The 115343-nt window shown below is 70.9% G+C and carries 84 protein-coding genes and 7 pseudogenes (1 of these 91 cut by a window edge); 28 read left to right on the top strand and 63 right to left on the bottom strand.

All coding sequences use genetic code 11. From position 1 onward, the window contains the following. Window positions 1-901 carry the 3' end of a lantibiotic dehydratase gene (locus tag MET2598_RS0127065; protein ID WP_018263002.1) on the top strand. It extends 1682 nt beyond the left edge of the window, so only the last 901 of its 2583 coding nucleotides appear in the window; the start codon falls outside the window, past its left edge; its stop codon occupies window positions 899-901. Between the two features lie 66 nt (window positions 902-967). On the opposite strand, the gene bcsN is transcribed toward MET2598_RS0127065, so the two are convergent. From bcsN to MET2598_RS0127030, 7 genes are all read right to left on the bottom strand, one after another. Continuing rightward, entirely contained in the window at window positions 968-2011 is a 1044-nt protein-coding gene (bcsN, locus tag MET2598_RS0127060; RefSeq protein ID WP_026190964.1) for a cellulose biosynthesis protein BcsN, read from the bottom strand. Window positions 2012-2031: 20 nt separating this feature from the next. Next, window positions 2032-3915, bottom strand: coding sequence for a hypothetical protein (locus MET2598_RS37460; RefSeq protein WP_051086534.1), 1884 nt, complete (start codon window positions 3913-3915; stop codon window positions 2032-2034). Between the two features lie 29 nt (window positions 3916-3944). Next, window positions 3945-5126, bottom strand: a complete 1182-nt coding sequence (locus tag MET2598_RS0127050; protein WP_012330108.1) for a glycosyl hydrolase family 8 — start codon at window positions 5124-5126, stop codon at window positions 3945-3947. Next, window positions 5123-7699, bottom strand: coding sequence for a cellulose biosynthesis cyclic di-GMP-binding regulatory protein BcsB (locus MET2598_RS0127045; protein WP_018263001.1), 2577 nt, complete (start codon window positions 7697-7699; stop codon window positions 5123-5125). Before MET2598_RS0127045 ends, MET2598_RS0127050 begins: the two co-directional genes overlap by 4 nt. 7 nt (window positions 7700-7706) lie before the next feature. Then, on the bottom strand, window positions 7707-10151 hold the full coding sequence (gene bcsA / locus MET2598_RS0127040; protein WP_236728821.1) for a UDP-forming cellulose synthase catalytic subunit: 2445 nt from the start codon (window positions 10149-10151) through the stop codon (window positions 7707-7709). A 132-nt stretch (window positions 10152-10283) separates the two neighbouring features. After that, window positions 10284-10985 carry a cellulose biosynthesis protein BcsS gene (gene bcsS / locus MET2598_RS0127035; RefSeq protein ID WP_018262999.1) on the bottom strand — a complete coding sequence of 234 codons (702 nt, stop codon included), beginning with the start codon at window positions 10983-10985 and terminating at the stop codon, window positions 10284-10286. 476 nt (window positions 10986-11461) lie between these two features. Beyond that, window positions 11462-13927 (bottom strand): response regulator, encoded by a 2466-nt coding sequence (locus tag MET2598_RS0127030; protein ID WP_018262998.1) that lies wholly within the window; start codon window positions 13925-13927, stop codon window positions 11462-11464. A 645-nt stretch (window positions 13928-14572) separates the two neighbouring features. On the opposite strand from MET2598_RS0127030, the gene MET2598_RS0127025 reads away from it, so the two are divergent. The 3 genes from MET2598_RS0127025 to MET2598_RS0127020 all read left to right on the top strand — a co-directional run bounded on the left by MET2598_RS0127025 (window position 14573) and on the right by MET2598_RS0127020 (window position 17544). After that, a complete protein-coding gene (locus MET2598_RS0127025; RefSeq protein WP_012330113.1) occupies window positions 14573-15745 on the top strand; it encodes a zinc-dependent alcohol dehydrogenase in 1173 nt (390 codons plus the stop codon). Between the two features lie 83 nt (window positions 15746-15828). Then, complete coding sequence (locus MET2598_RS39920; protein WP_084673939.1) at window positions 15829-16434, top strand: cyclase dehydrase; 606 nt, start codon at window positions 15829-15831, stop codon at window positions 16432-16434. A gap of 21 nt (window positions 16435-16455) precedes the next feature. After that, the gene (locus MET2598_RS0127020; RefSeq protein ID WP_018262997.1) at window positions 16456-17544 is read left to right on the top strand and encodes a hypothetical protein; all 1089 of its coding nucleotides are present in this window, start codon (window positions 16456-16458) and stop codon (window positions 17542-17544) included. A gap of 376 nt (window positions 17545-17920) precedes the next feature. Here the strand turns inward: MET2598_RS0127020 and MET2598_RS0127015 are convergent, their stop codons facing one another. The 6 genes from MET2598_RS0127015 to solA form a co-directional block, all read right to left on the bottom strand. Continuing rightward, window positions 17921-19318, bottom strand: a complete 1398-nt coding sequence (locus MET2598_RS0127015) for an MmgE/PrpD family protein (RefSeq protein ID WP_018262996.1) — start codon at window positions 19316-19318, stop codon at window positions 17921-17923. Window positions 19319-19333: 15 nt separating this feature from the next. Continuing rightward, window positions 19334-20086, bottom strand: coding sequence for an amino acid ABC transporter ATP-binding protein (locus tag MET2598_RS0127010; RefSeq protein ID WP_018262995.1), 753 nt, complete (start codon window positions 20084-20086; stop codon window positions 19334-19336). 8 nt (window positions 20087-20094) lie between these two features. Further along, window positions 20095-20952 (bottom strand): amino acid ABC transporter permease, encoded by an 858-nt coding sequence (locus MET2598_RS0127005; RefSeq protein ID WP_018262994.1) that lies wholly within the window; start codon window positions 20950-20952, stop codon window positions 20095-20097. Further along, window positions 20949-21695 (bottom strand): amino acid ABC transporter permease, encoded by a 747-nt coding sequence (locus MET2598_RS0127000; RefSeq protein WP_018262993.1) that lies wholly within the window; start codon window positions 21693-21695, stop codon window positions 20949-20951. The genes MET2598_RS0127005 and MET2598_RS0127000 overlap by 4 nt, the downstream gene beginning before the upstream one ends. Before the next feature lie 47 nt (window positions 21696-21742). Next, window positions 21743-22561 (bottom strand): transporter substrate-binding domain-containing protein, encoded by an 819-nt coding sequence (locus MET2598_RS0126995; protein WP_012330120.1) that lies wholly within the window; start codon window positions 22559-22561, stop codon window positions 21743-21745. Between the two features lie 177 nt (window positions 22562-22738). Then, window positions 22739-23908 carry an N-methyl-L-tryptophan oxidase gene (solA, locus tag MET2598_RS0126990; protein ID WP_012330121.1) on the bottom strand — a complete coding sequence of 390 codons (1170 nt, stop codon included), beginning with the start codon at window positions 23906-23908 and terminating at the stop codon, window positions 22739-22741. Between the two features lie 132 nt (window positions 23909-24040). On the opposite strand from solA, the gene MET2598_RS0126985 reads away from it, so the two are divergent. After that, a complete protein-coding gene (locus tag MET2598_RS0126985) occupies window positions 24041-25045 on the top strand; it encodes a LysR family transcriptional regulator (RefSeq protein ID WP_018262992.1) in 1005 nt (334 codons plus the stop codon). Window positions 25046-25107: 62 nt separating this feature from the next. On the opposite strand, the gene MET2598_RS0126980 is transcribed toward MET2598_RS0126985, so the two are convergent. Further along, on the bottom strand, window positions 25108-25521 hold the full coding sequence (locus MET2598_RS0126980; protein WP_012330123.1) for a hypothetical protein: 414 nt from the start codon (window positions 25519-25521) through the stop codon (window positions 25108-25110). Between the two features lie 387 nt (window positions 25522-25908). Here MET2598_RS0126980 and MET2598_RS0126970 point away from each other — a divergent pair, with 387 nt between their 5' ends. From MET2598_RS0126970 to MET2598_RS41615, 6 genes are all read left to right on the top strand, one after another. Beyond that, window positions 25909-26514 carry a hypothetical protein gene (locus MET2598_RS0126970; RefSeq protein ID WP_018262989.1) on the top strand — a complete coding sequence of 202 codons (606 nt, stop codon included), beginning with the start codon at window positions 25909-25911 and terminating at the stop codon, window positions 26512-26514. Window positions 26515-26672: 158 nt separating this feature from the next. Next, a complete protein-coding gene (locus MET2598_RS0126965) occupies window positions 26673-28277 on the top strand; it encodes a calcium-binding protein (protein ID WP_018262988.1) in 1605 nt (534 codons plus the stop codon). 268 nt (window positions 28278-28545) lie between these two features. Continuing rightward, window positions 28546-28923, top strand: a complete 378-nt coding sequence (locus MET2598_RS0126960) for a hypothetical protein (RefSeq protein WP_236728820.1) — start codon at window positions 28546-28548, stop codon at window positions 28921-28923. A 778-nt stretch (window positions 28924-29701) separates the two neighbouring features. Next, complete coding sequence (locus MET2598_RS0126955) at window positions 29702-30727, top strand: phosphotransferase family protein (RefSeq protein WP_236728819.1); 1026 nt, start codon at window positions 29702-29704, stop codon at window positions 30725-30727. 5 nt (window positions 30728-30732) lie between these two features. After that, complete coding sequence (eno, locus tag MET2598_RS0126950) at window positions 30733-32025, top strand: phosphopyruvate hydratase (protein ID WP_415926926.1); 1293 nt, start codon at window positions 30733-30735, stop codon at window positions 32023-32025. A gap of 345 nt (window positions 32026-32370) precedes the next feature. Further along, on the top strand, window positions 32371-33063 hold the full coding sequence (locus MET2598_RS41615; RefSeq protein WP_210163411.1) for an acetoacetate decarboxylase family protein: 693 nt from the start codon (window positions 32371-32373) through the stop codon (window positions 33061-33063). Window positions 33064-33204: 141 nt separating this feature from the next. On the opposite strand, the gene MET2598_RS0126945 is transcribed toward MET2598_RS41615, so the two are convergent. The 5 genes from MET2598_RS0126945 to MET2598_RS0126925 are packed head-to-tail and all read right to left on the bottom strand — an operon-like array spanning window position 33205 to window position 36217. Beyond that, a complete protein-coding gene (locus MET2598_RS0126945; protein ID WP_012330130.1) occupies window positions 33205-33591 on the bottom strand; it encodes a rhodanese-like domain-containing protein in 387 nt (128 codons plus the stop codon). 11 nt (window positions 33592-33602) lie between these two features. After that, on the bottom strand, window positions 33603-34514 hold the full coding sequence (locus tag MET2598_RS0126940) for an MBL fold metallo-hydrolase (RefSeq protein ID WP_018262984.1): 912 nt from the start codon (window positions 34512-34514) through the stop codon (window positions 33603-33605). Between the two features lie 19 nt (window positions 34515-34533). Continuing rightward, window positions 34534-35340, bottom strand: coding sequence for a sulfite exporter TauE/SafE family protein (locus MET2598_RS0126935; RefSeq protein ID WP_018262983.1), 807 nt, complete (start codon window positions 35338-35340; stop codon window positions 34534-34536). Continuing rightward, window positions 35340-35789, bottom strand: coding sequence for a DUF6691 family protein (locus MET2598_RS0126930; RefSeq protein WP_018262982.1), 450 nt, complete (start codon window positions 35787-35789; stop codon window positions 35340-35342). The genes MET2598_RS0126935 and MET2598_RS0126930 overlap by 1 nt, the downstream gene beginning before the upstream one ends. Before the next feature lie 2 nt (window positions 35790-35791). After that, window positions 35792-36217, bottom strand: coding sequence for a YeeE/YedE family protein (locus MET2598_RS0126925; protein WP_018262981.1), 426 nt, complete (start codon window positions 36215-36217; stop codon window positions 35792-35794). A 163-nt stretch (window positions 36218-36380) separates the two neighbouring features. On the opposite strand from MET2598_RS0126925, the gene MET2598_RS0126920 reads away from it, so the two are divergent. Then, window positions 36381-36839 carry a DUF2892 domain-containing protein gene (locus MET2598_RS0126920; protein ID WP_018262980.1) on the top strand — a complete coding sequence of 153 codons (459 nt, stop codon included), beginning with the start codon at window positions 36381-36383 and terminating at the stop codon, window positions 36837-36839. 37 nt (window positions 36840-36876) lie between these two features. On the opposite strand, the gene MET2598_RS0126915 is transcribed toward MET2598_RS0126920, so the two are convergent. Genes MET2598_RS0126915 through dsbD form a run of 3 tightly spaced genes read right to left on the bottom strand, consistent with a single transcriptional unit; the run spans window position 36877 to window position 40216 of the window. Then, a complete protein-coding gene (locus tag MET2598_RS0126915) occupies window positions 36877-37761 on the bottom strand; it encodes a L,D-transpeptidase family protein (RefSeq protein ID WP_442919015.1) in 885 nt (294 codons plus the stop codon). After that, the gene (locus MET2598_RS0126910; protein ID WP_018262978.1) at window positions 37761-38393 is read right to left on the bottom strand and encodes a DsbA family protein; all 633 of its coding nucleotides are present in this window, start codon (window positions 38391-38393) and stop codon (window positions 37761-37763) included. The genes MET2598_RS0126915 and MET2598_RS0126910 overlap by 1 nt, the downstream gene beginning before the upstream one ends. Window positions 38394-38425: 32 nt before the next feature. Further along, window positions 38426-40216, bottom strand: a complete 1791-nt coding sequence (dsbD, locus tag MET2598_RS0126905; RefSeq protein ID WP_018262977.1) for a protein-disulfide reductase DsbD — start codon at window positions 40214-40216, stop codon at window positions 38426-38428. 106 nt (window positions 40217-40322) lie between these two features. On the opposite strand from dsbD, the gene MET2598_RS0126900 reads away from it, so the two are divergent. Further along, complete coding sequence (locus MET2598_RS0126900) at window positions 40323-40985, top strand: response regulator (protein ID WP_012330139.1); 663 nt, start codon at window positions 40323-40325, stop codon at window positions 40983-40985. After that, complete coding sequence (locus MET2598_RS0126895; RefSeq protein ID WP_018262976.1) at window positions 40982-42298, top strand: ATP-binding protein; 1317 nt, start codon at window positions 40982-40984, stop codon at window positions 42296-42298. The genes MET2598_RS0126900 and MET2598_RS0126895 overlap by 4 nt, the downstream gene beginning before the upstream one ends. Window positions 42299-42438: 140 nt before the next feature. Here the strand turns inward: MET2598_RS0126895 and MET2598_RS0126890 are convergent, their stop codons facing one another. From MET2598_RS0126890 to soxC, 11 genes are read right to left on the bottom strand one after another with little or no spacing between them, the layout of a single operon-like run. Then, window positions 42439-42954, bottom strand: coding sequence for a GlcG/HbpS family heme-binding protein (locus MET2598_RS0126890; RefSeq protein ID WP_012330141.1), 516 nt, complete (start codon window positions 42952-42954; stop codon window positions 42439-42441). Beyond that, window positions 42941-43396, bottom strand: a complete 456-nt coding sequence (locus tag MET2598_RS0126885; protein WP_018262975.1) for a DsrE family protein — start codon at window positions 43394-43396, stop codon at window positions 42941-42943. The genes MET2598_RS0126890 and MET2598_RS0126885 overlap by 14 nt, the downstream gene beginning before the upstream one ends. Before the next feature lie 13 nt (window positions 43397-43409). Continuing rightward, the gene (locus MET2598_RS0126880; protein WP_018262974.1) at window positions 43410-43877 is read right to left on the bottom strand and encodes a DsrE family protein; all 468 of its coding nucleotides are present in this window, start codon (window positions 43875-43877) and stop codon (window positions 43410-43412) included. Beyond that, a complete protein-coding gene (gene soxB, locus MET2598_RS0126875) occupies window positions 43874-45652 on the bottom strand; it encodes a thiosulfohydrolase SoxB (protein ID WP_018262973.1) in 1779 nt (592 codons plus the stop codon). Before soxB ends, MET2598_RS0126880 begins: the two co-directional genes overlap by 4 nt. Next, complete coding sequence (locus MET2598_RS0126870; RefSeq protein ID WP_012330145.1) at window positions 45649-45957, bottom strand: hypothetical protein; 309 nt, start codon at window positions 45955-45957, stop codon at window positions 45649-45651. The genes soxB and MET2598_RS0126870 overlap by 4 nt, the downstream gene beginning before the upstream one ends. An 8-nt stretch (window positions 45958-45965) precedes the next feature. Continuing rightward, window positions 45966-46790, bottom strand: a complete 825-nt coding sequence (soxA, locus tag MET2598_RS0126865; protein WP_018262972.1) for a sulfur oxidation c-type cytochrome SoxA — start codon at window positions 46788-46790, stop codon at window positions 45966-45968. Between the two features lie 32 nt (window positions 46791-46822). Continuing rightward, a complete protein-coding gene (gene soxZ, locus MET2598_RS0126860) occupies window positions 46823-47134 on the bottom strand; it encodes a thiosulfate oxidation carrier complex protein SoxZ (protein WP_012330147.1) in 312 nt (103 codons plus the stop codon). Between the two features lie 28 nt (window positions 47135-47162). Beyond that, window positions 47163-47651 (bottom strand): thiosulfate oxidation carrier protein SoxY, encoded by a 489-nt coding sequence (gene soxY, locus MET2598_RS0126855; protein WP_012330148.1) that lies wholly within the window; start codon window positions 47649-47651, stop codon window positions 47163-47165. Window positions 47652-47664: 13 nt separating this feature from the next. Further along, the gene (gene soxX / locus MET2598_RS0126850) at window positions 47665-48012 is read right to left on the bottom strand and encodes a sulfur oxidation c-type cytochrome SoxX (RefSeq protein WP_018262971.1); all 348 of its coding nucleotides are present in this window, start codon (window positions 48010-48012) and stop codon (window positions 47665-47667) included. A gap of 20 nt (window positions 48013-48032) precedes the next feature. Further along, complete coding sequence (locus MET2598_RS0126845) at window positions 48033-48701, bottom strand: c-type cytochrome (RefSeq protein ID WP_018262970.1); 669 nt, start codon at window positions 48699-48701, stop codon at window positions 48033-48035. Continuing rightward, on the bottom strand, window positions 48685-49902 hold the full coding sequence (soxC, locus tag MET2598_RS0126840) for a sulfite dehydrogenase (RefSeq protein ID WP_036271031.1): 1218 nt from the start codon (window positions 49900-49902) through the stop codon (window positions 48685-48687). Before soxC ends, MET2598_RS0126845 begins: the two co-directional genes overlap by 17 nt. Before the next feature lie 306 nt (window positions 49903-50208). On the opposite strand from soxC, the gene MET2598_RS0126835 reads away from it, so the two are divergent. Then, window positions 50209-50535 (top strand): ArsR/SmtB family transcription factor, encoded by a 327-nt coding sequence (locus MET2598_RS0126835; protein ID WP_018262968.1) that lies wholly within the window; start codon window positions 50209-50211, stop codon window positions 50533-50535. A gap of 2 nt (window positions 50536-50537) precedes the next feature. Then, window positions 50538-51536: an MBL fold metallo-hydrolase gene (locus tag MET2598_RS0126830; RefSeq protein ID WP_018262967.1), complete on the top strand. Its 999-nt coding sequence runs from the start codon at window positions 50538-50540 to the stop codon at window positions 51534-51536. 4 nt (window positions 51537-51540) lie between these two features. On the opposite strand, the gene MET2598_RS0126825 is transcribed toward MET2598_RS0126830, so the two are convergent. The 3 genes from MET2598_RS0126825 to MET2598_RS0126815 all read right to left on the bottom strand — a co-directional run bounded on the left by MET2598_RS0126825 (window position 51541) and on the right by MET2598_RS0126815 (window position 54228). Further along, on the bottom strand, window positions 51541-52578 hold the full coding sequence (locus tag MET2598_RS0126825) for a YeeE/YedE family protein (RefSeq protein WP_018262966.1): 1038 nt from the start codon (window positions 52576-52578) through the stop codon (window positions 51541-51543). A 363-nt stretch (window positions 52579-52941) separates the two neighbouring features. After that, a complete protein-coding gene (locus MET2598_RS0126820; RefSeq protein WP_018262965.1) occupies window positions 52942-53355 on the bottom strand; it encodes an EF-hand domain-containing protein in 414 nt (137 codons plus the stop codon). Window positions 53356-53463: 108 nt separating this feature from the next. After that, window positions 53464-54228: a hypothetical protein gene (locus tag MET2598_RS0126815; RefSeq protein ID WP_018262964.1), complete on the bottom strand. Its 765-nt coding sequence runs from the start codon at window positions 54226-54228 to the stop codon at window positions 53464-53466. Window positions 54229-54317: 89 nt separating this feature from the next. Here MET2598_RS0126815 and MET2598_RS43110 point away from each other — a divergent pair, with 89 nt between their 5' ends. From MET2598_RS43110 to MET2598_RS38270, 6 genes are read left to right on the top strand one after another with little or no spacing between them, the layout of a single operon-like run. Next, window positions 54318-55358, top strand: a complete 1041-nt coding sequence (locus MET2598_RS43110; RefSeq protein WP_084673938.1) for a TonB-dependent receptor plug domain-containing protein — start codon at window positions 54318-54320, stop codon at window positions 55356-55358. Next, the gene (locus MET2598_RS37450) at window positions 55258-56361 is read left to right on the top strand and encodes a TonB-dependent receptor (protein WP_236728928.1); all 1104 of its coding nucleotides are present in this window, start codon (window positions 55258-55260) and stop codon (window positions 56359-56361) included. Before MET2598_RS43110 ends, MET2598_RS37450 begins: the two co-directional genes overlap by 101 nt. Next, complete coding sequence (locus MET2598_RS37445) at window positions 56343-57104, top strand: hypothetical protein (protein WP_051086532.1); 762 nt, start codon at window positions 56343-56345, stop codon at window positions 57102-57104. Before MET2598_RS37450 ends, MET2598_RS37445 begins: the two co-directional genes overlap by 19 nt. Then, window positions 57089-57517, top strand: coding sequence for a hypothetical protein (locus tag MET2598_RS0126800; RefSeq protein WP_018262961.1), 429 nt, complete (start codon window positions 57089-57091; stop codon window positions 57515-57517). Before MET2598_RS37445 ends, MET2598_RS0126800 begins: the two co-directional genes overlap by 16 nt. After that, window positions 57502-59334 carry an ABC transporter ATP-binding protein gene (locus MET2598_RS37440; protein WP_018262960.1) on the top strand — a complete coding sequence of 611 codons (1833 nt, stop codon included), beginning with the start codon at window positions 57502-57504 and terminating at the stop codon, window positions 59332-59334. The genes MET2598_RS0126800 and MET2598_RS37440 overlap by 16 nt, the downstream gene beginning before the upstream one ends. Next, entirely contained in the window at window positions 59318-61075 is a 1758-nt protein-coding gene (locus tag MET2598_RS38270) for an ABC transporter ATP-binding protein (protein ID WP_018262959.1), read from the top strand. The genes MET2598_RS37440 and MET2598_RS38270 overlap by 17 nt, the downstream gene beginning before the upstream one ends. Before the next feature lie 146 nt (window positions 61076-61221). Here MET2598_RS38270 and MET2598_RS0126785 read toward each other — a convergent pair whose 3' ends face one another. Together MET2598_RS0126785 and MET2598_RS43910 are read right to left on the bottom strand one after the other, a co-directional pair. Continuing rightward, window positions 61222-61707, bottom strand: a complete 486-nt coding sequence (locus tag MET2598_RS0126785) for a hypothetical protein (protein WP_018262958.1) — start codon at window positions 61705-61707, stop codon at window positions 61222-61224. A 36-nt stretch (window positions 61708-61743) separates the two neighbouring features. Beyond that, window positions 61744-62256, bottom strand: coding sequence for a thioesterase domain-containing protein (locus MET2598_RS43910; protein WP_442919014.1), 513 nt, complete (start codon window positions 62254-62256; stop codon window positions 61744-61746). Between the two features lie 21 nt (window positions 62257-62277). Here MET2598_RS43910 and MET2598_RS43905 point away from each other — a divergent pair. The 3 genes and pseudogenes from MET2598_RS43905 to MET2598_RS39900 form a co-directional block, all read left to right on the top strand. After that, window positions 62278-62958, top strand: a pseudogene (locus MET2598_RS43905) (thioesterase II family protein); the annotation flags it as partial. Window positions 62959-63145: 187 nt separating this feature from the next. Next, window positions 63146-63817 carry a thioesterase II family protein gene (locus MET2598_RS37430; RefSeq protein ID WP_084673936.1) on the top strand — a complete coding sequence of 224 codons (672 nt, stop codon included), beginning with the start codon at window positions 63146-63148 and terminating at the stop codon, window positions 63815-63817. Window positions 63818-63937: 120 nt separating this feature from the next. Next, window positions 63938-64485, top strand: a pseudogene (locus MET2598_RS39900) (IS701 family transposase); the annotation flags it as partial. A 194-nt stretch (window positions 64486-64679) separates the two neighbouring features. On the opposite strand, the gene MET2598_RS0126765 reads toward MET2598_RS39900, so the two are convergent. Then, a complete protein-coding gene (locus MET2598_RS0126765; RefSeq protein WP_018262955.1) occupies window positions 64680-64886 on the bottom strand; it encodes a DUF3606 domain-containing protein in 207 nt (68 codons plus the stop codon). Window positions 64887-65304: 418 nt separating this feature from the next. Between MET2598_RS0126765 and MET2598_RS43105 the strand changes: the two genes are divergently transcribed. After that, window positions 65305-65502, top strand: a complete 198-nt coding sequence (locus MET2598_RS43105; RefSeq protein ID WP_236728818.1) for a hypothetical protein — start codon at window positions 65305-65307, stop codon at window positions 65500-65502. A gap of 526 nt (window positions 65503-66028) precedes the next feature. On the opposite strand, the gene MET2598_RS0126760 is transcribed toward MET2598_RS43105, so the two are convergent. From MET2598_RS0126760 to MET2598_RS37415, 13 genes and pseudogenes are all read right to left on the bottom strand, one after another. Further along, complete coding sequence (locus MET2598_RS0126760) at window positions 66029-67147, bottom strand: HlyD family secretion protein (protein ID WP_236728817.1); 1119 nt, start codon at window positions 67145-67147, stop codon at window positions 66029-66031. 118 nt (window positions 67148-67265) lie between these two features. Further along, window positions 67266-67988 carry an ABC transporter ATP-binding protein gene (locus MET2598_RS0126755; protein WP_018262953.1) on the bottom strand — a complete coding sequence of 241 codons (723 nt, stop codon included), beginning with the start codon at window positions 67986-67988 and terminating at the stop codon, window positions 67266-67268. A gap of 4 nt (window positions 67989-67992) precedes the next feature. Continuing rightward, on the bottom strand, window positions 67993-69135 hold the full coding sequence (locus MET2598_RS0126750; protein ID WP_012330164.1) for an ABC transporter permease: 1143 nt from the start codon (window positions 69133-69135) through the stop codon (window positions 67993-67995). 512 nt (window positions 69136-69647) lie between these two features. Beyond that, on the bottom strand, window positions 69648-70367 hold the full coding sequence (locus tag MET2598_RS0126745) for a 4'-phosphopantetheinyl transferase family protein (protein WP_012330165.1): 720 nt from the start codon (window positions 70365-70367) through the stop codon (window positions 69648-69650). A 163-nt stretch (window positions 70368-70530) separates the two neighbouring features. Beyond that, window positions 70531-71298: a thioesterase II family protein gene (locus MET2598_RS0126740; protein ID WP_012330166.1), complete on the bottom strand. Its 768-nt coding sequence runs from the start codon at window positions 71296-71298 to the stop codon at window positions 70531-70533. Then, window positions 71295-82235, bottom strand: a complete 10941-nt coding sequence (locus MET2598_RS0126735) for a type I polyketide synthase (protein ID WP_018262951.1) — start codon at window positions 82233-82235, stop codon at window positions 71295-71297. The genes MET2598_RS0126740 and MET2598_RS0126735 overlap by 4 nt, the downstream gene beginning before the upstream one ends. A 41-nt stretch (window positions 82236-82276) precedes the next feature. After that, entirely contained in the window at window positions 82277-84169 is a 1893-nt protein-coding gene (locus MET2598_RS0126730; RefSeq protein ID WP_018262950.1) for a long-chain-fatty-acid--CoA ligase, read from the bottom strand. 511 nt (window positions 84170-84680) lie between these two features. Continuing rightward, window positions 84681-94220 (bottom strand): type I polyketide synthase, encoded by a 9540-nt coding sequence (locus MET2598_RS0126725; protein WP_018262949.1) that lies wholly within the window; start codon window positions 94218-94220, stop codon window positions 84681-84683. Beyond that, complete coding sequence (locus tag MET2598_RS0126720; protein ID WP_012330170.1) at window positions 94217-95146, bottom strand: flavodoxin family protein; 930 nt, start codon at window positions 95144-95146, stop codon at window positions 94217-94219. The genes MET2598_RS0126725 and MET2598_RS0126720 overlap by 4 nt, the downstream gene beginning before the upstream one ends. Before the next feature lie 10 nt (window positions 95147-95156). Continuing rightward, on the bottom strand, window positions 95157-96302 hold the full coding sequence (locus MET2598_RS0126715) for a beta-ketoacyl-ACP synthase III (protein WP_012330171.1): 1146 nt from the start codon (window positions 96300-96302) through the stop codon (window positions 95157-95159). Between the two features lie 89 nt (window positions 96303-96391). Further along, a complete protein-coding gene (locus tag MET2598_RS0126710; RefSeq protein WP_012330172.1) occupies window positions 96392-98095 on the bottom strand; it encodes an HAL/PAL/TAL family ammonia-lyase in 1704 nt (567 codons plus the stop codon). Between the two features lie 629 nt (window positions 98096-98724). Continuing rightward, window positions 98725-99147 carry a transposase gene (locus MET2598_RS41605; protein ID WP_157182270.1) on the bottom strand — a complete coding sequence of 141 codons (423 nt, stop codon included), beginning with the start codon at window positions 99145-99147 and terminating at the stop codon, window positions 98725-98727. Between the two features lie 226 nt (window positions 99148-99373). Further along, window positions 99374-101341: pseudogene (locus tag MET2598_RS37415) on the bottom strand (copper-translocating P-type ATPase); the annotation flags it as partial. A 53-nt stretch (window positions 101342-101394) separates the two neighbouring features. On the opposite strand from MET2598_RS37415, the gene MET2598_RS0126690 reads away from it, so the two are divergent. Continuing rightward, a protein-coding gene (locus MET2598_RS0126690; RefSeq protein ID WP_085984595.1) for an IS3 family transposase occupies window positions 101395-102563 on the top strand; the annotation gives its coding sequence in 2 pieces (ribosomal slippage) (window positions 101395-101662 and window positions 101662-102563; 1170 coding nt in all). Here MET2598_RS0126690 and MET2598_RS43900 read toward each other — a convergent pair. Then, window positions 102558-103163 (bottom strand): annotated as a pseudogene (locus tag MET2598_RS43900) (YHS domain-containing protein); the annotation flags it as partial. The gene MET2598_RS0126690 and the pseudogene MET2598_RS43900 sit on opposite strands and share 6 nt — an antisense overlap. A gap of 52 nt (window positions 103164-103215) precedes the next feature. On the opposite strand from MET2598_RS43900, the gene cueR reads away from it, so the two are divergent. After that, window positions 103216-103644 (top strand): Cu(I)-responsive transcriptional regulator, encoded by a 429-nt coding sequence (gene cueR, locus MET2598_RS0126675; RefSeq protein ID WP_018262946.1) that lies wholly within the window; start codon window positions 103216-103218, stop codon window positions 103642-103644. Window positions 103645-103678: 34 nt separating this feature from the next. On the opposite strand, the gene copM is transcribed toward cueR, so the two are convergent. The 10 genes and pseudogenes from copM to MET2598_RS41600 form a co-directional block, all read right to left on the bottom strand. Beyond that, complete coding sequence (copM, locus tag MET2598_RS0126670) at window positions 103679-104107, bottom strand: CopM family metallochaperone (protein ID WP_018262945.1); 429 nt, start codon at window positions 104105-104107, stop codon at window positions 103679-103681. 24 nt (window positions 104108-104131) lie between these two features. Next, window positions 104132-104512: a hypothetical protein gene (locus MET2598_RS0126665; protein WP_018262944.1), complete on the bottom strand. Its 381-nt coding sequence runs from the start codon at window positions 104510-104512 to the stop codon at window positions 104132-104134. A 34-nt stretch (window positions 104513-104546) separates the two neighbouring features. Further along, window positions 104547-107690: an efflux RND transporter permease subunit gene (locus MET2598_RS0126660; RefSeq protein WP_018262943.1), complete on the bottom strand. Its 3144-nt coding sequence runs from the start codon at window positions 107688-107690 to the stop codon at window positions 104547-104549. Between the two features lie 14 nt (window positions 107691-107704). Further along, entirely contained in the window at window positions 107705-109456 is a 1752-nt protein-coding gene (locus MET2598_RS0126655; protein ID WP_018262942.1) for an efflux RND transporter periplasmic adaptor subunit, read from the bottom strand. Between the two features lie 89 nt (window positions 109457-109545). Continuing rightward, window positions 109546-110004, bottom strand: a complete 459-nt coding sequence (locus MET2598_RS0126650) for a hypothetical protein (RefSeq protein ID WP_018262941.1) — start codon at window positions 110002-110004, stop codon at window positions 109546-109548. A 219-nt stretch (window positions 110005-110223) separates the two neighbouring features. Then, a pseudogene (locus MET2598_RS43100) lies at window positions 110224-110352 on the bottom strand (IS256 family transposase); the annotation flags it as partial. A gap of 166 nt (window positions 110353-110518) precedes the next feature. Beyond that, window positions 110519-111652: pseudogene (locus tag MET2598_RS0126645) on the bottom strand (adenylate/guanylate cyclase domain-containing protein); the annotation flags it as partial. Then, window positions 111649-112047, bottom strand: a complete 399-nt coding sequence (locus tag MET2598_RS0126640) for a response regulator (RefSeq protein WP_018262939.1) — start codon at window positions 112045-112047, stop codon at window positions 111649-111651. The pseudogene MET2598_RS0126645 and the gene MET2598_RS0126640, both read right to left, overlap by 4 nt. An 11-nt stretch (window positions 112048-112058) precedes the next feature. Then, window positions 112059-114633, bottom strand: a pseudogene (locus MET2598_RS43595) (GAF domain-containing protein). A 550-nt stretch (window positions 114634-115183) separates the two neighbouring features. Further along, the coding region (locus tag MET2598_RS41600; RefSeq protein WP_036270548.1) for an IS3 family transposase at window positions 115184-115343 on the bottom strand (160 nt) is incomplete at its 5' end.

The following is a 115343-nucleotide window of genomic DNA, read 5'->3' as shown; positions in this document are numbered from 1 at the left end:
CTCGGCCCTCCTCCTCGTCGATGCGGACGGGCGCCTGCGGCTCGGCGGCATCACGCCGGAGCCCGCCTTCTTTCACGGGCGCTTCGCCGCCCTCCTGGGCGCGGCGTCGGACGGGTCGGACGCCTTCCTCGACTGGCTGCGGGGCGCCCTGCGCGGAATCGAGGCGCGCCACCCCGTGCGCTTCTGCGACATCGCCATCCGCAACCACCGGGCGCCGAACGTCACGGCCCGGCCCGCCAGCGCGCGGCGGGCGCTCGACCCGCTCGCGGGCGGCGGCGAGGCCCTGCGCGGGCTCGGGATCGGCCGCGACGCGCGCGGCCGGCCGGCCCTGCGCGCCGCCGGCCTGCCCGAGCGGCTCGTCCCGGCCGCCCGCACCGCCGCCTCCCTCGCCGGGCTCGACCGCGTCGCCTGGCTCCTGTCCTCGGTGTCCCTCTGCCTCGGCCGCCCATCCCTGATGGCGCCGATCCCGCCGCTCGCCCGCGAGGTGGCGGAGTGGCGCCACCTGCCGCGGCTCCTCCTCGGCGAGACCGTCCTCGGCCCGGAGCGCTGGACGCCGCGGGAGGCCGTGGGCGCCGGCCTCGCGGCCGCCCGGGGGGCCGAGCGCTTCGTGATCTGGCGCCGCTTCGCGCGCGAGGCCGGGCTCCCCGCCCTCCTCTACGCCTTCGCGGGACGCGGCGAGACCGAAGTGCTGCTGGCGGCTGACAGCCCGCTCGCGATCGACCTCCTCGGCCAGGACCTCGCGGCCCACGGCCCGGCGCTTCGCCTCCAGGAACTGCTCCCGGATCCGAGCGGCTTCGTGGTCCGGGACGAGTCCGGGCGCCGCTACCTCGCGGAACTCGCCGTGGCCTGGGCGGGGGACGACGCCTTCTGGGCCGGGCTCGCCCCCGCGGCGGAGGCGTGAGACGAGATCCGTATCATGCGCGTTCCGGACGTGATCGCCCGGACAGCGGATGACGGCTGGTCCCTCTTACCAGCCGAAGGGCGGCGGTGCCGGGCCGCGATAGGCCTGGGCCGGCAATTCGCCCGAGATCGGCTCGGCGCGGGCGGGCGGGCGCGGCGCGGGGGCCGCCTCGGGCATGCGGCCGATCCCGGGGGTCGGGAGGGTATCCGTGATGAAGCGGGGCTGGGCGAGCGTGGCGCCGGCCGGCCCCGGGCGGGGTACCGCGGGCGGCGCCAGGGAGGCGGCCGCCGGCGGGCCGGCGGGCGGCGCGAGGTAGGTCGGGGTCGCGGCCCGGTCCGGGGCGGCGGGCCGCGGGGCGACCGGCGCGGCCGCCATCGCCGGCGGGACGGCCGCCGCGGGCGGGACCGCGGCCGGCGCGGCCGCCAGGACGCGACGGGATGCCGGCCGGCGGCGCGGGGGGGCGTCCGCCGGCACGGGACCGTCGGACCCGAGCCGCAGGCGCGCGAGATTCTCGATCAGCGCCTCGGACGGCGTGCCCGCGCGGCGGCACTGGTGGATGCGCAGCGAGGCGGTGACGGGCGAGGCGGCGGGCGGGAAGGCCGCGCCGAGGCTCGGCACCGCCTCGATCCACTGCCACGCGTAGACGCAGCGCTCGTTCTGGGCGAAGCCCATCGGCCCGTAGGCGTTCCGGGCCGGGCGCGACGAGATCCGGTAGCCCGATCCTCCGGCCAGCGCCGCCAGTTCCGCCGCGATGCCCGAGCGCGTCGGCCTGGCCATGGCGGGCCCGTCCACGGCCCCGCGGCGGCGCAGCGCGAGGTCGATCCAGCCCTCGCCACCCCCGCCCCGCGGGCCGAAGCTGATCCGCTGGCGCAGGCCCTGCGAGTAGCCGTCGACCTGGATGGACTGCCCGGCCTCGGCGCCCGGCAGGTGCACGAGGGCCTGCGACCGGGCCGAGCCGTTGAGCGAGCTGAAGGACGTGGCGCTCTCCGCGCCGCGCAGGACGCGCCGGCCGCTGCCCGACGCGGTGCAGGCGGCGAGCGACGCCGCCGCGGCGGCGAGTGCGACCATCCGGAGGGACGCCGCGGCGAGGGAGGGACGGGGCGAGGTCATGGGCGATCCGGAAGCTGCGCTCACCGCATCGCGGCGGGCGGCGCGTCGAAGAGGCCGAAGCGATCTCCGTCGCGGGTCTGGGTGGGGCGGGCGGGGCCGGCCGGGGCGGCGGCTCCCTCGGCCTGCGCGATGGTTCCGACCGCGGGGGGCGGCAGGCCGTCCTGCGGGCTCGCCCGGTCCGAGCCGTTCCAGCTCGGCAGCAGGGCGTAGCCGTAGCGCTCGTAGGGCATCGGCCCGACCCCGGGGACCCGGCGGGCCACCAGCGGCGGCGGCCCCGCGCGGAGGTCGCGCAGGGCGTCCCGCTCGCCGCCCTTCTCGCCCGCGGGCTGGGCGGTGAAGCGCAACGGGTTCTCCGGCGCGACCGCCTGGGGGAACTCGCCGCGGCGGACGGGCAGGACCGTCTCGGGGGCGGCCGCGGTCGGCTTCGGCACGCGGGGCGCGGCCGGCCGGGTCAGGGCCGCGCGCTGGGGCGCGGGGCCCGAGCGGGGGGGCGCGCAGGGGCCCGGATCGGCGCCCTCGTCCTGCGCCGTGAACAGGAGCCCGACCACCTTCGGGAACAGCCCGTCGTAGCGGTTCACGATTTCCAGGAACTCGCGGTGGCGCTTCTGCCGGGCCAGCGAGAGGGCGTAGCCGAGGATCGCGGCCTCGCGGGGCTTCCAGGCGCTCGCCCGCTCGAACCACTCCGCGGCGGCGTCGAACTGGCAGGCATTGTAGGCGTACCAGCCGAGCGCCTGGGCGCCCTCGCCCGAGCCGGTCGCGAGGACGAGCTTGGCGAAGCGGTCCAGGCGCGGCGCCTCCAGGGGTGCCACCGGGGACTGGGTGAGACGGCGCTCCAGCAGGTCCATGTAGAGGGCCGTGTTGGTGACCGATCCCTCGCGCCACGCGAAGGCGACCTCCTCGGCGTCGCGCTCCTGCCCGACCTCGCGCAGCGAGAGGGCGAGCCCGGTCGCGACGGTGGCCCTGCCCCCGCGGGCGATCGCGCCCTTGAACCAGTCCAGCGCCTCGCGGAATTGCCGCCGCTTGTAGGCGTACCAGCCGAGCAGGCTGAACTGGTCCGGCTCGCCGAGCTTGCGCACGTGGTCGCTCAGGGCGGCGAGGTCGGCCGGATCGATCCGGCCCACCGGCTCGTCGTGCAGGATGGCGGCGATGCGGGCGCGGGTCACGTCGAGGCGCAGCGCCGCGAACTCGTTGCTCCCGTCCGCGGCCGGCTGACCGAGGGCGAGGAGCGGCTCGACCTGGCCGATCGGCAGGGTCGCCATCGCCTTCTGGATCGTCGCGAGGCGCAGGGCGGATTCCTTCTGCCCCGCCAGGATGCCCCGGTAGAGGCTCGCGGCCTGGCCGGGATCGCCGCCGCGGGCGTAGGCTTCCGCGACGAACCAGGCGATGTCGATGTCGAGGTCGCGCATCGCCTCCGGCACCGCCCGGACCCGGGCGATCACCTCCGGCCAGGCGCCCTCGCGGGCCGCGGCCTTGACCTCGCTGCGCAGCGTGCCGCGGTTGAGCTTGCGGGCGAGGTCGTCCGAGGGCTGCCAGCCGGGATCGCTCGCCTGGCGGGCCGCGATCGCGGCGCGCAGGTCGTTGAACCGGCCGGCCGTGAACAGGTCCCACATCGGGGCCTCCTCGGGCGGGCTCGGGCGGATGGAATCGAGGTCCGCCGGAACCTTCCAGTTCGGGTAGCGGCGGCGCAGGCGGGCGATCTCGGCCTGGACCCGGTCGGATTGGCGCTGGGCGGCGTAGAAGCGCAGCGCGCTCTCGTCGACGATCTCGGCATCCTCGGCCGGCGCGCCGTCCCTGCCGAGGATCACGGGCGCGCGCCGCTCGTCGAGCTGGATCACCCCGACCGGGGCAGTCGGAGCCTCCGCCCGCGCGGCGCCCCCGCCCGCGGCGAGGAGCGCCGCGAGCATCGCGGCCCGTCGCGACGGCGCTCCGGAACTCAGCGCCCAAGGCATGACGCGTACCTCATGTTGACGGCGGCGAGGGCCAGGAGCTGGAGCGTCGCCGGGTAGTAGTTCTGCGGCGAGGTCGGGTCGGGAAGGGCGGGCGGCAGCGAGGCCGTGCCGGCCGCGCAGGCGGTGAGGGCCGCGACCGCGAGGTAGCCGGGCTCCTGCATCCGCCCGACGACGTCGTTGCTCGCGGTGTCGACCACCGGCAGGCCCGAGGCGCCGACCTCGGCCCAGGCCTTCACGAAGGGGGCGTAGTAGCGGCGCTCCGCGATGCCCGCCATGGCGAGGTAGAGCGGCACCCGGACCGCGTTGTAGGAGAAGACCGGGGGGAAGCCGGCCGCCGCTTTCGGCTCGCCCCCGCGCAGCGAGGTCCACTCGACCGGCAGCGCCGCCTCCCCGAACCGCGCCCGCAGCGCGAGGTCGAGGCCGGCCGCGCTGAGCCGGGCCCAGTCGAATTCGGGCGCCACCGCGGGCAGGCGCGCCAGGGCGGGGAAGATCCAGTAGGACAGGTTGATCACCGGCCCGTCCGCCCGGTCCTCGGCCGAGAACCCGGCCATGCCCGGCAGGAGCAGGGCCGCGCCCTCGGAGCGGAACAGCACCGTGCGGCGGCCGATATCGACGGCGATGCGCCGTGCCGCGAGGCGGTAGCCCTCGTCCTGCCAGGCGTCCGCGGCCTCGATGAGGGCCCAGGCCACCAGGAGGTCGCCGTCGGTGGCGTTGTTCATGTCGGCGACGCCCGGGCGCTTGTCCGGCTCCCAGCGCCAAGCCAGCAGGGAATCGTCCCGGACCATGAGGTTGGCGCGGGTCCAGTCCCAGATCCGCTGGAAGGCGTCGCGGTCCCCGGCCGCGACGGCGAGCAGCATGCCGTAGCCCTGCCCCTCGCTGTGGCTGATGCGGCCGTTGGCCGTGTCGACGACGCGGCCCTGGTCGGTGACGAAGCGCGCCTTGTAGGCGCGCCACGCCGCCCCGTTGCCGAGGGCGTTGTGGAGCGACGCCGGCTCGCCAGTCCGGTTCTCGCCAGTCCGGCTCTCGCCATCACGGTTCTTGGCGTCGCGCGCGCGGGGCGGCGGCTCGGCGGCGCCCGGCTGCTGGGCGAGGCCGGGCCGGGCACCGCCCAGCGCGGCGCTGCCCAGGATCAGGATCGTCGCCGCGAGGCGCAGGAAGGATCTCATCGGGGGGCTCCGGTGCCGCGGTCGGGGTCGCCGCGCCGCCCCGTGCCGGTGCGCCCGACGCCGCGCAGCATGGCCGAGGTGGACAGGCCGAGGGCGGCCGCCGAGGCCAGGATGATCAGCGCGAAGGCGTTCGGATTGGACGAGAACCAGCCCGCCACGATCAGCCGGAGATTCTCGAAGCTGCGGGGCGCCGTCTCGGCGAGGATCGCGTGCCGCGCCGCGTAGGTGCGGACCGCGCCGTCATTGCCGTCGAGCACGGCCACCCGCCCTTCGAGCCGGTCCCACACCGTCGGCGCGGTCAGGCAGGTCACCGAGGCCTGCAGCGCCGCCGGGGTCGGCGCCGTGAAGACCGTGAGCGTCGCGTCGGGGTCGCGCCCCATCAGGCCCTGCCCGGCGATCAGGGAGGTGCGGGCATCCACCTCGATCTCCGCCTCGCGGACCTGCGCGTCGAGCCAGCGCGAGGCCGCCGCGACCGCCTCCTGGAGGACGGCGCCGAGCCGCGCGCCGATCCCCGCCAGGCCGTCCTCGCCCGCGCCCGCCCCGCGCAGGGAGGCGCCCCAGGAGGTGGCGAGGTCGGCGGCCTGCGCGCGCGCCGAGGAGCGCCCGCGCTGGGCCACCGCGATGCTGCGCGACGGGGCGGCCGGGAGCGCGCAGGCGGGAGGGATGTCGGAGCGCAGGCGGTCGAGGCTCAGGCCCCCGCCCTGGCCGGCCGGCTGCGGGATCTCGGCGCCGGCCTGCGCGGCCCGCCCCTGCCAGATCTGCTGCACCTGCTGCGGGTCGAGCCCGACGGTGCGCAGCAGGTCGGGATCGAGCGTGCGGACCGGCCCGACCACCACGGTCGGGCCCCGCCTCTCCGCCGCGCGCTCGGTGGCGAGGTCGAAGTCGATCGGGCGGCCCGCCGCCAGGGCGAGGCGCACCGCGATCGTGGCGGCGGCCGACATCGAGGCCCGGTCGGGTGCCGGCACGACGAGGCGCGGCCGCCGCGGCGCATCGCGATAGGGCGCGCCGCCGCCCGCCGTCGCGGCGAGGTCCGGCAGCCGCAGCGCCCGCGCCAGCCGCGGGAAGGCCACCTTGGTCTCGCCGAGGAACAGGAAGCGCTTGCGGTCCGCCTCCGCGTCGCTGCAGGCGCGGTCCGAGGCGGCGGGCAGCAGCGCCGTGACGTCGACGCGGTTGCGGCCGGGCCGCCAGCGCCCGAGCGGCAGGCCGATCTGCGCGTCGCGGAACACCTCGCCCTCGGCGCGCGGCAGCGGCGCGCTCGCCGCGTTGCGCCGGTTGACGTCGACGATCACCTGCGCCTCCGGGTCGAGGCCGGCGGCGTAGCCGCCCTCCAGCGTCAGGACGACCTTGCCGTAATCCGCCGCGATCACGTCGCTCGGCAGGACCACGTCGAAGCCGGCCCGGAACAGCCGTCCGCTGAATTCGCGGTTCTGCAGGCCGAGATCGGCGAGGCGCAGCGTCTCGCCGCCCCGGATCTCGGCGCCGCGCGCGAGGGCGAGCGCCCGCAACCCCTGCGGGCTCCCGACCGGCTCATGGGCCGCCGAGGCGGTGACCGCCTCGGCGGCGGCGTCGAGATCCGCCGGGGCGGTGCCCGGGACGATCAGGGTCGTGGCCCGGGTCGGCTGGGCCGGCAGGACGGTCAGCGGCTGGCCGCTCGCCACCTCGCCGGCCTCGACATTGGCGACCTCGCGCAGCTCGTCGGGACTCGCGACCACGAGGTTCAGGCCCGAGGGTCCCTGCTGCGCCGATCCGAACTCGACCGCCACGTGGCTGTAGCCGCCGGCCAGCGCGACGCGCTGCACGAGGCCGATGATGCGCTCGAAGGTCTCGAAGGTCGGCCGGCTGCGGAGCATCACCCGGATCGGGACGACGCCGCGCGGATCGGGCGGGACCGCGGCGAGGTCGCGCAGGCTCTGGGCGGTCCCGGTGCCCGGCGGCAGCACGAAGCCGGTCCAGGACGGGTCGACCTGGGTCCAGAGCTCGTAGGTCGCCGGCAGGCTGCAATCGACCCGGTGGCGCTGGACGGCCGCGACCGCGACGGCGTTGTAGCCGGGCCTGAGCAGGCCGGGCGGCACGTCGAACTCGACGACCCGCACGGCGCTCGGGGCGCGGATCGCCGTGCGGCCGACCACCGCGTCGTTGATGGACAGGGTGAGGGAGGAGGTCTCCGGGACCACGGAGATCGCCGCCAGGTAGCCGATGCGGAAGCGCAGGTGCTCGCGCGCCTCGGCCTCCGTCAGGTAGACGCTCCATTGCAGGCCGCTCTCCTCGCCGCTCAGGCGCAGCCCGCTCCGGCCGGCCGGGAGCGGCCGCTGCGGCAGGAGCGCGGGCGCCGGCACCGCGGCGCCCTCGGGGGCGGGCGCGGCCTCGGCCGGGCGGCCGGGCGCCGCGCCGGCCGCGTCCGGGACGGCCAGCACCTGGGGGGCGCCGCGTCCGAGGAAGCTCTGGGCGCCGGCGCCCTGGGGCAGGAGCAGGGCGAGGCCGATGAGCGAGGTGCCGGCGATCCGGCGCAGGGCGGCGCCGACCGGGGCGGCGGGGATCGGCAGGAGGTCGGGAAGGCGGGGTTGGGCGGTCATGGCGGCCTCAGCCGAGGCTCGGCTGCGAGGAGGGGTCGAGGTCGGAGCGGCGCCGGCCGCGGTTCTGGGCGAGCGTCGCGTTCTCCGCCTCCAGCATCATGCGCAGCCAGGCCGGCGTGGCGTCGACCGGGTTGGCGGGCACCGGCGGCTGCGCCTCGGGCGCGGCCGGGCGCGGCCTCGCGGGTTCCACGAAGCTGCGCCGCGGCGTCTCGGCCAGGCGCCGATGCATGCGGACCGTCTGCGGGACCGGCACCTCGGCCGGGTCCTTGCGCGCGTCCCGCGCCGCGAGGTCCGACAGGAAGTAGGACAGGGCCCGGCACGGGCCGGCGATCCCCCAGGCGACGAATTGCAGGCTGCCGGCGAGCAGGTTCTTGTGCCCGCGCCGGCGCTGCTGGAAGCGCCGCATCGCCTCCGCGTCGCCGTACATCAGGTCCGCGAGGACGAGGTAGGCGCAGGGCGTCATGTCCTCGAAGACGAGGTCGCAGACCGATTCCTCGCCCGCGAGCGCGACCCCGACCACCCGGGCCGTGATGGCGGCCCGGGCCGTGGCCTCGGGCAGGTCGGCCCGGGGCGCGACCCCGAGCGTCCCCACGCTCGCGTCGCCGTCGCGCCGCATCGGCACGATCGCGTCCATGCGGACCCGCGCGCGCTCGCGGGAGATCCGCTCGACCGCGACGTCGATGGCGAGGCCGTTCAGCGTCAGCACCGCCGGGCGCTCGACCGCGAGGGAGGGCGTCGTCTCGGTCTGCCGGCGCTCCGCCGCCGCCCCGAGCGCCGCCCCCGCGGTGATCAGGTTGAACAGGTTCCACAGGCCGACGACGAGCATCAGGTTCGTGATGCCGGGCTCGTACAGGTAGCGGTAGGTGGCCACGCCCGCCCCGAGCAGCAGGACCAGGAACACCGCCAGGAAGGGCATCGCCAGCGGCGAGAGCTGGTCGCGGTCGAGCGTCACGTTCTTGGCCGTGACGTTGAAGTGCGGCTTGCGCGGCGACAGGATGACGGACGCGGTCGCCTTGATCAGGAACAATCCCTGGACGTACTCGTAGAGCTCCGAGACGAAAGGCCAGCGCAGGCGCCCGTAGAGGTAATTCTGCATCATCAGGTTCACGGCAATGTAGGTCGCGGTGTAGGCGATCGCTTCATCGACGTTGGCCACCACGATCTTCAGGTCCAGGAAGATGTAAAGCAGGGGCGCGACCATGAAGATCAATCGCGGCACCGGAAAGAACCAGAAAGTCATGCTCGACAGGTAGCAGAGCCGCTGGATCGGCGTCGGGCCGCGCTTGAGCAGCGGGTTCTTCAGCAGCAGGATCTGCAGCATGCCCTGGCACCAGCGCGACCTCTGACCGATGAAGGAGGTCAGCGTGTCGGGCTGCAGGCCGGCGATCAGGGTCTTGTCGACGTAGACGCTGGTCCAGCCGCGGGAATGCAGCTCGAATGCGGTCTCGCAATCCTCCGTGATGGTGATGCCGGAGAAGCCGCCCGCCTCCTCGAGCGCCCGGCGGCGCAGCAGCGCGGCCGAGCCGCAGAAGAAGGAGCCGTTCCACTTGTCGAGGCCGCGCTGGGTCTCGGCGTAGAACATCTCGTTCTCCGAGGGCATGCGGTCGAAGGTGCCGAGGTTGCGCTCGATCGGGTCCGGGTTGAGGAAGGCGTGCGGCGTCTGCACGAGGAACAGCTTCGGGTCCTGCGCGAAATGCCCGATCGTGTCGCGCAGGAAGGAGCGGAACGGGACGTGGTCCGCGTCGAGCACGACGACGATCTCGCCCTGCGAGTGCTGGAACCCGTTGTTGAGGTTGCCGGCCTTGGCGTGGAGGTTGCGGCGCCGGGTCAGGTAGTTGACGCCGAGTTCCGCGCACAGCTTCTGGAGCACCGAGCGGCGGGTGCGGGCCTCGACGGCCTTGGCGCGGTTCGGATCGGAGCATTTCTGCTCCGTCCCGCCGTCGTCGAGGAGCCACACGGTGAGCTTGTGGGCGGGGTAGTCCAGGGACTTGGCGGCCGCGAGCGTGGTCGCCAGGACGTCGCTGTCCTCGTTGTAGCTCGGCACGAACACGTCGACGGTCGGCAGGGCGTCGTCGTCCGCGGCGTCGGGCGTCGCGCGCGCGATCGGGTCGGCGTTCACGACGAGGCTGATCATCAGGATGTAGAAGCAGTAGAGTTCCGCCACGAGCAGGATCATGCCGCAGACGAAGCCGGGCACGTCGCTCACGGGCGGCAGCGTGCTGGAGACGCGCCAGTAGAGGTAGCGCAGCACCACCAAACTGCCGATCGCCAGGAAGACCGACCGGGCCACGCGCCCGCGCAGGAACAGCCAGATCAGGCCCATCAGGCCCATCGCGCCGAGGCTCATCTCGAGCTGGACCTGCGTCCCGACGGGCTGAACCAGGAGCGCGAGGACGGCCATCGCGCTGGTCAGCCAGAGCGCTCGCGCGAGAATGACAGGCACGACTCTCATCTCCTGTGTGAAAACAAGACACCGACTCGGTGCTGCATTTCACAGCAATATACGAGCCAAAGTCTGACCAATTTCAGTCCACTCTCGATCGGCATCGCGGCTGTTGATAAACGTCTCCAATGAACGGTTAAATCAGAACGCCGCACGCGCTTCGACGCTGGTGTAGTAACCGCTCTTCTGAATGCGATCGAAGACGTAGCCGGCACCGAGCGAGAATTTCATCGGCCCGACGAAGAATCCGGTGAGGTGCGCGCCGACGCGCCACTGGTTGAAGAACTGGTCGCCGAGGAACGTGCCCTCGGGGCCGAGGAAGACGCCGTCCGCGACGGCGAATCCGGCGCGCAGGCGGGCGTAGTAGGCGCGGAACAGCGTGGAATAGGAGGCGTTCGCCGCGAACAGCGTGTCGACCGTCGGGTTGAGGTAGATGTCGGCGGCGACCTTCGCGCCGACGCCGGTTCCGACCACCGGGTTGCGCGGATCCGGGATCGAGAGCTCGTTGTGGCGGACATTGAAGCCGATGTAGCCGGCGACGGCGGCCTGCTGCCAGATCCACTCGTAGCCCAAGAGCGCCGACCCCTCCGCCTGGACCCCGTGGACCGTCCGGCCGGCGCCCGCGCCAGGGTAGGAATAGACGCCGTCGACGCTCTGGAGTCGGACCCGCGGGCCGCTCTCGACCAGGGTGTAGGCCGTCGCGATCGTCGCCGTGACCGCGCCGAAAGCGGAGCTGTTCGAGGTCACGGTGGCCGCGGCATCGACCGCAACGATCCAGTCATCCTGCGGGACGACCTGCTCGGCCCCCGTGTACCAATCGGCCGCGAACCCGATCTCCGGCACGGCAATCGACCCAACCAGGGCAACAATGCAGCATTTGATCAAATGATGGGCAGACACGTCGCACCTTCTGGGGCCTTGCTGCGGGTGAACCCGGCTTCGAGCGCCACAAATATTCGTTTTAATGGTTAACGAGGCGTTAAATCCTGCGGCTCTGCGCCGTTGCTCAGGCAATGTGCTGTGAACGACACAGGTCGCGGCGGCCGTCAATCGAGCGATAAGAGTCGTGCTACATGGTTCAATTCTGAGTCTTCACTCCGTATTGGCTGACTCGATCGGGCACCGCGACGGCGTGCCGGATGAGAGAGGCCGCGATCGTGGCGCCCTCCATTGCGGCGCGCGAGCCGGAAGACTGAAACAAATCCCAGAGCACGGCGGCGGGACCGCGCGGCCCGGCGAGGACGCCGCCCGGTCCGGGCGCTTTCTCAGCGGCACGCCCCTGCCCTGCCGGGCGGCTCCCCCCGGGGGCGCCGGAACCCTCAGGCGGCCCGCACGGAAGCGGCCGGAGCCTCGTCCAGCGCGCGGACGAGTTCGGTCAGGCCGAAGGGCTTGTGGAGGCTGCCGAAGACCTGCGCGTTCGCGGGCAGCTGGCCCCGTGCGCCCATGATCACGATCTCCATCGCCGGATGGGTGCGCGAGACGACGGCCGCGAGGTGGAGGCCCTTGGCGCCGGGCAGGAGGTGGTCGCAGAGCAGCAGGTCGAAGTCCCGCCGCTCCGCCAGGGCCTGGAAGGCCTGGTCGGCGGTCGCCGCGAGGGTGACCGCGTGGCCGAGCCCCGCGAGGGCGTCGGCCGTGACCGAGCGCACCAGCGGGTCGGCCTCCGCGAGGAGGACGCGCCGCGCCCGCGCGCGGGCCCCCGGGCGCGCCTGGGCGGGGGCGAGGTCGGAGCCCGGGATCCAGAGCGTGACCTCGGACGGGCCGACGCTGATCGCGCCGCCGATCTCCTCCATGAGCTGGCGCACGGCCGCGATCCCGCTTCCCTCCGCCAAGCGTCCGCCGATCGAGACGCCGATCTGCACGCCCGCCTGCTGGCGGATCGGCGCCCCGGCCGCGTCCCGCGAGGCCCCGACCACGATCGCGACCGCGTCCCCCTCCGCGAGGCAGGCGCGGATGTCGACGGCGAGGTTGAGCAGGGCGATCTCGACGTCGCGCTCGGCGCAGTGCAGCCGCGGCAGGTCGGCGGCCCTCGAGACCGCGACCGGGGTGCCGGCCAGGACCGTGCCGCGCAGGAAGGCCAGGACGTCGTCGAGGATCGGCGCGAGATCGATCTCGCCGGCCGGGGGAGCCTCCCGCCGGCTCAGCGCGAGCACCCGGCGCGTCGTCGAGGCGCCCCGCGCGGCGCCGCGAAACGCCGCCTCGAGCCAGCGCCGGACCGATTCGTCGGGGATGTGGCCCGCCCGCGCGGCCCCCACCGAGGTCAGCACGACGGTCAGGACGTTGTTGATGTCGTGCACGATGCTGTCGACGATCTCGCGGGTGAGCGGGTCCCGGCGGCGCTCCGGCGCCGGCAGCGCGCCCGCATTCTCCGCGGCGAGGCCCGGGCCCGGCGCCGGCAGCGCGGCCGCCACCTCCCGGCTGAGCACGTGCAGCCGCGTGCAGGAGACCTCGTCCCGCGCCGCCTTCGCGACGCGCAGGATCAGGCGCCGCTCGCGGGCATCGCCGTCGCCCGGGAGGATCCGGACGGCCACGTCGCGGGTGACGCCCTCGGCGGCGAGCGCGCCGCGCATGGCGCCCTCGACCAGCGCGCGGTCGTCGCCGGCCACGCGGGAGAGGATCTCGTCCAGGGCGCAGACCCGCTCGGAGGCGCCCGCGTCGCGGTCGGCGGCGGCATCCGTCCAGGCGACCTGCCCGCTCGCGAAATCCACCTCCCAGCAGGTCGCGCCGGTGACGGCGTGGATGAAGCGGAGCCGGTTGCGCGCCCGCGCCAGCGCCGCGCGGGTCTCGTGGAGCAGCCGGTCGCGGCTCTGGGCGCGCGCGGTGACCTCCGCGAGGGTCCCGGCGAGGTCGCCCAGGTCCCGCATCCAGAACCGCTCGGCGCCGAGGCCGGGCCGCTCGTCCCGGGCGGCGCCGCGCAGGCGCGCGAGGCCCCGGGTGGCGTGCCCCCCGACCATCCAGCCCAGGAGGGCGGCCAGGGCCACCACGTCCGCCAGGAGCAGCGAGCCGGCTTGCGACTGCCAGGTCGGCCCGGCCTCGCCCGGCGCCCGCGCGGCGACGAGCCAGCCGAGCCCCGCCCCCTCGGCGTCGGGGAGCGAGGCCACCGCCTCGGGGCCGCCGGCCGGGGCGCCCGCGGCGCCCTCGGATTGCAGGAGGGGCCGCCCGGTGCCGTTGAGGATGCTGAGCTGCAGCGCGCGGCCGGCCTCCCCGAGATCGGCGCGCGCCGCGTCGACGACGCTGCCGATCCATTCCGGCGTGAGCTGCACCGCCAGGATCCCGATCGCGGTCCGGTCCGGTCCCGGCACGGGCGCGCCCAGGATGGTGTTGCGGGGCGCCTCGATGCCGGCCCGGCTGCGCTCGCTGGCATCCGCGATGACGGTCCCGGCGAGGCCCCGCGCGAACCACGTCGCGCCCGACACGTGAGCGCCGGCGAATCTCCCGCTCGCCGTCGCGCGGATCAGGCCGGTCCGGTCGGCCAGGAGGATGTCCGCGTATTCGGGGTGGAGGGCGCGCCAGCGGGCGAAGTAGGCGCGGATCGCGGCGGGATCGGCCTGGGGCTGCAGCAGCGCGTTCTCGGCCGCCAGCGCGACGTCCCGGGAGACCGCGAGCACGGCCGAGGCGAGGCGGTCGGCGACGAGGCGCGCGCCGTCCCGGGCGATCTGCCCCTGCCGCGGCGCCGGCGCGTGCTCGGGCGTCGCGACGCGCAGCGCGGTGAGCCCGGCCGCGACGGCCGAGAGCGCGCAGAGCGCCGCCATCGTGGCGCGCAGGGACAGCATGCCGGACTTGTGCATCGGCGAGGGATCCGTGGGCTCGTGCTCCGCTTTGTCCGCGGCCGCTCACGCTTCGTTCAGAATGGTTAACAGCTGCTTAACTCGGGGGATTCTCTCCCTTAAGCCGTGCAAGATCCCGCTATAGCGCCGCACAGGCAACCGGATCCGCGTGGTCGTGACTGGTACGAGCAGGTCGTGCGGCGGCAGTTCGGGATCCTGGAGGTGCGGGCGATCTTGCCGCAAGGGTCGATCCCGCGATCGCCGGGCGTGCTAGGTTCAAAACCCAATCAGCTTGACCATGTGAATGGCCGCTGAGGGTGGGAGCCGGCATTCAGCCGCACGGCCGCAACGTACTGCATCGCCATCGAAAGCGGACATTCGCTGACTGGGTGTTGTGGAGCGTTCGCTATACCGCAGACATGGCATCCGAAGTGTACAGCCATAATTCATGCGATATTATCCGATAATGAATGCCTCTGAAATTTCTGAGAAGATCACCGCAAAACGTTCTCTTTCTGTTTCTGACTTGATTGCTGCCAAGGTGACACGTAGGGCAAAATGTAATTACTGCTCAATCACACGTTATAGAGGCGGGCAAATTTTTCGATTAGGAGCATCATTACCAAAATGTCCGCTGAAATTACCATTTTATTGCGGAGAAATGCTATGAGAGCACTGGTCTGGCACGGCACTGAAGACATCCGATGCGATACAGTCCCGGACCCTAAGATTGAGGATGAGCGCGACGCAATCATCAAGGTGACCACCTGTGCGATCTGCGGCTCGGACCTGCACCTCTACGACCACGTCATGCCCGGCATGGAAAAGGGCGACGTGATGGGCCACGAGTTCATGGGCGAAGTCGTTGAGATGGGCAGAGGCGTCAACGGCGCTCTCAGGAAAGGTGAGCGCATCGTCGTGCCTTTCACAATCATCTGTGGCGAATGCGATCAGTGCAAGCGCGGCTACTTCTCCGTCTGCGAACGCTCGAACCGCAACAAGTCGATCGCCGAGAAAGCCTTCGGGCACACCACCGCGGGCCTGTTCGGCTACACCCACCTCACCGGCGGCTACCAGGGCGGACAAGCCGAGTACGTCCGTGTGCCGTTTGCCGATAAGACCCACATCAAGGTGCCGGATAACCTGAGCGACGAGCAGGTGCTGTTCCTCGGTGATATCTTCCCGACCGGCTGGCAGGCCGCGGTGCAAGCCGACATCCAGCCGACCGATACGGTCGCGATCTGGGGCGCCGGTCCGGTCGGCCAGATGACACTGCGCTCCGCGGTCCTCCTCGGTGCGAAGCAGGTGGTCTGCATCGATAGCGTGCCCGAGCGCCTGGAGATGGCACGCGCGGGAGGGGCTGTAACCATCGACAACGCGCAGGAGAGCGTGATCGAGCGCCTCAATGAGTTGACCAACGGCAAGGGTCCGGAGAAGTGCATCGATGCCGTCGGCATGGAGGCGCATTCGCCGCGCGCTCTGGAACAGGTTTACGACCGACTGAAACAGGCCGTAATGCTGGAGAGCGACCGCGCCTCGGTGCTGCGCGAGATGATATATGTCTGCCGCCCCGCTGGCATCCTCTCGATCCCGGGTGTCTACGGCGGGCTCGTCGACAAATTGCCGGTGGGAGCCCTGATGAACAAGGGGCTGACCATCCGCACCGGGCAGACCCACGTGAACCGGTGGACGGATGACCTCGTCAAGCGTGTCGCCGACGGGCAGATCGATCCCTCCTTCGTCATCACTCATCGGGTTGGGCTCGAACAAGGGCCCGAGATGTACAAGACCTTCCGCGACAAGAAAGACAACTGCATCAAGGTTGTGCTCCGGCCCTGATTGGCTTTGCAGCCCGTCGCGCTGCGGCGGGTCTGCCATTCCTCTCACATTACGGCACCCATTGCGGCACCGAGGAAGTCAGCATGTCCGATGCCATGTCTCAACGGGACCGGGGTCGCGCTCCTGTGCCCTATTCTCTGCCGAGTTATCTCACCTCAGACCCGCGCCGTAGGCCAGATCCCGCAACCAGGGAACTCGCCCACGGCCTAGGCTGGTTCTCCATCGGCCTCGGCCTGACTGAACTGGCGTGTGGCGGTGCCATTGCCCGCTGGCTCGGAATGCCGCGCGCAGCCCCGGTCATCCAAGCCTACGGCGTGCGCGAACTCCTACAGGGTGCCGGGATCTTGGGCTCGCGTGATCCGACGCCCTGGATCTCGGCACGCGTCGCGGGAGACGCGCTCGACATCGCCACGGTCCTTCCTGGGCTAGAGGGCCATAATCCGCGCAAGGACAACGTGCTCATCGCCCTTGTGGCCTTGGCTGGCGTTACAGCCATCGACGTGATCTGCGCACAGAACCTCTCGGGGGCACCCCTCGCCCCGTCCCGAAAGGTCCGACAGGATTACCGCAGCCGCAGCGGCTTTCGCCGTCCCGCGCAGGCGATGCGGGGTGCGGCACGCGACTTCAAGCCGCCACCCGACATGATCCGCCCGGAGGCGATGCGTCCCTGGACGTTGACCAACGCGTGAGGCTGGAAGGATGCAAGGCTGATGCTGCCTGCTTTCGAACGGGCGTCGGGTGCGCTCGTCATGGGTCTTGTCCTCGCCGACATCTTCCTGACGGTCCTTTACGCGCGCATCGGGACAGGACTGATCGCGGACCGGGTCGCCCATCTCACCTGGGCAATCTTCCGTGCCGTCGATGAAGTCGGGCAGAAGCGGGGCGCTGTGCTCTCCTTCTGCGGCCCGGTCATCCTCATCGTCTACGTCCTGCTCTGGGCACTGGGACTGACCCTCGGAGCCGGCCTGATCATCCACCCCGCGCTCGGGACGGCCGTTCGGGCAAGCAGCGGCGAGACCCCGGCCGACTTCATGACTGCCCTCTATGCAGGCGGCAGCAGCATGGCGATCGTGGGAGCCAGCGACTTCAAGCCGGTCACAGATGCCTACCGCGTCCTCTATCTCGTGAACTCGCTCGTCGGCATGTCGGTGACGTCATTGGTCCTGACCTACGTCATGCAGGTCTACAGCGCGCTTCGGCAGCGCAACGCGCTCGGACTAAAGCTGCATCTGTTAGCGGGCGAAACCGCGGATGCGGCCGAACTCCTCGCGCGGCTCGGGTCACAGGGGCAGCTCGATTCAGGTTACAGCCACTTGGCCGACACCGCGGCGGCCATGGCCGAGATGAAGGAGACCCACCACTTCTATCCTGTGCTGTTCTACTTCCGCTTCCGGCAGCCCTTCTACTCGGTCTCGGCACAGGCATTCATCGTCCTCGACACGGTGTCACTGATCCGCAGCGGGATTGCAGACCGTCAGGCGGCATGGCTGAAGGAGGCCGCCGCCGTCGATGCAATCTGGCGCGTTGCCATGCTGCTCGTCGTCACGCTCGAAACGACGTTTTTACCCGGAGACCTGCCCGCCCCAGCCGACGTGACCAGCGCCGAGAGCGAGGCATGGCGCACCCGCTTCGCAGCGGCTCTCAGACGGCTCTCGGCAGCCGGTGTGGAGACGATGCGCAATGAGGCGGGGGCAGAGACATATCTTGCGCTGAGGGCGCAATGGCAGCCGCATATCGCACGGCTGGCACCCGCGATGGCCTACCGCATAGACGAATTTGAACCGGGTGGGGAGCAGTAGGATTTGCCTTTGCGGAATTCGCTGGACGGCCGCCGAGCCCGTTTTGCACTCCTGGCTCAGCACTCTGTAACGCTACCTGCTTGAAGCCCCAGAACTCATTACAACAGGCAACCCCGTCTGCCGTCGCTGGGAAAGACCCTCAGAGGTTCGCTGTGCCTCCACCAGCAGCCTTTCGTTGATGCCGCATCGAATAGCTTCTTGGGGTCGGAAGCAGCCCCTCGCATGGTCAAGCTGATTGAGTTTTGACCCTAAGAAAACTCTTCCTCGAAAGGTCGTGGCGTTCGACCGGGGATGGGCGCCGCGCGGCCGGGCCCGCTCTCCCGGACCGGACGCCGCGGCCGGCAGGGCCGCGAAGGCTCCCGAGGCCCGCGCGGCCTCACGTCACGGGCGCGGGCGGCGACGGGGAGCCGGCCAGCGTGTCGAAGAGCGGCTCCAGGCTCGGCAGGTCGGCCAAGTCGCGAAGGGCCAGGTAGGCGCTCTCGGCCGCCGACGGCGCGAGCGCGCGGCCCGCGCAGGCGAGGAACTTCGCCCGCCGGTCGGCCTCGCTCAGGGGCCGCTCGGGGTTGCCGACCGCGAGGTCGCGGCTGCCCGAGATCACCCGGCCGCCCTCCACCTCGATCTCCATCTCCACGGGCGCGGTGCCGATGAAGCCGAGCCGCGCGAGGCTCGGGCTCACGGTCATGCGCACCCGTTCCATCACGCGGCGGAGCGCCGGGTCGGCGAGCGTCGCGTCGTCGAACGTGTCGAGCGCGACCCGCCCGCGGACCAGGGCGGCCGCGAGGGCGAATTCCAGCGAGAACCGGGCCTCCGCCGGCGTCCGCGGCGCGTGGCAGACGAGTTCGCGCTCGGCGAGCAGGCTCGTGCCGACCCGGATCTCCCGGACATGCTCCGCCGCGATCCCGTGCGCGCGGCGCAGGTCGAGGATCAGGTCGAGGGCCGGGTGGGCGCCGCTGCAGCAGGGATAGCGCTTGTAGGCGAGCCCGCGGGCGACGAGGTCGAAGGGCTCGCCGAAGCGCACCGCGCCGGGATCGATCCGCGCCCGCGCCGCCGGCCCGGCGAAGCACGCGGCGAACCCGTCCGCGCCCTCGAAGGCCTCGGCCGAGGCGGTCACGCCGGCCATCGCGAGGGACACCGCCTCCAGGCCGCTCCGGGCGGCGAGCCCGGCGTGCAGGGGCTTGGCCTGCGTTCCGAAATTCGCCCGCAGGCCGCCGGACCGGGTCAGCGCGATGGCGAGCGCGTGGATCGTCGCGGCCTCGCCCGGCCGGCGCAGCGCGCAGGCCGCGGCCGCGGCGCCGACGGCGTAGAGCGCGGCCGTGGTGTGCCAGCCGTTGCGCGAGACCTCGGGCATGACGGTCTCGGCGAGGCGGTGGGCGACCTCGACCCCCGCCAGGTAGGCCCCGACCGCCGCGAGACCGGACGCGCCGATCTCCTCCCCGACCGCGAGGGCGACCGGCGCCACGACCACGCTCGGATGGCCGATCGTCGTCCAACTCGTGTCGTCGAAGTCGAGGGCGTGGCCCGCGACGGCGTTGCACAGGGCCGCGTTCTCCGGATCCAGCCGCAGGCGCGTGCCCAGCACCGTGGCGGACCGGCCGGCGGCGCGGGCCCGCGCCCAGGACCGCAGGTTGCGCGCGACCGGCTCCTGGGAGCCGGCGAGGGCGACGCCGACGCAGTCGGTCAGCGCCTCGCACGCCGCCGCGCGGGCGGCGCCATCGAGCGAGGCGGGATCGAGGGAGGCGAGGAAGGATGCGGCCCGTTCGAGGAGCGTCGGCACGGCGCGCCTTCCCGCTCAGAGGATCTGCGACAGGAAGCTGCGGGTGCGCGGGTCGCGCGGCGCGGCGAAGAACTGCGCGGGCGGCCCGTTCTCGACGATCACGCCCCGGTCCGTGAAGTAGATGTGGTCGGCGACCTCGCGGGCGAAGGCCATCTCGTGGGTCACGAGCAGGCAGGTCATGCCCTCCTCGGCGAGTTCCCGGATGGTGACCAGCACCTCCTTCACGGTCTCGGGATCGAGGGCCGCCGTGACCTCGTCGAACAGCATCACGTCGGGGCGCATGGCCAGCGAGCGGGCGATCGCGACGCGCTGCTGCTGTCCGCCCGAGAGCTCGCCCGGGTAGGTGTCCTCCTTGCCCGAGAGGCGGACCTTGGCGAGGAGGGCGCGGGCGCGCGCCTCCACCTCGCGCCGGTCCTGGCCCAGCACGTGGATCGGCGCCATCATGACGTTCTGCAGCGCGGTCTTGTGCGGGAACAGGTTGTACTGCTGGAACACCATGCCGACCTTGCGGCGCAGGGCGAGCTTGTCGAGCTTCGGGTCGGCGACCTCGATCCCCTCGACCCGGATCGTGCCGGAGGTGATCGGCACCAGGGCGTTGATGCAGCGGATCAGTGTCGACTTGCCCGAGCCCGAGGGGCCGATGATGCAGATCACCTCGCCCTTGCGCACCTCCAGGCTGATGCCCTTGAGCACCTCCAGCGCGCCGAAGGACTTGTGCACGTCGATGAGTTGCACGATCGGCTGGTCGGGAGTCCAGGCAGGGGGCATGCGGGGTCTCAGGCGACGTGGAAGCGCCGCTCCAGGCGGGCCGTCCAGCGGTCGATCGGGTAGCAGTAGAGGAAGAAGCAGATGAGGGCGAAGCCGTAGAGCGGCGCGAAGAGCTCGGGCCGCCCGCCCTCGGCGGCGTGGACCTGCGCGGTGAGCGTCAGCATCTCGGAGACGCCCACGATCGAGGCCTGGACGGTCGCCATGGCGACGAGGGCGTAGAGGTTCATCCAGGGCGGCAGCATGCGCTTGAGGCATTGCGGCAGGATGATGCGCCACATCGTCTGGCGCCGGGTGAAGGCCAGGGCCTCCGCCGCCTCCCACTGCGTGGTCGGGATCGAGCGCACGGCCCCGCGCACGATCTCGGCGACGTTGGCCATGACCGGCAGGGCGAAGCCGCCGGTCGCCTTGACCCAGTCGGGCAGCGGGATGCGCAGGCCGAACACCGTGACCTGGAACGGCACCAGGAACATCACGAAGAACAGGAGCACGAGCCAGGGCGCGTTGCGGAAGACCTGCGTGGCGAGCCACGCGACCCCGCGCAGGGCCCGGGTCTCCGCCAGGAGCGCGAGGCCGAGCCAGAGCCCGGCGGCGGTGCCGAGCAGCATCGCGAGCAGCGAGATCGCGATGTTGAAGGCGAAGCCCGTGAGGAGGAGCGGCGCCCACTTGATCAGGACGTCGAGGGCCGGCAGGGGAGCCGCCCCGCTCGGGGCCTGGGCGGGCGCGGCCTGCGCCGCGAGGAGCATCGCCAGCCCGAGCGCGACACCGTGGTGCGGGCGCAGGCGCAGCCGCGGCGGCGCGGGCGGCCGAGGGGGCAGCAGGACGGGCAGCAGGATGGGCAGCGCGCGGGGCCGGGGCTCGCCGCTCATCGGCCGTATCCCGGGATGCGCAGCGCCCGCTCCCAGCGGTGCATGAGCCACACCAGGATGCCGACCAGGATCCCGTAGGTCGCCAGCAGGACGAGCATCATCTCCAGCACGTTCTGCGACTCGGACCAGATCTGCTTGACCGCGTAGAGGGTTTCCGGGACCGCGATCGCGTAGGCGAGGGTCGTCGTCTTGAGCAGGTTGATCAGGTTGTTGTTGAGGGCAGGCAGGCAGATGCGCAGGGCGAGCGGCAGCACGACGTGGAGGTAGGCCTTGGCGCGGGTGTAGCCGAGCGCCTCGGCCGCCTCGACCGTGGTGCGCGGCACCGCCTCGATCCCGGAGCGGAAGATCTCGACGTTGAAGGCCGCGGCGAACAGGGACAGCGACACGATCGCCCACTGGAGGTTGCTGAGCAGCGGCTCGCGCAGGCCCGACGCCGTCTGCGTCGCCGGCAGCAGCGTGCCCAGGCCGAAGTAGAAGAAGAAGATCTGCACCAGCGGGGGCGTGTTGCGGAACACGACCACGAAGCCGTGGACGAGACCGCGCAGCAGGCGGGACGGCCCGCCCTGCAGCAGGGCGCCGAGCGCGCCCAGCACGAGGCTGATCAGGATGGTGGAGACGCTGAGGAGAAGCGTCATCCGCAGGCCGGCGACGTAGCGCCCCCAATCGTAGGGATCGTAGAAGACCGTGAGATTGAAGCCGGTCGTGTCGTAGAGGCGCTGGAACCAGTCCGGAATGCCGCTCATCCCTTCACACCCTGGGGCCCGCCCGGCCGCGGCCGGGCGGGCCGGACTCAGTTGGTGGCGTTCTTGTACTTGTCGTGCATGGCCCGCGCGTAGTCGGTCGGCGCGATGCCCCACTTCTTCTCCTCGTCGACGATGAAGCCGGTCCGCATCCAGTCCTTGGTCGCGGTCTCCATCACGGCCTGGAGGCTGGCATTGCCGGACGCGACCGCCATGATCCAGGGCGCTTCGAGGATGCCCTTGAGCGGCATGGCGTAATCGGCCTTCCACTCGTCCTCGCCGAGCCGGCCCTGGATGAAGGTCTGGTCGTACAGGTAGCCGACGCAATTGCCCTGCTTGAGCGCGAAGAGCGGCTTCTCGGACCCGTCGAAGGCGACGATCTCGGCCCCGTAGGTGCGGGCCACGTCCTTGTTGTACCACGCGCCCGACGTGGCGCAGACCGGCTTGCCCTTGAGCTGACCCCACTCGGTGATGCCGCCCTTCTTCGGCAGCAGGATATTGACGTAGTCCGAGTAGTATTGCGGGTCGATGGCCTGGACCACGCGGCGGCGCTCCGGCTTGTCGGAGATCGTCGCGATCAGGAGATCGACCTTGCCCTGCTGCAGGAACTCGATGCGGTTGGAGGAGACGACCGGCACGAGTTCGAGCTCGACGCCGAGGCGCTTGGCGATGTCGGCCGCGAGGTCCGGCTCCAGGCCGATGATGTTGCCGCTCGGGTCGCGGAAGCCGAAGGGCCGGTAATCGGCCTTAACGCCGACGATCAGCTTGCCGCGCTGCTTGATGGCGTCGACGCCCTCCGCCGCCCTCGCCCCGGACAGCGTCGCGAGGGCGACCCCCGCGAGGGCCAGAGCACGAACCTTCTGTCGCATGGGATCGAACCTCCGTCGGGGGTGAGGAGAAGGGGCGACGCGCGGGCGGTCAACCTGAGGCGCCCCGCACTCGGCCGTTGTCGACCGGATTATCGCCGCGGCGGTGCCGCCGCGTCGATCGGAACACCAAATCAAGCAGCATGATTCGATGCAAGCGGCGCGCCACGGCCGGCGCGATCACTGGAATCGACCGAGGCGGAACGGCGCGAGATCGATCGCGCTGCGTCCCTCGGTGAGGGATTCGGCCACTGTCGCGCCGATGCCCGCGGAATGCTTGAAGCCGTGGCCGGAACAGGCCGAGACGACCGTGACCCGGTCGTGATCGGGGTGGCGGTCGATGATGAAGCCGCGGTCGGGCGTGATCGTGTAGAGGCAGGCGGCGGCCTCGGCCACGCGCGGGGTCGCGCCCGCCAAGCGCCCGGCGACGTGCAGGCGGTACATCTCGGCGGATTCCTCCGGGGAGACGGCGCGGTCGATGGAATCGGCGGTGGTGCGCGTCGCGTACTGCTCGGTGGCGACCTTGAGGCGATGGTCGCCCGGCCCCGGCGGGAAGCCGTAGAGGTAGTCGACGTCGCTCGCGCCGTGCATCCAGACGAAGACCGGCGCGCCGGGGCCGTAGGCGCCGACGTCGTCGAGGGCGAACCAGTGCAGGACCTGCCGCCGCACCGTGAGGAGGCGCGCGAAGGCGGATCCGAGGAGCGGCGCCGTCCAGGCGCCGGCCGACACGACGGCGCGCGCGGCCCTGATCGCGCCGTCGCGGGTGCGCAGGGTCACCCCGGACGCGTCCTGCTCCAGGCCGAGCACCTCGGTGCCGGTGCGGATTTCGGCGCCGAGCGCCTCCGCCCGCCGCAGCTGGGCGGCGATGCAGCGCTCGGGCAGGACGTAGCCGCCGCCCGGCTCGTAATAGGCCTTCTCGTCGCCCGCGAGGTTCAGGAATTGCGGGAAGCGGCGGGCGACCTCGGCGCCCGTCAGCATCTCGTGCGGGATCCCGAAGGCGAGCGCCGCGTCGCGCGAGCGGCCGACGAAGTCCGGCTTGCCGTGGTGCGAGGTCGGGCCCCGCCCCGGCCCCATGACCAGCACCCCGCAGGCGTTCAGCAGCGTCTCCCCGGTCTCGGCCTCGAGCTGGCGCCAGATCCGGTGCGATTCCAGCACGAAGGGCACGTAGTCCCGGCCCTCGCCGACGGCCTGCCGGGTGATGCGGGTCTCGCCGTGGCTCGACCCCATCGCGTGCGGCGGCGCGAAGCGGTCGAGGCCGATCACCGCCGCGCCGCGCCGGGCGAGCTGGAAGAGCGTCGCGCTGCCCATGGCGCCGAGGCCGATCACGGCGACGTCGTAGGTCCTGCTCATCCGGTCCGGTCCCTGCTCATCCCGTGCGCAGGCCCCTTGGTGCCCAATGCCTGGGCGAGCCGGCAATGGCCGCGCCTCCGATGAAGCAGGATTGATGATCGGCATGACAGGGGCTTATGAAGCCGGGCCAGGATGGACACGCTTCCCGATCTCGGCGCGCTCCGGGTGATCCGCGCCGTCGCGGAGACCGGGAGCATCACGGCGGCGGCCCGGCGCCACGGCCTGACCCAATCCGCCGTCTCGCAGGTGGTCCGGCGCGTCGAGGCGGCGATCGGCGCGCCCCTGTTCGACCGCGCCCGCCGGCCGCTCGTCCCGACCGCCGCCGGCCGCATCCTCGCGGCCCGGGTTCAGGACCTGAGCCGCGACCTGGAGGACCTCCTGGCCGTCCTGCGCTCCGCCGCGGCGCAGCCGGAGCGGATCGACCTGCGGCTCGGTCTCGTCGATTCCTTCGCCGGGACGGTGGGGGCGCACCTCGTCCGCGACCTGCTCGACGGGACGGCGGCGCTCACCCTGACCGCGTGGTCGGGCCTCGCCTTCTCGCACGCCGAGGCGCTCCTGCGCCGGGCGATCGACGCGGCGATCACCTGCGACCCGATGGACGGCCTGTCCGGCATCGAGCGCTATCCCGTGTTCCGCGAACCCTACCTGCTGGCGGTGCCGCGCGGGCTCGCCGGGGAGCTCGCGCCCCTGGGCCTGCGCGAGGTCCTTGCCCGCCACCGGCTGGTCCGCCACAGCGAGCGCTCCTTCGTCGGCCAGCAGGTCGAGCGCCACCTGAGCCGCCTCGGGCTGCGGCCCCCGCGCGCCTTCGAGTTCGACACCTCGGACGCGCTCGTCGCCATGGTGGCGATGGGGATGGGCGTGGCGGTCACGACGCCGCTCTGCCTGCTCCAGGGCATCGCCCACGCGCCGGGGATCGAGGTGCTGCCCCTGCCCAAGCCGGGCTTCTCGCGCGACCTGCTCCTCGTCACGCTGCGCGGCGAGATCCCGCGCCTCGCGCCCCGGATCGCCGCCCGCGCGCAGGCCGTCCTGCGCGAGCAGGCCATGCCGCGCCTCGACGCGCTGGTGCCCTGGCTCGGCGCGGGCGCGCCCGCGCTGTTCCCGCCGACGGACGTCGCCGGCGCGCCCTCCCCCGCCTGAGGGCAGCCGCCGGCCGGTCCGACCGGACGCGCCGCGCGATTCCGGCCGCCGACGGGCCCCGATCAGCGCGCCTTCGTGTAGGTGCCGGACACGTCCGAGCCCATCCCGCAGGGTCCCTCGACTTGGCCGAAGGTGATGACGGCGCGTCCGGGCGAGAGGCGCATCTCGATCAGCCGTTCCACGGCGGGATCATCGTCGCGAATGCGCGCGGTCAGCCGCGTGCCCTTCAGGTCGCCATCCGCGACGATGGAGCAGTCGGCGGCCGTGGCCGGTCCTCGCGGCAGCCCTCCCGCCACGATGGAGATCGTCCAGCGCGGTCCTGCCCGCTCGATCCGCATCTCCCCGCGCGACGGCGCGCGGCGGATGTAGAGACCCGCGATCGTGGGCGGTCCGGCGGATGCCTGCTCGCAGGCCGCGATCATCGCCAAGGCCGCGATCATCGCCAGGGCCGCGAGCGGCGGCAGCCGAGACCTCATCGGGCGCTCCATCCGGGCCGCGTGCCGCCGCCTCGACGGGCCGTTCCGCGCTCGCCGGGACCGACCATGGCTCGCGGAGACCTCCGGGATCGCGTCGGCTTCACCGCGCGCCCGGAGGAGGACACGCGCCGCCGCCGCCCGTCAAGTCGCCGCGCCGACGTGGCGACCCGCGGGGGCCTTCCCGCTCACCCGTGCTCCGCGCCGCGGACGTCCCGCCGGCGGCCGCGGGATCCCTCCCCCGCGCCCGATGTCGATCGCCCGGGCTCTGCTCGGGAACCTCGACCTTTATCAGGTGTTGACGGTCCGCCTGTTGGGACTCGACCCGCGGCTTGCCTGAACGCGCGGCCCTTCCGCTCGGGCGGCACGCGGATGCACTTGGGGGCGAAGATGCGCGCCGTCCTGTTTGCGCTTGCCGTCATCTTTCTCGTGCAGGATCGCGGCGCCGCAGCTGAGATCAGTCAGGATGGGATCTTCAGCAAGGAATTCATCGCATTCTTCTTCGAGATCCGACGCTACAACAATTTTACTTCGGAACCGTCCGCCGAGACCGCGAACCAGCCCGACGGCGCGCGCCCGCCGTCCGGCGCGGAGGCCCGGTCGGTCTTCGACGTCTGCGACGACTACGACCTCGACAAGCTCCGGTACTACATCCTCAACCGGGACCGGAAGTACATAGACCGCTTCAATCTCGCCAGCGATCCTGACGACCTGACCTACCGGGACTATTCCATCTCGTACGTGAAGAGGATTATCAGCAGAATCAACAAGCTGACCCACCAGAAGGTGCGCAAGGGGGGTGCGGCGATCGCCTACATCCGGCTCGACACGGAGGGCGTGATCGTCGAGGCGCGCGTCACGGATTTTCTGGGTGACCCGGCGGCCGTCAAGGAGGCTTACGCCGTCGTGACTCCCGGCAGGAAGCTGGGGGAGCCGCCGTCCTTCGTGGACCGGGACAGCCTGCGCTTCACCGTGCCGATCGTGTTCGTGCAGTAGGTCCCTCGCGGGATTCCCCGCTGACCGCGGACGCCGCGCCGATCGCGCTGGTCATCCGAGGCGCCCCTCCCCGCCCGACTGTGATCCGGCTCACAGTGCGGCGGCGGCCGGGCGCCGATAACGGATCTCGACCGCATCGGTCGTCACGGAGATCCGAGATGACTCCCTCGAAGGCAGCAAATCTCAAGAACATCGTGTCACGTCCGACGCCGGTGGGGACGGAGGACGACGACCAGGACGCCGTGTTGCTGGCGGATGACGCGGGCCGCGGGCCGGCCGGCCTCGGCACCTCGCCGACCACGCTGGCCCTGGTCGCGACGTTCGGCAACGGGACGGCGACGGTCTTCGGGGACAGTCTCGACAACACCGTCACGCTGAGCCGGAACGCGGCCGGCCAGATCCTCGTCAACGGCGGAGCCGTGCCGATCACCGGCGGCACCGCGACGGTCGCCAATACCGGCCTGATCCAGGTCTTCGGTCAGGGCGGGAACGACGTCCTGACCCTGAACGAGGCCAACGGCGCGCTCCCGCGGGCGAACCTGTTCGGCGGGGCCGGCAACGACGTGATGACCGGCGGCTCGGGCAACGACATGCTCTTCGGTCAGGCGGGCAACGACACGCTGCTCGGCAAGGGCGGGGCGGACTTGCTGTTCGGCGGGGCCGGCAACGACGTGCTGACCGGCGGCGACGGCGACGACCAGGTCTTCGGCGAGGCCGGCGACGACCGCATGATCTGGAATCCCGGCGACGACACCGACCTGTTCGAGGGCGGCGACGGCACCGACACCGCGGAGGTCAACGGCGGCAACGGCGCCGAGACCTTCGCGCTGACGGCGAACGGCACGCGGGTGCGCTTCGACCGGCTGGATCCGGCGCCCTTCTCCCTCGATATCGGGACGACCGAGCGGATCGTCGTCAACATGAACGGGGGGGACGACCGCTTCAGCGCGACCGGGAACCTCGCCGCGCTGATCGGCGTGACGGTCGACGGGGGCTCCGGGAACGACACCATCCTCGGCAGCAACGGCGGCGACCTGTTGCTCGGCGGCGACGGCAACGACGTCGTCGACGGTCAGCAGGGCAGCGACGTCGCCATGCTGGGCGCGGGCGACGACACCTTCCAGTGGGACCCGGGCGACGGCAGCGACGTGGTCGAGGGGCAGGCCGGCAGCGACACCCTGCTCTTCAACGGCGCGAACATCGCCGAGACCATCGACCTATCGGCCAATGGCGGGCGGGCAGTGCTGCGGCGCGACATCGCCAGCGTGACGATGGACCTCAACGACGTCGAGACGGTCGACGTGAGGGCGCTGGGAGGGGCGGACCGGATCACCGTCGACGACCTGTCGGGCACCGACGTGACGCGGGTCGTCCTGAACCTCGCGGGCGCCGGGGGCGGCGGCGACGGGCAGGCGGACACGGTCGTGATCAACGGCACCGCCGGCGACGACGTGATTCAGCTGATCGCCGGCAGCGACGGGATCCGGGTGCTCGGCCTCGCGGCGGAGATCGACATCGTCGGCTTCGACCCGAGCGACCGCCTCCTGATCAACGGGCTGGGCGGGGACGACGTGATCGAGGCGTCGGGCCTGACGGCCACCGGCATGCTGCTGACCGCGGATGGCGGCGCGGGCAACGACGTCCTGATCGGCGGCCCCGGCCCCGACACGCTCCTCGGGGGCGAGGGCGACGACGTGCTGATCGGGGGACCGGGCCTCGACGTCCTCGACGGCGGGCTCGGCAGCAACGTCGTGATCTCCTGAGCGTCACCCGACGCGGCGGGCGCCGGCCGGCGCATCATGCCGCGACGCGAGCCGGCGAGGAATCGCCCCTGCCTCGAATTGACAGGATCGGATCAGATCGATGCGACACTTCCCTTCGACACCTCCCCGTCATCGGTGCGACCGGCGGCCTGTGGCGGGGCGAGGTCGCCGTCGGCGACGGGAGCCGGAGCTTAGGGCCCCGTGGTTCAAGACGGACCCGGACCCGCGGGGCCACGGCCTCGACGGGATCGCCGCCGACCAGCGGGAGGTGCGCATCACGATCGTCATCCCGTCGGGCGACCGCGCGCTCCGTCAGTGGCTCACGTTCATTCGGACACCGCGCGGCAGCCGGGCCGCCGCGTGCATTGAGCAACTCTTCCGACCGGGCGGCCAGCGCGAGGGGGAAACGTGGAGCGTCTCCCCGCACCAGATCCCGCCGACCGAGTTCCGCGCCATCGAGGTCCGTCGGCCCGACGGGAGCGACACGCGGATCGAGCCTGGCGACCTCGCGGCCATGGTGCCGCACGAGGGACTGGAAGAGGAGGTCCGCGCGGAGTTCCGCGACATGCGCACCCGCACGCGCTTCCGGGCCGCCTCACCGGCCTTGGCCTTCCCGGCCCGCCGCTCGATATCCCGGCGGCGGTAGCGGGGCCCGAGTTCCGCGGCGTCGCGGGGCGGCTCCTTGAGACAGGGGGCCGCCCCGCGCGGCATTTGGGCGAATCGCGGCGCCGGGACGGGGATCGGCCGGGGCGACGGCTTCACGATTCTCCCCGTTGCCCGGCGGGCGAATTGCCGGACGTGCGCGCCGCACTGGGTGGTCATGACCGTCGATGCCCGCGCCCCAGAGGCCGCGAACCAGCGGGTTGACTGCCCTCGTGGAGCGACTCGACCTTGGCCTGGAGCAGCAGCTTGCGACCCGACTCGGACCTTCGATTCGTCCTCGCTCGACCCGAGCTTCGGACGCCACTCGGACCTTCCAGCGGTGCTCGCGCAACCCAGGCTATTGACCCCTTCCGGACATTCGTAGCGCGTGTCGGGAATGTCCGGTTGCGGGTGCTTTCCGGAATGGCGGTCTCCCGATCCACTTGTCTCACATGCCCACGTCCCGGGCGCTCCCGCGTCGGGCGCACCAGCGGGACCGTGCCCCCGCGAAGCTCGGCCGTGCGCAGACGGGCGGGATCCCGGTCTCTATCAGGGCATGACCCTGCAGCCGTTGTCGTCGGCCCTCCTCGGCGCCGCGGCGGGAGGTTTCGCCTTGATCGATGCAGTCAGCAACCTTGTTTCCCGACCTCGCTCCGGGAGGTGGATCGAGGATGCGACGGCGAGCACCGATCTGGCGCTGTCCGTTATCCCGATGAGCGTTGTGCTCGGTGCGAATTTGGTGCTCACCATGCCTTCCCGTCTGTGGATCGTTGGGGTTCGACATGACTGCCATGGCGGCATCGCCGGCCGAAGCCGAGACGGTGATCAGCGAGTTCCTCAACCGGTGCGGGCTGGTGACGCTCGGCGAGCCGATGCGGCTGGTGCCGCTCACCGGTGGGGTCGCGTCGGACATCTTTCGGGTGGAGGTCGGCGAGCGCACCTTCGTCGTCAAAAAGGCGCTGGCGCGCCTGCGCGTCGCGCAGGAATGGAATGCCCCCGTCTCGCGCAATAAGAGCGAGGTGGGCTGGTTCATCGAGGCACGGCGCGCCGTCCCGCACGCCGTGCCGGACATCATCGCGCACGACCCTGACTTGGGCGTGTTCGCGATGACCTACCTGGATCCCGCTCGCCATCCGATCTGGAAGGACGAGCTCCGCGATGGCCGGGCGAGGCCCGCCTTCGCGTCGGCGGTTGGCCAAACCATCGCCACCATCCACAACGCGACGGCTCATTCGGCCGAAGTGGCGCGGCGCTTTGCCAATGACGAGACGTTCCACGCCATCCGCCTCGAACCCTACCTCGAGGCAACAGCGAGGCGCCACGGCGACCTCGCGGAGGAGCTCTTCGCCCTCTCTCGGGCGACGATCCAGAGCAAGGTCGTCATGGTGCATGGCGACGTCAGCCCGAAGAACATCCTTGCCGGTCCGGCCGGACCCGTGCTGCTCGATGCCGAATGTGCGTGGTACGGCGAGCCGGCCTTCGACCTGGCATTCTGCCTCAACCATCTCCTCCTCAAGTGCGTCTGGAGGAGGCCGCACGCGACGGACTACCTGGCCTGCTTCGATGCGCTCGCGTCGTCCTATCTCTCCCGCGTGTGCTGGGAGGCGCCCGAGAGCGTGGAGGTGCGGGCAGCCCGCCTTCTGCCGGCGCTGTTCCTGGGCCGCATCGATGGAAAGTCGCCCGCGGAGTACATCACGGCGGAGGCTGACCGCGAGCTCGTCAGGCGCGTGGCCCGTCATCTGATCGTGAGCCGCCCGCGGCAGCTCTCACAGATCCGGCAAGACTGGGCGAGGGAGGTCCTGAATTGACCAGCATGACCATCACGTCCGTGCACGGACGCCGCCTGTGGGACTCCCGCGGTCGCCCTACTGTCGAGGTGGAGGTCACGGTGGGCGGCCACGCGGTCGGCCGCGCCATCGCACCGGCGGGAGCGTCCACCGGCTCGGGCGAAGCGATCGACCTGCGTGACGGGGGCGAGGCATTCGGTGGCCTCGACGTGCGCCGGGCGATCGGCAACGTGAACGGGCCGATCGCCCGGGCGCTCGTGGGAATGGACGCGAGCGATCCTCCGGCGATCGATGCGGCGATGATCGCGCTCGACGGCACGCCCGACAAGTCCCGGCTGGGCGGCAACGCCACCGTGGCGACATCCATGGCCGTGCTGCACGCGCGGGCCCGTGCCGTCGGGCTTCCGGTCTGGAAGCTGCTGGCCGGGTCTCGGCAGGTGCGCATCCCCCTTCCGGAGATCCAGATCTTCGGCGGCGGGGCGCACGCCGAGAGGCGCGTCGACATCCAGGACTTCATGGTGATGTGCCCCGGTGCCGGGTCCTTCGCCGAGGCGCTGGACTGGACTGCGGAGATCTATCGCGCAGCCGGTGCGTTGATGCGGAGGGCCGGCAAGCTTCAGGGCGTCGCCGACGAGGGCGGGTACTGGCCCGTTTTCGCGTCCAACGAGGAGGCCCTGGATACCCTCATGCTCGCGCTCGAGGCTGCGGGCTTCAGGCCGGGCGCCGACGTGGCGATCTCGCTGGATGTCGCGGCCTCGGAGTTCGGTCGGGCCGGAGCCTATGTCCTGGCTCTCGACGGCCGGACGCTGGATACGGCCGGGATGATCGACATGCTCGGGAGCTGGCTCGATGCCTACCCGATCGTGTCCATTGAGGATCCGGTGGCCGAGGACGACGTCGACGGGTTCAAGGCGTTCACGGCGAGCTATGGCCGGCACTGTCAGATCATCGGCGATGACTTCTTCGTCACCGATGCGAAGCGCGTGACACGCGCAGCTGGCGATCGTTCGGCCAATGCGGTGCTGATCAAGCCGAACCAAGCGGGCACCCTCGCCGAGACCCACGCGGCCCTCCTCGCTGCGAAGGAGGCGGGTTTCGGCACCATCGTGTCGGCCCGCTCGGGCGAGACGGAAGATACGACCATCGCCCATCTGGCTGTCGGCTGGGATGCCGGCCAGCTCAAGGTCGGTTCGTTCTCCCGGTCGGAGCGAATGGCCAAGTGGAACGAGGTGCTTCGCATCGAGGAGTGCTTGGGGGACGATGCGGTCTTCGCGGGCTGGTCGGCACTGCCGTTCAAGGAGGCTGCGCCATCGTCCTGAGCGCGGCCGGCGGTTGCCGGATGATTTTCCCGATGCTGACGACGACCGATAGAAGAGATCGAAAGACAAGAAGGGCCTGACCAGCGCGGCGACCGCCGGGAGCATGCGATCGGCACGCTAGAGCATTTTCCGACGAAGTGGATGCCGGTTCGTCGCGGAAAATGCGGCAAGATCAAAGATCGAGAGCGGCACCCGGTTGCAACGTGATCGGGTGCCGCTCTAGACGGCGCCGCCGCATACCGAGCGGCGTCTTGTCTGCCGATCGCGAGTTCATCGCGTTGATAGGCCGCCCTGGCGGACTGACCGCGGAGAGGTGATCGATATTGTCGGCAAAGCGTGACCGAAATGACTGCAGGACCGTCGACCTGGCCGATCGATCCGAACGGGGTGAGCTATCCGCCGCCGCCCTGGCGCCTTCAGGGGACAGCTTTCGTCTCGCTGTGGCGGGTCGAAGCGTCCCGCCTGCCGGCAGGTTGGTTGGCACGGGACGTGCGGCCGGTGATCATGATGGGCCGCGCGCTCCTTGGAACGGCCTTCGCCGTGTACGAACCGACCGGTGTTCTGGCCTACAACGAGGCAATGGCCGCGATTCAGGTCGGGTACGGTTGGCAACTCGCGCTGAGCGTGCCCGAGATCTGGGTCGATCACCCAGCCTCGATCGCGGGAGCGCGCGCGATGTGGAGCATCCCCAAGCAGGAAGCCGTGTTCCGGGTTCGGAGGAGTGTCAGTCCTGGAGCCGTAAGTTTTGAGGCAAGGGCAACGGCGGGTGCAGAGCGGGAACTCGCGAAGCTCGTGTTTAGGAACCGAATCGCGATACCGGGCCGTTGGCCGCTGCGGATGACAATCGTGCAGCGGTCATTACGTCACGAAGATCACGAGGATATTCGCGTGACCGAAGCTTTGATACGGGCGAGCGTGTCGTTTGGAGCCGCAACGTGGAGCTTTGCTCGCGGCGGCCCGCTCGATTTCCTGAGCGGATCCATCCCTCTCGTGAACTTTCGGCTATCCCGGATGGCACTCCGAATTGGACGATCTTGACGCGCAGCGGACCCAAAGAAGCGGCCCATCTGAGGTCTGCTTCACGGTTCGAAGCAGACGCAGACCGTCCCCGAATGACATCGCGTCGCCAGGGACGATCCGTGTGGGGAGGTTAGGCGCCGAACAGCGGCCGCTTTCCGTTCACCCCCGTTCGACCGGCGCACCCGCCTTCTCCAGCGCAGAGAAGCCGCCAGCGACGTGAGCCACCCGACCCAGCCCCATGGTCTTGAGCGTCTGGGCGGCCAGGGCCGAGCGGCTCCCTGATCCACAGTAGAGGACCAGCCGCCTGCCACCCCCGAGTTCGGCCTTATGGGTCGGGCTTGCCGGATCGGCCTGGAATTCCAGAAAGCCGCGCGGCACGTGAACCGCGCCTGCGATCTTGCCGCTCTTGGCCACCTCCTCGCCCTCGCGCACGTCGACGAACACCGTGTCCGGCTGCCCGAGGCGCGCCAGCGCCTCCTCGGCCGACAGAGTCTCCACCTCGCGGTTGGCCTCAGCCACCAAGTCCTTCGCGCTCTTCGTGGTCATGGTCACCTCCGTCACTCGCCCCAAGCCGCGCCGTCGAGCGCATTCAGCGGGATCTTCAGGTAGCGCCTCCCGTTCGCCTCGGGTTCCGGCAGCCGGCCGCCCCGGATATTCACCTGCAGCGAATGCAGGATGAGCTTGGGCATCGGCAGCTCGCGATCGCGCGCCTCGCGCATCCGCACGAACGCCTCCTCGGTCCCGGTCTCCGTCAGATGCGTGTTCTCGGCCCGCTGCCGGGCGACCGTGCTCTCCCAGGCGGCCTGGCGCCCACCCGGGCGGTAATCGTGCCCGGTGAACAGCCGCGTCTCGTCCGGAAGCGCCATGATGCGCTGGATGCTGCGCCAGAGCGCGTGCGCGTTGCCGCCCGGGAAGTCGGCCCGCGCCGAGCCGCTGTCCGGCATGAACAAGGTGTCGTGGATGAAGGCGGCATCCCCGACCCGGTAGGCGATGGAGGCCAGGGTGTGGCCCGGCGTGAACATCACCTCGACGTCCAGGGTGCCGATCCGGAAGTGCTCGCCGTCGGCGAACAGGCGCGACCACTGCGAGCCGTCCGTCCGAAACCCGTCGGGCAGGTTGTAGAGTCCCTTCCAGAGCCGCTGCACCTCGACGACCTTCTCGCCGATGGCGGTCGGGACCCCCGTCCTGTCGTGCAGGTAGCCCGCCGCCGAGAAGTGGTCGGCGTGCGGGTGCGTGTCGAGGATCCACTCCAGCGCGTAGCCTTCGCGCTCGATATGGGCGAGCAGGGTGTCGGCGGAACGGGTGGCGGTCGCGCCGGACTTCGGGTCGAAGTCGAGCACCGGGTCGATGATGGCGCAGCGCTTCGTCTCGGGGTCCGCGACGACGTACTGGATGCTGCCGGTCGGCGCGTCGTGGAAGCCCGTCACGATGGGACGCCCGCGCAAGGGCGCGGTGGTCTGGTCCGACATGGATCTCCTCCTTCCGGGTTCAGGTCGCCGCGCCGAGGAGCGGCAGGCCCCCGCGGGCGACGATGGAGAGGCCGACCAGGATGACGAGGCCGGCGAAGGTGAGGGTCAGGGCGCGCTTGTGCCCGGCGAGGCGCTTGCCGAGGCGGGCGCCGACGAGGCCGCCGAGCACGCCGCCCAGGATGAACAGGCCGGCCAGCGGCCAGTCGATCAGGCCGGAGGCGGCGTAACTCGCCGCGGTGGCGGCCCCGAAGGCGCTGACCGCCACCAGCGAGGTGCCGATGGCCATCGGCAGCGGCATGGACGTCGCCAGCATCAGCCCCGGCACGATCAGGAAACCCCCGCCGATGCCGAAGAAGCCGGAGAACAGGCCCACCGAGAACCCGATCCCGAGCAGCCAGGGCAGGAGCACCGGGGCGCTCCGCCTGGTCAGGCGCACGTCCGGATCGCCCTCGCTGCGCCGCTTGCGCAGCATCAGGCCCCCGACGACGAGCATCACCACCCCGAACAGCGCCAGCAGACTCTGTCCGTCGACCGCCTTGGCCGAGGCCGAGCCGGCGAGCGCACCGAGAATGCCGGCGAGCGAGAACGCCGCCGCGCACCGCCACTTCACGTTCCCGGCCCGCCATTGCGGGACGAGGTTGCCGGCCGCGCTGACCGAGACCGCCAGGGCGCTGGTGCCGATGGCCACGTGGGGCGAGCTCACCCCGACCACGTCGGTCAGGAGCGGGACCGCGAGGATCGAGCCACCCCCGCCGACGAGGCCGAGGATCACGCCGACGACCCCGCCCGAGCCGGTCGCGAGGCCGGATGTCAGCAAGCCGGGCATCACGCGTCAGCTCCCTGCACCGCCGCCGGCTTCGAGCCCGCCGAGGGAACGAGGCGGACCAGCAGCATGCCGATGACCATGGCGGCGACGAAAGTCGCGGCGGGGCCCGGCACGACCGTCAGGATGGTCAGAGCGGGCCCGGGGCACAGGCCGGCCAAGCCCCAGCCGAGGCCGAAGACCGCGGCGCCGGCGATCAGGCGCGGGTCGAGATCGCGCCGGGTCGGGATCGCCAGCTGCGATGCCAGCACCGGCCGGCCGCGGCGCCTCGCGACCCAGTCGCCGGCGGCAGAGACCGCGACGGCGCCCGCCATGACGAGGGCGAGGCTCGGGTCCCAGCGTCCGGTCACGTCGAGGAAGGCGAGGACCTTGGCCGGGTTGGCCATGCCGGAGACGAGCAGGCCGAGCCCGAACAGCAGGCCGGCGGCGCATGCGGAAGCGATCTTGGCCATGCTCAGCCTCCGAGCAGGTGGCGAGTGACGAGGACGGTCAGGATGGCGACGGCCATGAAGGTGCCGGTCGCGACGAGGGAGCGGGGCGAGCCGCGACCGATGCCGCAGACGCCGTGGCCGCTCGTGCAGCCCGCCCCGAGGCGCGCGCCGAACCCGACGAGCAGGCCCGCGAGCACGAGGAGCGGGAACGAGGCGTCGACCGTCACCGGCGGCAGGCCTCCTCCCAGACAGGCGTAGACCAGCGGTGCGAGGACGAGGCCGGCCAGGAAGGCGACCCGCCACCCGGTCTCGCGCGAGGGTGGGGCGAGCAGCCCGCCGAGGATGCCGCTGATGCCGGCGATGCGTCCGTTGAGGAGCAGGAACAGGGCCGCGGAAGCCCCGATCATGACGCCGCCGAAGGAGGCGCCGAGTGGCGTGAAGCCGTTCATGGTAATCACTCCAGGGCCGCGGCAGGGGCAAACCGGCGGGCGGCGCCCGATCCTTGCGCTGCCTCCGGGGTTGTCATGGACCGGGTGCCCCGCACCCCGTTGCATCACATTAGATGATGCTTAATTAGTGAAATCTAATTTAACGTCAAGAGGGAGACGGCCGATGATCCCCGGCACCGCGGAGCGGGTCCCGCTTCACACAGGCGCGCGCGACAACCGGCGCATCGCTGCCGACCTCGAAGCGAGCGTCCGCTGGCATGCCGAGCACCCGCAGGCGATCGGTCACCGATTGCGTGAGCTCGACGCGGAGTGGGACATCGAGCGGACGCTGGAGGCCAATGCCGCGACGCTGGCGCTCACCGGAACCGTCCTCGGCATGACCGCCGACCGGCGCTGGCTCGCCCTGCCGCTGGCGGTGACGGCGTTCCTGCTCCAGCACGCCGTCCAGGGCTGGTGCCCGCCCTTGCCGGTGCTACGGCGGCTCGGCTTCCGCACGGCCCGCGAGATCGAGGTCGAGCGCAACGCCCTGAAGGCCCTCCGGGGCGATTTCGGCCCCATCGGACCGGGCCCGGGCGACCACGACACCCGGGCGAGTCACGCGCTCATGGCGGCCAGGCTCTGATGGTCGGACGCCGGAACGGCTTCGCCTTCCGCCCGCGCTAAGGGTGGACGTACGCGAACCCGATGCCCTGCAGGCGCGCCAACTCGGCGACGCCGCTCGGCACAACGACGTCCTCTCTCACGCCGTCGCGCGCGCCACGGTCGAGGCGGTCGAGCCGTGGATGATCGAGGCCGTCGTCCAAGGTGGGACCGGCGGATGCGCTGCTTCCGAGGCTGCCTGTCGCCTCCGGCGTGGCTTGGCGCGCGGCGTGAGCGGTGCCTCTCGAGCCGAGCACCACGACCTTCGTGCCCGTGGGCACGCGCCGGTGCAGGTCGATCACGTCCTGGTTCAGCATGCGGATGCACCCTGAGGAGACCGCCTCGCCGATGCTCCACGGCTCCGTCGTGCCGTGGATGCGGTAGAGCGTGTCCTTGCCGTCCTTGAACAGGTAGAGCGCCCGGGCCCCGAGCGGGTTCCTCTCCCCGCCCGGCATGCCGCCAGCCCAGCGCCCGTTGCGTGTCGGGTCCCGCCGGATCATGTCGGGCGTCGGCGTCCATCGCGGCCACGATGCCTTGCGGGCCACCGTCGCCTCGCCGGTGAACTCGAAGCCGGCCTTGCCGACGCCCACCCCGTAGCGCATCGCCTTGCCGCCCTCCATGACGAGGTAGAGGAAGCACCCGTAGGGGTCGACCACGAGTGTGCCGGGCCGCTCCTTCGTCGGGTCGTCGACCACCTGGCGAACGTCGCGGGCCTTGAGATCGCGCGGGTCGACCGCCTCGACCGGGAACGGCTCGTCCGTGATGGCCGCGTACCGGCGTAGAGCATCCGGCGCGATCTGCGGCCGGGCCTGCGCGACCGGGGCCGGCGCGCCCATCGAGGCCGTGCAGGCGCCGAGCGCCGAGGCGAGCGCGATCAGCGCCGGGAGACGCGGAACCCGCCGCATCATGGGCGGCCCTTGGCGCGCGCCTGGGTCGCCGCCTCTTTGAAGCCGTCGTAGTCGAGCGCCGCGGCGACCTTCAGCGGGCCGATCAGGAAGACGGGCGTGCCCTGCAGGCCGAGGGCGTCGGCCTGGTCGAGGTTGCGCTGGAGCAGAGCCGCGATCTCACCCTGGCGGGCCTTCCGGTCCTCCTCCAGGCGGGCCATGTCGACACCTGAGGCGGACACGACCTCCAGCATCCGCTCCTTCGGGATCTTGCGGCCCGGAATGGCCATGAGCGCGCGGTGCACCGCGTCGTAGCGACCCTGGTACTTCGCCGCGAGCGCGAGCTGAGCGCCGTAGACGGAGGCGTCGCCGAGGATCGGCCAATCCTTGTGGACGAGACGGATCCGGCCGTCCGATTTCACCAGCCGGATGAGGTCGGGCTCGGACTTCTTGCAGAAGGGACAATTGTAATCGAGGAAGGCGACGATGGTCAGGTCGCCCTTCGGGTTGCCCGAGACCGGCGCCTCGGGGTCGTTGAGGATGGCGTTCGCGTCGATGCCTTCGGCGACGGCTTGGGCGGCTCCTCGCGGTGACGACAGGACCGGCGCGAGCGCGACGGCGGGCAGAAGGGCGAGCAGGGTCCTGCGGTCCATGACGGTCTCCGTGGGTGTGTCGAGGGGGTGGCTCAGGCGCCGACGAGGGCGAGACGGCGGGTCAGGTCCTCGACCGTGAGCTCGCCCTCGGTGCGGGCCTCCCGGACCTCGGCGCCGTCGGGGCGCATCAGGATGAGCGTCGGCGGTCCGACGACCTGGAAGCGTTGCATCAGGGCGCGGGTGTCGGCGTCGTCGCGGGTGACGTCGGCCCGGATGACCCAGACGGCCTTGAGCCTCTCCCGGATGGCGGCATCGGCCAGGACCGTTCGCTCGTTCGTCCTGCAGACGGTGCACCAGTCGGCGGCGAACTCGACGAGCACCGGCTTACCCTCGCCGCGTGCGGCCCGCAGGGCGGTCTCGAATGCAGCGACGGAGGAAACCGTCCGGGCCTCGGCGGCGCGGCCCGCCCGCGCAGTGCCGAACCCGGCGAGCGGTCGCAGGGGGTCGGTCCCGCCCGCCGCGGCGCCGATGACGAGGGCGCAGCCGTAAGCGACGGCCACGATCCCCGCCGTCCTGCCCACGCGCGCCGGGATGCCGCTCGTGGCAATCGCCGCGACCGACAGCCCGAAGCCGATGGCGAGCGCGCCCCAGAGCAGGAGCGACAGCCCGTCCGGCAGCAGACGGGTGACCAGCGAGACCGCGAGCGCCAGGAAGACGAATCCGAAGGCGTGCTTGGCCCGCACCAGCCATGGGCCGGAGCGCGGCAGGATGCCGGCGCCGAAGGTGCCGACCAGCACCAGCGGTGCGCCCATCCCGAGGCCGAGGGCGAAGAGGGCCAGCGCGCCACGAAGGACGGAGCCGGTCTGGGCAACGGACAGGAGCGCGGCCGCAAGCGGCGGCGTCACGCAAGGCCCGACGACCAGGGCCGCGCTGAAGCCGAGCAGCGCGGCGCCGAGGACCGATCCTCCCTTCGCCGGCGACGCGGCGCCGGCACGGTCTCGCCACCAGCGCGGCGCCTGGATGTCGAACAGGCCGAACATCGACAGGGCGAGCGCGGCGAGGGCGGTGGCCATCAGCCCGAGGGCGACCGGCGTCTGAAGCGCAACCTGCAGGTTGCGCCCGAGCCAAGCTGCAGCGAGGCCGAGGCTGGCATAGGCCGCGGCCATCGCGAGGACGTAGCTGCCGGAGAGGACGAGGCCGCGCTCCGGCGTGAGCGCCTGGCCCGAGCGGACCAGCATCCCCGACAGGATGGGCACCATCGGCAGGACGCAGGGGGTGAACGCCAAGAGGATGCCGAGCCCGAACATGCCTGACAGGACGCCGATCAGGTTGCCGGTGAGGAGCGAGGCGGGGCCGCCGGGAGGGACGCCCGAGCGCGAGGCATTCGATGCGTGGATGGCAGGCATCGCAGCGCGCCCGGGCGCGGCACCCCCTCCACGCGGCGGCGCATCGGCGGCGCCCAGGGCAGCCAAGTCCACCCGCCGCGTGACCGGCGGGTAGCAGATGCCCTTGTCGGCGCAGCCCTGATAGGTGATCCGCACTTCGCGCGCGCCTGCGAGAGCCGCGCCCGGCACGATGGCCCCGGCCGAGCCATGATAAACCTCGGTGGGCCCGAAGTTCGGGTCGTCCTTGATCTCGCCCGGTTCCGTTGTGACCGGTAGCCACTGACCGCTCGGTGCGGCGGCGGCGATCCTGTCGCGATAGAGGTAGGTGCCGGGAGCGATGGTCCAACGCAGGTGGAGCGAGAGGTCCGCGTCGCGGGTCACCGCGAGGGAGAACGGCCCTTGCCGCGTGGCGGCGTCCTGGCACTGCCCCGGTGACCACAGCGACGAGCCCGCCCAGACCACGAGAGCGAGGACAAGGTGCGCGAGAACGTTCGGCATGAGCGGCGGGGTCCGGGTTCGGATCGGTCCGTCGCGGGTCGGACACGCAGCTTAAGCCAGCCTTAAGCCAGGCCTGGAGGATGCCGGGCCGGCAAGGGAGACACGCATGCGAATCCTCGTCGTCGAGGACGATCCCATCCTCTCGGACGGCTTGCGGGCCGGGCTCGCCCTGAGCGGGGCGGCCGTCGACTGCGTCGCGACCTGCGCGGACGCCGATGCCGCACTCACGGCAAGTCAGTTCGGGGCTGTCATTCTCGACCTGATGCTGCCGGACGGCTCGGGCCTCGACGTCTTGCGCGGCCTGCGCGGCCGGGGCGACCGGACGCCCGTCGTCCTGCTGACGGCCCGCGACGCCGTGGCCGACCGGATCGCCGGGCTCGACGGGGGCGCCGACGACTATCTCGGCAAGCCCTTCGACCTCGACGAGCTCTCGGCCCGCATCCGTGCGGTCGTCCGGCGCGCCTCAGGGCGGGCCGCCGCCGGCTTGGAGCACGGCGGCATCCGGCTCGACCCCGGCAGCCTGACCGTCACGGTCGACGGGGCGCCGGTCACCGTGTCCCGGCGCGAGTTCATGGTGCTCGCCGCGCTGATGGAACGCCCGAGCGTGCTGCGCTCGAAGGCCGAGCTGGAGGAGCGCCTCTACGGCTGGCAGGAAGAGGTTGAGAGCAACGCGGTCGAGGTGCACGTCCACAACCTGCGCACCAAGATCGGCAAGCACGCCATCGAGACGGTGCGCGGCCTCGGCTACCGCATGAGGGCGCCCGCATGAGGTCGCTGCGCGTCAGGCTCTTCGCCATCCTCCTCCTCGCCACCGGCCTGATCTGGCTCAGCGCGGTTGCCTGGATCTACCTGGGCTCGAAGCGCGAGGTGGAGCAGGTCCTCGACAATCGCCTCCAGGAAGCCGCGCGCATGGTCAGCTCCCTGGTCGGCGCGGTCGGCGGCACGGGCGCGGACGGGACGCCGCGCACCTTCCCGGCGCCGACGGCCTACGAGCGGCAGCTCTCCTGCCAGATCTGGTCCCTCGACGGGCGCATGGTCGCGCGGTCGAGCGGAGCCCCGGAGCGGCGCCTGACCGATGCGCCGGCCGGCTTCTCGGAGCGCGAGGTCGACGGCGAAACCTGGCGGGTGTTCACGGTGGAGGATGGCGAGAAGGGCGTGCGCGTCATGGTCGGCGACCGCCTCGGCCTGCGCGAACGCCTCGTCACCGACCTCATCATGGGTCTGATCACCCCCGCGCTCCTCGTCGTGCCTCTGCTCGGCATGTTGATCTGGGCGAGCCTCGGACGGGGCCTGCGCCCCTTGCGGCTGATGGCCCGGAACCTCGCGGCTCGCGACGCCGACGACATGAGCGCCATCGACGCGGGCCAGGCCCCGACGGAGGTCCGCCCTCTGGCCGACGCCCTCAACGGGCTGTTCCTCAAGGTCGAGGCGGCGCGCCGGCACGAACGGGAGGTGACGGCGTTCGCCGCGCACGAGCTGCGCACCCCGCTCGCCGGCCTGAAGACTCAGGCCCAGGTCGCCATGGCCGCAACGGACCCGGAGGTCGCGAAAGCCGCGCTGCGCCAGATTCTCGCGGCCGTGGACCGCACGACGCGCCTCGTCCGCCAGCTCCTCGACACCGCCCGGCTCGACGCCTCGGGGGAAACCCGGCCTCTGACGGAGGTCGATGTGGGTGCGCTGGTGGCCGAGACCGTGGAAGGTCTGCGAGCACCTCCCGGCATCCGGACCGTGGTTGACCCCGGGCTGCGTGGCTACACGATGTGGGCCGACCCGGAGAGCCTGCGTCTCGCCGTCCGAAACCTGCACGAGAACGCCGTGCAGCACATGCAGGCCGGGCTGGTGGAATGGGCCGCGCGGCCGGGCGGCGGGGGCGTCGTCGTGCGCGACGAGGGACCCGGCATCCCCGAGGAGGAGTTGCCGCACGCCATGAAACGCTTCTTTCGCGGCCGCCACAAGAGCGCGACGGGAAGCGGGCTCGGCCTGGCCATCGCAGAGATGGCATCCCGCCGGAGCGGGTTGAGCCTGCGCCTCCGCAATCGACCGGACCGGCAGGGGCTGGAGGCGGAGATCGTCCGGGGCTGATCACGCCCCGGGCACTCGCTCGGCAACGCGCTCTTGCAGGTTCGGGCGGACCACCTCAAACGACATCCGGTTGATTGCTTCGCCATCCCGAAGGGATCAAGCGGATGTGGTATGACACGCCCGATCCGGTCTCGGCGGCTTCAGAAATCCAGCTTGTCCCGCACCGCCTCGATGCCGGCGGCGGCGCAGGCATCGTCCTTGTCGCCCCCCGGCGCGCCGGAGACCCCGACCGCGCCGACGATGCCCCCGCCCGCCTCGATGGGCAGGCCGCCGGCCATGGCGACCACGTTCGGCAATCGTCCGAGCCCGGCATCGAGGCGCTTCGTCTCGATGCCCTTGGCGAACTCCGCCGTGGAGCTGCGAAAACTCAACGCGGTATAGGCCTTGGACGAGGCCGTGGTCGCCGCGGGCAGGCCGGCGAAGCGGTCGCGCAGCAGCACGAGGGGTGCGCCGAACCGGTCCATCACCACGATCGCGACCTGAAGCCCGTCCTCCCGGCACCTCCTCAAGGCCGCCTGGGCGATCTCGAAGGCGATGTCGGGCGAGACCGACTTGTAGGTGACGAGGGCCTCCTCGGCGGCGGCCGGGCGGGCGAGGAACACGCTCGCGAAGGCGACGAAGACCGCACGCCGGATGATCGCCTTACGGCCGCACATAGCTCCACCCCTGCTCCTGCCGCTCCATGATCTGCACCACTCCGGAGGGCACGATTGTCGCCTGCGGCAGCAGCGTGATCGGGTGCCCCTCGGCTCTCTCCATGGCGGTCTTCGTGTTGTTGCAGGCCGAGAACTGGACCTTCGCCGGGAAGCCGTAATCGGCGAAATGCGCGATTCGGTCGGCCACCGTCGATTTGTCGGCCCGGTACATGGCGAGGCCCGGTCCGAAGGCGACGATGTCGATCTCCACCTGTTCGTTCTTGGCGCGGTAGTAGTCGACGACGTTGGTGGCGTTGTTGAGCGTGAGGTTCATCGTGGCCGGATCGGCCGTGTCCACCTGGAACACGACGCGATGCCCCCCGCGTCCCTCGGCGGCCGAGACCGGGGCGGCGGCGAGCCCGGCCAGCAGGAACAGGATCAGGCGTCGAGCGGGCTGTCGCATGGCGGATCCCCGATCAGGGCCGGACCAGGATGTACCCGGCCTCGGCGAGCGTCATGAGTTGCACCACCCCGGCCTCGACCGGGATGGCGTGCGGATTGAGCGCCGGCCGCTGCCCGGTCGCACGGGCGACAGTCTCCACGGTGTTCATGCAGATGTCGAAGCGCACGTCCTGCGAGACGAGGCTGTCGACGCCGGCCCGGTGCGGGCTCTCCGCCCGCAGGATGTCGATGCCGGGTCCGAAGGCGACGACCTCGATGGCGACCTTGTCCGGTCCGTAGGCCTTGAGCACGTTGTTGGCGACGCTGAGCACGAGATCCTGCCGATGCGGCTCGCGCTCGGAGAGCTGGAGGGCGAGGCGATGCTCGGCGAAGGCCGATACCTCCGGCGCCGGGCCGCCGCCGACGGTCCCGGCCGCCTGCGCGGCGGCCGGGGCCAGGGCTGCGCCGAGCAGCAGCCTGCGCGGGAGGCCGAACCGGCTCACGCCGCCTTGCCGTAGCCGGGATTGTCCGCCACGCCTCCGACCTCGACCGGCTTGTCGGCGGACAGGGTGGCCTTGCCCGAGCGACCGAGATGAGCCTCCAGCACCTCCCAGACCGGCTTGCCCTCCTGCGGGTTCACCGAGGCCCAGCCCGCCACCTTGTAGGTCTTGGCCGGATCGAGGGGGCCGCCCCCGGTGAGGGTGAGGTTCGAGAGGCGCTTGCCGCTCTCGGCCCCAGGCTCGCAGCGGTAGCTCAGGCCGCCGACGCGGACCATGTCGCCGCCCTGCTGGTAGTACGGGTCCGGGTTGAAGAGGTTGTCGCAGACGTCCTCCATGATCGAATGGATCTGCGCGCCGGTCATCGGCTGGACGTAGACCTCCGAATAGGTCGTCGCGGTCTGCGCCAGCAGGTCGGCCGCCGTGATGTCGCCGCCGGCGAGCGTCGTCGTGCCCCAGCGAAAGCCCGGCGACAGGGAGATCTGCGCGTCGAGCTGCGCGCGCAGGGCATCGCAGAGCAGGTGGTCCATCGTGCCGGTGAAATTGCCCCGGCGGTAGAGCATGTCCCCGGCGGTGGCGAGGCGCCGCCCGAACGCGGCCGCGTTCGGGGCTTCGAGGGAGGTGATCAACGCCTCCATCTCGGCATCGGGCTTCAGGAGGTCGGCGAAGACCGGGAGCAGGCGGTAGCGGATGCCCCGCAGGGAGCCCGGGGCGAGGTCGAGATCGACCACCGCCAGGAACTTGCCGTTGGAGCCGGCATTCGAGACCAGCGTCTTGCCCCGGGAATTCGTCACCGCGACGGGCTCGGGCACCGCGTCGTGGGTGTGGCCGCCGAGGATCAGGTCGATCCCGGAGACCCGGCTCGCCAGCTTCAGGTCGACATCCATGCCGTTGTGAGAGAGCAGCACCACGGCATCGACCTTCTCCTTCGTCCGCAGGTCGTCCACCAGGGTCTGGAGTTCGGCGTCGCGGATGCCGAAGGTCCAGTCCGGCGTGAAGCGCTTCGGGTGGGCGATCGGCACGTAGGGGAATGCTTGACCGATGATCGCCACACGGCGGTCGCCGAACGCCTTCACGGTCGCCGGCTTGAATACCCGGCCGGAGGCGGAATCGAAGGCCGGCGCCTCGTTGAAGGCCGCTTCCTCCGTGAGGAACACGTTCTGCGCCAGGAACTCGCCCTTGAAGCGGTCGAGGTTGGCCCGCACCCCGTCCTGCCCGTAGGTGAACTCCCAGTGGCCGGTCATCGCCTCGATGCCCAGCAGGTTGGCCGCCTCGACCATGTCGGCGCCCTTGCGGGCGTTCGAGAGGCCGCTGCCCTGCCAGAGGTCGCCGCCGTCGACGAGCATGGCTCGGCCTCCCGGCGCCTCGGCGCGCAGGCGGGCGACGAGGCTCTTCAGGTGCGCGAAGCCGCCGAGCCGGCCGTAGCGTCTCGCGCCCTCCTCGAAGTCGAGATAGGTGAAGGCGTAGGCCTCCCGGCTGCCGGGGGCGATGCCGAACCGCTTCAGGAACGCCTCGCCGACGAGGTGCGGCGGGCGGCCCCGCATCGCGCCGATCCCGATGTTGACGCTCGGCTCCCGGAACAGGACCGGCCGCAGCTGCGCATGGGTGTCGGTCATGTGCAGGAGGCGCCCATTGCCGAACGGTTCAAGGTCGTAGAGCCCGGCACCGGCGTCCTGCGCCAGGGCGCGGCGCCACAGGAACGGCAGCGCCAGGGCCGCCCCCGCCTGGAGGAGCCGCCGCCGGGGCAGGCCGGCATTCGATCCGTCGAAGTCGCGCGTCATCGGATCACCGCATTCTTCCAGGCGGTCTTCTCCCGCTCGGTCTGGTCGATGGAGGCGCGGGCAAGGGCTTCGGCCTCCCGGGCCCGGGCGAGAGCCTCGTCGTAGCGGCCCGCCTCGGCCGCGGCCTTGGCGGCGGCGAGCGCCGTCGCCGTGGCGGGCCACTGGTTCTTGTTGGCGGCGGCCTTGTCGGAGAGCGCCTTGGCCGCCGCATAGGCATCGTTCGCCTCCTGCGCGCCTGCCGCCAGGACGGCCGGGGCCGGGAGCAGGAGGGCGACGAGGGCGGCGCGGGCGAATGCCGAAACCATGCCGGACCTCACGGACGCGCGCCGGGGCCGGAGATCGGCAGCCCGTTGCTCATGAAGGACAGGAAGTAATCGACGTCGCGATAGAGGACGTCGTCGGGGGCGAGCGGCGTGCCGCGCACCTGGCTGTTGCAGGACATGTAGCGGCGGGTCGCCGTGCCCATGCCGCCCCATTCCGAGCGGTAGATCGGCAGGGCCGCGGTGATGCCGAGCGCCGGCGCCAGCACCTCGGCGCGGATGCGGTTGCCGGGGTTCTGCACGTGGCAGCTCGCGCAGGAGAAGTTGAGCTGCCCCCGGCGGGTGTAGAAGTACTGCTTGCCGGCCTCGTAGGCCGCGAGCGCCCGCGGGTCGTTCGGCACCTCGATGGCGAAGGGCTTGCCGCGCGAGGTGAACGCCATGTAGGCCGTCACGGCGGCCATCTCGTCCTTCACGTAGGAATAAGGCTTCTCGCCGTTCTCGGTGAGGCAGAGGTTGACCGCGTATTCGAGCGTCACGACCTCGCCGAGCTTGGCGTCGAAGCGGGGATAGGTCTGACGAATGCCGATGCCGCCGTTCTCGAAGCAGTCCGCGAACGTCTTGCCGTTCTTGAACGGCGTCTCGAACAGCTCCTTGCCCTTGTCGACGGCGAAGTCGTAGGGAGGAAACTCTTCCTTCTCCTCCCATTGCTTGCGCATGCCCGCGTCCATCGCGTACGGCCCGTTCACGAAGTCCTCGTGCTTCACGTCCGGGAACTTCTCGTAGAAATAGGCCTGGAAGGCCTTCAAGTCGGCCTTGGGATCGGCCATCTCGGCGGCCGGCGCGCCGGCGATGCCGCTGGCGGCGAGGCCGAGGGCCATGGCGAACCCGGCCGCCCGAGCGAGGGCGGCACTCACCCGATCTTGGCGACGGAGGAATCCGTCTTGCCCAGGTTGTCGGTCCAGGTGACCTTGAGATCGTCGCCCTTCTTGGCGCCCGAGAACTTGAATTTGAGGTACGGATCCTTGGAGACCGCGGGTCCCCAGAAGGCGGTGAACACCACCTTGCCGCCGTGCTCGAAGGTGACGGTCTCGATGTAGTGCGGGGGGATCAACTCTCCCTTGGCATCCTTCACGTAGCCGGAATCCATGGGATGCTGGATGAGCGACTGGACATCGGTCTGGTCGCCGCTGGCGGTTGCGCGCACGCGGATGGTGGATGGCATCTGTGTTCCTCCCCTGGTGTGATCGTCGTCAGCCGCCGCAGCCGCCGACCGTGACCTTCACTTCCCTGGTGGCGCTGTAGAGCTTGCCTCCGGCCTCCACGACGGCGATGACCGGCGTGGTCTTGGCCATCTTCAGGCGGCTCGCCACGGTGGGGAGCGTGCCGGGCGCGAACTTGTACACGGCCGCGAGCGCGCTCGGGTTCTCGGCGACGAGGATCGCGATGGAGGTGACGTCCGGCAGGTCGGTGCTGACCGAGACGGGCACGACGGCGCCGTTCTCGGCGATCTCGGGGGCGTCGAGCTTGACCTTGTCGGAGGCGGTGGCGGCCTGCCCGAACAGCTTCTTCACGGCATCCGCCTCGCCCTTCTGCTTGAAGGCGTCGGCCGGGTAGGCGGCGTCGGGATTGGCGGAGGCGCGGAGCGGGAGACAGAAGGAGGCCGCCGCGATGACACTCCCGAGACCCGCCGCCCGGAGGACGAAGCGGCGGTCGAACATGTTGCTGTCGTAGGCAGCCATGACGGCCTCCCTTTCAGTACGAATACAGGTACTCGACGATGGACCGGATTTCCCGGTCGGAGAGGAGCAGGTTCCGGCCGAACGGCGGCATGACCGTCTCCGGATTGCGAAGGGTCTCGTCCCGGATGATCGCGACGACGTCTTCGCGGTTCGGATAGCGCTGCTTCAGGCCTGCCAGCGACGGGCCGATATTGCCCGGCAAGTCGCCGCCGGGGATCGCGTGGCAGGAGAGGCAGTTGCCCCGGCCCCGGTCGAACGCGATGGCCTTGCCCTCGGCCGCGTCGCCCTGCGCCAGGGCAGCGCCGGCCCGGGCAAGGACCAGGGTGGCGACCAGGAGTGCCGTAAAGGGATGCCGGCGCATGGGGGCCTCCTCCGGGGGCGTCATTTCGGCTGCATGTCGTCGAGGGGCCCCGTGGTGCGCGGGGTCAGGGTCTTGCCCTCGGCGGTCGAGGTGATGGTGATCGCCTTCGGATCGCGGCACTTCGCCATGCAAGGCTCGGCGCGGGTGTCGGGCCGCGGATCCTCCCAGGTGAAGTTGTCGCGGTTGGGCATCCTGACCTTGGGCAGGCTGTCCTTGTCGGCCACGAAGTCGCCGGGCACCAGGTTGTTGAGGTTCAGGATATAGGCGGTGAGCGCGTAGACCTCGTCAGGCGTCAGGCTGCGCGGGTTCGGAAACGGCATCGCCCGGTCGATGTAGTCGTAGAGAGTCGCCGCGAACGGCCAGTAGCTGCCCACCGTCGGCTCCGGTCGATCCGCCGTCAGGGTGCCTTCGCCGCCCGCGAGCTTGGGCCAGCGGTCGACGCCCTCGCCGAAGGTGCCGTGGCAGGCGGCGCATTTCTCGGCAAAGACCTCGCTGCCCTGATCGACGCTGCCTTTGCCTGCCGGAAGCCCGAGGCCGTCATGCCCGCGCACGTCGATGTTCCAGGCGTCGATCTGCGCCTGAGTCGGGCGCGTGCCGTAGCCGTAGAGGGGCTTGCCCCCGGCCGCGGCGGGGCCGGCGAGCGCGAGGAGCGCGCCGAGGGCGAGAAGGGCGTCAAGCGGTCTGGACATCGAACACGCTGCCATCCGGCTTCACCTGCCAGGTCTGGATCGAGTTGTTGTGGTAGACGGAATTCACGCCGCGGATCCTGCGCAGTTCCGCGATGGTCGGCTGCACGTAGCCGGTCTCGTCGATGACCCGGGATTCGAGCAGGGCCGGTGTGCCGTCCCACTGCCAGGGCAGGGAGAACCGGGTCAGGGCCTTCGACAGCACCGGCTCGTGCAGGGCGGCGGCCCGCCAGTTGGCGCCGCCGTCGACGGACACGTCGACCCGCTTGACCTTGCCGTTGCCGGTCCAGGCGAGGCCGCGCACCTCGTAGAGGCCCGGCTTGGTGAGCGGCTTCTCGGGGCACGGAAAGGTGATGACCGACTTGGCGTCGATGGCCCAGGTGAATCCCCTGGATTTCCCATCGGGCATCAGGTCGGTGTATTTGGACGTCTCCTCGCGGGAGTACCACGGCTGGTCGCCGATCTTGATGCGCCGCAGCCACTTGACGCTGACGTTGCCCTCCCAGCCCGGCACCACGAGCCGCAGCGGGTAGCCCTGCTCGGGCCGCAGCGCCTCGCCGTTCTGACCGTAGGCGATCAGGCAATCGTCCAGGCACTTGGACAGGGGCAGGGAGCGGTTCATGTGGGCGCCGTCCGCGCCCTCGAACATGACCCACTTGCCCTCGGGCTTCACGCCGACCTCGTCGAGGAGGGTCGAGAGCGTCACGCCGGTCCACTCGGCGCAGGAGATCATGCCGTGGGTGAACTGCAGGGAGTTGAGCTGCGCCGCGCGCCATTCCATGCCGCCATTGGCCGGGCACTCGATGAAGTGGATGCGCGAGACGGAAGGGTAGCGGACGATGTCGCCCATCGAGAGCAGCAGCGGGCGCTCCACGAGGCCGTGGATCATCAGGCGGTGCTGCTCCGGGTCCACGTCGGCCCGGCCGGCATGGTAGCGCTCGAAGAACAGGCCGTTGGGCGTGAGGATGCCCTGGAGATCCTGGATCGGGGAGAAGCTGATCGAGGATTGAGTGCCCGCCGTCAGCCAGGGCACGTTGCGACGGATGACGCCGGCTTCCTGCGCGGCGGGCTGGCCGTAGGGCCTGTCCACGACGCCGGCCCCGAGGCTCTGCGACCAGGGATACTCGGGCGGCGGCCCCGCCTCCCCGGCCCGGGCCGGGACCGGCAGCGCGGCGCCTCCGGCCCCCGCCGCGGCAAGGCGCAGGAAGGTCCGCCGGCCAAGGGAACGGCCAAGGGAACGGGCAAGGGGTAGCGTCGGCGCTCCGCCCCTCGGCGTGCGCCCGTCGGCCCGGTTCGTCACCGGCTTCCTCCCGAATGGACCGGCTTCTGCCGCTTCACTAGGGCTAGCCACCCGCCTTCAATCAGTCAATGCTAAAGTTAGAAAAGTCTGATATACGGGTCCCCGCCCTCTTGCGGCGGCTGGCTGACTGGCCAGGGCGGCGCGTTCGGGCGACCATGGTGACACCTTCCTCCCGCCCAACCCGATTGGGCCAGCCGGTTTTGCGAGACCATGCAGGCGACGACGATCGACGAGACGACTCTGGATGCCTTCGCGGCTCAGGCCGCCGAGGCGGTGCGCTTGTTGCGCCTGCTCGGAAATGAGCACCGGCTGATGATCGCCTGCTTGCTGATCGTGCATGGGGAACTGTCCGTCGGCCATTTGGTCGAGGAACTTCGGCTCAGCCAGTCGGCTCTGTCGCAGCATCTCGCGCGGATGCGAGAGGACGGAGTGCTGACATTCCGGCGGGAGGCCCAGACGCTCTACTACAGCATCAAGGACCCGAACGCCGTCGCGGTGATCGGACTTCTGAAGCAGCTTTACTGCAAGGACCTGTGAGGATGATCCGGCGGGCCGCGTTGATCCTGGCTGTCCTGCTCGCTGGGTCGGCGTCGGCGTCCGATTACGCGCCGATCGGCAAGCCGCTCGCCATCGCGCAGGTGCCTGGCAAACCGATCTATTACAGTCTCGGGAATACCGGTGTGCCGAGCCAAGCCAACGAGGGCAACACCTCGAATGGCGGCTTCGTGGTCACGGATGACGGGGTGGTGGTGTACGACGCCCTCGGCACGCCGAGCCTCGGCTGGGCGCTGCTGGAGCAGATCCGGACCATCACGGACAAGCCCGTGCGCTACGTCGTGGTGAGCCATTACCACGCCGATCACATCTACGGGCTGCAGGCGTTCAAGGATCATACCGGCGCCGTCGTGATCGCCCAGGAGCGGGCGGCGCAATACCGCGACAACGACGAGACCGCCGACGAACGGGCGGATGCCCGCCTGCGCCAGCGCCAGGGAGCGCTCGCCCCTTGGGTGGACGAGCACACGCGGATCGTCCCGCCCGACCTCACCTTCGCCGAGCGGGCGACCCTCACGCTCGGCGGCAAGCGCTTCGTGCTGCTCTATGCCGGGCCCGCCCATTCGGCGAGCGACATGATGATGATGGTCGAGCCCGACGGGGTGCTGTTCGCGGGCGACATCGTCCAGAACGGCCGCATCCCGCACATGAACAGCGACGACGTCGATACCGGCCGATGGCTGACGGCCCTGAAGCAGGTCGAGGGATTGAAGCCGCGCTTCATCATCCCCGGCCACGGCGAGCCTTCCACCGAGGCGGCCAAGGCCATCGCCTTCACGGCGGGGTACATCACCGACGTGCGACGGGTGATGAAGAACGCGGTCGACAGCTGGACCGATTTCGATGCCGCCTACAAGGCGGCCGACTGGTCCGCCTACGACAAGCTCCCCGCCTTCGCCGCCAACAACCGCGGCAACGCCTACCGCATCTTCCTGGAACTCGAGGGCGCGAATTTCACGGACGGGAAGAAGTCCGAGCCGTAGGCGGTCAGCCTCGCCGCTCCACGAGGTAATAGAGGCCGGCGCGTCCTCCCAGCGCGATCGACGCCAGGGCGATGGCCGACCCGACGGACAGCGTCGCGATCCCGGTCACGCCCTGGCCGATGGTGCAGCCCAGCGCGGTGATGCCGCCGGTGCCCATCAGGAACGCGCCGACGATGTGCCGCCGCAACTCGCCCGGGTCGTCCGGGGCCTCCCAGCGGAAGCGCCGCGCCTGCCGCGCCTCGACGAACGCCCCCACCAGCACGCCAAGGACCGAGGCGATCCCGAAATCGACCTGCATCCCGGATGCCACCATCGCGAAGAGCAGGGCGTCGCCGATGGGCCGGGCGAAGCTCAGCGACGTCGGCCGGCCGGTCCCGAAGGCATCGAACCCGGCGAATCCCGTCGCCCACCATCCCGCGGTCACGCACGATCCGATCACGACCGCCGCCGCGGCGAGCGTCCGGTCATTCCGGAAAGCTCCATCCGCGAAGGCATAAACGGTGAGGAGGGCGGCGCAGGCGGCCGCGAGGGCCATCGATGCGGGGCTCCCGACGCCGAGCAGGTCCGGAAGGAGCTGCAAGCGCCCGCCGGGGATCGACACGACGAGAGGATCAACCGCCATCACCCGCACGACGGCGGTGAGCCCCCGCATCGCCATGACCGCAGAGACGGCCGCGACGAGGAGAGCGATCAGGGCCTTCAGGTCCCCGCCGCCGAGTCGCAATAGATTCCCGAAGGCGCAATTGCCGACGAGGGCCATGCCGAACCCGAATGTCAGGCCGCCGAGAATCAAGGGTCCAATCGCGAGCTGTGGCGAGGCGTACAGCGTCCGGTGGAGTTCGAGCCCGTACAAGCGCAGGCCATGGACGCCGACCATCGCCACCGCGATGGCGAGCGCCCAGGCGCGCAGCCGCCGCGTGTCCTGGCCATAAACGGCATCTTCCAATGCGCCGAGCGTGCAGAAGCGGCCGCGCCGCGCCGCATAGCCGAGCACGCATCCGATCACGAGTCCAAGGACCGCGCGAATGACATGCGGCTCCATCACTCCCCCCATCAGCCCGCCGAACGAGATCGGCCCAGGCCCATCGACTTCAGAGAGACTTGGAGGCTCGCCTTAAGAGAAGCTTAGCGAAGGTCGAACGTGCGGGGATTGCGGAAGCAGCCTCCTCCGGGAACGCCCCACCGTTGCTCCGGCTTCGCTTCCTTGTTGCCGCGACGACGAGGTCCATGCGGGCCACTCCCGGGAGGCGGAAAGAGGGAAGCCCGACCTTCCCCATCCTCTCGTCCGTGCCGCCCGCGGATTCCTCGAGCCGGCCCCTCTGACCGAGGCGCCAGGATGAGGGGGCGGCGGCACAAGCGTGAAGATGATCGACGCCTCCGCCGCCGTCGCTGACTCGGGCCGCAGCTACTGTCCCCGAAGGAACTTCTGCAGCTCCTCAAGGGTCACCTTGCCGTCCTTGTTGGTATCGGCGGCATTGAAGATGCGCCTATGGATAGCTGTCACCTCGTCGAACGAGAGGGACCCGTCTCCATCCGTATCGGCAATAGCGAACATCATTCTCATCCTGAGGCCGTCATCCATCATGCCCCTGTTCATCCCGCCCATCATGTGGCCCATCATCCCCATTCCACACATGCCGCCTTGGCCCATGCCTCCCATGCCTCCCATCATGCCCGGCATCCCAGGCTGAGGAGGCTGGGCGCTTTGGCCGGGCGTGCTCATCGGAGCCGTTGGTGTCTGGGCGGTCGCGCTGGAGCTTGCGCCAGCAGCGAGAATGGCGGTGAGAGCGGTCACGCGCACCAGTGTGGCGAGGGTCATGGACCCCTCCTTCGGCTGCTACCGGGAACGGGCCGAGCCTGACCGTGCAATGCGAGACCCGGCCCGCTGCCCGCCGCGCGAGCTTTAGGTGCGGCGAGCACGGGAAATCTAGCACAGACGGGGGACACACCCGAGAGGCTCCCCCCGGATGCCATTCAACTCGGCCGCGACTAGCGCCTGTCGCCCGGCGCCTGAAAGTCCCTGCGGACACTGTCCGGGGAGGCCGAATCCGATTTCAAGCTTGCGCTTACCCGAACGGGGAAGGCCGGAGTCGCGACGCACGGGACTTCCGAGAGGCCGGTTTCGCGTGATCATCGGCCATTTCGGCAGCCCAAATCGAAATTCCGGAAATCGCGCACAGCCGAACAAGCCGTATGCGAGCGAGGCCGGCGCAGGGAAGCCGACCAGGAACGGGGCGGCGGCCACACCGTCCGTCGCCTCGTCGCGGCGCTCCGCGAGATCCGTCAGGCGCGCGTCGCCGGTCCGCAACAGGAAGCTCTCCTCAAAGCGCAGATCGACGATTCGGAAGCGCCGGCCGCCGCGGAACAGGTCTTCCCCGGAGGCCGGACCGTTGCAGGCGAACAGCACGGCGGTGCCGGCCTCCGCCTCAACCGGCGACACGCCGCGCGCCGAGAGGCGTCCGCTGCCCTCCAGCACGATGCTCAGGGAGAAGGTCGATGCCCCCGCGAGATCGACCGTGAGGTCCCGCTCCAGGAACGCGTCGACCACCACGATGGCGATGTCGGACGCGATCGGATCGATCCGCGCGCTCTGCGACCAGCCGAGGCGGGCCAGTCCCTCCGCCACAGCCTCCTGCCAGGAGGCGACCGGTGCGGCCTCCGCCGGCCCGTCGCGATGTGGATCCGACGACACGCCCCGTTCTCCCATGTGCGAAGACTCGACTTAGTACCGATGCCGTTAATGCCGGCCCCGAAAGCGTTTGACAATATCCATCGAAAAAGATGATGACACCACTGGCAATTTCGACGGCACTGCGGCAGTTTAGAAATGCTCTCAACAGGCAGGATATCATCAGTTTTTTTACGACTATAGCAACGTTTGTCGGTTTTCCGGCCCTGTCGCAGCCGGCAGGGGGCGAGATCAAGCTCGACGAAGTGATCATTACTTCAAACAAGCGCGCGCAGCGTCTGGACAGGGTCGACGCCTCGGTCACGGCGGTGACGGCGGCGCGGCTCGCCGACAACGACGTGCGCGATGTGAGCGATCTGCAGAAGGTCCTGCCCGGGATCGTGATCGAGAGCCGCGGCAACCGCGCCTACGCCAACTTCACGGTCCGCGGCATTTCCTCGCCGGACTTCTACAACCCGGTCATGCAGGTTTACGTCGACGGCGTGCCTCAGGCTTCGGCGAACCTGGCGCAGGACCTCTTCGACGTCGGCCGGATCGAACTCCTGCGCGGGCCGCAGGGCACGCTCTACGGGATGAACGCCTTCGCGGGCGTGCTCAACATCGCGACCGAGAAGCCGCGCTTCGCCCGCGCCGACGTGTTCGGCACCGCCTCCGAGCGCCTGTTCGAGATCGGCACCTCGACGACGAGCGTGCTCATCCCCGACGCGATGTTCCTCGATCTCGGCTTCAAGGAGCGCTCCTTCACCGGCCAGATCCGGGACATCGACCGCCATCGCGACGACGTCGACTGGTGGAACGGCCTCGGTGGTCGCGCTGCTTTGCGCTACGCGCCGCTCGGGAGTGCCTTCGACGCCAGCCTGATCGTCTCGCACGCTGCGCTCGCGCGAGGAGACCTACATCCTCGACTCCGACGTGAAGCGGCGCGCCTTCCGCTCCTCCGTCATCCCGTTCCCCTACAGCGTCCTGGGGCGCGAGACGACGACGGCCGGCCTGACCATGAACTACCGGTTGAACGACGTCACCTTCACCAGCGTGACGTCGTTCCAGGCCGTCGACCTCAACCGTCGCATCTTCGGGCAGTCCTTCCCCGAGACCTACCGGACCGTCTATCAGGAGTTCCGCGCGGCCTATGATGGGGCTGGTCCGTTCAAGGGCGTCGCGGGCGTCGTGTTCCTCGACAACCAGTTCACGCGCCGCGCCTCGGGCACGCGCAACGACGTGGATGCGCGCAGCGTCGCGGTGTTCGGCGAGGGCACCTACGCGCTCACCGACCGGCTCGACCTCACCGTCGGCACCCGTGTTGCGGTCGACTGGTCGTCGATCGGCTTCAACGGCGGCAGCTTCGGCTTCAACTTCGACAACGACGCGAGCTTCACGAATTTCCAGCCGAAGGTCTCCCTCGGCTACCAGGTCGACCCGACGACGCGGGTCTACGCCCTCGTCTCCGAGGGCTACAAGCCGGGCGGCTTCAACCGCGCGGTCTCCAACCCCCTCGACGCCGTCGCCTACAAGCCGGAGCGGGCCTGGAACTACGAGGTCGGCGCGCGCACCGAGATGCTGAACGGCCTCGCGACGGTGTCGGGTGCCTTCTACCGCATCGAAACCTCCCACCAGCAGATCAACGCCGGCCCGGTCGGCTTCCAGGTGCTGCGCAATGCCGCCGAGGGCACCAGCACCGGCGTCGAGGTCGAGCTGGCTCTGCGGCCCACCGACCGTCTGACGCTGACCGCGCAGGGCGCGTTCGGCCGCTCCGAGTTCTCCGGCTACGCCGATCCGATCACGGGCCAGCGCATCGCCGGGGGCCGCACGCCTCAGGCGCCGGACCTGGTGACCAATGTCGGGTTCCGCTACCTCATCGACCAGACCTGGCTGCCGGCCCAAATGGCCCTCACCGGCGCCGCCCGGACGGTGAGCCGCACCTACTTCGACCCGGCCAATACCTTCTCGCAGGGCTCCTTCACGACCTTCGATGCCGGGCTCGACGTCGTCTTCGATCCCGCCTCGACCCTGCGCCTGTTCGTCACCAATCTCACCGACCGCACCTACCGAACCTACAGCTTCGCCTACGGCCCGGCCACGCTCAGCACCATCGGCCAGCCGCGGATCGTGGGCCTGTCATGGCGGACGAGGTTCTGATGCGGCTGGGCGCCGGGACCGCCGTCGGGCTGGAGGCCCCGCTCGTCCCCGTCCCGGCCGCGATCGGCGGGATGTCCGTCGCCCGGAGCGTCGTGATGGGGATCGCGCGGGTGGGCCTGCCTGCCGTCATGCGCGAGGCCGGCCAGCCCCTCGACCGGATCGGGCTCGTCTCCCTCACCCTGCTGCCCCGGGTGCTCGAGGGCCTGTGGTCGGGAGCGGTGGAGCGCGACCGCCTGCCGCCGGCCGGACGGCGACGCATGTCGGCGAGCGTGGCCTGCGGGGCCGTACTCTCCGCCCTCGCGCTCGCCGCCGGGGCCGGGATCGGCCCCGCGGCCTTCGCGCCGCTCCTCGTCTGCCTCATCGCCGCCGCCCTGGCCAACGCCGCCATCGGCAGCGCCTGCGACGGCTTCGCCGTCGAGACCCTCCCGGCGAGCCACCGCGGCCGGGGCAACGCCGCGCAGGCCGGGGTCTCCTTCCTCGGCCCCCCAGTCGGCGGCGCCCTGCTCCTGGACCTGATCGCGGCGGCGGGCCGGACGGCCGCGAGTCTGGTTAGGGCGACGCCGGTCCTCGGCCTCAGCCAGCCTTTCCTCGTGCGCGCCTCGGCGCCTCGGCGCTCCGCGAGCACCGGCCCGGCCTCGCGGCGGCGCGCCTCGTGCCGCGCGCGGCGCGGCAGGCCGGCCCGGGCTGCGGCGCGACCGGCGCCGCCCTGCCCTCAACCGGAGAGACCATGGAGACCGGCATGACGGATTTCGGCACCCCTCCCGCCTCAGGCGACTTCGACCTCTCGCGCTGGCCCGTGGCCCGCTACCGGATGCCCGATCGCGTGCCCGATGCCGAGGCCGAGGCCCGCGTCGCCGAGTTCGACGCCCTGCTCGCCAGGGACGAGCGCTTCGTGCTGGACTTCCACGGCCCGGAGATGCCGAAGGATTCCTCGCGCTTCATGAAGGCGTACCGGGCCTGGTTCAAGGCGCGCAAGGACGCCCAGAAGCGCCTCTGCGCCGGCGCCGTCCGGGTCGAGCCCGACGCGGCGCGGCGCGGGTCCTTCGCCGTGAAGGCGATGTCCCTGATGAACAAGGCTTTCCTGCCCTACCCGTACAGGGTGGTCGCGAGCGACGCGGAAGCCGACGCCCAGGCGCGAGCATGGCTCGCCGCGTGAGCGCGCCCGAGCCCTCAGCGCCCTCCTCCCCGCCCGCGGGCGGGCTCGGCGCCACCTTCGCCCGCCTCGCGGGCCTCCTGCGCACGCGACCGCGGGCGATGGCGGCCGCCATCGCGTTCGGCCTCCTCGCCGCGCTCCTCGGCCTCGCCTGGCAGCTCGGCGTCACGCGCCTGATCCTCGACGCCCTGGAGCCCGCGCCCGACCGGGCCCGGATGGGCTGGACCGTGGCCGGGATCGCCGCCCTGGTCGTGGCGGGTCGTCTCGCCTTCCTGGGCTCGACCGCGCTCTCGCACAGCATCGCCGTCGACGTGCAGCGCGACCTGCGCCTGGCGCTTGCCGAGCACCTCGCCCGCGTGCCGGCGGCGGTGTTCGAGCGCTACGGCGGCAAGGCCCTGCGCCGCCTCGTCCTCGACGACGTCGAGAGCATCGAGGACGGCATCGCCCACCTCGTGCCGGAGGCGACCGCGACCTTCACCGCGCCGCTGATCGTCCTCGTCGGCCTCTTCGCCCTCGACTGGCGGCTCGCCCTGGCCGCCGCCCTGCCGATCCTCCTCGGCCTCGCGGCGATGCGGGCGACGACACGCGGCTCGGCCGACATCACCCGCGCGTACTACGAGCGCAGCGCCGAGACGGCGGCGCGGGCGGCCGAGCACGTCGCCGGGCTGCCGACCCTGCGCCTATTCGACGAGGACGACCGGGCCCTCGCGCGCCTGCGCGACATGACCGGCCGCTACCTCGCGGTGATCGGCGACTGCGTGCGCCGGGTGCTGCGGGCGAGCGCGCTGCTCCAGGTCTGCGTGACCTCCGGCCTGCTGATCGTGCTGCCCCTCGGGCTGTGGCTGCTGGCGCGGGGCGATCTGCCGGTCGCGCACCTCGTGCTCTTCGTCGTCTTCGCGCCGAGCCTCGGCGGCCTCGTCACCCGCCCGCCGAACTTCGCCTTCCGCTTCGCGCAGCAGGGCGAGGTGCTGGCCCGGCTCGACGCCCTGCTCGCCGAGGCGCCGTTGCCGCTTCCGGCCGCCCCCGTGAGCCCGGCGGACCGGACCGTGCGCTTCGAGGGCGTCGGCTTCCGCCGCGGCGAGCGCAAGGTGCTCGACGGGATCGACCTCGTGCTGGAGCCCGGCACGGTCACGGCGCTCGTCGGCGCGAGCGGGGCAGGCAAGACGACGCTCGCCAACCTGCTGCTGCGCGCCCAGGACCCGCACGAGGGCCGGATTACGATCGGCGGGGTCGACCTGCGCGATATGGCGCCCGACACGCTCCACGCCCTGGTGGGCACCGTGCCGCAGCACCCCTGGCTGTTCACCGGCACGGTCGCCGAGAACCTGCGCCTCGCCGCGCCCGAGGCCACGCCGCGGGCCATGGCCGAGGCCCTCGCGCGGGCCCGCGCGGCGGACTTCGTCGCCGGTCTGCCGGGCGGCGTCGAGGCGGTGCTCGCAGGCGGGGGGGCGGCGCTCTCGGGGGGCGAGCGCCAGCGCCTCAGCGTCGCCCGGGCGATCCTGCGCGACGCGCCGATCCTGGTGCTCGACGAGGCGACCGCAGCGGCCGACCCGGTCAACGAGCGCGAGATCCAGCGCGCCCTGGGCGCCCTCGCCCGCGGCCGGACGGTGCTCGTCATCGCCCACCGCCTCGCCTCGATCGTCGATGCCGACCGGATCGTGGTGCTCGACGCGGGCCGCATCGCGGAGAGCGGCGATCATGCCGGGCTGCTCGCGCGAGGTGGCCGCTACGCCCGCTACTGGTCGCTTCAGAACGGCGGCGCCGCGGGCCCCGGCGGCATTGGCCTTCCGGAGGATGCACACCATGCCGCAGCCCGCTGAGCGCCCGGTCTCCTGGTGGCGCGACCTCACCCGCCGGATGGAGCCCCGGATGCGGGTCCGCTACCGCATCGGGCTCGCCCTCCTCGCCACCGATGCGGGGCTCGCCGCGGTGCCGCTCCTGACGGCGGCGTGGGTCGTCCACGGCCTCGCCGCGGGAACCTGGACGGACGGGCGCTCGCTCGCCGCGACCGCCCTCGTGGCGGGGGCGTTCCTGGCCCGGATCGCCGTGATGCCGGTCGGCTTCGCCCGCGGCTTCGAGTCCGGCTATGGCGCCGTGGCAGAACTCCGGCTCGACCTGTTCGCCCATCTGCGGCGCCTCGGCCTCGGCGCGCTCGCGCGGGTCGGCGCGGGCGGCCTGGCGGACCTCGTGACCAACCGCTTTCGCTGGATCGAGGAAGAGGCGGGTTACGGCCTCGGCCGCCAGGTCGGGCAGGCCGCGCTCTCGCTGGTGCTGGTTGCGGCGCTCGGCGCGGTGCACCCGCTCTTCCTCGCCGCGGCGCTCGTCCTCGCGGGCCTCGCCGTCCTCGCCTACCGGGGCCTCGACCGCGCCCTCGCGCGGCTCGCCCGCGACCAGGCGAGCCTCGTCGCCGAGACCGCCGAGCGGATGGTCGAGTTTCTGGCCGGCCTGCCGGTGCTGCGCGCGATGGGGCAGGTCGACGCGCAGCGGGGCGCCTACCGTCGGCAAGTCGAGGCGCTGCACGCCTTCTACCGGCGGGCGATCGGCACCGTGGCTCCCCAGGTGAGCGCCGCGCGCATCCTCCTCGACCTCGCGGTGCTCGCCCTGGTTGGCGTCGCGGTCGCCTTGTTCACGAATGGCGCGATCGACGCGCCCGGCCTCGCCGTCGCGCTCCTCGTGTTGCTGCTCCTGCTCGCCCCCCTGGAGGCCTCCCTCGGCGAGGGCTTCATGATGCGCCTCGTCGGCGACGCCCATGCCCGCGCGGCCGCGATCCTGGCGCAGCCGGCCCTGGAGGACGGGACTGAGCCGGTCCGCCCAGGCGAGATCCGCTTCGAGGGGGTGCGCTTCGGCTACGGGCCGGGCCGGCCGGTGCTCGACGGGTTCGACCTCGCGCTCCCGGCCGGGCAGGTGACGGCGGTGGTCGGCCCGAGCGGCGCGGGCAAGTCGACGCTGCTGGCGCTCATCGCGCGTGCCTTCGACCCCGAGGCGGGACGGATCACGGTGGGCGGGCAGGACATCCGCGCGGTGCCTCTGGATCGGCACCTCGCCCGGCTCGGAGTCGTGCCGCAGGACGTGATCCTGTTCGCCGACACGCTGGCCGGCAACCTTCGTCTCGCCCGCCCCGGGGCGTCGCAGGCCGAGTGCCGGGAGGCGGCCGAGCGGGCCTGCTGCGGGGACTTGGTGGCGCACCTGCCGCAGGGCTTCGACACGGTCCTCGGCGAGGGTGGGCGCGACCTCTCCGGCGGCGAACGCCAGCGGGTCGCGATCGCCCGCGCTATCCTCAAGGACGCGCCGATCGTGCTGCTCGACGAGGCGACCTCGGCCCTCGATGCGGAGAGCGAGCACGGTGTCGGCGAAGGGCTGCGGGCGCTGTTCCGGGACCGGACCGTGGTGATGGTGGCCCACCGGCTGCAGACCATCGCGCGGGCCGACCACATCGTGGTGATGGAGGCCGGTCGCGTCGTCGACAGCGGCACGCCGGCCGAGCTCGAGGCACGCTGCGCCCACTATCGCGACCTCTGGGACGCCTACCGCGACACCGAGCGCTGGCGGCTGAGGGGCTGACGCGCCTCTCCTCTCCCGGCGGTCGTCGAGGAGGACCATCGGTTCCCGATCTCGGGCCTACCCGAGACCGGGGTGATACGACATCCGCATTGCGAAGCAATCAACCGGATGTCGTATGACGCCTCGGCATCCTCGGCTGCTGGTTTTCATCGCGGCAGCGCCCGAATCCGCCGCGCCAAGTCCGGGGCGCCGAGGATCGACCAATGGTCCGCCTCGACCGGCATGGGCGTGGCGCGGCCGGCGAGCAGAGTCTCCCACTCGGCGAGGGCATCGCCCCAGCCCGGCGGGCGCCGGGCCGCGGTGAAGACCGTGACCTCCGGGCCGGCCGGCAGCGGCGCGAGCCTCGCCGCGACCATGGCGCGCAGGTTGGCGGCGACCACGCCGAGGAAGCGATCCAGCCCGGCCTCGTCGGCGAGGAGCGAGGCGGGCAGGCCCTGGCCCGCGAGCAGCCGGCGCCACAGGCCGCGCCGCCCCGCCTCCGGCATGGCATCGATCGACCCCGCATCGTGCCCGTCCGCCGCCAGGGCGGCCCGCGCCGCGTCCCCCGCGCAGGCGAGGAGCAGGCCGCCCGGGGAGCGGATTCCTGCAAAGGGCGCGCGGGGCGAGGGATCGACCAGGATCACGCGCGCCACCGGCTCGCCGGCCGCGAGGAGGTCCTGAGCGAGCTGTCAGGCCGTGTGCGCGCCCATCGACCAGCCGAGGAGCTGGTGGCCGCCCTCAGGGGCCGGCCCGAGACATGCGCGGTGCCGGTGCGCGAGGACGTCGAGACGGTCGACCGGCGCCTCGCCGGGCCGGAGACCCGGCGCGTCGAGGGCGAGGACGGCTCTGGCGCCGTCGAGCCCCTCGGCGAGGGGGCGGTAGGCGGCGGCGAAGCCGTCGCTGGCGTGCAGGCAGACGAGCGGCGCGCCCGGCCCGCCGCAGAGCAGGGCCGGGCGCGGCGCGGCCCCGGCCTCGGCCTGCGCGAGGGCGTGCTGGCGGCCCGCGCGGCGGCGCCCGCCGGCGTCGTGGAGCGCCTGCGCCGGGCCGATCCCGACCTCGTCGAGGCGGTCGGCGGCTACTTCGCCCTGCCCGGCTCGCCCCTGTGGGACCGGCTCGCCGCAGGGCGGATCCGCTACTGCCTCCTGCGGGCGCGGCGGCGGCCCGGACCGGCCGGGCGGCCGGAGGCGGGCGACGCGGCCCACCTGCGCGGACGCCCGCGGCGGATGGCCGGCCTTCTGGAGCAGGCCGACGCGGCCGTGCGGGCGGCGCGCGCCTGGTTCCCCTTCGGCGGGCCGCACCCGGAGGCCGCCGCCAACGTCCTCGCATTCCCGTTCGCGGCGGGCGGCGCCTCGGTCTTCCGCGGCTGGGAGGCGCACCTGCCGGAGGGCGTCCGCTTCTGCCCGGTCCAGCTCCCGGGGCGCGAGCACCGGGTCGGCGAGCCTGCCTTCCGCAGCGTGGAGGCGGCCGCGGAGGCGCTGCTGCCGCTCCTCGACTCCGTCCGGCACCGGCCTCTCGCCCTCGTCGGCTGGAGCCTCGGCTGCAAGATCGCCTTCGCCCTCGCGCGGCGGCTGGACGAGACCGGGACCGTCGCGCGCCTGCTCATGCTGGGCGCCTGCCCGTCGCCGGATCGGCCGGTCCCCGCATCGCTCCTGCCGCGGCCGGGCGAGAGCTGGGCGGAGCCGCTGCGCCGCCTCGGCGGCAGCGCCGAGGCGGTCCTGGCCCATGACGGGATGCTCGGGACGCTGCGCGACTCCCTGGAGGGGGACTTCGCCATGGCGACCGGCTACCACAGCGAGGCGGTGGTCGCGGCCCCGATCCTGGCGGTCGCGGCTGAAGCCGACGCCCTGGTGTCGATGGAGGCGGTCGAGGCCTGGGAGGCCCGGACCTCGGCCGGTTTCACCCTCCACAGGCTGCCCGGCGGCCACTTCGCCCTGCGTGACGAGGGACCCGCGCTGGCCCGCCTCCTCGCCGGCCGGCTTGCCGGACCGCCGTCCGGCCCCGCGGCGCAGGACCCGCGCGCCTGGTTCCCCTTGACGCCCTCGCCGCCGCGGGGCCGGCCGCAGGTCGTGTGCTTCCACCACGCGGGCGGCAATGCCGGGTTCTTCCGGCCCTGGCTCGATGTGCCGGCTCTCGCGGGCGTCGCGGTCTGCCCCGTCGAACTGCCGGGGCGCGGCGGCCGCTTCGGCGAAGCGCCGCGCGGACCTCGCGGGCGTCGCCCGCGCCCTGTCCGACCTCCTCGCCGCGCATCTCGACTGGAGCCGGCCGGTCATCCTGTTCGGGCACAGTCTCGGCGCCCTGATCGCCTACGAGACCGCCCTCCGCCTCGAAGGGAGCGGCCTCGTCCCGGCCCACCTCGTCGTCTCGGCCCGGCGGGCGCCGGACGTCCCCACGCCGCAGCCGTTGCGGCACACGCTGGTGGACGACGCGCTCCTGGCCGAACTCGCCCGCATCGGCGGCACCGACGCGGCAATCCTCGCACACCGGGAGCTGATGGCGCTCCTGCTGCCGGCGATCCGCGCGGATTTCACCCTGACCGACCCCTATCACCGCCCCCAGCCGGAGGCGCTCGACTGCCCGATCCTGGCGATCCGCGGGCAGGACGACGCCGAAATCGGCGAGGCCGACATGGCCGGGTGGGAGGCCGCCACCCGCTCCGGCTGCGCGCGCTGGCACCCGGCAGGCGGGCACTTCTACCTCGCGGACCCGCCGGTCCGGAGCGCCCTCGCCGAGCGCCTCGCCCGCCTCGCGGCGGCCGCCGGCTGATGCCGGCCGCGTCCCCCGCCGCCCGGACGGAAGCCCCTCGCAAGGTGGATCCGCGGCAAGGGACGCGCCGCGTTCCCGTTGCTGCTGGTCCTCGCGCCGGCGGGGGCCGGCGCCCATGGCTGGGGGGTGAGCGAGATCGAGATGGCGCTGCGGCGCGCCTCCAAAGGCTGCGTGCTGGGCGTCACCGGCCAACACAGCGTCTGGTCCTGGATCACGGAACGCCCCATTGCCGGCACGGCCGAGGACATCGCCAAGGGGCTCGCGGAGACGGATTGGATCCGCCTGTCAGCTGGGGCGGGCCCGAAGGGGCGCGCCTGTTCGACTGGGCCTACCTGCCTCTGGCCACCCTGCCGGCCAGCGCCCTGGATCCGGCCCTCGATGAGAGCGAGTGGACGCGCGGCCTGCTGGTCCGGCGCAGCCTGTCGGACGGGGCTCTGGCCTCCTTCACGACCTGGTGCCCCGCCGGCACGCCCGTCACGAGGCTGGTGGCGGTGGAGGGCCGGCGCTGGGCGATCGAGGATGCCTTCGAGACCGCCAAGACGGAACTCGGCTTGGCCCACGACGAGAGCCGCTCCCGGCATGGCTGGCACCGGCACGTCCCGTTGGTGATGCTGGCCTTCGCCTTGCTGGCGCGGGTCCGCCGGTTGGCAAATGGCGCGCCCCCAAAACCCGCGCTCATCGCCACGCCCGCCGGTGCCCCGGTCGGTCCAGGAGATCCGGCGCGTGGCGATGCGGCCAGCACAGCGACGCATTGGGCCCGCTGTCGTCATCGCTTGGTCAGCCCGGAGACGCGCTCACCAAGCGGCAGCCCAAGAGGCGCATCTGAAGCGACGCAGGCAACCGTCATCCCACTCGGCGCGTGTCAGACGATGCCGCTCTTCTCGTACGGCCAGGGCTTCCCGAGATACTGGGCCACACGAGCCGGATCGTTTCCGACTTCCTCGACTGCCTGCTCGATCTTCTCGGCAGGCTCCTGGAAGCGTCGGGCCCAGAATGCTCGTGTCCCCGGATCGTCCAGAAGCACGACCTCCGGATCACCGACAGGCTGGCCGTGAACAGCTTCTGCCATGGCGCTCCTCCTCATCTTCTCTGGTCCACATGTGGGGACGCTCCCGACGGTATCCAGCGAGGCAAAGGTCCTACGGGGCGGGGGATCCGGAAAATTATAGAAATCCAAGGACAAAATACCGCATCTGGTCTCATGCAAAGATTTTTTTCCAGCTGAGGCGTTGCACCAAAAGGAGATTGCGATGACGAGATCTTTGGGCATCGGGCGCGGAGGTGCAAGGCCGGGTGCGGGACGTAAGCCGTCGCCGCGACCTGTCCCAGCAACTGGCCCTGGGCTCGTGGTGGAGGAAGTGGCCGCCTTGGGCGAGAGGCCGGAGACGATCGCAGCGGCACTTCGGATCACAGTTGCCTACCTGCAGCGTGATCAGCGCGACGCTCTCCTGTACGGCCAAGCTCGGTGCCGGTGCCAGGCGATAGGATTGCTGTTCGCCAAAGCCCGGGCAGGGAACCTGTCGGCCATTCGGAAGATCCTGCAGCTGACGGCCTCAACGGCAGCAGAGCCAGTGCGCCTGCGGCAGCTCGGCAAGCAAGAGGCTGCTCAGGAAGCAGCCAAAACGGCTGGCGCGGGCAGCGAGCGGGGAGAGGATCTCATCCCTGCCGAGTGGCGCTCACATTGAGCGCGCAAACTATTTGAGTGCGTCCGCCGAGACGGACGAGCGCTGCAACAGACCTGGACACGGTCCATGGGGCGACCGATGTACATTGGCGACGGTATGTTATACTAATGTAATGACCAGCATCATTGTTGTGGCGCCCTCGCTACTCGGTGTTTTGACTTATTTTCTTACGCCAATGGGAGACGTGGCTCGGCGGTTCCGCGGCTCTCGAATTTTCGCCAAGCCTCTGGTTCGCCAAGCCTCTGGTTCGCCAAGCCTCTGGTTCGCCAAGCCTCTGGCTTGAAATCGAAAATTCGAGATGGAGCAACGGCTCGATGCGTCAGCATCCTGAGCCTTTGGTATGACGCGGCGGCGATTGCGGGCGACCTCCTTGACACCATCGCCAACAGGTGGACCGTAAGGCTTTCTTGGCCCGGGCGCGCGAGCGCCCGTGGCTGGAGGCGGACTTCCGCACCAAGGCGCGGGCCGAACTCGCTGGACCCGGAGCCGGTCCCACTCGCTCACGGCGGAGTCGAGTGGATCACCGTCAATCGGCGGGTTGGCCGATCTGGGTGCCCTGGGCTTGTTGCCACGGGGCGTCCGCCTGCCCAGGTATGCGGCATCCCCGGTGCGTCGCGAGAGATTGCGGGCAGGCAGGCAGCGGCCGCGCCACCTCCGCGGGATCTCGGCGAAGTTCCGCGACGCCCTGAGGCGAATCGGTCTTGATGAACACGTCGACCTGCTGGCCGACGAAGGCCGGGAAGTCGGAAACCTGCAGCGCGTAGATCACTTGGAGAACCCGCGTGTCGACGCGCTCTGTGCTGGCGCCGGTGAGCGACCGCTTCGGCACCACGTAGGGCTCGATGCGCACGAAGGACAGCGGGGCGGAGATCTTCGGGTTGCCGCGCAGCCGCGCGACGGCCGGGCTGCCCGCGTTGATCCTCCAGCTGTCGGCCTCGTCGACATCGGCGCGGACATGCAGGAGATCCGCGCTTCCCATGATCATGAGCGGGGAGGACAGCGCGCCCGCCTGCGCGTACTCGCCGACGCGGACATTGACCTTGAGGATCTTGCCGTCGATCGGCGCCTTCACGACCGTCCTGTCGAGGTCGACGCGCGCCTGTTCCAGCGCCGCCTTCGACTGGGCGACATTGGCCTCCGCCTCGAGCCGCTTGGCGGTCAGGACCTTGCTCTGCTGCTTCGCTGCGGCGACCGCGGCCTCGGCGGCCGCGACCGCCGCGGCGGCCTTCCCCGCATCCGCGATGGCCGCCTCGTAGCGCTGGCGCGAAACCCAGGACCCGCGGGCGAGCGACGCGTACCGGAGGCGGTCGAGCTCCGCCCGGCTCGATTCAGCCTGAGCGTTCTCGAGTTCCGCCGCCGCCTGCGAGATCTTGTGACGCTGCATCGCGATGTTCAGGTCGGCCGAGCTCAGGAGGGCCTCGGCCGCCGCGAGCGCGCCCTCATGCCGCGCAACAACGGCCCGGACCTCACGATCGTCGACGGAGAAGAGCGGCCGTCCGGCCGTGACCCCGGCGCCGGCCACGACCTCCACGCGGGAGACGACGCCGCCGCGCTCGGTGGCGACCGCGACCACCTCGCTCGCCGGCTCGATGATCCCGGCGGCGGACACCCCCTGGGCGTAGGAGTTGGCCGGCGCCGCGATCACCGGCTCGGTGATCGGCCGGGGATCGTACTTCGCCGAAACGGACCAGGCGGTGAAGCCGAACAGGCCGGCGGCCAGCGCGGGAACGCCGAAGCGGAGCAGGACGGAACTGCCGGTCATGTCACGCCACCTCCGATCCCATCCTCGCCTGCGCGACGCGGGCCGAGCGGATTCGCCCGTCCTCCATGGCCGTGATCCGGTCCGCGAAGGAGTAGATTCGGCTGTCATGGGTGACGACGATGACCGCCCGGTCCTCCGCCAGCGCGGCGGCCTTGAGGAGCTCGAGGACCGATCGACCGGTGTCGGCGTCGAGCGCAGCGGTCGGCTCGTCGCAGACGATCAGCCGGGGCTCGTGGACCAGCGCCCGCGCGATCGCGACCCGCTGCTGCTGCCCGCCCGAGAGCTGATTCGGGGTCTTGCCGACGTGGCCGGCCATTCCGAGGCGGGTCAGAATGGGGATTGCCCGCTCCAGCGCCCGCCTCATCGGCATCCCCGCGGCGACCAGCGGGATCGCCGCGTTCTCGGCGACGGTCAGCGCCGGCAGGAGGTTGTACTGCTGGAAGATGAAGCCGATCGTCCGGCGTCGGAAGGCTGTCCTCTCCCGGTCCCCCATGCGGGTGACCGACGCGCCGCAGATCGCGACCTCCCCGGAGGTCGGGCTCAGGATGCCGGCGATGATCGAGATCAGGGTGGTTTTGCCGCAACCGGACGGACCGACCAGCATCGTGAGTTCACCTGCGGGCAGTTCGAAGTCGATCCCGTGCAGCACCGTGACGAGGTCTTCGCCCGCGGTGAACGTCTTCGTGATGCCGCTGCAGCGCACGATGGCGGAGGCACTGCCCATCGCGCTAGCCCCGGAACACGATCGCGGGATCCACGACAAGCACCCTGCGGATGCTGGCGAGGCTCGCGACGGCGATGATGACGAAGACGGCGCCGGCCGTTCCGGCCGCGACCTCCCAGGGCAGCGCGAAGCCGCGGAAGTCGATCGCCGTGCGCGACAACACCTCGAAGAACACGGCGCAGAACCCGATGCCGATGGCGTAGCCGATGCTCGCCACGACCACGGCCTGGAGCAGGACCATGCGCACGATCGTGAGATTGCCGACACCCATGGCCTTCAGGGCGCCGAAGTGGCGCAGGTTCTCAAGGACGAACAGGTAGTAGGTCTGTCCGACGACGACGGCGCCGACGATGAAGCCGAGGGCCGTCGTGATCCCGAAATTCACCGGAATCCCGGTCCGCTTCATGTAGTATTCGACGGTGGCCCAGGCGAAGTCGCGCCACGTCAGGGCCTTCAGGCCCGTCTCCGCGGCGATCCGCCTGGCGAGCGCGCGCGGATCCTGACCCGCACGGGCGCGGGCGAGCACGAAGGACAATTGCTTGCGGGAGCGCCCGTCGAAGCCGAGCGCGCTGGAATACTTGGTGTGCACGACCGGGAAGGTGGCGAAGGGCGCAGAGGCCTCGGAGATCGCGACGACCACCGCGCGGCGGTCGTTGATCTCGAATTCCTTGCCGAGGGCGAGCGCTTCCCCGGGCCACATGAACTGGTATCCCGCCCGGTCGACGATCACGGCATCCGGCTGCCTGAGATCCTCGACCGCGCCGAGGACCAGGTGCGGTGCGACGCCGACCAGCGTGGCGTCGTCGACGCCGAGCAGGATCACCTGCTGCAGCACCCCCTCCCGCGTGTGCGCGACGGGGAGGCTCTTGTGCAGCGGGACGGCCCAGTCGACCCCCTCCACCCCACGCACGCGGTGCAATTGCATATCCGCCATTCCCTCGACCACGTCGATGTATTCGACGCGCGGATCCATCACCCAGATGTCGGTCTCGCGAACGTCGATGATCTGGCTCGCCGTGCGCAGCATCAGGCCGATGAAGATCGCGACTTGGTTCGACATCAGCATCGTCGAGAAGGCGATACCGAACACGAGCCCAAGATACTTGGCGTGATCCCGGATGAGCATTCTGACGGCCACACCGTTCATCAACCGCTCCTCTGGGGAAAATCTGCCGACTGGGTGCTCGCGGTCCGCTTGTCCGGGATCTCCACCCGCCGTCTCATGCCAAATCCGCCTGATTACTTCGGAATCGCGGATTTGGTCTTCGCGCCAACGCCGCGCGGGGTGGCTGCCACGGCCCGCCAGGGGTCCCCGGCATGGTCGTGCGGGCGTGCTGCCGCCCGAGCGGACGTTCGGCCCGGCTGCCCCCTCCGCTCGGTGACCGGATCTCGCTGAGTTCATGTTCGCCCACGATGAGCTCGCGGGCGAAGCGGTCGCACCGGATCAAGTACTCAGGCCCCAGCGGCTGGGGCCTGGTCGGAAGCAGGCGCGCGATCCTGCACTGGGCCCCGCTGAGCATGTTGGGGAAACGCGTCTGGGAATAGGTGACGATCTGCCCGACCGTGAACCGATGCGGCGTCATGACTGGCTTCCATGTCCCGGGCGGGGAACTCGGGCGCCAATCTCACTCGCATTAGGCGCGGCATCTGTGCGCCACCTCACGGGGAGGCGGCGCAGGTCCATTCCTCGCACGTCACCGCGGAATTCATCGCACGCTCAACTGCCAGCGCCGACGCGTATCCGGCCATCGGCGGCAGGGCGTGCATGATCCAGGCGGAGGGGACCAGCGCCGCCTCCCGCGATGCCAGGAGCGCCGGGGGCGCCTCCGGGCTCACCTCCACGTCGAAGGCGTCCAGCGGAAAGCGCAAACCGTGCCCCAGCGCCTTCACGACGGCCTCCTTCCTCGCCCACGCCGCGAAGAACGACGCGAGCCGGCCGGCCTCCGGGGCGGCCAGGATGTCCCGCTGCTCGCGGGCGGAGAAGGTCGCTCGAACGAGCCCCTCGAGATCTTTGAGCGGGCGCACGGCCTCGACGTCCACGCCGACTTCGCGTCCGACGGTGATGGCGACCACGGCGAGGTCTCCGGAATGCGTCGGATTGAACCGGAACGGCGCCCGATGCGCGGCCGCGAGTCGGGGCTTCCCGAACGGCCCCGCCTCGAACGTCACCGCGCGGGGCGCCACGTCCATGGACGCCGCGAGGACCCGGCGAAGCATCGCGCGACCGAGCGCGAACAGCTCGGCATCCCGTTCGCGGACGAAGCGGGCCTGACGGGCGCGCTCCTCCTCCGACAGCGTTCCCGTCGCCAGCGGCAGCCATCCCGCCGGCTGCCGCCCGACGCGCGCCCGCCAGACCCGGACCTCGTTCGGCGGGAACATCCTCAAGGATCGCTCCGAAGACGGCGGGCCGACGATGAGACGCCGGTTCGATTCATAAGCTGTCGGCGGGATGCTCTCCCGCATGTCCCGTCCCGGCAAGCCCGCGCGGCCAAGGAGCGCGGAATGCTGGCCTCGCCACCGTAGCCGGTTCCTCGCCGCATGGTCAGCCGCAGCAGGCGATCAACTCCGGCTCGAGGGTCTTCTGGAGCGCCGCGATCACCTCGTCCTCCTTCGGGCGAAGGTAGAAGTGATCGCCATCGAACATCCTGACCGCGAAGCCGGCCGTGGTCAGGTCGGCCCAGGCCTCGAGCTGAGCTTGCGCGACCGCCGGATCCCGGGTGCCGCCCATCGCGGTGATCGGAACGGACAGGGCCGCCCGCGGGACGTAGCGGTAGGTCTCGATGGCTTCCAGGTCGGCCCTCAGGACGTTGAGGAAGATCGGCAGCATCTCGGGGTCCTCCAGGATCTCCCTCGGCAGCGCCGCGTAGCGGTCCCGAAGCACCGCGATGAACTGTGCCTCCGGGAGCCGGTGGAGCGACGGGACCGCGCTCGGAAGATGCGGGGCGTGGCGCGCCGACGCGAAGAAGTGGACCGGGAGCCGCGATCCCCGCTCCGCGAGCGCGTGGATCAGCTCGAACCCGACCGCGGCCCCGAGGCTGTGGCCGAAGACGGCGTAGGGCCGGTCGAGCAGAGGCTCGAACACGTCCGCGACGGCCTTGGCCATTGCGGGGACGCTGCGCAGGGGCGCCTCCTTCAGGCGGCTCCACCGCCCCGGCAACTGGACCGCGCAGACCTCGATCTCGGGGGCGATCCTGCGCTGCCAGGTGTTGAACATCTGCGCGGCCCCCCCGGCGTAGTGGAAGCAGACCAGCCTGAGCCGCACGCCTGGCCGGGGAGCCGCGGCGTGAAACCATGTCTTGTCGAGGGTCATGACAGCTCCTCCGCGGCGTCCGCGCCCGTTCCCTCGAGCACCTTGAGCTCGGCCTCGATCAGGGCGCGCAATTCGTCTTCCACCTCGTCGTCCGCGAGTCCCGGCCCGCCGAGGCCCGCTTCGGGCAGGGCACGCACGGCCGGTCGCGGCTCGTCTGCGCCCCGGCGAGGCTCCTGGTCCTCGAACCGCGCCAGGAGGTAGGCCGCGAGCGCGTCCAGGGTCGGGTAGTCGAAGATCACTGTCGGTGGAATCGCGACCGCGTACCCCACCCTGCCCTTGAGCCGGTTCCTGAACTCGACCGCCGCGAGCGAGTCCATGCCCTGTTCGACGAGCCCCGCCCTCGGGTCCACCCGGGCACCCAGAACCTCGGACAGTTCCTCCTGCAGGAACCGGCCGACCGCTTCCGCCCGCTCCGCCAGCGCACTCTCCGCGACGATGTCCGCCAGCGTCCTCGGCGCGGCACTCGATGTGTCCGGCACGTCCGCCTCCGCTTCGTTGAATTCGGCAAGGAAGGTTCCGGCATTCACCCGCTGACTCCCCTTAAGGATCTCCGCCCAGCGGATGTCGAACGCGCCGGCCTGCGCCACCCGGCGCCTCAGCAGGCGGCCGAACACGCGAAGGGCCAGGCCGGAATCCATCAGCGTCCGCGCGGCCGCCCCTGCCCCGGCCGGGCCATGGTCGCCCCGCAGCGCGGCGGCCAGGCCCTTCCCGTCCCAGTTGCCCCAGTTCACCGAGAGGCCCGGCATGCCGAGCCGTGCCCTCTCGTGCATCAGCAGATCGAGGAACGCGTTCGCGGCGGCGTAGTTGGCCTGCCCGGCATTGCCGAGCAGCGAGGCCGCGGACGAGAAGCACGCGAAGAAGTCCAGGGGAACGGCGAGGTCCTGCGTCGCCGCGTGCAGGTTCCACGCGCCGAGGACCTTGGGACGCGCGACCGCCTCGAACTTGTCCCAGTCCTGGCGCTCCAGGGTCGCGTCGGCGAGCGTGCCCGCCGCGTGGACGATGCCACCGAGCGTCCGGGTTCGGACGTGCCGGGTCAGCCAATCCCGCAGACCGTCCGCGTCGGCGACGTCGAGGGCGACCGTCTCGATCCGGGCCCCGGTCCGACTCCGCAGCGCGTCGATCCTGTCGCGGACCTCCGGACCAGGGTCGCTCCGGCCGATCAGGACCAGCGTCCGGGCGCCCTCCTGCTCGGCGAGCCACTGCGCCACGTCGAGGCCCAGCGCCCCGAGGCCGCCCGTCACGAGGTAGCTCTTGCCCGGGTCGCAGAGCGGGCGGTCGGGCGCCGTGCCGAGATCCGCGAGCCTCGTCAGGCGCGGGACGTACCTGACGCCGCCGCGAATCGCCACCTCGCTCTCGGCCGGATCCGCGAGCACCTCCTCCACCCATTCCGCCGATCCCGCCTCGACGTCGATGAGCCGGACGGCGATCTCGGGGCATTCCAGGCGGGCGACGCGCGCGAGCCCGATCAGGGGCGCCTGGGAGACGCTGAGGGGCGCCGCTTCCAGGCCGGTGCCCTGCGCGTTCCGCGTCACGACCAGCAGCCGCGGCCGCTCGGCCGCGCCCGCGCGGCTCCCTTGCGCCCGCGACAGCGCGCGGATCAGCTCCAGGCACGGGCCGTAGCCGCGCCGCGGGTCGAGCAGCGGGGCATCGCCCGCCACGAAGACGACGCTCCTCAGCCCTTGGTCGGCGACGAGGCTGCGGGCTTCCGCCAGGGATTGCGCGACGTGCCAGCCGGCCGCCCGCGGGCCGAGCCGTCCCTCGACGATGCGGCGCGCCTGATCCGCGCCGTCCTCGGCGTAGACCAGGGTCGTCCCGCCGAGGAGCGCCTGCGCCGCGGCGGGGGTTCGCTCCCAGCGGACGCCGTAGGTGAGATCCCGGGCCGTGCCGAGGCTGGCCTCCATCACGGTCAGGCCCCGGATCTCGGCCAGCACCGCACCCGCGTCGTCGAGGATCCACACGTCGCCGGTATAGGACCGTCTGCCCGTTCCGGACTGCGAGACGAGGCGGGCGTAGCTCCACACCGCGCGCGCGTCCCCGAGCGCGCCGAAGCATCGCAGCGCGCCGATCCGGACCGGCAGGATCAGGGTCTCGCCGAGGACGCCCTCGGGCAGGCAGCTCGCGAAGGACTGCATGCCGCAATCCAGGACGGCCGGGTCGAGCACGAACCGCGGGGTCGCCTCGCCGACGGCGTCCGATCCCGGGCCGCGGATCCGCGCGAGCGCCTCGCCATCACCCTTCCAGAGGCCCTCGATGCGCCGCAGCGCGGGCCCGTAGCGAAGGCCCATCCTGTCGAACACGGCGTAGAGATCCGCACTCGGCGCGCTGCGGCACCTCCGCCGCACGTCCTCGATGTCGACCGCATCCGCCCGCGCAGCGGCACCGGGCCCGAAACGGCCGGTCGCGCAGCGGGTCCACGGCCCGTCCTTGAAGTGGATCTCGATCTCGCCGGAGGTCCGGTCCCCCGCCGCGCGCGGGCTGACGACGCATTGCAGCCGGTGGCTCTCTCCCGGACGCAGCATCGCGGGATTCTCGAACGCGACGGCCTCCAGGCCGACCGGCGTGGCCGGGCTCGCCTCGCGGCCAGCCTCGAGCATCATCTCGATGAACCCTGCCGCCGGGAAGACCGGCCCCGTCGCCGCCGACGCGACGACGTGGTCCCTCACGAAGTCGAACGATTCCGCGGCGAGCTCGACCTCGTGCACCGCCTTGTCCGACAGGACCGGGGATTCCAGTCGCGTGCCGAGGAGCGGCCGCGCCGCGGCGACCGTGCCGGACGGCACGGGGTCGCGGCGGCCCGGCCGCGTCTCGATCCAGAAGCGCTTCCTCTGGAAGGGATAGGTCGGAACCCGAACCCTGCGCGGCGCGGCGCCGAAATCGACGCCCCGCCAGCGGACGGGCACGCCGCTCGCGTAGGCTTGGCCGAGCGCGTGCAGGAACGATGCGTCCTCCGTCTCCCTCTCGTCCGCGGCCCCCGGCCGCTTGCTCCCCATCGTCGGCGTCCAGAGATGGCGGGCCGGATCGGGGACGCAGTCCTGGGCGAGGGCGAGCAGCGTCGGCCGCGGGCCGATCTCGACGACGTGCCACTCCTGCGAGTCCCGGACGAGGGCCTGCGCGCCGGCGCCGAACAAGACAGGCTGCCGGAGCTGGTCCGTCCAGTATCGCGCCGTGCGGATCTCGTCGGCGGCCTCCGCGCCGGTCAGGCTCGAGACGAAGCGGATCTGCGGCGGCGCGAACGCCACCTCGGATGCCCGTTCCTCGAAGGGCTGCAGGATCGGATCCATCAGCGGCGAGTGGAAGGCCCGCGTGACCTGCAGCGGCTTGACCGGGACGCCCTGCGCCTCGAAGTGCCGCGCCACCTCGCGGACGCCCGCCGCCTCACCGGACACCACGATGCTCCGCGGCCCGTTGACCGCCGCCACGCCGACCCTGCCGGCGTGGCGCGCGACGACCTCGTGCACCGCATCGGACGGGGCCGCGATCGCCACCATCGCACCCGGCTCCGTCCCGCGCTGCATCAGGCGTCCGCGGTCGGCGATCAGAAGCAGCCCGTCCTCCCAGCCGAGCACGCCGGCCGTCACGGCCGCGGCGAACTCCCCGACGCTGTGACCCAGGACGGCAGCCGGGCTCACGCCGCAGGATTTCCAGAGTTCGACCAGCCCGTATTGCAGCGAGAACAGGGCGGCTTGCGTGTACTCCGTCTGGTGCAGGCGCTCCTCGCCGCCGTCCGGGCCGCCTCCCCACATGACGTCGAGCAGGTCCACGCTGCGCTCCCGGCGCAGCAGCGCCGCGCAGCGATCCATCGCGTCCCTGAACACCGGGAAGGTCTGGTAGAGCTGCCGCCCCATCCCGAGATACTGCGAGCCCTGTCCGGTGAAGAGGAATGCGATCCGCTTCGGCTCGGCGGGCGGGGCCGGCTCCCCGGCGGCGAGCGCCACGAGCTTCCGGCTCATCTCCTCCCGGGTGCGGGCCACGATCGCCGCCCGCCAGGGGAACTGGGCCCGGCCCGTGTTGGCGCTCCAGCAGAAGTCGAGGAGCGAGCCCGCTTCGGCCCGGTCGAGGGCCTCCGCGTAGCGGGCGGCCTGCTGACGCAGCGCCGCCCCGCTCTGGGCCGACACGCCGAGGAGGCAGGCCGCCCCCGCCGGCGGCTCCGCCTCGCCGACGGCCGTCCTCTCGCGGGCCGTCGCGGCGGGTCCCTCTTCGAGGACCACGTGGACGTTCGTGCCCTGCAGGGCGAAGCCGCTGACGCCCGCGATCCTGCGCTTCGCGGTCCCCGTCTCCGGGGCGTCGTCCCGCTTCCAGGCGAGCGGCGCGACCAGCACCTGCGCGGGAATCTCGTCGAGCGCGATGTTCGGGTTGACCCGCTCCACGGGGAGTTGAGGCACCAGCAGCTCGTTGTCGAGCGACAGCGCCACCTTGATGATGCTGGCGATCCCGGCCGCGGCTTCGAGATGGCCGAGATTCGTCTTCACGGATCCGAGAAGCAGCGGCCTGCTCCGGTCTCCCCCCAGCGCGGCGCCGAGGGCGCGGACCTCGATCGGATCGCCCAGGGGCGTGCCGGTCCCGTGGGCCTCCACGTAGTCGACCTCGTTGGGTTGGACGCCCGCGACGCGCAGGGCATTGCGGATCAGGGCCTCCTGGGCCGAGCCGTTCGGGACCGTGAGCCCGCTGCTCGCCCCGTCGTGGTTCACCGCGGAGCCGCGGATGACCGCGTAGATCCTGTCGCCGTTCGCGAGCGCGTCCCGCACCCGCTTCAGGATCACGACGCCGCAGCCCTCGCCCCGGACGAAGCCGTCCGCCGCCTCGTCGAAGGCCCGGCACTGGCCGGCCCGCGACAGCGCCCGCGCTCGCGACAGCAGGATGGTGTTGTCCGGCGCCAGCATGAGGTTCACGCCGCCCGCCACCGCCAGCGTGCACTCGCCGCGCCTCAGGCTCTGCGCGGCCTGATGCAGGGCGACGAGCGAGGAGGAGCACGCCGTGTCGAGCGTCAGGCAGGGCCCCTGCAGGCCGAGGAAGTGCGAGATCCGTCCCGCGGCGAAGCTCGCGCTGCTGCCGGTGCCGGCGTAGAGGCCGCCGCCGGTGACCCCTGCGCGCTGCACCAGGAGCGCGTAGTCCGAGTAGGAGAGCCCCACGAACACACCGGTCGAAGTTCCCCGCAGCTCCGTCGGGACGATTCCCCCATCCTCCAGGGCCTCCCAGGTGACCTCGAGCATGAGGCGCTGCTGCGGATCGAGGAGCCGCGCCTCGCCCGGCACGATCCTGAAGAAGCCCGCATCGAAGGAATCGATCGGCTCCTGGAGGAACCCGCCCGTGCGCGCGTACGTCCTGCCCTCCGCGTCCGGATCGGGGTCGTACACGGCGTCGTTGTCCCAGCGCTCGCGGGGCACCGGCACGATGCCGCAGCGCTGCTCGCTCAGCAGGGACCAGTAGGCCTGCGGATCGGAGGCCCCGCCCGGGAACCGGCAGCCCAGGCCGACGATGGCGACCGCGTCCTCGTCCGGCGCGGCGGCTCGCGCCGGCTCGGCCGGAGCGGCCGCGGGGGCCGCGGGGGCGCCGCCGCGCCGGGCCAGCTCGGCATCCAGGTACTCCGACAGGGCCTCGATGTTGGGATGGTCGAAGGCCAGGGAGGCGGCGATTCGCGCGTGCTCGCCGAACTGCTTCTTCAGCCGGTTGCGCAGCTGCACGGTCATCAGGGAGTCCATCCCGAGTTCGGAGAACCCGATCCGCGGATCCAGGGACTCGTCCCGGCCGCGGCCGAGGATCTGCGCCACCTCGGTCTGGACGACCTGCGCCAGCACGGCCCGCCGCTCGGATGCGGGCAGCCCGAGGACGCGTTGAACGACGTCGCCCTTCGGCTGCGCGCCCCGCGCGGGCGTCCTGCGATAGGCTTCGAGGAAGCGCGGCACCCCCGCCTCGCCGTGGAGCGTGCGCAGGAAGCGCGGCCAGTCCACCGCCAGCGCCCCCACCTGCCGCGCCTCGCCGTCGCGCAGGATCGCCTCCAGGAGCGCCATTCCCTCCTCGGGGTCGAGGGCGATGATCCCGGCCTCCCTGAGAGACCCTTCGGCGAGGTCAGCGACGCGGCCGATCCGGGCCCAGACGCCCCAGTTGATGCCGATCGTCCGCAGGCCCAACCCGCTGCGGTGATGCGCCAGGGCGTCCAGGAAGGCGTTGACCGCCGCGTAGTTCGACTGGCCGGCGAAGCCGAACAGCGACGAGGCCGAGGAGAACAGCACCATGAGCCCGAGGGGCTGGCGCAGCCTCAGGCTCGCCCGGTGCAGGTTCCAGGCCCCGAATACCTTGGCGGGAAGGAGGTCCGCGTAGTCGTCCCAGGTCTGGTCCGCCAGCGCGGCGTCCCGAAGGCTGCCGGCGGCGTGGATCACGCCTCCGAGCGGCGGGATCGCGCCGGAATCCAGCTCCGCGAAGAGCTCCTCGACCTCGCCGAGGTTCGCGAGATCCGTCATGCGCACGAGCACCTGCACGCCCTGCGCCCGCCACGCCTCGATCTCCTGCGACACCGCGGGCGAGGGCGCCCGGCGTCCGACGAGGACGAGGCTCCGCACCACCTTCTCGGCGATCAGCCAGCGCGCGGTCTCGACGCCCAGCCCGCCGAAGGCCCCGGCGATCAGGTAGGTCTTGGCAGCGTCGATGTCCGCCGCCGGCGCGGTCCCGCCCGCCGCCTTGGCGGTCAGCCGGGCGACGAGCCTCGTGCCGCCCGCGTAGCGGACCTGCCGGTCGTCGCGCGCATCCGAGGCGATCTCGTCGAAGAGCGGGGACGGATCCTCCCCGAGGTCGATGGCGACGCAGTCGAGCGCCGGGTGCTCGATCTGGATCACCTTCGCCAGACCCCACAGGGGCGCCTGCGAGAGGGCCGGCGCCGCGCCCGGGGCGTCGGCGTGGACGCCCCGGGTCACCACGTAGAGCGGCCGCTCCCGTCCGGTCCGGACGAGTTCCTGGGCGACGGCGAGCAGGGACGCGTAGCCGAGGCGCTGATCGGCGGCGAGGGCGTCGGGCGTGGGATTGCGCGAGAAGGACTCGTCCAGCCCCCAGAGGAACACCACCTTGTCGAAGGCGAGCGCCCCTGCGCCGAGGCGCTCGCGCACGACCGACGCGCAGGCGTCGGCATCCAGGTCGCCGGACGCGGCGGACAGGGCCGTGCACGCGTGTGCGACCTCGACGAGCGTGATGCCGGCGCCCTCGCAGCGGGCGCGCAGGCTCTCTGCCACCCCGCCCCGATCCGCGAAGACGAGCCAGGTCTGCCCGGAGGACGGGGTCGATGCCGGACGCGCCGCCTCCTGCGGCACCCAGGTCACCTCGTGCTGCAAGCCGTGCAGGGACCGGCCGAGCATCCGCCGCAGCTGCCCCTGCGCCACGAGCGAGACCGTGAGCCCCTGGACCGACGCGATGGTCCGCCCGTCCGCATCCAGGATCGTGACGTCACCGGAATACCGGGTCTCGGACTGCTCGCGCAGGACCGCGTGGCTGAGGAGTCTCCCGGCCGGGAGGGTCCCGGTCCACGCCACGCTGTCGATCTGGACGGGAAGTCCGACGCGGGCGGCATCGCCGTCCTTCGCGCCGTCGACGCACTGGGACAGGACCTGGATGCACGCGTCGAGGATCGCGGGGTGGAGGATGTAGGCCGGGCGGGGGCCCGCCGCGAGCTCCTCCGGCCAGACCACCTCGCCGAGCGCTTCGCGCCGGCCCCTGAGCACCCGGGTCACGCCGCGGAAGCCGGGCCCGTACGCGATCCCCTGCGCCGCGAAGGTCGCGAAGCAGTGGTCCGCCGTCAGAACCTCCGGGCACCGCGCGCGCAGGGCATCCGGAGCCGCGGCCGCCGCGGCGGGCTCGGCCCCGAGGATCTCGATCCGGCCGCTCGCGTGGGAGGTCCAGGGCGCGGTGAGCTCCCCCTCGCAGCCGAGGACCGCGAACTCCGCCTCGACGCCGGGCGCCGGCCCCGCGGTCAGGACGCACTGGAGCCGGTAGCGCTTGGCGGGATCCAGCACGAGCGGGGTCGCGAAGTGAACGTCCCGCAGCACGCAGGCCGCCCCCTTCCCCCAGCGGACCGTCACCGCCTCCGCGACCAGTTCCAGGAACCCCGCCGCTGGGAACACGATGCGCCCCAGCACCGCATGGTCCGCGAGGAAGGCGAACCGGGTGGTGTCGATCTCGGCCTCGCACGTGACCTCGCCCGGACGGGATGCGCTCGCGAGGGTCTTGCCGATCCAGGGGTGGGCCCCGGTCTCGCGGTCACCCGCCGGAGCGGCCCGGGAGCCCGACGACACGTCGTTCCAGTAGCTCTTGCGATCGAACGGATAGGTCGGCAGCGAGAGCTTCCTGCGATGCGGGTAATCCCGGTCGAAGCCCTGGAAGTCAACGTCGTGGCCGCGCACGTAGAGCGCGCCGAGGCTCGCCAGCATCTCCTCCCACTCGTCCGCGTCGCGTCTGGCGGAGGGCAGCCAGGCGGTGTCGTCGTCGACCTCCGGGAAGCAGTCCTGGCCCATGCCGAGCAGCACCGGATGCGGCCCGACCTCGAGGAACCGGGTGTAGCCGAGGCGGCGCAGCGTCTGCATGCCGTCGTGGAAGCGGACCGGCTGGCGGATGTGGCGCGTCCAGTAGCCCGAATCGCACACGATCTCGGCCGAGGCCTCGCCGCCCGTCAGGTTCGAGATCAGCTGCAGGCTCGGCCGGCCGTAAGCGACGAGGTCCGCCACCTCCTCGAACGCTTCGAGGATCGGTTCCATCAGAGGCGAGTGCGAGGCGTTCGACACCGCGAGGAGCTTCGCCTTGATGCCCCTCCCCTGGAATTCTTCCACGAGGCGCCGCACCGCCGCCCTCTCGCCCGAGACGACGGTGTTCTGCGGGCCGTTGAGCGCGGCGATGGACACCCGGCCCGCGACAGTCGACAGGGCTTCGGACGCAGCACGCTCGCCGACGGCCAGGGAGGCCATCGCTCCCTCGCCCTGCGACCGCTCGACCTCGTGCATGAGGAGGCCCCGCCGGCAGATCAGCCGCAGGGCGTCCTCGAGGGAGAACACTTCCGCCACCGCCGCCGCCGCGTACTCGCCCAGGCTGTGCCCCATGACGGCGGCGGGCTCGATCCCGAAGCTCCGCCAGAGCGCCGTCATCGCCCACTCGTAGGCGAAGAGCGCCGGCTGCATGTAGTCCATGCGGTCGAGCAGATCGGTCCTGTCCCCGAACATCACGGAGAGCAGCGGCACCTCGCGGTAGGCGCTCACGATCTCGGCGCATCGGTCCAGGGCCCGACGGAAGGTGGGCTGGGTGGCGTAGAGGCGCCGGCCCATCCCGGGATACTGCGCGCCCCCGCCCGAGAACAGGAAGACGACGCCCGTCGCGCGGGCCGGCGCCGGCTGGACGGGGATCGTCACCCCGGCGGGAACCGTCTCGAAGTCCGACTCGACCAGGGTCCTCAGCCGGCCCCGCACGTCGTCGACCGACGCGCCGGTCACGGCCATGCGAAGGTCGAAATGGGCTCGGCCGAGATTCGCGGTGTGGCAGATGTCGGCCAGCGACGGCGCCCAGCGCATGGCGAGGTAGCGGCGCGCCAGATCCCGGAGCGCGCCCTCTGATTTCGCCGACAGCGCCAAGAGGTGAAGCGGCCGGTCGGCCTCCGGCGGCTCGGGGAGGACCGCCTCGGGTGCCTCTTCGAGCACCACGTGCGCGTTGGTGCCCTGCAGGGCGAACCCGCTGATGCCGGCGGCGCGCCTGCGCTCCCCTCTCCTCCACGCCAGCGGCTGCGCGGGCACCTGGGCCGGGATGCGGTCGAGCGCGAGGGACGGGTTGAGCGTCGCGAGGTTCAGGTTCCGGGGGATCAGTTCGTTCTGCAGCGCCAGCGCAACCTTCATCACGCTGGCAACCCCGGCCGCCGATTCCAGGTGGCCGAGATTCGTCTTCACGGAGCCGATCGTCAGGGGCTCGGCCCGGGATCCCGAGAACACCGCGCCGAGGGCGCGCGCCTCGATCGCGTCGCCGACGGGCGTTCCGGTGCCGTGTGCCTCGACGTAGTCGATGTCGGCGGGGCGCAGCGAGGCGGCCTCGAGGGCCTGCCGGATCAGCGCCTCCTGGGCCAGCGCGTTCGGCACGGTCAGGCCCTGGCTCGCCCCGTCCTGGTTGACGGCCGAGCCGCGGACGACTGCGACGATGCGGTCCTGTCGCGCGAGCGCGTCGGCGAGGCGCCTCAGGACCAGGACGCCGCATCCCTCGCTTCGCACGTAGCCGTCGGCCGCCGCGTCGAAGGTCTTGCAGCGGCCGTCCTTCGCGAGCGCCCTCATCTTGGAGAGCATGTCCGTGAAGTGCGGCGTCAGGATCAGGTTGACGCCGCATGCGAGCGCCATCTCGCATTCCCGGCTTCGGAGAGCGAGGCAGGCTTGGTGTATGGCCACCAGCGACGACGAGCAGGCCGTGTCGATGGCGACCGACGGCCCCTGGAGACCCAGGACGTAAGACACCCGCCCGGCGGCAGCGCTGAAGACGCCCCCGAGCCCGACGTAGAGGCCGCCCTCCTGGATCGCGTGCGGGTTGAGCTGGAGGTGGAGATACTCCGGGTAGGAGATTCCCACGAAGACGCCGGCGCGGCTTCCGCGCAGGCGCGTCGGGTCCTCTCCCGCATTCTCGATGGCCTCCCAGCTGACCTCGAGCAGGAGCCGCTGCTGCGGGTCCAGGAAGCGGGCCTCATCGGGCGGAATGTTGAAGAACCCAGCGTCGAACCGGTCGATCGGCTCCTGCAGGAAGCCGCCCCACTTGGCGTAGGTCTTGCCGAGCCCGGACGGATCCTCGTCGTAGATCTCGGCGGCGTCCCACCTTTCCTTGGGAACCTCGACCACGGCGTCCCTGCCCTCCTTCAGGAGGTTCCAGTAGGAGGCCGGGTCGCCGGCGCCGCCCGGGAAGCGGCACGCCATGCCCACGATTGCGATCGGTTCATTCATGTCAACCGCGCCTCATCTCGGTCCGGGCGGAGCCCACGCACTCAGGCCGCCGCGATCGCGTCCAACAGGTGCTGGGACAGTTCCTCGACCGTGGGGAATTCGAACGCCACGGTGGCCGACAGTTCGATCGTGTCGCCCAGCGCCTCGCTCAGCCGCTGCCGCAGCTGGATGGCCTGCAGCGACTTCAGGCCCATGTCGCGAAAGCCGACGCCCCTGGCGCCGACCGGGGCGGCCCGCGCGGGCCTGTCGCGCCCGTTCAGGACCTCCGCGAGTTCCGCTTCCAGGAACTCGCGGACGATCCGCTTCCTGTCGTAGGGTCCGGCCGCGTCCCGGACCCGCTCCACGATCGACCCGGTGCACGCGCGCGCCGCGCCCTTCCGCGCCATCTCCCGCAGCACCGACTTCTTGATCTTGCCGCTCGCGGTCAGCGGGAAGGTCTCGACGAAGACCACGTCGCGGGGGATCTTATAGTCGGCGATCCGATCCCGGCAGAACGCTGCCACGTCCTCGCCCGTGAGGTCGTGGCCGGCACGGACCTTGACGTAGGCGCGGCAGCGCTCGCCGAGCACCTCGTCCGGCACTCCGACGATCGCGACCTGCTCGACGGCCGGATGCTCGTAGAGGTAATTCTCGATGTCGGACGGGAAGATCGCCATCCCGCCCTGCTTGATCAGGTCCTTCTTGCGGCCGACGATCCGGACGTAGCCCTCGGCGTCGAGGGTGGCGAGGTCGCCAGTGTAGAGCCAGCCGTCGGCGTCGATGATCTCCGCGGTCTGGCGCGGGTCCTTGTAGTAGCCCTTCATCACGGCGTAGCCGCGGCAGGCGAGTTCTCCGGTGGTTCCGAGGGGCACGGGCCTGCGCGTCTCGTCGACCACCCGCAGTTCGATCCCGGGCAGCGCCCGGCCCACCGTCTCGGCCCGGATGGCCGGCGGGTCGTCGAACCGCGTGACCGTCAGCGCGGGCGAGGTCTCGGTCAGGCCGTAGCTGACCGCCACGTTGCAGTGCATCCGGTGCATGATGTCCTTGACCACCTCGACCGGGCACGGCGCCGCGGCGATCATGCCGGTGCGAAGGCTCGTCAGGTCGAACGCGTCGAAGCGCGGCGCATTCAGCTCCAGCACGAACATCGTGGGCGTTCCGTAGAGAACGGTGCACCGCTCCTCCTCGATGGTCGCGAGCACCTCCTCGGCGTCGAACCTGTCCAGGATCACCATCGCGGCGCCGGCCGCGACCGCGCAGGCGATGCCCACGACCGCGCCGAAGACGTGGAAGAACGGCACCACCAGCAGAAGCGAGTCCCGGTTCGTGATCTCCAGGGCGCGATTCTCGTTCATCGCGGTCCAGATCATGTTCTGGTGCGATAGCATCACGCCCTTGGGGGCTCCGGTCGTGCCGGACGTGTAGAGGATCATCGCGACGCGATCCGGGTCCGCCGCCGCCCGTTCGCCGCGCGGCCCCGACAGCAGCGCCTCGTAGGGGATCCAGCCCGGGCCTGCTTCCGCCGCCTCTCCGGCCGCGGGCACGACGACGGCGTGCCGGATCCGGGGCAGCTTGGGCCTGAGATCGTCGATCAGCCGGACGTAGTCGGCGCCGTCGAACCTGTCGGGCACGACGAGCACGGTGATCTCCGCGTGCCCGATCACGTATTCGAGCTCGAGGCTGCGGAGCTGCACGCTCAGCGGCACGATCACGGCGCCGATCCAGGATGCGGCGAAGTACACTTCGAGGAACTCCGGCCAGTTCGGCAGCATCATGCCGACATGGTCGCCGGGCTTGACGCCGATCCCGAGCAACCCTCCGGCGAGACGCCGCGCCCTCTCGAACAGCTGACCGTAACTCATCCTCCGGTCCCGGAACACCACCGCCGGCGCATCGGGGGTCGTATCGGCGGCGATCTGCAGGAGGTCCGGCAACGTCACCTTCGCGTATTCCATGGAACCAGTCTCCTGCCCGTACAGAGCGAGTGCGTCCGGCGCGTGCGGCGCGGGTGGGCAGCGCGCGGCGCGGCGCGTCTGCGCACGATCGTCATGGTGAGAAGAAGTCTAGTGCCTGCCAGCGGGCCGCTCGGTGCCGGACGTCACACGAGGACCATGCGTGCCAAATCCGCTCGATTGCTTCGGAAGGGCGGATTTGGTCTTCGCTCGACCGTGCGGAGCGTAGCTCCGCCGCGGGCTGGCGGGGGCGGGCTCCGCTTCGTTCGAGCGGAGCCCGCATCACCCGTCGATCCGATGCCGCCCATCACGCGCTCGCCGAGGTCAGCGAGCGCGTCGATGGGCAGGCGCGGGGAGCACGCCGCCATCACGCTCAGCACCCGCCCGCTGCCCTCGTCCGGGGAAGAGGGGAGCGCACCTGTCCCGACATCGCTGCGGGGCACCCCTCCCGGACGGGAGACGGGCGCCCCGCGCAGCTTCCCTCTCCCGCACGAGCGTCCTCTCGGCGCGCCGATCAGGCCCGGATGCGGGCCAGCAGGTAATCGGCCGCCCCGTCGATAGTCGGGTGATCGAACACCATCATGGCCGGGATCTTCAGGTGAGAACCGAAGCTCTTCTGGATCCGGTTCTTGAACGCCACCGCGACGAGGGAGTCGACGCCGAGGTCCATGAAGTTGGTCTCGAGATCGAAGCGGTCGCGGCTGCCGCTTCCGAGGATGTCCTCCAGCAGCGACGAGATGTGATCCGTCAGGATCTCCTTCCGGGACGCCGGCGGGGCGAGCGTCAGCTGCTCCCACAGGAAGCCGTCTGCCCGTGTGGGCGCCACCTCCTCGACCTGGACCGGAGCGGTCGCGGCGGGGGCAGCGGACTTGCCGTCCACCCAATACCGGCTCCTCTGGAACGGGTAGGTCGGCAGGGCGAGCTTGCGCGCCGGAGCCGTCCCGGTCCCGCCCGTCCAGTCGATCTGCACACCGCGGGCATACAGCTGTCCCACGGCCCCGAGCCACTCCCGCGGATCGTCGTGGTCCTTCCTGAGCGATCCGACCCAGAGCGCCGCCTCCGGCGACGGCAGGCATTCCTGCCCCATCGCGGTCAGGACCGGGTGAGGACCGATCTCGACGAAGACCCGGCACCCGAGCCGGTCGAGTTCGGCGACCCCGTCGCCGAACAGCACCGCGCCGCGCGTCTGCCGCTGCCAGTACTCCGCCCAGTTCATTCCCTCGCCGCCGATGGACCGGCCGGTCAGGTTGGAGACCATGCGGATCTCGGGCGCGCGGTACGCGATCCGCGCCGCGACCGCCCCGAACTCCCTCAGCATCGGCTCGACCAGCGGCGAGTGGAACGCGTGCGACACCGTGAGCGGCCGCACGCGCAGGCCCCGCCCGCGGAGGGCCTCGCCGAGCACCGCGATGGAGTCCGTCTCGCCCGATAGGACGGTGCTGTTCGGCCCGTTCACGGCCGCCACCGCGACCTTGCCGCCGGCCTCGGCGAGCCATCCTTCGAGTTCCGGGAGGCCGGCCGCCACGGCGATCATCTGGCCCGTCTCGCAGAGCTGCCCCATCAGCCGTCCCCGCGCGGCCACGAGCGTGAGCCCGTCCTCCAGGGACATCACGCCGGCCACCGTGGCGGCCACGTACTCGCCGACGCTGTGGCCGAGCACCGCCGAGGGCCGCACGCCGCAGGCGCGCCACGCCTCGGCCAGCGCGTATTCGAGCGCGAACAGGCAGGGCTGCGTGTACTCGGTCCGGTGCAGCCGCCGCTCATCCGCGCCGGACCACAGCAGGTCCAGCAGGGAACATCCGAGCAGGGGCGAGACGATCTCCGCGCAGCGATCCATCGCCGACCGGAAGGCCGGCAACCACGCGTACAGCTGCTGGCCCATGCCGAAGTACTGGGCGCCCTGACCGGTGAACAGGAAGGCGACCTTCCCCGGGTCGCTCGCGGGCGAGAACCTGCGGGCGGATTGCGCCCGCAGCGCCGCGACCAGCTCCTCCGCGGTGGATCCCACCACCGCGAGCCTGTGACCGAAGTGGCCCCTGCCGCGCTGGGCGGTGTGGCACACGTCGCGAAGCGAAACATCCGGATTGGAGGAGAGGAAGGCCGCGTAGTCGGAGGCGAGCCTCTGCAGAGCGGGCTCGCTCTTGGCCGAGAGCGCGAGCACCTCGCAGGGGCTCCGGTCCGCCGCGGGCGAGGCGTCCGCCCCGTCCCGGTACTCCTCGACGATCACGTGGGCATTCGTGCCCTGCAGTGCGAAGGCGCTGACGCCCGCGATCCGGCTCTCCCCGTCGCTCCGCCACGGGGTCAGTTCCGTCGGGATGCGCGCCGGGATGTCGTCGAGCGAGATGTACGGATTGAGCGTCCTGAAGTGCAGGTGCGCCGGGATGGCGTGGTGCTGGAGCGACAGGACCACCTTGAGCAGGCCGGCCATGCCGGCGGCCGGCTCCAGATGACCCAGATTCGTCTTCACCGAGCCGACGTAGAGCGGATGCCCCGCGTCCCGCCCCTCCCCGAGCACCGCGCCGATGGCGCGCATCTCGATCGGATCGCCCAGGGAGGTGCCGGTGCCGTGCGCCTCGACGTAGCTCACCTCCGCCGGAGCCACCGCCGCCTGCCGGAGCGCCTGCCGGATCAGGGCCTCCTGGGCCCGTCCGTTCGGGACCGTGAGGCCGCTGCTCGCCCCGTCCTGGTTGACCGCCGAGCCGCGGATCACCGCCAGGATGCGATCGCCGTCCGCGACCGCGTCGGACAGCCGCTTCAGGAGCACCGCGCCGCAGCCCTCCCCCCGCGAGAAGCCGTTCGCGGAGGCGTCGAACGCCTTGCTCCTGCCGTCCGGCGCCAGCGCCCTGGCGTGCGACAGGGCGATGGTCGATTGCGGCGACAGGAGGAGATTGACGCCCGCCGCGATGGCCAGCGTCGATTCCCGCAGTCGCAGGCTCTGGCACGCTTGGTGAACCGCAACCAGTGACGAGGAGCACGCCGTGTCCAGGGTCACGCTCGGCCCCTGCAGGCCGAGCAGGTACGACACCCGGCCCGAGGCGTAGCTGAGGCCCGTGCCCGTGCCGCTGTAGAGCCCGGCCTCCTGGATGGTCCGGGGATCGTCCTGAAGGCGGGCGTAGTCCATGTTGGACACGCCGACGAAGACGCCGGTGTCGCTGCCGAGCAGGTCGGCCGGCGGGATCCCGGCATTCTCGAGTGCCTCCCAGGTCACTTCGAGCAGCAGCCGCTGCTGCGGGTCCATGAACTTGGCTTCGTGGGCGGGCACGTCGAAGAACGGCGCGTCGAACAGGTCGATCCGCTCCTGCAGGAAGCCGCCCCACTTCGCGTAGGTCTTGCCGACCGCGTCCGGGTCCGGGTCGAAGAGGGCGTCCGCGTCCCAGCGGTCCTTGGGAACCTCGATCACCGCGTCCCGTCCCTCGGTCAGCAGCTGCCAGAACCTGTCCGGATCCGACGCCCCCCCGGGGAAGCGGCACCCCATCCCGACGATCGCGATCGGCTCGGCGGCGCCGGGGCGCGCGACCGGCGCCCGCTGCGCCGCCGGGTCTTGCGCCGCCGGGTCTTGCGCCGCCGGGTCTTGCGCCGCCGGGCCTTGCGCGGCCGGCGCCGTCGCGGAGGGCGCGGCGGGGGCCTTGGCGTCGGCGGCGGGGGCCTTGGCGTCGGGAAGCGCCGCCAGGGCGTCGCCCAGGAAGCCGGCCAGCGCCTCGACGGTCGGGTAGTCGAACACCAGCGTGGCCGGGAGCTTGACCCGGTCGCCGATCCCCTTCCGCAGCCGGTTCCGGAGTTCGACCGCCATCAGCGAATCGACACCCAGATCCTTGAAGCCCTTGCGGGGATCGAGCTTCTGCTCGCCCTGCATGCCCAGGACGAGCGCCAGCTCGCCCTGCACGAACGCCGTGAGGACGCTTCCCCGCTCGGCCGACGGCGCCGCCGCGAGCTGCGAGAGGAGCTTCGCGCCCGCCGCGTCGGGCCGCTTGCGCGCCCCGTCCCGCGGCTTGACGATCTCGCTCAGGAAGGGCGGGACCTCTCCCGCGCTCCTGCGCAGCACCTCGTTCCAGTCCATGGGCAGAACGCCCACCTGGCCCCCGCGCTGGCGCAGCAGCTGGCCGAACAGCGCGACGCCCTCCTCCGGGCTGATCGCGCCCATCCCGGTCGCGATGGCGTTCGACCGCACGAGGTCGGCGGCGAGCCCGACCTCGGACCACGCGCCCCAGTTGATGCTCAGCCCGGCGAGGCCGCGGCTGCGCCGGTAGGCCATGAGCGCGTCGAGGAAGGCGTTGGCGGCGGCGTAGTTGGCCTGGCCGCTGTTCCCGAGGAGCGAGGCGGCGGACGAGAAGCATACGAAGAAGTCGAGCGCGCACCCCGCCCGCTGCGCGGCTCGGTGGAGGTTCCACGCCCCGAGCACCTTGGGCGCCATGACCCGCTCGTACTTGTCCCAGCTCTGCTGTTCCAGCACGCCGTCGTCCCGCAGGCCGGCGGCGTGGACGATCCCCGCGAGCGGCGGGCACCCCTCTCGCTCCATCTGCCGCAGCAGGTCCGCGACGGCGTCCGGGTCCGCGACGTCGACCGACCGCACGAGGATCCGCGCGCCCTGCTCCTCGAGCCCGCGCAGGGCCTCCAGGGCGGCGTCCGAGGGACCTGAGCGGCCGACGAGCACCAGCTCGCGGGCACCTTCCCGCTCGACCATCCAGCGCGCCACCGTCAGGCCGAGCCCGCCGAGGCCACCCGTGATCAGGTAGGTCGCGCCGGCGCGGCACGCGCCCGCCTCGCCGGAGGCCGTCGCGTGCGAGACGACGATCTTCCCGGTGTGCTTCCCCTGGGCCATGAACCGGAAGGCGTCCTTGACGTCCGGGAGCGGGTAGCTGCGCCGCGGCAGCGGCGTCAGGCGCCCGGCGGCGAAATCCGCCATGACTTCCCTGAACAGGCCGCCGACCAGCTCCGGCTGCGACGTCAGCTCGTCGAGGGCGATGGTGAAGCTGGAGATGCCGGGGCGGAACGCGAGCGCCTCCGCCTCGGACCAGATTCCGACCTTCCCGATCTCGAGGAAGCGCCCGCCCTCGCGGAGCAGCCCGAGGCTCTTCGGAATGAACTCGCCCGCGAGCGAGTTCAGCACGAGGTCGACGCCCTCCTGCCCCGTCGCCCGGAGCACGTCGTCGTGGAAGTCGAGGCTGCGCGAGGAGAAGACGTGCCGGATCCCCAGCGACCGCATCAGGTCGGCCTTCTCGGGCGACCCGACGGTGACGAAGATCTCGGCGCCCGCGTTCCGGGCGAGCTGGATCGCCGCCATGCCGACCCCGCCCGCCCCGGCGTGGATCAGCACGCGCTCGCCGGCCCTCATGCGTCCGAGACGGTTGAGGGCGTAGTGCGCCGTGAGGAACACGACCGGAATGGTGGCCGCCTCCTCGAAGGACATCCCGTCGGGAATCCGCATCACCACCTGGGGCAGCGTGGCGATGTGCGAGGCGAAGCTGCCCGCCAGGATCGTGAGGACGCGGTCGCCGACCGCGAAGTCCACGACGTCCTCACCCACCGCCGAGACCACGCCGGCCGCGTCCTGCCCGAGGGGACCGGGATCCCCCGGATACATGCCCATCACGCCCAGCACGTCGCGGAAGTTGAGGCCGGTCGCCTTCACGGCGATCTCGACCTCGCCCCGGCCGAGCGGGCGGCGGGTCATCGGCACGACGCGCAGGTTGTCGATCGCGCCGCGCTCGGCGCAGTCCAGGAGGTAGCTCTCCGCCGGAAGCGACAGCCCGCCGGCCCGGTCCCGCCGGGCGAGGCGGGCCACGGACCGCCGGAGCCCGCCGGCCTCACGCGCGTAGGCGATCTGCTCCTCGGCCGGGACAGCGCCGACCTCGGCGCGCAGGGCCGCCGGGTCGATCCGGTCCTCGAAATCGACGCTGATCCACTTCGCCTCCGGATGTTCGAGCCGGAGCGTGGTGAACAGGCCGCGCAGCGGGGAGACGAGGATGCCCTCCCCCTGCACCGCCTCCTCGGTGACGAGGTAGAAGGCCCGCGTGCCGTCCTGCTTCACGAGGAGCTGGACCGCGCGCAACACGGGCAGGTAGGCGTCCCGCTGCGCGCGCCCAACCGCGTCCGCCGCGAGATCGTCGAGGCGGGTCGCCCCCCCGCGGGCGCCCGGCCCGGGCACGAAGATCGCCTTGTCCGGCGCGCCCTCCGTGTCGAGCATGCGGCGCATCGCGGCAAGCAGCCCCTCGTCGTCGCCATCGAGCGGCAGGCGCTCCACGCGCCGGCCCTCGCCCGCGAGTGCGGCGCAGAGGTCCTCGCCGGCGGGCCCGCTGCCCGCGAAGACCCAGATCCGGCCGGCTCCGGGATCGGCCGGGGCGTCGAGCGGGCGGGGGAGCCAGCGCAGCTCGTACAAGAGATCCTGGTCGGCGACGCCGAGGCTCTTGAGCACGCTCTCCTTGGCGGCTTGCACGACCCTGAGGCCGAGGATCTCGGCCAGGACCTCGCCACGGGCGCCGAGGATCCGCGCGTCCCCCGTGAAGGCCTTGCCGTCGCCGCCGTCGCGCAGGACGACGTGCCCGTGGAGTTCGCCGTCGGACGGGAGCTTGCGGACGCGCAGCGTCTCGATCCCGACCGGCAGGTAGGCGATCCCGGCCGGGCCGTCGTCCGGAATGCTGTGGGCCAGCAACTGGAAGCACGAATCGAGGATGACGGGATGCAGGTGGTAGCCCGTCTCCGGGCAGGCGCGCGCCGCCTCGGGCAGGCTCAGTCGAGCCAAGGCCTCCTTCGGGCCCCGCGACACCCGGTCCAGGCCCTGGAAGGCCGGGCCGTAGGCGATCCCCGTCGTCTGGAAGCGCTCGTAGCACTGCTCCCCGACCAGGTCCTCGGCGCAGCGTGCTCGGATGGCGTCGAGATCCTGGTCGGGCTTGAGCGCGAGCGAATCCTCGCCCGCGACGGCCGCGATCCGGCCGCTCGCGTGGCGGCTCCAGCCCTGGCCCTTGCCGAGGAGCTGGAAGTCGTGAGCGTCGCTGCCCTCCTCGCGGGTCAGGACGCATTGGAGCTGCCGGCCTGCGCCCTCCTCCAGGATGCAGGCCTGCTCGAACACGACGTCCGAGATCGCCAGCTCGTCGGTGCGAAGGCTCTCGGCGCCCGCCGCGAGGGCGATCTCCAGGAACGCGGCCGCCGGCACGAGCACCCGCCCGTACACCCGATGGTCGGCCAGATACTCCGGAGCGCCCGGCTCCAGCTCCGCGATGGCGATCGTGGTGCCCGGAGCCACCGCCGATTCCACCGAGGACGCCAGCAGCGGATGGCGGCGGGATCCGGCCAAGACGAGCCGCGCCGGCTTGTCGTTGGCCATCCAGTAGCGCTGCCGCTGGAACGGATAGGTCGGCAGGCTCAGCTTGCGCCTGCCGAAATCGCGGTCGTAGCTCTCCCAGTCGAGGTTGACACCGGCCGTGTAGAGATGGGCGGCCGCCTCGAGCATCTCCCGGCAATCGTCTTGGCCGCGCCGGAGCGAGGCCCGCCAGATCCGCGAATCCGGATCGGACAGGCAGGTCTGCCCCATTCCGATCAGGACGGGATGCGGCCCGATCTCGAGGAAGCAGCGGCATCCCGCTTGCTCCAGCGTGCGCATGCCCTCGCTGAAGCGCACGGTCCCGCGGACCTGCCGGCTCCAGTAGCCGGGGCGGGCCATCTCCTGGCCGGAGATCGCCTCGCCCGTCACGTTGGAGATCAGCCGGACCCGCGACGCGTGGTGCGTGAGCCCCGCCGCGATCCCCTCGAATTCCTCCAGCATCGGATCCATGAGGGCCGAATGGAAGGCGTGGGATACGGTCAGCCGCTTGACCCTGACATTCCGGCCCTCGAGCGCGGCGGCGGCCGCCGCCACGGCGTCGCGCTCGCCCGAGATGACGGTGGCGGCGGGCCCGTTGATCGCCGCCACGGAGACCCGTCCCTCCCACCGCTCGATCAGCGCCTCCACCTCGGCGGCGTCGGCCTCGACGGCGCACATGTCGCCCGGCGTGCACCGCTCTTGCATCAGGCGGGCCCGGTGGGCGATCAGCGTGAGCCCGTCCTCCAGGCTCAGGACGCCGGCCACGGTGGCCGCACAATACTCGCCGACGCTGTGGCCCAGGGCCGCGCCGGCCCGGATCCCCCAGGACTGCCACAGCTGCGCGAGGCTGTATTCCAGGGCAAACAGCGCCGGCTGGGTGTAACGCGTCTGGTGAATCAGCTCCGGGCTCGCGCGGCCCCACATCACGTCGAGCAGGTCCACGTCGAGGTGGCTGGCCAGGAGCCCGGCACAGGCGTCCATCGCATTCCGGAAGGACGGCTGGGTCTCGTAGAGCTGCCGCCCCATGCCGAAATACTGGGAGCCCTGGCCGGTGAACAGGAAGGCGACCTTCGGCTGCTCGGTCTCCGCCGCCCCGCCCGCCGCCTGCTCGACGACGTCCTTGAGCTTGCCGACGAGTTCGGGCCGGGTCCCGGCCACCAGGGCGGCGCGCCGTCCGAAGTGGCACCGGCCCGCATTGGCGGTGAAGCAGTAATCCCCCAGGTCCGGTTCGGTCCGCTCCAGCTGCGCGACGTGCCGCGCCGCCAAGTCCCGCAGCGCGGCGTCGTCGGCGGCCGAGAGCGCGAGCAGGTGGGCCGTCCGCTCCGGTCCGGCCGGCCTCTCCGCGGGAGGCGGCGCCTCCCCGAGGACCACGTGGGCGTTGGTTCCGCTGAATCCGAACGCGCTGACGCCCGCCGCCCGCCGCCGCCCGCCGCGCCGCCACGGGGCCGGCTCGGTGACGATGCGGGCGGGAACGTCGTCGATGGCGATGTGCGGGTTCAACTCCTTGAAGTGGAGGTGCGGCGGGATCTCGTCGTTCTGCAGGGCGAGAACGACCTTCATGATGCCGGCCACGCCCGCGGCCACTTCCGTGTGCCCGATATTGGTCTTCACCGAGCCGAGCATCACGGGCTGATCCGCGGAGCGACCCTCGCGCAGGACGTTTCCGGCGGCGCGCACCTCGATCGGGTCGCCGAGCTTCGTGCCCGTCCCGTGCGCCTCGAGGTAGTCGATGTCCGCGGGCCGCAGCTTCGCGCGCTTGAGGGCGGTGCGCATCACCGCCTCCTGGGCCGGTCCGTTCGGCACCGTCAGGCCGCCGCTGGCCCCGTCCTGGTTCACGGCCGAGCCGAGCACGACCGCCAGGATGCGGTCGTTCTGCCGGACAGCGTCGGAGAGGCGCTTCAGCACCAGCACGCCGCAGCCCTCCGACTGGGCGTAGCCGTCCGCGCCCGCGTCGAAGGTGCGGCTGAAGCCCGTGAGGGAGAGCGCCTTCGCCTGAGAGAAGCAGAGCGTTCCGTAGGGGCCGAGGATCAGGTTGACCCCGCCGGCCAGTGCGAGATCGCACTCCCCGCTCCGCAGGCTCTGACAGGCCAGATGCACGCTCACCAGCGAGGACGAGCAGGCCGTGTCCAGGGAGACCGACGGGCCCTGGAGCCCGAGCACGAAGGAGACCCGGCCGGCGACGACGCTGTGGCCGTTGCCCGAGGCCACGTAGAGGCTCTGCTCCTCCACCCGGGAGGGCACCGACAGCATCTTCGAGTAGTCGAAGTTCATGACCCCCATGAAGACGCCGGTCGCGCTGCCGGCGAGCCGCGTCGGGTCGCAGCCGGCATTCTCCAGGGCCTCCCAGGTCACTTCCAGCAGGAGCCGCTGCTGGGGATCGATGTACTGGGCCTCCCGCGGCGAGATCCGGAAGAACGCGGCGTCGAACTGGTCCACGTTCCAGTGCAGGTAGCCGCCCGTCCGCACGTAGGTCTTGCCCGGCCGCCCGGGCTCCGGGTCGTAGAAGGCGTCCGCGTCCCACCGGTCCTTGGGGATCGGCACCATGCCGTGGCGGCCGCCGCGCAGGAGATCCCAGAACGAGTCCGGATCGTGGGCGCCGCCCGGGAAGCGGCAGCCCATGCCGACGATGGCGATGGGCTCGTCCCGCTGGCGCTCCAGCGTGTCGACCTGCGCGCGCAGGCCCTTCAGCACGGCGAGCTGCTGCCTCGCCAGGGCCTGCGACCCGGCCGGTCCGGCCGCTCCGTTCTCAAGGCTCATGCCGTTCCTCCCGTCTGGACCTGCTCGCCCGCGAACCGGACGATCTGCCTCGTGCGGCACACCAGGCCCGCCCGCTGACCGAGCCGCACCAGAAGGACCCAGGTCGGGAGGAAGGTCAGTGCGATAGCAAACAGGAGGGCCACGAAGACGGCGACGAGGGGCTTGCGCGTCGGACCGTTCGGCGTCGAGCAGGTTGCGATCAGCAGCGCGGAGGCGCGGAAGATGCTCTTGCCCACCGCCTCGGAGGTGGCCGTGGTCGTGAGCGCCTCGGATTGGCGCAGGGGCGGGACCGCTTCTCCGGGCCCGGGATCGAGGCCGAGATGGGCCAGCATCGCCCTCCCGAAGCGGCCGGCCGAGCGGATCGCCTCCGGCGCGACGCCGGCCTCGGGGATGTAGCGCGACACCGACTTCCTGCCCGTGATCAGCCAGAGGGGCGTCGACACGAAGGTGACGGGCCGGTTGCCCGAGCGGTCCTTGAAGGTCACGTGACCGATCAGCTTGGAGCCGAGGCGTGCCAGCTGCTCCTGCATGCTGATCTGCGCCTGCGACCACATGCTCCGGCAGGTGACCACCGTGACCACGTCCGTGCCGGCGAGGACGCGGGCCTTCTCGGACTTCAGGAAGCTCATCATCGGAGTCGCGACCGAGAGGAACCATACCGGATAGGCGAGGACCACGAGGTCGTACGTCTCGTCTCGCGGGAAGGACGGCTCCTCGATGGCACCCGCCACCTCGCGGACCGCCTCGGGGAATACCGAGAAGAACGACAGGAAGCTCCACGGGAAAGGATAGGCGGTGGCGGGCCGGATCCGCTCAAGGTGCAGGTCGACCTCGCCGTCGCGCCGCAGCGGTTCCAGCAGATGATCGATGATCATCTCCGTCTGCCCGCTGTTCGAATAGAAGAGGCAGAGGACTTTGCGTGTCATGGCGCAGCCCTCAGACGGCGGTCAGCAGGATGTAGGACATGGTGAAGCGCCCGCTCTCGGGCACGAACAGCAGCACCTGATCGCCGGGCCTGAGCCGGCCCGACTTGAACAGTTCGTCGAGCATGGCGTAGGGCGAAGCCGAGCCGACGTTGCCGACCCGCTCCAGGTTCATGAACCATTTGCTTTCGGGAATATTCAATCCGTACTCCCCCATGTGCTTGAGCATCTGCTCCTTGAAGAAATAAGAAGAGATGTGCGGCAGGAAGTACGTGACTTTGTCCTCGTCGAGCCGGCGGCGGTCCTTGACGGTCCGGTACGCGCGCGCGCCGAGAGCGAGCATGTGCTCGTTCAGGAGTTCCACGTCCTGCTTGAAGGCGAAGACGGAGGCCTTGTGCCATGTCTCCGGGGGCAGGTTGCGGTACCCGACGAGCCGGCCGTCCTCGTCCTTGACTGCGCCGTGATACATGCAGACGTCGTGTTCGCCGGCGTACGAGACGACGTCGACCCACTCGATCCGCAAGGACACCCGGGCGGGGTCGGGCTTCGACCGCACCAGGACCGCGCCGGCCCCGTCCGAGAGCATCCAGCGCAGAAAATCCTTCTCGAAGGCCAGGATCGGGTTCTTTTCCAGCTGGATCTGCCGCTCGCGGAATTCCGGCGTGAAGAAGCTGCCGCGCATGAAGCTCGACGCGGCTTCCGATCCGGTGGCGACGGCGCTCTCCGCCTCGCCGGTCGCGACCATGAGCTGCGCGGATTTCAGGCTCTGCGCCCCGACCACGCACATGCCCTCGAACGAGGCGACCTCGCAGGGCGGGCTCCTGAGGAGCCCGTGCACCATGACCGCGTGGGACGGCCGCACCTGATCCGGCGAGGACGTGCCGCAGGCCAGGAAGTCGAGGCTCTCCAGGCCCTCGGGCTCGCCCGCGAACAGGCCCCTGACCGCCGCCGCGGTCATCTCCGCGTTGGTGTGCGTGGCCCGTCCGGTCTCAGGATCGATCGCGTAGTGGCGCGCCTTGATCCCGTTCTTCTCGAGGATCAGGGGCCGCAGCGCCGAGGGCTTGGACCCCGCGATGCCGAGCACCGCCTCCATCTCGTCGTTGCCGACGGGCCGGTTGGGAAGGAACAGGGACGTGTTCGTGATGTAGGCGTGGTGCATGGTCGCCACCTCTCGGGCCTGCGATGTGGACGTGTGATGGGCTGACGGCCGGCGTCGCGCGCGAGGGCGGCGCCTATCGAGGGCGGCGCCTATGGCGCGACCGCCACGCGGCCGCCCGCCCTGGTCGCGGGCGAGCCGAAGGCCGGCCCCGCGCCCGGGGCGAATTCCGCGGCCATCGCCCCGATGATCTCGCCGCCGGGCCGGGACAGGTCCGCGACGATGGCAGCGACGTGGTCGCTCAGGTCCTGCTCGTCGTTCCTGAAGACGAGCGGCCTCTCATCCGAGGCCGGCCGGCCCAGGAGGGCGCGGACGGTCTCGTAGAGCGGCAGCAGCGTCGGCGACAGGTACCGCCGCCCGTCGAAGCCGCCTCCGGTCGCGCGGGCGCGCAGGTCCATGGCCTGGATGCCGAACACCAGCGAGATCGCGAGATACTGCTTGAACAGCGACACCGATTCGGACGCCAGGGTCGCCGAGTTGAACCCCTGGCTGTTGATGTTCTGGTTGAACTGCTCGGCGTGGGTCGGGAAGAGGACCGAGATTCCGTTCGACAGGTGAAGCAGCTTCGGAACGATCGAGTTCGCACAGATCTGCAGGCCCTTCAGGCCGAACTTGATGCGGTTGTCCTGATCACCGACCAGCGAGGCCGGCAGGCCGCTGTTGAACTCCGGGGCGACCGCGAAGGCGATCTGCACGTCGAGATGCTTGGCCAGCAGGGCCATGTAGGTCCGCAGCTGGTCCATCCCGAGCGCGACGTACTCGGCGAAGAAGTTGCCGCCGTGCAGGAGCCTCTCGTTCTCGAGGTCGATCAGCGGGTTGTCGTCGACCGAGTTGGCTTCGACCTCGATCTGCCCCTCGATGGCGTGGAGGCCGTCGACGATCGGACCGAGATATTGCGGCAGGCACCGCACGGAATAGCGGTCCTGCAGGAGAGATCCCGACCCGTCGGCCTTGCGGTGACCATTCGGCTTGAGGCTCTTCGAGCCGCGCAGCAGGTGGCGCATGGCTGCCGCCACGGCGATCTGGCCGGGGTGAGGCTTGTTCTGATGGATGAAAGGATCGAACGATTCGCTCGACGCGTTGAGCGCCTGGATCAACATCGCGTGCACGTGCAGCGCGAGCCGCGTCAGATGCCGGGTGTCGTGAACGCAGTGGGCACCGATGCTCGACATCATCGAGCTTCCGTTCACCAGCGCCAACCCCTCCTTCGCCCTCAGCTTCAGGGGCTGGAGGTTGAGCATCGACAGGGCCGACAGGGCGTCCATCTCCTCGCCGTCGCGCTCAACGCGGAACGACGGACCGAGGCCTATGAGGCAGCCGGCGATCTGGGCGAGCGGCACCAGATCGCCGCTCGCGCCGATCGAGCCGAGGTCCCGGACCACCGGCGTAATGCCGGCGTTGAGGAACACCAAGTATCGCTCGATCAGCTCCGCGCGCGCACCGGAGACGCCCTTCGCGAGCATGTTCGCTCGGATGAACATGGCGGACCTGACCTGCGCCGCCGGCAGCTTCTTCCCGACCCCGCATTTCAGACCCCAGATCAGGTTCTGCTGAAGGTCTTCGACCTCGTTCAGCGACAGGACTTGGTTTGCCATACCGCCGAAGTTGGTATTGATCCCGTAGACCACCTCCTCGTTCGCCACCGCACGATAGACGAAGTCCGCCGCGTCATTGATGGTCCGCCTCAGCTGCGGATCGCACGTGAGGAACAGGTTCCGCTTGTGCAGGCCGACCTCGACGATCTGGTCGACGCTCAGTCGGGAGCCGGAGACGATGATCTGCTGGTTTGAATTCATGGCACACTGGCCTCGTCGCGGGTTGATGAGAACTCGGGCGGTGGAGGCGCTCGGATCCCGCCCCTGCCGCGGGTCTCCGGGCGGCGTGGATACGGTGTCGCCTCAGCAATCGGCGCGGCTGGAACGGCCCCGGAGCGGGTCAGCCCTCGCCATGTGTCACCACGCGCTGATATCCGCCGTGCGGCGGTCAGTGCGGTCTTCAAGCTCAACTTGGTGTCCGGCCGCTGCGTCGACCGCAGCTCCCCAGAATATTGCGCTATACTCGGCAGGCTTGCATGTGTCGGAGCACACTAATCATGCTAACGGCCCAGGATGCTGGCGCATCGGCTCGATCTCGGCGAAGCCCGAGAGCGACAGGGCCGCCGCACCGTCTCGCACATCGGATGCCGAGCGGGAGGCTTGGCGGAAGGTCGAGAACGCCCCCGAAGGTCGTTCCCGCCACCGTCGGTCCGATACCCAATCCGCTTGATCCCTTCGGGATGGCGGATTGGGGCTTCGCTCAGGCCCCGCGCAGGCGTGTGATCCGGGATCCGCTTCGATCAAGCGGAGCCCGGATCAGCCGTCGCAGGTGGGAGGACAGCCGGTCGGCGTGGCGGCGGGGCGGCCGGAGGGTCTCGGGCCGGTGTGCATCAAGCGGGCGAAGCGCCCGGAAATCGAAGGCTGGTTGGTCCGGGGCGGGCGGACGGCTCCGGCCCCGGCTCGGGCCGGCGCGCCGCCCCGCTGCCTGATGGCGGAACGTCGGTGGAACCAGCTCCGGTGTGATACCGCCGCGCTTGTGAACTGATCTGTTCGAGGTAGGGATAGGCGCAGAGGGACTTGATGCGGCCGGTCTCTGCCGCGAGAGCGTTCCAGGCCCGGCAGCGCGCCTCGACGACGGCCTCGTAGTCGGCCAGGAGCCGATGCGAGAGGGAGCGCTCGCGCAGGGAGAGCCAGACGCGTTCGACCGGGTTCAGCTCGGGACTGTAGGGCGTCAGGGGCACCAGGGCGAGGTTGGGCGGGAGCGTCACCGCGCGGATGGTGCCGGCCCGCGCCGTCCAGCACCATGACCGCAAGGGTGTCGGGCGGGACGCTGGCCGCAAAGTCGGCCAGGAAGCGGTCCATGGCCTGTGTGCAGACGCGCGGCAGAACGAGGGCGAAGTCCTCGCCTGTGGCCGGGACAGCCTCGGTGCTCCTGATGAGCGCCGTGAACTTCGCGATCCAGTCGGATTTCCGGTGGCTGCTCGTCGCGCCACCAATCGTCTGGACCTTTGGCCTGCTGGTACTGGCCGTGGCAGCCGCTCAGAGATGAGCGGTGCGCAGGCGCAGGGCATTGCCGATCACGCTGACCGAAGAGAGCGCCATCGCCGCGGCGGCGATGATCGGCGAGAGCAGGATGCCGAGGAACGGGTAGAGTACCCCGGCCGCCACCGGCACGCCGGCCGCGTTGTAGATGAACGCGAAGAACAGGTTCTGGCGGATGTTGCTCATCGTGGCGCGCGAGAGCCGCCGGGCGCGCACGATCCCGTTCAGGTCGCCCTTGAGCAGGGTGATGCCGGCACTCTCGATCGCCACGTCCGTGCCGCTGCCCATCGCGATGCCGACGTCCGCCGCGGCCAGTGCCGGCGCGTCGTTGACGCCGTCACCGGCCATCGCGACCACCTGCCCCTGCGCCTGGTGGGTTTTGACCACCGCACTCTTCTGGTCGGGCAGCACCTCGGCATCGACCTCGTCGATGCCGAGGGTGCGGGCCACCGCCTGCGCGGTGGTGCGGTTGTCGCCGGTCAGCATCACCACGCGGATCCCTTCGGCGCGCAGGGCCCGCAGGGCCTCCGGCGTCGTCGCCTTGATCGGATCGGCGATTGCGATGGCGCCGGCCACCCGGTCATCCACGCTCATGAAAATCGCCGTGGCGCCGTCCTGGCGTAGGCGGTCTGCCTGCAGGTCCAGCGCCGCCGTCGGGATCCCGGCTTCGCCCAGGAACTTCGCGTTGCCGAGCCGGATCTTGCGGCCCTCGACGGTGCCCAGGGCGCCCCGGCCGGTCGGACTGTCGAAGTCGCTGACGGGCGCGAGAGCCAGCCCCTGCTTTTCGGCCGCGGCGACGATCGCCACTGCCAGCGGGTGCTCGCTGGCGCGCTCGACGCTGGCGGCCAGCCGCAGGATCTCGGCGTCCGTGAACCCTTCGGCCGGGACCACCTGGGTAACGGCCGGCTTGCCCTCGGTGAGCGTACCGGTCTTGTCGACCACCAGCGTGGTGATCGTCTCCATCCGCTCCAGCGCCTCGGCGTTCTTGATCAGCACGCCGGCCTGGGCGCCGCGGCCGACGCCGACCATGATCGACATCGGTGTGGCCAACCCGAGCGCGCACGGGCAGGCGATGATCAGGACCGCCACCGCTGCCAGCAGGCCGTAGGTGAAGCGCGGCTCGGGTCCGACCGCGAACCAGGCGATGAACGCCAGTGCGGCCACCGCCATCACCACCGGCACGAACCAGCCGGCCACCTGGTCGGCCAGCCGCTGGATCGGCGCGCGGCTGCGCTGGGCCTCGGCGACCAGCTGGACGATCTGCGCCAGCATGGTGTCGCGGCCGACGTTCCTGGCCTCGATCACCAGGGCGCCACTCTGGTTGAGGGTGCCGCCGATCACCGCGGCGCCGACGTCCTTGCTCACCGGCATCGCCTCGCCGGTGACCAGCGCCTCGTCCACCGACGAGCGGCCCTCGATCACGGCGCCGTCGACCGGGACCTTTTCCCCGGGGCGCACGCGCAGGCGGTCGCCGACCTGAACGGTGTCGAGACCGACCTCCTCCTCGCTGCCGTCAGCCCGGAGCCGGCGGGCGGTCTTCGGGGCGAGATCGAGCAGCGCGCGCAGGGCGCCGCTGGTGCTTTCGCGGGCGCGCAGCTCCAGCACCTGGCCGAGCAGCACCAGCACGGTGATCACCGCCGCGGCCTCGAAGTAGGCCGGCACGGCACCGCCATGGCCGCGCAATGCGGCCGGGAACACCCCCGGCGCCGCGGTGGCCACCACGCTGTAGAGCCAGGCCACCCCGGTGCCGAGGGCGATCAGCGTGAACATGTTCAGGTTGCGGCTCTTCACCGACGCCCAGCCGCGCTCGAAGAACGGCCAGCCGGCCCACAGCACCACCGGCGTGGCCAGCACCAGTTGCAGCCAGTTGCTGTTCTGCTGGCCGAGGCGGTCGACCAGTCCCGTCAGGTGACCGCCCATTTCCAGGGCGAACACCGGCAGGGTCAGCACCAGGCCGACCCAGAATGGACTTGCTTCGGGAAAGTGGAGAGCTCTTTCCGTGAGGGAGGAGGTTCCCGATGCGAGAACCGAAGAAGCGCTTCACCCCTGAGTTTCGCGCCGAAGCCGTGCGCCTTGCTCACACGAGCGGGCGCAGCCGCCGAGAGGTCGCCGAGGATCTCGGCATCGGCCTCTCGACGTTGCGCCACTGGATCGACGGACAGCGCGATCGCGAGATGGAGGCGCCGCCCTCCGACCGCCAGGAGGACATGGCCGCCGAGCTGAAGCGGCTGCGGCGGGAGAACGAGGTGTTGCGCCAGGAACGCGAGATCCTGAAGCGGGCCACGGCTTTTTTCGCCAAGGAGGGAAGTCGATGAGGTTCCAGCTCATCGATGCGGCGAAGAAGGACTTCCCGGTCGCGCGTCTGTGCAAGCTCCTGGATGTCAGCCCGAGCGGCTACTTCGCCTGGAAGAACCGGCCCGCGTCGCGCCGTCAGCGCGAGGACCTCGTGCTGCTCGCCCACGTCCGCTCGGCCTTCGCGCTCTCACACGAGACCTATGGCAGCCCGCGCATGACGCACGAGCTGCGCGAGCAAGGGCTTGGCGTGGGCCGGCGCCGCACGGCGCGGCTGATGCGGGAGAGCGGGCTCAAGGCTCGCCAGCCGCGCCGCTTTCGGCGCACCACCGACAGCCAGCATGCCTTCCCGGTCGCGCCCAACCGGCTCGACCAGGATTTCACCGCCGCAGAGCCCGACGAGAAGTGGGGGGCTGACATCTCCTACATCTGGACACGGGAGGGCTGGCTTTATCTGGCGGTGGTGATCGATCTTTATGCCCGGCGGGTCGTCGGCTGGGCAGCTGGCGACCGGCTGCACAAGGAATTGGCCCTGACTGCCTTGCGTCGCGCTTTGGTTGTGCGACGGCCGGCAGCTGGTCTGGTGCATCATTCGGATCGAGGTAGTCAGTATTGCTCGAACGAGTACCAGGCTGAACTACGAAGCCGCGGGATCACCATTTCGATGTCTGGCAAGGGCAACTGTTATGACAATGCGATGGTCGAGACGTTCTTCAAGACGCTGAAAAGCGAGATGGTCTGGCGCACCGTCTTCTACACGCGTGCCGAGGCGACCGAAGCCCTGGCCCGCTACATCGATGGCTTCTACAATCCCTGCCGGCGCCATTCCGCGCTCGGCTTCGTCAGCCCTGTCCGGTTCGAGAGGCGGGGCACCTGTTCAACCGCTCTCTACTAAACCGAAGCAAGTCCAGAACCGCCGGGTCATGTCGACCAGCTCGGCACTCGGGCCGGTGTCGGCGCTGACCAGCAGCGGCTCCAGGGCCATGCCGCAGATCGGGCAGGCGCCCGGGCCGACCTGCCGGACCTCGGGGTGCATCGGGCAGGTGTAGATCGTGCCCTCGGGCACGGGTTCCGCCTTCGCCGCGGAGCTGGCCGGATCGAGATAGCGCGCCGGATCCGCCGCGAACTTGGCTTGGCAGCCAGCCGAACAGAAGTAGTAGGGACGCCCGTTGTGCTGGGCGCGATGCTTGGCCGTGTGCGGGTCGACGATCATCCCGCAGACCGGATCCTTGACGGCCCCCTCGGCCGCCGGGCCGGGATGGTCATGCCCATGATGATGGTCATGGTCGTGGTGGGCATGGTCATGGGCTGCCGGCGCTGCCTTGCCATGCTCCCCGCAGCAGCTGTGACCGTGTTCGGGAGGCGCCGTGGCCTGATCGACGGCCGTAGCCTTGCCCTTTCCCCCACAGCAGCTGGGAGCGTCGGCAGCCTGATCCTGCGGGCGGTCGCGGGCATGGTCGGCATGGCCGGGGTCCTGTCTTGATCCTCTTGCCAAGCAGCCTGCACCTTCCCATCATGGGAAGGTCAACAGGGAAAGCGCAGGGACGATGAACATCGGGCAGGCGGCGCAGGCCTCGGGCGTGTCGGCCAAGATGATCCGCTACTACGAGAGCATCGGCCTGGTGCCGCCGGCGGGGCGCCGCGAGAGCGGCTATCGCGACTACGGCCCGGCCGACCTGCACCGCCTCGGGTTCATCCGCCGCGCCCGCGACCTCGGGTTCTCGGTCGAGCGCATCCGGCTCCTCTTGGAGCTGTGGAGCGATCAGGGCCGCAGTAACGCCGAGGTGAAGGCGATCGCACTGACGCATATCAACGAACTGGAAGAGCGGGCGAAGCAGTTGCAGGAGATGGCGGGGGCGCTGCGCGCCCTCGCCAATGCCTGCGACGGCGATGGGCGGCCGGACTGCCCGATCATCCAAGGCCTGGAGGCCGGCGGGGCGGCGGCCTGTCACGGCGCACTCCCCGCACGGCCTTAGCAGCGCCGCGGCATCGTTGAGGCGGGCTGCAGGCTCACTTGCCGTGCTGCTTCAGCCAGGCCTGCATGTCGGCGATCTCCTTTTCCTGATCGTCGATGATCTTCTGGGCCATCTGCTTGGTGCTCGCGTCCTTGGCGTGCTTGAGCGCCACCTTGGCCATGTCGATCGCGCCCTTGTGGTGCGGGATCATGTGTGTGCGGAAATCCACGTCCGTATCGCCGGTGTAGGGCACGCTCATGGTGTGCATCATCGCCATGTCGGCCTCCTTGAAGTCCTTGGTCGACGGCGCATCGCCCGGGGCCGGCTGCATGTCGGCCATCGTCTTCTGCATCTGGTCATGCATCGCGGCGCTGCCGCCCATGGGCATCTTGCCCATGTCGCCGTGGGAGCTCTGCGCAAGGGCGGCACCGGCGAGGCCGGTGGCGAGCAGCGCGGTGGCCGGCAGAGTGCGGGTGGCTGTCATCAGATTCGGCCTTTCTCGCTGGGGTTAGTTGAGCTTGCCACTGGCGGTGCTGCCGTTGGGGCCGGTCAGCTGCACCGCGCCTTTGAGGGCCGCGGGAAGCGGGACTGGCGAGGTGCCGGTCAGCCGGTCGCCTTGGGGCTCGAGCGTGATGCGCTGGGGCTTGCCATCGACCACCAGGATCGCCGTTCCCTTGAACCCGGCGGTCGTGACCGGCTGGTCAGCATGGCTCCGCAGGTAAAGCTCAAGCGTGGTTCCGCTCGCGACCAACTCGACATGGTAGGGACCGGCATCGGTTTGCGGCCCTCCGTGCGATCCGGTCTTCGGGGCATGGGCGAGCGCCGGCAGAACCGGGGCGCTCGCCAGCAGGCCGGCCAGGGCGAGGAATTTTGCGGGGATGAGCCGCATGGGCTGGTCTCCTTCTTGGTTGATGTTCGGGGCCTCAGAACGCCTCCCGCGGCGGCGCAGGCGCGCCGGTGGCAGAGGAGGCGGTCGGAACAGGGGTGGCGCGCAGGCGCTCCAGCGGCGTCCGGCCGAACCGCAGGAACAGGATCGGCGTCAGGAACGTGTCGAGCAGCGTCGCGCTGATCAGGCCGCCGAAGATGGTCACCGCGACCGGGTGCAGGATCTCCTTGCCCGGGGCGGCGGCGTCGTAGAGCAGCGGCACCAGGGCGACGCCGGCCGACAAGGCGGTCATCAGCACAGGGGTCAGCCGCTCCAGGCTGCCGCGGATGACGAGGTCCTTGCCGAACGGCACGTCCTCGTGCAGCGCCAGGTTGAGGTAGTGGCTGATCTTCAGGATGCCGTTTCGCGCGGAGATGCCGGTCAGCGTGATGAAGCCGATCATTGAGGCCACGCTGAGCGGCTGGCCGACCAGCCACAGCGCAACCACGCTGCCGATCAGCGCCAGGGGCACGTTGCCCATGATGATCAGCGCCAGGGCCGCCGAGCGGTAGCGGCTGCAGAGGATCGCGAAGATCAGGGCGAGGGAGAGCGCCGACAGGGCGGCGATCGTCCGCGTGGCCTCCTCCTGGGCCTGGAAGGTGCCCTCCAGGCTGGTGAAGAACCCGGGCGGCATCGGCTCCTGCGCCACCGCCAGGCGGATCGCCGCCACGATGGTGGTCATGTCGCTGGCGCCGGTGGTGTTGGCCTGCACGACGATGCGGCGGCGGGCGTTCTCGCGCAGGATCTGGTTGGGGCCGTCGGTCTCCCGAATGTCGGCCACTTGGCGGGCCGGCACCCAACCGGAGGGGGTTTCCAGGAGGAGATCACCGAGGCCAGCCGTGGTGCGCTGGTCCTCCGGCAGGCGGATCAGCACGTCGAAGCGCCGGAGGCCGTCGACCACGGTGGACACCACCCGGCCGTTCGACAGGCGGCTGATCTGATCAACCACCGCGGCGGGCTGAACGCCGTAGAGTGCCGCGCGGGTGTAGTCGACGCGGATCTCCAGCTGCGGGATGCGCACCTGCTTCTCGACCTGCAGGTCTGCGAGGCCTGGGATCTTGCTCAGTCGGTCCTGGAGGCCGTTTGCGATCCGCCGGAGTGCGTCGAGGTCCTCGCCGTAGATCTTGAGGGCCAGCTCGGCGCGCACGCCCGAGAGCATGTGATCAAGGCGATGCGAGATCGGCTGGCCGACGTTGACGCTGACCGGCAACACCGCCAAGCGCTGGCGGATGTCGGCCACCAGCTGCGCCTTGGGCCGTTCGGTGCCCTCGTGCAGCTCCACCTCGATCTCGGACGCGTGCACGCCCTCGGCGTGCTCGTCGAGCTCGGCCCGGCCGGTGCGGCGACCGACGGCCGACACCCCGGGGATCTCCAGCAGCAGCTTCTCGGCGATCAGGCCGACCCGGTTGCTCTCGGCCAGCGAGATGCCCGGGTTGAAGGCCATGTTGACGGTGAACGAGCCCTCGTTGAAGGGCGGCAGGAACGCCCGCGGCAGCTGCCAAGCGGCCACGCCGGCCGCGAGCACCGCCGTCGCCACGCCGCCGATCAGGACGTGCTGCTGGAGGAAGGCGACCTTGAGCAGCGCGGCGTTGCCGCGCTTCAGTGCCTTGAGAAACCGGCTGTCGTGCGCTTCGAGGTTCTTGAGCCCCGGCAGCAGCCAGGACGCCAGCACGGGCGTCAAGGTGATCGAGGTGATCAAGCTGGCCAGGATCGAGATGATGTAGGCGTGCCCCAGCGGCGCAAACAGCCGCCCCTCGATGCCGGAGAGGGCGAACAGGGGCACGAATACCAGGATGATGATCATCGTCGCGTAGACGATGCCGGAGCGCACCTCGTTGGAGGCTTCCACCACCACCTGGAACACGCTCTTGGGGTTGCCGGCTCGCCGGTTCTCGCCCAAGCGCCGGAAGATGTTCTCGACGTCGACCACCGCGTCGTCGACCAGCTCGCCGATCGCGATGGCGAGGCCGCCCAGGGTCATGGTGTTGATCGACAGCCCGAACAGGTGAAAGACCACGGCGGTGGTCAGGATCGAGACCGGGATGGCCAGCAGCGAGATCGCCGTGGTGCGCACGTTCAAGAGGAACAGGAACAGCACCACCGCCACCACCGCGACGGCCTCCAGCAGCACCCGCTCGACGTTGCGGATCGAGGTCTCGATGAAGTTGGCCTGCCGGAACAGGATTTGATCCGCCTTGATCCCGCCCGGCAGGGAGGGGGTCAGCTCCTTCAGGGCCTGCTCAATGCTGCGGCTGAGCGTGACGGTATCGACGTCGGGCTGCTTCTCGACCGAGACGATCACCGCCGGCTTGCCCATGTAGCCGGCGTCCCCGCGCTTCACCTTGGCGGCGAACGACACCTCGGCCACCTGGCGCAGGGAGACGGGCGCGCCGTTGACCGTGGCGACCACCCCGTTGCGCAGGTCGTCCAGGCTCATCGTGCGGGCGATGTTCCGGATCAGGTACTCGCGGGCGTACTGGTCGGTGAACCCGCCGCCGGCGTTGGTGCCGAACGACTGCAGGGCGGTTTCCAGCTGGGCGTTGCTGACGCCCAGGGCACGCATGGCGGCCGGGTTGGGCGCGACGCGGAACTGGCGCACCTCGCCCCCGATCGGGATGACCTGGGCGACACCCGGAAGGGTCAGGAGCCGCGGGCGGATGGTGAAGTCCGCGACTTCGCGCACCTCCATGGCGCTGGCCTTGTCGCTGGTCACGGCGACCAGCAGGATCTGCCCCATGATCGAGGAGATCGGCCCCATCTGCGGGGTCACGCCGCGCGGCAGCTGATCCTGCAGCAGGGCCAAGCGCTCGGCGATCTGCTGGCGGTTGCGGTAGATGTCGGTGCCCCAGTCGAACTCGACATAGACGATCGATAGGCCGACGCCGGAGACCGAGCGCACGCGGGATACGCCCGGCAGCCCGTTCATGCGGGTTTCGATCGGGTAGGTGACGAGTTGCTCGACCTCCGGCGGGGCGTAGCCCTCGGCCTCGGTCATGATCGTGACGGTCGGCCGGTTGAGGTCCGGAAACACGTCGACCGGCAGCCTGCCGACCGTGAACGCGCCGGAGAGCACCAGCACGGCGGCAGCGGCGAGGACCAGCAGGCGGTTCTTCAGCGACTGGCTGACGAGGAACGTGAACATGCTTTCCGCTCCCCTCAGCGCACCTGGTCCAGGAGCTCGGCGCCCTGGGTGACCACCCGGGTGCCGGCGCCGACGCCGGCCGCGATCAGCACGCGGCTGCCGTCCAGCGGCTCGACGCGGACGGGGCGGGCCTCGAAGCGCTCGGCGGTGGTGTGGGCGTAGACGACGTCCTGGCCGTTGCCGGTGCGCACCACGGCGGCGCGCGGCAGGGCGAGGCCCTGCAGCTCGGCGGTGGTGGCGGCCAGCACGGTGACGAACTGGCCGACCCGCAGGCCGCCGGTGTCGCCCGAAATCGCGAACTGGACCGGGATGGCCTGGTTGCGGTCGGCGAGGCCGGAACCCTGGTAGGTGAGCGTCAGGCTGCGGCCGTCCGCGAGGCGCGCGGTGGCGTTCTCGGCTCCTCCGAGGGCGTCGAAGCTCAGGGCCTCCACCCAGAGGCTCTTGGGATCGACGATCTGAAAGACCATCTGGCCGGGGTTGGCCATCTGGCCGGCGACGGCCGAGGCTTCGGCGATCACGCCACTGACCGGGGCGACCAGCGCCTCGGGTTCGGTGCGCACCTTGTCGAGGGCTGCGCGGCGGTCGTGCAGGCCCTTGAGCTCGTCTTGGGCCTCGTCCAGCTGCACCTGCGAGACGGCGCCCGAGGAGGCCAGCTTGGTGTAGCGCTCGACGCGGCGCTGTACGGTGGCGATCTGCTGGTCCAGCTCGCCCTGGCGCTGGCGCATGTCCGACACGTCGACCCGCTGCACCGGCGGAGTGACGAAGGCGAGCACGTCGCCCTTCTTCACCGGCGTGCCCAGGCGCGGAAACTGGCCGGATGGGGGCTGCGACAGGCGGCCGCCGACGGAAGACTGCACCACGCCGCTCGCGTTGGGGTTGGGAATGATCCGGCCGGGGAGGCCGACGGTGCGGCGATAGCTGCCGACCGCCGTCATTACCGTGCGCAGCTCCAGCAGCCGCTGGGTGGGTTTGGGCACAAAGACGCTGCCGTCGGGCAGGCGCTGCGCCAAGTCGGCCCCCGCGGCGCCGTGCGCGGCAGACGGCACCAGGGCGGCCTGGCTCTCCGGGTGGCCGTGATCCCCGTCGCCATGGGCAAAGGCGGTGGCGCTCAGCAGCACCGTCGCGGTGATGGCCAGCACGGCAATCACCGGCACGCGGCGGTGGCCGCGCGCCAGCAGCGTGGCCAGGATCCCCAGCAGAAAGGCGCCGCCGGCTACGGCCACGAGCACCGGGTCCTTCTCAATCAGGCGGGCCTTCAGGTCCTGGGCGACGGCCGGCACGGTCTGGCCGACCGCAGCCGAAAGGGCCTCGGTGGTGCCGACCGGCCCTGCAGGGGCGGCGGGCTGGGCGTGCGGATCACGCAGGTCGAGGGCGAGCGGCAGCACATCGACATCCTCGCCAGCGGTGACCGTGATCATCAGGTCGAAGTGGCCGGGCTTTTGGAGCCACGGCGCCAGCAGCTGGTAGGTGCCATCGGCCGCTGCGGTCGCGTCCACTGACCCCGTGGGGGTTTCCACGGTCAGCGTGGCGCCGCGCACCGGCTCATCGGTCGCGAAGCGGTCGAGATAGAGGTGGAGCGTGCCGTTCTTCGGCACCGCGACCAGCTCGAACGCCGCGGACGCGGCCTCGCCGCGAGGCGCAATGGTCTTGGAGACCGGCGGCGGGGACGCACCGTGGTCGTGCCCTTCATGGGCGCAGGCGGGACCTGTCAGCAGGACCAGCGCCACGGCCAGCGCAGGCAGCGCGGCCGGGATATGGGGAGGCATGGGGGTTCGATCTCTCGCCGGTGGACGCAGGCGTCCACACACGCGCGGCAGCGCCGCTCAGCGCTGCCCCAAGCGTGGGGACGCGGGTTCTAGGCGAGCGATCTGGGAGGTTTCGGAAGGGCTTCGCGGGCGATGCCGGCCAGGAACGGCTCTGCCGCCGTTGTCAGGCGGGCAGCAGGGGCCAGCATGGGCAGGACCCCAGTTGCGGCCGGGAGCATCGCACCGGGTACGCAGCAGGAAGCGCCGATGGCGCAGCAGGTCCCGTGGCAGGGCTTATCGTCGTCCGGTGGGCTGAGACGCGCAGACGCCGCACGCAGCTGCTCGTCGGCCTGTATCGCGGTCACGACCTGGCTGACGGTCACCGCAGCTGCCTGCACAGCTTGGGCAGGCACCGCCACCGGCGCCGGGCTGGCGCTGTGGTGTGCCACGGCCGAAGCCGCGTGATGGGCGTGGCCCTCGTGCGCCTGAGCCGCTGATGCGCCGAACACCGCGGCGATCATCACGATCACCACGGCCATCAGACGCGAGAGGGACGACGGCAGGGTCATACGGTCAGGCTACCATGTCGATCCGGGCTCGGAAACATTCCTGCGGCTGCGGGCGCAACTCGCGCTTAGCGATGTGGTTTCAGGGTGCAGCGGGCGCAAGGCCGACGACCACTCCACGGGCTGGGAGTGACCCGGGCAGCGAAGCATCGAGCTCCCTATGTCTGGAGTCACGTCCGTCGATGAGGTGGACTTTCGGGGTGGAGTTGGAGCGGCCATCGGTCAGGCGGCCTGCGGTGGAAGAGTGATCGCCTCCTCGATCAACGCCGGGGGGAGCCCGGCCATGCCCTCGACCTGCATGTAGCGGTGCTGCAGCGGCCACTCGTCGTTGGCTTCCAGCAGAAGCGCGCCGCTCGGCCTTCTGCAGGGCCTCGATAGTGCCACTCTGCCGTCGGTCATCGGGTGCTCCCGGCTCGGGTTGAAGTCCGCAAACTCCACCTTGGCCGCCAGCTCCGATGGCCACTTCAAGCTCCCCCCGGACCGCCTGAAAACCACACCTCGTCCGTGGACGCTGCCGCTTCTCGAAGGCCTCGCCGTAGCGCGCTGTCCCGGGATCCGCGAACGCCGCCTCCGAGAGCGGCTCGCAGGTGCGCAGGGCCTCCGTCCTGCCCCGCGGGACGAGGTCACCGATCGGCCTGCCGCGAAAGCCCTCGACCCGGTCGGCCACCGCCGCGCTCAGGCAGATCCGCGTGCCGAGCGCCTTGTTGGCGGCCTCCAGCCGGGCCGCAATGTTGATCCTGTCCCCGTAGGCCGCGTCGTCGAAGAAGCGGCCCCCACCGAAATTGCCCACGATGGCCGGTCCGGCATGCACCCCGATGCGCGTCGCCCCGAGCACCACGCCGCGCGCGGTCCAGCGGGCGCGAAACGCCTCGGCCGCCGCATCGAGGGCGAGCGCGCACGACACCGCCCGCGTGGCGTGATCCGGCTGCTCGCCCGGCGCGCCGAACAGGACGTGGATGGCATCGCCGACGATCTTGGCCACGGTGCCCTCGTGCGAGAACACAACCTCGGTCATCTCGGCGAGGTCGCCGTTGAGGAATTCGGCCAGCAGGGCTGGATCGAGGCTCTCGACGCGGGTCGCGACGCCGGCGATGTCGGTGAAGAGCGAGGCCACGTCGCGCCGGTGGGCGCCCGCGGCCAGCGCCGAGGCGTCGGCCGCCAGCCGCTCGGCGAGGTTGGGCGAGAAGGAGCGCGACAGGCTCCCATGCGCGCGCTCGGCCGCGATCTGCCTGCGGCGCGCCTCGCGCAGGGCGCGGACGTGGAGCACGGTGCGCTCGACGGTGGTCTCGAAGTCGGAAAAGTCGATCGGCTTCGTCAGGAAGTCGAAGGCACCGCGGTTCATCGCCGTGCGGATGTTGGCCATGTCGCCGTAGGCCGAGACGATCACGGTCGGGAGTTTCTCGTCCGTCCCCTGGAGCTTGGCCAGGAGCGTGAGACCATCCATGGGCGGCACGTTGATGTCGAAGGCGACGAGGTCGACGTCCGGGTGCTCGGCGATGAGCGCGAGCGCGTCGAGGCCGTCGCGGGCAAACAGGACACGGACGGTCCGGTCGCGGATGCTGCGGCGGCGGAACTTCTGCAGGATCAGCGCCTCGCGGTCCGGCTCGTCGTCGACGACGAGGACCTTCGTCGGCGCGGTCCGCGCGCTCACGCGGCCCGGCCGACTTCCGAGAGCCGCCGGTCGACCTCCACCCGCAGGGTCAGGAAGTCGATCGGCTTGGTGAGCAGGCCCGCCGCCCCGCCCTCCGTCGCGCGCCGGCGCGTCTCGGCGTCGCCGTAGGCGGTGATCATGATCACCGGCACGTCGGGCCGGGCGCTGCGCATGCGAGGAAGGAGCTCGAGCCCCGTCATGCCCGGCATGTTGATGTCGGATAGGATCAGGATCAGGGTCTCCTCACCCGCCGCTCCTACCCGGGCGAGCGCCTCCTCGGCCGAGTGCGCGAAGGCGAGCGCGAAGCGGCCGGCCCGCAATTCGCGCCGGAACTGCTGGCGGAACAGGTCGGCCACGTCGGGCTCGTCGTCGACGACGAGGATCAGGACGCTCATGCGGTGCTCCTCTATCGGGTGGGGCCGCCGCGGGGCAGCAAGATGCGGAAGGCCGTGAAGGCGCCGGGCTCGGTCTCGACCTCGATGCTGCCGCCGTGCTGCTTGACCACGATGTCGTGGCTGAGCGAGAGGCCGAGCCCGGTGCCCTCGCCGGGGGGCTTCGTGGTGAAGAAGGGGTTGAACATCTTCGCCCTCACCGCGTCGGGTATGCCGGTGCCGTTGTCGCGAATCGTGATCTCGATCTTGTCCCCGCGATCACAGGTCGCGACGAGAAGCGTCGGCTCATAGGCGGCCGCCTCCGTCTCCGCCTTGCGCTTGGTCACGGCGTGGAAGCCGTTCGAGATCAGATTGAGCAGCACCCGCGCGATCTCCTGCGGGTAGAGGTCGGCGCCCCCCGCCGCGCGGTCGAGGTCGCGGGCGAGGGTCACGGTGAAGCCGGGCTTCTCGGCGCGGGCGCCGTGATAAGGCGAGGTTCAGGCTCTCCTCGACGAGGGCGTTGACGTCGACACGCCGGCGCTCGCCCGAGCCCTCGCGGGAGTGCAGCAGCATGTTCCTGACGATCGAATCCGCGCGCTTGCCGTGCTGGACCACCTTCTCGAGATTGCCCCGCAACAGGCCGGTAAGTTCGTCGACCTCCTCCCGGACGGGACCGTCGAGGGCCGCGGGGGCCAGCACCTCGTTCAGCTCGTCGATCAACTCGGCCGACAGGGCGGCGAAATTGTTCACGAAGTTGAGCGGGTTCTTGATCTCGTGCGCGATGCCGGCGGTGAGCTGGCCGAGCGAGGCGAGCTTCTCGGACTGCACGAGGCGATCCTGGGTTGCGCACAGGTTGTCCAGGGAGGCCTGCAACTCCCGCGACTTTGCCTCGACCTCGTTGAACAGGCGGGCATTGGCGATGGCGATGACCGCCTGGTCGGCGAAGGTCTTGGCCACGGCGATCTGGCGGGGCGCGAAGGGTCCCGGTTCGTCCCGGGCGAGGCTGAGAACCCCGATCACGGACCCTTCCCGCACAAGCGGGACGTTGAGCGTGGCGCGGTAGCCGCCAATGCGATGGAGCTCCGATGCGCTCGTGAGTTCCGGGTCCTGAAGGATGTCGGGCACATGGTCGATCTGGCCGGTGACGGCCGCGCGGCTGCTCGGCACATCTCGGGTCAGCGGCTGGGGATGAGCGCGCTTGTAAGCCACCCATTCCGGTCGATTGGCTGTGGAGGCTTCCAGATGAAGGCGGCCCTCATGGAGCAGGTAGAGAGCCGACGTTTCGGTTCGGCAGAGCCGAGTGGCCGAGTGGAGCAGCGTGTTGAGGATGGTCGGCAGATCGAAGACCGAGCGGCTGATCGTCTGCAGCACCTCGCTCGTCGCGGTCTGCTGCTGCAGCGCTTCTTCGAGGTCGCGCGTTTTGCCCTGCACCTCGTTGAACAGGCGAGCGTTCTCGATCGCGATCACGGCCTGGTCGGCAAAGGTCGTGACCAGATCGATCTGTGCTTGTGTGAAGGGCTCCACGCGCTGGCGCGCGATGACGATCACACCGATCGGCTCGTTCTCGCGCAGCAGGGGAACCCCAAGGGCTGTGTGCTGATGAGCCAGGGCCGTCGCTGTGCGCAGCGTGTATTCGGGATCGGCGGCAACATCGAGGATATGGACCGTCCGCCGCTCCATCGCGGCGCGACCCGTGACTGTGCCTCTATCGACCGGAATCGGATGGCTCTTGAGGAACTCAATATAATCTTCTGAGTAGCCGACCGCTGCGCCGGCTTTGTAAATCTCACCCTCGCGACGCAGGATGAAGGCCATGTCGGCCTCACATAGCCGCGCGGCGGTTTCGACCAACGTGTCGAGCACTGGCTGCAGCTCGAAGGTTGAGCTACTGATGATCTTAAGCACGTCGCCGACAGCCGTCTGCTGTTGCAGCGACGCCTCGAGATCACGTGTCTTGGCCTGCGCTTCGTTGAGAAGCCGCGCGTTCTCCACGGCGATCACGGCCTGAGCGCCGAAGTTCTCAAGCAGCGTGATCTCGTTCTCGGTAAAGGGATTTCCATCCCGTCGGGCGGCGGCAATCTGGCCGATCAGTCTTCCGTCCTTGCGCAAGGGAGTAAGCAACACAGTCCGGATGCCGTCGAGTTCAAAGGCCGCACGGACTGTCGGATCGTCGCTCTCGGCGCAGTCGGGAACTTGGGTAAAGCGTGCTCCTTGCAGCAATTGTTGGATTGGGTGATGGGGGCCTGGGGTGAATCCCTCACGGAGCCGATCGGCAAACGCCTTCACCATTCCGTGCGTCGCAACAGCGCGGAACTTCTCTCCATCATAAAGCTGCAAGCTCCCGTGGCAAACTCCGCACAGGATGTGCATCTTATCCAAGATCATCGCAAATGCAGATGCAAGATCTTTGGTTTCTGAATTGATGAATTTAATTACCTCAGCGGTAGCAGTCTGACGCTCAAGTGCCGCCCTCAACTCACAAGCGAGAACGTCAACCCGCTTCTGCAGATCGGCGACTGACGGGGTCGCGGTCGTGAGAGCCTTGGCACAGCCCTTACGCTCGTTCGCGCGCCGGCCCTTAGCCGGCTCGTTTTCATGGCGTCGCCGCATCTCGCTACCCGCAGGCGGGCCAAGATCAGGCTCAGTGTATGCAAAACCGGGGCCTCGCGCCATTGCGAAAGTTCGGCCCGCGTTTGCTCTCAGGACCCCGTTCCAGAACGGATTGCCTAGAGCATTTTCCGACGAAGTGGATGCCGGTTCGTCGCAGAAAATGCGGCAAGATCAAAGATCGAGAGCGGCACCCGGTTGCAACGTGATCGGGTGCTGCTCTAGCGTGACGGTTCGCGAGAACTACGCGCATGCGTCCTGCTCGGTCGCGTGACATGCAAATCGCTTCGCGTTCCTCGCTCAGAATAGAAAGCGCCCCACTGGGCGCCCTGGCGCGAGAGGACGGATCGCTCATCCGGCGTGCCTCCGCTCAGGCTGTAGCTCTCCGGGTCGAGGTCTTCTTGGATCAGCACCGTGCGCAACGCATCGATGTCGTGGGGCTTCGCGCGCAAGGCGCCCGCACCGCGTTGCGTGCGCCGTCCGTCGATGATCCGAGCGAAGCATCGTCGGCCATCAGGTCCATCCTGATCCTCCACCGTTTCGGTGGACGCAGTTAGCTCACCATCTGCCGCTCGGCCTGCTCGGGTGTCGTATATTCGAGGGCCGAGTGGATCCGTTGCCGATTGGCGTAGCCCTCGCTGTCGGAGAAGAGCTCGCGCCGCGCCTCGTCCCGGGTTGCCCAGCGGCGCTGATGGACGAGCTCGACCTTAAGC

Origin of the sequence: Methylobacterium sp. WSM2598, from assembly GCF_000379105.1 — a bacterium.
GTDB lineage: Bacteria > Pseudomonadota > Alphaproteobacteria > Rhizobiales > Beijerinckiaceae > Methylobacterium.
Note: the sequence above shows the minus strand (reverse complement) of the source record. Positions and strands in the feature narration are given on the sequence as shown.

What these genes read in the sequence shown, in the direction of transcription:
- MET2598_RS0126650 (WP_018262941.1), bottom strand. Translation starts at nt 110,004, where the DNA reads ATGACCCTGCCGTCGTCCCTCTCGCGTCTGATGGCCGTGGTGATCGTG.
- MET2598_RS0126665 (WP_018262944.1), bottom strand. Translation starts at nt 104,512, where the DNA reads ATGCGGCTCATCCCCGCAAAATTCCTCGCCCTGGCCGGCCTGCTGGCG.
- MET2598_RS39920 (WP_084673939.1), top strand. Translation starts at nt 15,829, where the DNA reads ATGTCCGATGCCATGTCTCAACGGGACCGGGGTCGCGCTCCTGTGCCC.
- MET2598_RS0126885 (WP_018262975.1), bottom strand. Translation starts at nt 43,396, where the DNA reads ATGCGACAGCCCGCTCGACGCCTGATCCTGTTCCTGCTGGCCGGGCTC.
- MET2598_RS0126755 (WP_018262953.1), bottom strand. Translation starts at nt 67,988, where the DNA reads ATGGGCAGTGCCTCCGCCATCGTGCGCTGCAGCGGCATCACGAAGACG.
- MET2598_RS0127030 (WP_018262998.1), bottom strand. Translation starts at nt 13,927, where the DNA reads ATGCACAAGTCCGGCATGCTGTCCCTGCGCGCCACGATGGCGGCGCTC.
- MET2598_RS0127010 (WP_018262995.1), bottom strand. Translation starts at nt 20,086, where the DNA reads ATGCCCCCTGCCTGGACTCCCGACCAGCCGATCGTGCAACTCATCGAC.
- MET2598_RS0126945 (WP_012330130.1), bottom strand. Translation starts at nt 33,591, where the DNA reads ATGACCACGAAGAGCGCGAAGGACTTGGTGGCTGAGGCCAACCGCGAG.
- MET2598_RS37430 (WP_084673936.1), top strand. Translation starts at nt 63,146, where the DNA reads ATGCCGGGTTCTTCCGGCCCTGGCTCGATGTGCCGGCTCTCGCGGGCG.
- MET2598_RS0126940 (WP_018262984.1), bottom strand. Translation starts at nt 34,514, where the DNA reads ATGTCGGACCAGACCACCGCGCCCTTGCGCGGGCGTCCCATCGTGACG.
- MET2598_RS0126845 (WP_018262970.1), bottom strand. Translation starts at nt 48,701, where the DNA reads ATGTCCAGACCGCTTGACGCCCTTCTCGCCCTCGGCGCGCTCCTCGCG.
- MET2598_RS0126735 (WP_018262951.1), bottom strand. Translation starts at nt 82,235, where the DNA reads ATGAATGAACCGATCGCAATCGTGGGCATGGCGTGCCGCTTCCCGGGC.
- MET2598_RS0126970 (WP_018262989.1), top strand. Translation starts at nt 25,909, where the DNA reads ATGCGCGCCGTCCTGTTTGCGCTTGCCGTCATCTTTCTCGTGCAGGAT.
- MET2598_RS0126965 (WP_018262988.1), top strand. Translation starts at nt 26,673, where the DNA reads ATGACTCCCTCGAAGGCAGCAAATCTCAAGAACATCGTGTCACGTCCG.
- MET2598_RS0126955 (WP_236728819.1), top strand. Translation starts at nt 29,702, where the DNA reads ATGACTGCCATGGCGGCATCGCCGGCCGAAGCCGAGACGGTGATCAGC.
- MET2598_RS43110 (WP_084673938.1), top strand. Translation starts at nt 54,318, where the DNA reads ATGATGACACCACTGGCAATTTCGACGGCACTGCGGCAGTTTAGAAAT.
- MET2598_RS0126825 (WP_018262966.1), bottom strand. Translation starts at nt 52,578, where the DNA reads ATGGAGCCGCATGTCATTCGCGCGGTCCTTGGACTCGTGATCGGATGC.
- soxZ (WP_012330147.1), bottom strand. Translation starts at nt 47,134, where the DNA reads ATGCCATCCACCATCCGCGTGCGCGCAACCGCCAGCGGCGACCAGACC.
- soxB (WP_018262973.1), bottom strand. Translation starts at nt 45,652, where the DNA reads ATGACGCGCGACTTCGACGGATCGAATGCCGGCCTGCCCCGGCGGCGG.
- MET2598_RS0126640 (WP_018262939.1), bottom strand. Translation starts at nt 112,047, where the DNA reads ATGAGCGTCCTGATCCTCGTCGTCGACGACGAGCCCGACGTGGCCGAC.
- MET2598_RS0126740 (WP_012330166.1), bottom strand. Translation starts at nt 71,298, where the DNA reads ATGACCCTCGACAAGACATGGTTTCACGCCGCGGCTCCCCGGCCAGGC.
- MET2598_RS0126870 (WP_012330145.1), bottom strand. Translation starts at nt 45,957, where the DNA reads ATGGTTTCGGCATTCGCCCGCGCCGCCCTCGTCGCCCTCCTGCTCCCG.
- MET2598_RS0126930 (WP_018262982.1), bottom strand. Translation starts at nt 35,789, where the DNA reads ATGGCCAAGATCGCTTCCGCATGCGCCGCCGGCCTGCTGTTCGGGCTC.
- cueR (WP_018262946.1), top strand. Translation starts at nt 103,216, where the DNA reads ATGAACATCGGGCAGGCGGCGCAGGCCTCGGGCGTGTCGGCCAAGATG.
- soxA (WP_018262972.1), bottom strand. Translation starts at nt 46,790, where the DNA reads ATGGCCCTCGGCCTCGCCGCCAGCGGCATCGCCGGCGCGCCGGCCGCC.
- MET2598_RS0126745 (WP_012330165.1), bottom strand. Translation starts at nt 70,367, where the DNA reads ATGTTCCCGCCGAACGAGGTCCGGGTCTGGCGGGCGCGCGTCGGGCGG.
- MET2598_RS0126985 (WP_018262992.1), top strand. Translation starts at nt 24,041, where the DNA reads ATGGACACGCTTCCCGATCTCGGCGCGCTCCGGGTGATCCGCGCCGTC.
- MET2598_RS0126995 (WP_012330120.1), bottom strand. Translation starts at nt 22,561, where the DNA reads ATGCGACAGAAGGTTCGTGCTCTGGCCCTCGCGGGGGTCGCCCTCGCG.
- MET2598_RS38270 (WP_018262959.1), top strand. Translation starts at nt 59,318, where the DNA reads ATGCCGCAGCCCGCTGAGCGCCCGGTCTCCTGGTGGCGCGACCTCACC.
- eno (WP_415926926.1), top strand. Translation starts at nt 30,733, where the DNA reads ATGACCATCACGTCCGTGCACGGACGCCGCCTGTGGGACTCCCGCGGT.
- MET2598_RS0126660 (WP_018262943.1), bottom strand. Translation starts at nt 107,690, where the DNA reads ATGTTCACGTTCCTCGTCAGCCAGTCGCTGAAGAACCGCCTGCTGGTC.
- MET2598_RS0126820 (WP_018262965.1), bottom strand. Translation starts at nt 53,355, where the DNA reads ATGACCCTCGCCACACTGGTGCGCGTGACCGCTCTCACCGCCATTCTC.
- MET2598_RS41615 (WP_210163411.1), top strand. Translation starts at nt 32,371, where the DNA reads ATGACTGCAGGACCGTCGACCTGGCCGATCGATCCGAACGGGGTGAGC.
- MET2598_RS0126980 (WP_012330123.1), bottom strand. Translation starts at nt 25,521, where the DNA reads ATGAGGTCTCGGCTGCCGCCGCTCGCGGCCCTGGCGATGATCGCGGCC.
- MET2598_RS37440 (WP_018262960.1), top strand. Translation starts at nt 57,502, where the DNA reads ATGGCTCGCCGCGTGAGCGCGCCCGAGCCCTCAGCGCCCTCCTCCCCG.
- MET2598_RS0127000 (WP_018262993.1), bottom strand. Translation starts at nt 21,695, where the DNA reads ATGAGCGGCATTCCGGACTGGTTCCAGCGCCTCTACGACACGACCGGC.
- MET2598_RS0127025 (WP_012330113.1), top strand. Translation starts at nt 14,573, where the DNA reads ATGAGAGCACTGGTCTGGCACGGCACTGAAGACATCCGATGCGATACA.
- MET2598_RS0126915 (WP_442919015.1), bottom strand. Translation starts at nt 37,761, where the DNA reads ATGCGGCGGGTTCCGCGTCTCCCGGCGCTGATCGCGCTCGCCTCGGCG.
- MET2598_RS37445 (WP_051086532.1), top strand. Translation starts at nt 56,343, where the DNA reads ATGGCGGACGAGGTTCTGATGCGGCTGGGCGCCGGGACCGCCGTCGGG.
- MET2598_RS0126900 (WP_012330139.1), top strand. Translation starts at nt 40,323, where the DNA reads ATGCGAATCCTCGTCGTCGAGGACGATCCCATCCTCTCGGACGGCTTG.
- MET2598_RS0126910 (WP_018262978.1), bottom strand. Translation starts at nt 38,393, where the DNA reads ATGGACCGCAGGACCCTGCTCGCCCTTCTGCCCGCCGTCGCGCTCGCG.
- soxY (WP_012330148.1), bottom strand. Translation starts at nt 47,651, where the DNA reads ATGGCTGCCTACGACAGCAACATGTTCGACCGCCGCTTCGTCCTCCGG.
- dsbD (WP_018262977.1), bottom strand. Translation starts at nt 40,216, where the DNA reads ATGCCGAACGTTCTCGCGCACCTTGTCCTCGCTCTCGTGGTCTGGGCG.
- MET2598_RS0126725 (WP_018262949.1), bottom strand. Translation starts at nt 94,220, where the DNA reads ATGAGCCTTGAGAACGGAGCGGCCGGACCGGCCGGGTCGCAGGCCCTG.
- bcsA (WP_236728821.1), bottom strand. Translation starts at nt 10,151, where the DNA reads ATGAGAGTCGTGCCTGTCATTCTCGCGCGAGCGCTCTGGCTGACCAGC.
- MET2598_RS0126835 (WP_018262968.1), top strand. Translation starts at nt 50,209, where the DNA reads ATGCAGGCGACGACGATCGACGAGACGACTCTGGATGCCTTCGCGGCT.
- solA (WP_012330121.1), bottom strand. Translation starts at nt 23,908, where the DNA reads ATGAGCAGGACCTACGACGTCGCCGTGATCGGCCTCGGCGCCATGGGC.
- MET2598_RS0126750 (WP_012330164.1), bottom strand. Translation starts at nt 69,135, where the DNA reads ATGAACGGTGTGGCCGTCAGAATGCTCATCCGGGATCACGCCAAGTAT.
- copM (WP_018262945.1), bottom strand. Translation starts at nt 104,107, where the DNA reads ATGACAGCCACCCGCACTCTGCCGGCCACCGCGCTGCTCGCCACCGGC.
- bcsN (WP_026190964.1), bottom strand. Translation starts at nt 2,011, where the DNA reads ATGACCTCGCCCCGTCCCTCCCTCGCCGCGGCGTCCCTCCGGATGGTC.
- MET2598_RS0126895 (WP_018262976.1), top strand. Translation starts at nt 40,982, where the DNA reads ATGAGGTCGCTGCGCGTCAGGCTCTTCGCCATCCTCCTCCTCGCCACC.
- MET2598_RS37460 (WP_051086534.1), bottom strand. Translation starts at nt 3,915, where the DNA reads ATGCTCGCGGCGCTCCTCGCCGCGGGCGGGGGCGCCGCGCGGGCGGAG.
- MET2598_RS0126830 (WP_018262967.1), top strand. Translation starts at nt 50,538, where the DNA reads ATGATCCGGCGGGCCGCGTTGATCCTGGCTGTCCTGCTCGCTGGGTCG.
- MET2598_RS0127050 (WP_012330108.1), bottom strand. Translation starts at nt 5,126, where the DNA reads ATGAGATCCTTCCTGCGCCTCGCGGCGACGATCCTGATCCTGGGCAGC.
- MET2598_RS0126890 (WP_012330141.1), bottom strand. Translation starts at nt 42,954, where the DNA reads ATGTGCGGCCGTAAGGCGATCATCCGGCGTGCGGTCTTCGTCGCCTTC.
- MET2598_RS0126720 (WP_012330170.1), bottom strand. Translation starts at nt 95,146, where the DNA reads ATGACACGCAAAGTCCTCTGCCTCTTCTATTCGAACAGCGGGCAGACG.
- MET2598_RS0127020 (WP_018262997.1), top strand. Translation starts at nt 16,456, where the DNA reads ATGCTGCCTGCTTTCGAACGGGCGTCGGGTGCGCTCGTCATGGGTCTT.
- MET2598_RS0127005 (WP_018262994.1), bottom strand. Translation starts at nt 20,952, where the DNA reads ATGAGCGGCGAGCCCCGGCCCCGCGCGCTGCCCATCCTGCTGCCCGTC.
- MET2598_RS0126710 (WP_012330172.1), bottom strand. Translation starts at nt 98,095, where the DNA reads ATGAATTCAAACCAGCAGATCATCGTCTCCGGCTCCCGACTGAGCGTC.
- soxX (WP_018262971.1), bottom strand. Translation starts at nt 48,012, where the DNA reads ATGCGCCGGCATCCCTTTACGGCACTCCTGGTCGCCACCCTGGTCCTT.
- MET2598_RS0127045 (WP_018263001.1), bottom strand. Translation starts at nt 7,699, where the DNA reads ATGACCGCCCAACCCCGCCTTCCCGACCTCCTGCCGATCCCCGCCGCC.
- MET2598_RS0126935 (WP_018262983.1), bottom strand. Translation starts at nt 35,340, where the DNA reads ATGCCCGGCTTGCTGACATCCGGCCTCGCGACCGGCTCGGGCGGGGTC.
- MET2598_RS0126800 (WP_018262961.1), top strand. Translation starts at nt 57,089, where the DNA reads ATGGAGACCGGCATGACGGATTTCGGCACCCCTCCCGCCTCAGGCGAC.
- MET2598_RS0126920 (WP_018262980.1), top strand. Translation starts at nt 36,381, where the DNA reads ATGATCCCCGGCACCGCGGAGCGGGTCCCGCTTCACACAGGCGCGCGC.
- MET2598_RS0126730 (WP_018262950.1), bottom strand. Translation starts at nt 84,169, where the DNA reads ATGGAATACGCGAAGGTGACGTTGCCGGACCTCCTGCAGATCGCCGCC.
- MET2598_RS0126925 (WP_018262981.1), bottom strand. Translation starts at nt 36,217, where the DNA reads ATGAACGGCTTCACGCCACTCGGCGCCTCCTTCGGCGGCGTCATGATC.
- MET2598_RS0126715 (WP_012330171.1), bottom strand. Translation starts at nt 96,302, where the DNA reads ATGCACCACGCCTACATCACGAACACGTCCCTGTTCCTTCCCAACCGG.
- MET2598_RS0126655 (WP_018262942.1), bottom strand. Translation starts at nt 109,456, where the DNA reads ATGCCTCCCCATATCCCGGCCGCGCTGCCTGCGCTGGCCGTGGCGCTG.
- MET2598_RS0126765 (WP_018262955.1), bottom strand. Translation starts at nt 64,886, where the DNA reads ATGGCAGAAGCTGTTCACGGCCAGCCTGTCGGTGATCCGGAGGTCGTG.